The 109,752-nt window shown below is 61.7% G+C and carries 116 protein-coding genes, 1 tRNA gene and 1 riboswitch (1 of these 118 only partly in view); of the genes, 68 read left to right on the top strand and 49 right to left on the bottom strand.

The features are described from left to right. Together ACSQ3I_RS22480 and ACSQ3I_RS22475 are read right to left on the bottom strand one after the other, a co-directional pair. Positions 1-609 carry the 5' portion of a DsbA family oxidoreductase gene (locus tag ACSQ3I_RS22480; RefSeq protein WP_436002615.1) on the bottom strand. The gene continues 51 nt to the left of window position 1, outside the view, so only the first 609 of its 660 coding nucleotides appear in the window; the start codon lies at positions 607-609; its stop codon lies beyond the left edge, outside the window. Between the two features lie 85 nt (positions 610-694). Beyond that, entirely contained in the window at positions 695-2,491 is a 1,797-nt protein-coding gene (locus ACSQ3I_RS22475) for an extracellular solute-binding protein (protein ID WP_436002689.1), read from the bottom strand. 282 nt (positions 2,492-2,773) lie between these two features. Here ACSQ3I_RS22475 and ACSQ3I_RS22470 point away from each other — a divergent pair, with 282 nt between their 5' ends. Then, a complete protein-coding gene (locus ACSQ3I_RS22470) occupies positions 2,774-3,409 on the top strand; it encodes an invasion associated locus B family protein (protein WP_436002613.1) in 636 nt (211 codons plus the stop codon). 73 nt (positions 3,410-3,482) lie between these two features. Here ACSQ3I_RS22470 and hspQ read toward each other — a convergent pair whose 3' ends face one another. Both hspQ and ACSQ3I_RS22460 read right to left on the bottom strand, forming a co-directional pair. Next, positions 3,483-3,812, bottom strand: a complete 330-nt coding sequence (gene hspQ, locus ACSQ3I_RS22465) for a heat shock protein HspQ (RefSeq protein WP_436002611.1) — start codon at positions 3,810-3,812, stop codon at positions 3,483-3,485. A gap of 80 nt (positions 3,813-3,892) precedes the next feature. Then, positions 3,893-4,810, bottom strand: coding sequence for a DMT family transporter (locus ACSQ3I_RS22460; RefSeq protein ID WP_436002609.1), 918 nt, complete (start codon positions 4,808-4,810; stop codon positions 3,893-3,895). A 220-nt stretch (positions 4,811-5,030) separates the two neighbouring features. On the opposite strand from ACSQ3I_RS22460, the gene ACSQ3I_RS22455 reads away from it, so the two are divergent. Further along, complete coding sequence (locus ACSQ3I_RS22455) at positions 5,031-6,623, top strand: hypothetical protein (RefSeq protein WP_436002607.1); 1,593 nt, start codon at positions 5,031-5,033, stop codon at positions 6,621-6,623. Positions 6,624-6,640: 17 nt separating this feature from the next. Then, complete coding sequence (locus tag ACSQ3I_RS22450; RefSeq protein WP_436002606.1) at positions 6,641-7,678, top strand: TAXI family TRAP transporter solute-binding subunit; 1,038 nt, start codon at positions 6,641-6,643, stop codon at positions 7,676-7,678. Positions 7,679-7,940: 262 nt separating this feature from the next. Here the strand turns inward: ACSQ3I_RS22450 and glnA are convergent, their stop codons facing one another. Continuing rightward, complete coding sequence (gene glnA, locus ACSQ3I_RS22445; RefSeq protein WP_436002604.1) at positions 7,941-9,350, bottom strand: type I glutamate--ammonia ligase; 1,410 nt, start codon at positions 9,348-9,350, stop codon at positions 7,941-7,943. Between the two features lie 55 nt (positions 9,351-9,405). Then, entirely contained in the window at positions 9,406-9,744 is a 339-nt protein-coding gene (locus ACSQ3I_RS22440) for a P-II family nitrogen regulator (protein ID WP_018324798.1), read from the bottom strand. Between the two features lie 343 nt (positions 9,745-10,087). Here ACSQ3I_RS22440 and ACSQ3I_RS22435 point away from each other — a divergent pair, with 343 nt between their 5' ends. Further along, positions 10,088-11,560 (top strand): NAD(P)H-hydrate dehydratase, encoded by a 1,473-nt coding sequence (locus ACSQ3I_RS22435; protein ID WP_436002602.1) that lies wholly within the window; start codon positions 10,088-10,090, stop codon positions 11,558-11,560. A 32-nt stretch (positions 11,561-11,592) separates the two neighbouring features. Here the strand turns inward: ACSQ3I_RS22435 and ACSQ3I_RS22430 are convergent, their stop codons facing one another. From ACSQ3I_RS22430 to uvrA, 3 genes are read right to left on the bottom strand one after another with little or no spacing between them, the layout of a single operon-like run. Next, positions 11,593-12,399 (bottom strand): DUF72 domain-containing protein, encoded by an 807-nt coding sequence (locus tag ACSQ3I_RS22430; protein WP_436002600.1) that lies wholly within the window; start codon positions 12,397-12,399, stop codon positions 11,593-11,595. 23 nt (positions 12,400-12,422) lie between these two features. Next, entirely contained in the window at positions 12,423-12,884 is a 462-nt protein-coding gene (locus ACSQ3I_RS22425; RefSeq protein ID WP_436002598.1) for a GNAT family N-acetyltransferase, read from the bottom strand. Then, positions 12,881-15,802, bottom strand: coding sequence for an excinuclease ABC subunit UvrA (uvrA, locus tag ACSQ3I_RS22420; protein WP_436002596.1), 2,922 nt, complete (start codon positions 15,800-15,802; stop codon positions 12,881-12,883). Before uvrA ends, ACSQ3I_RS22425 begins: the two co-directional genes overlap by 4 nt. Before the next feature lie 260 nt (positions 15,803-16,062). On the opposite strand from uvrA, the gene ACSQ3I_RS22415 reads away from it, so the two are divergent. After that, positions 16,063-16,608, top strand: coding sequence for a single-stranded DNA-binding protein (locus ACSQ3I_RS22415; protein ID WP_436002594.1), 546 nt, complete (start codon positions 16,063-16,065; stop codon positions 16,606-16,608). Between the two features lie 24 nt (positions 16,609-16,632). Here ACSQ3I_RS22415 and ACSQ3I_RS22410 read toward each other — a convergent pair whose 3' ends face one another. Continuing rightward, on the bottom strand, positions 16,633-17,253 hold the full coding sequence (locus ACSQ3I_RS22410) for a MarC family protein (RefSeq protein ID WP_436002592.1): 621 nt from the start codon (positions 17,251-17,253) through the stop codon (positions 16,633-16,635). 296 nt (positions 17,254-17,549) lie between these two features. On the opposite strand from ACSQ3I_RS22410, the gene gyrA reads away from it, so the two are divergent. Continuing rightward, a complete protein-coding gene (gene gyrA, locus ACSQ3I_RS22405; protein WP_436002590.1) occupies positions 17,550-20,366 on the top strand; it encodes a DNA gyrase subunit A in 2,817 nt (938 codons plus the stop codon). A gap of 159 nt (positions 20,367-20,525) precedes the next feature. Here the strand turns inward: gyrA and ACSQ3I_RS22400 are convergent, their stop codons facing one another. From ACSQ3I_RS22400 to ACSQ3I_RS22385, 4 genes are all read right to left on the bottom strand, one after another. Beyond that, positions 20,526-20,660: a hypothetical protein gene (locus ACSQ3I_RS22400; protein WP_280954510.1), complete on the bottom strand. Its 135-nt coding sequence runs from the start codon at positions 20,658-20,660 to the stop codon at positions 20,526-20,528. Between the two features lie 50 nt (positions 20,661-20,710). Beyond that, a complete protein-coding gene (locus ACSQ3I_RS22395; RefSeq protein WP_165823375.1) occupies positions 20,711-20,869 on the bottom strand; it encodes a hypothetical protein in 159 nt (52 codons plus the stop codon). A gap of 110 nt (positions 20,870-20,979) precedes the next feature. Further along, a complete protein-coding gene (locus ACSQ3I_RS22390; RefSeq protein WP_436002587.1) occupies positions 20,980-21,192 on the bottom strand; it encodes a hypothetical protein in 213 nt (70 codons plus the stop codon). Positions 21,193-21,257: 65 nt separating this feature from the next. Further along, entirely contained in the window at positions 21,258-21,407 is a 150-nt protein-coding gene (locus ACSQ3I_RS22385; protein WP_436002585.1) for a hypothetical protein, read from the bottom strand. Here ACSQ3I_RS22385 and coaD point away from each other — a divergent pair. The 6 genes from coaD (at position 21,400) to tgt (ending at position 25,897) form a co-directional block, all read left to right on the top strand. Continuing rightward, positions 21,400-21,894, top strand: a complete 495-nt coding sequence (gene coaD / locus ACSQ3I_RS22380; protein WP_436002583.1) for a pantetheine-phosphate adenylyltransferase — start codon at positions 21,400-21,402, stop codon at positions 21,892-21,894. The two genes, ACSQ3I_RS22385 and coaD, sit on opposite strands and share 8 nt — an antisense overlap. 26 nt (positions 21,895-21,920) lie before the next feature. Beyond that, positions 21,921-22,490, top strand: coding sequence for a peptidylprolyl isomerase (locus ACSQ3I_RS22375; RefSeq protein WP_436002581.1), 570 nt, complete (start codon positions 21,921-21,923; stop codon positions 22,488-22,490). Positions 22,491-22,524: 34 nt separating this feature from the next. Next, complete coding sequence (locus ACSQ3I_RS22370; protein ID WP_109457810.1) at positions 22,525-23,040, top strand: peptidylprolyl isomerase; 516 nt, start codon at positions 22,525-22,527, stop codon at positions 23,038-23,040. A gap of 191 nt (positions 23,041-23,231) precedes the next feature. After that, positions 23,232-23,681 (top strand): DMT family transporter, encoded by a 450-nt coding sequence (locus ACSQ3I_RS22365; RefSeq protein WP_436002579.1) that lies wholly within the window; start codon positions 23,232-23,234, stop codon positions 23,679-23,681. A gap of 3 nt (positions 23,682-23,684) precedes the next feature. Continuing rightward, positions 23,685-24,767 (top strand): tRNA preQ1(34) S-adenosylmethionine ribosyltransferase-isomerase QueA, encoded by a 1,083-nt coding sequence (gene queA, locus ACSQ3I_RS22360; protein ID WP_436002577.1) that lies wholly within the window; start codon positions 23,685-23,687, stop codon positions 24,765-24,767. Beyond that, positions 24,767-25,897, top strand: a complete 1,131-nt coding sequence (gene tgt, locus ACSQ3I_RS22355; protein WP_436002575.1) for a tRNA guanosine(34) transglycosylase Tgt — start codon at positions 24,767-24,769, stop codon at positions 25,895-25,897. The genes queA and tgt overlap by 1 nt, the downstream gene beginning before the upstream one ends. A 9-nt stretch (positions 25,898-25,906) precedes the next feature. Here the strand turns inward: tgt and ACSQ3I_RS22350 are convergent, their stop codons facing one another. Then, entirely contained in the window at positions 25,907-26,332 is a 426-nt protein-coding gene (locus ACSQ3I_RS22350; RefSeq protein ID WP_436002573.1) for a DUF4864 domain-containing protein, read from the bottom strand. 149 nt (positions 26,333-26,481) lie between these two features. Here ACSQ3I_RS22350 and ACSQ3I_RS22345 point away from each other — a divergent pair, with 149 nt between their 5' ends. From ACSQ3I_RS22345 to ACSQ3I_RS22335, 3 genes are all read left to right on the top strand, one after another. Then, positions 26,482-26,736, top strand: a complete 255-nt coding sequence (locus ACSQ3I_RS22345) for a hypothetical protein (RefSeq protein ID WP_436002571.1) — start codon at positions 26,482-26,484, stop codon at positions 26,734-26,736. A 64-nt stretch (positions 26,737-26,800) separates the two neighbouring features. Further along, positions 26,801-27,115, top strand: coding sequence for a plasmid stabilization protein (locus tag ACSQ3I_RS22340; RefSeq protein ID WP_436002569.1), 315 nt, complete (start codon positions 26,801-26,803; stop codon positions 27,113-27,115). Positions 27,116-27,243: 128 nt separating this feature from the next. Continuing rightward, positions 27,244-28,287 carry an NAD(P)-dependent alcohol dehydrogenase gene (locus ACSQ3I_RS22335; protein WP_436002567.1) on the top strand — a complete coding sequence of 348 codons (1,044 nt, stop codon included), beginning with the start codon at positions 27,244-27,246 and terminating at the stop codon, positions 28,285-28,287. Between the two features lie 52 nt (positions 28,288-28,339). On the opposite strand, the gene ACSQ3I_RS22330 is transcribed toward ACSQ3I_RS22335, so the two are convergent. Further along, positions 28,340-29,830, bottom strand: a complete 1,491-nt coding sequence (locus tag ACSQ3I_RS22330; RefSeq protein ID WP_436002565.1) for an FGGY-family carbohydrate kinase — start codon at positions 29,828-29,830, stop codon at positions 28,340-28,342. 130 nt (positions 29,831-29,960) lie between these two features. After that, the gene (locus tag ACSQ3I_RS22325) at positions 29,961-30,947 is read right to left on the bottom strand and encodes a sugar-binding transcriptional regulator (RefSeq protein WP_436002687.1); all 987 of its coding nucleotides are present in this window, start codon (positions 30,945-30,947) and stop codon (positions 29,961-29,963) included. A gap of 117 nt (positions 30,948-31,064) precedes the next feature. On the opposite strand from ACSQ3I_RS22325, the gene ACSQ3I_RS22320 reads away from it, so the two are divergent. From ACSQ3I_RS22320 to ACSQ3I_RS22285, 8 genes are all read left to right on the top strand, one after another. Next, positions 31,065-32,420: an iron-containing alcohol dehydrogenase gene (locus ACSQ3I_RS22320; RefSeq protein ID WP_436002563.1), complete on the top strand. Its 1,356-nt coding sequence runs from the start codon at positions 31,065-31,067 to the stop codon at positions 32,418-32,420. A 3-nt stretch (positions 32,421-32,423) separates the two neighbouring features. Beyond that, on the top strand, positions 32,424-33,239 hold the full coding sequence (locus ACSQ3I_RS22315; RefSeq protein ID WP_436002561.1) for an HAD-IIB family hydrolase: 816 nt from the start codon (positions 32,424-32,426) through the stop codon (positions 33,237-33,239). Next, positions 33,236-34,777 (top strand): glycerol-3-phosphate dehydrogenase, encoded by a 1,542-nt coding sequence (glpD, locus tag ACSQ3I_RS22310; RefSeq protein ID WP_436002559.1) that lies wholly within the window; start codon positions 33,236-33,238, stop codon positions 34,775-34,777. The genes ACSQ3I_RS22315 and glpD overlap by 4 nt, the downstream gene beginning before the upstream one ends. A 113-nt stretch (positions 34,778-34,890) precedes the next feature. Beyond that, entirely contained in the window at positions 34,891-35,778 is an 888-nt protein-coding gene (locus ACSQ3I_RS22305) for a carbohydrate ABC transporter permease (protein WP_436002557.1), read from the top strand. A gap of 1 nt (position 35,779) precedes the next feature. Next, positions 35,780-36,661, top strand: coding sequence for a carbohydrate ABC transporter permease (locus ACSQ3I_RS22300; protein ID WP_436002555.1), 882 nt, complete (start codon positions 35,780-35,782; stop codon positions 36,659-36,661). Between the two features lie 93 nt (positions 36,662-36,754). Next, positions 36,755-38,254, top strand: coding sequence for an ABC transporter substrate-binding protein (locus ACSQ3I_RS22295; protein WP_436002553.1), 1,500 nt, complete (start codon positions 36,755-36,757; stop codon positions 38,252-38,254). A 111-nt stretch (positions 38,255-38,365) separates the two neighbouring features. Continuing rightward, on the top strand, positions 38,366-39,091 hold the full coding sequence (locus tag ACSQ3I_RS22290) for an SDR family oxidoreductase (protein WP_436002551.1): 726 nt from the start codon (positions 38,366-38,368) through the stop codon (positions 39,089-39,091). Positions 39,092-39,161: 70 nt separating this feature from the next. Then, a complete protein-coding gene (locus ACSQ3I_RS22285) occupies positions 39,162-40,226 on the top strand; it encodes an ABC transporter ATP-binding protein (RefSeq protein ID WP_436002549.1) in 1,065 nt (354 codons plus the stop codon). 110 nt (positions 40,227-40,336) lie between these two features. Here ACSQ3I_RS22285 and ACSQ3I_RS22280 read toward each other — a convergent pair whose 3' ends face one another. The 3 genes from ACSQ3I_RS22280 to ACSQ3I_RS22270 all read right to left on the bottom strand — a co-directional run bounded on the left by ACSQ3I_RS22280 (position 40,337) and on the right by ACSQ3I_RS22270 (position 41,732). Beyond that, the gene (locus tag ACSQ3I_RS22280; RefSeq protein WP_436002547.1) at positions 40,337-40,732 is read right to left on the bottom strand and encodes a YkvA family protein; all 396 of its coding nucleotides are present in this window, start codon (positions 40,730-40,732) and stop codon (positions 40,337-40,339) included. A gap of 7 nt (positions 40,733-40,739) precedes the next feature. Then, a complete protein-coding gene (locus ACSQ3I_RS22275; protein WP_436002545.1) occupies positions 40,740-41,045 on the bottom strand; it encodes a hypothetical protein in 306 nt (101 codons plus the stop codon). Between the two features lie 255 nt (positions 41,046-41,300). Next, complete coding sequence (locus ACSQ3I_RS22270) at positions 41,301-41,732, bottom strand: hypothetical protein (RefSeq protein ID WP_436002543.1); 432 nt, start codon at positions 41,730-41,732, stop codon at positions 41,301-41,303. Here ACSQ3I_RS22270 and ACSQ3I_RS22265 point away from each other — a divergent pair. Continuing rightward, positions 41,731-42,963: a Tad domain-containing protein gene (locus tag ACSQ3I_RS22265; protein WP_436002541.1), complete on the top strand. Its 1,233-nt coding sequence runs from the start codon at positions 41,731-41,733 to the stop codon at positions 42,961-42,963. The two genes, ACSQ3I_RS22270 and ACSQ3I_RS22265, sit on opposite strands and share 2 nt — an antisense overlap. Positions 42,964-43,038: 75 nt before the next feature. Here ACSQ3I_RS22265 and ACSQ3I_RS22260 read toward each other — a convergent pair whose 3' ends face one another. The 3 genes from ACSQ3I_RS22260 to ACSQ3I_RS22250 form a co-directional block, all read right to left on the bottom strand. After that, positions 43,039-43,752, bottom strand: a complete 714-nt coding sequence (locus ACSQ3I_RS22260) for a thermonuclease family protein (RefSeq protein WP_436002539.1) — start codon at positions 43,750-43,752, stop codon at positions 43,039-43,041. Positions 43,753-43,860: 108 nt separating this feature from the next. Continuing rightward, positions 43,861-44,496 (bottom strand): exopolysaccharide biosynthesis protein, encoded by a 636-nt coding sequence (locus ACSQ3I_RS22255; RefSeq protein ID WP_436002537.1) that lies wholly within the window; start codon positions 44,494-44,496, stop codon positions 43,861-43,863. 133 nt (positions 44,497-44,629) lie between these two features. Further along, on the bottom strand, positions 44,630-44,896 hold the full coding sequence (locus ACSQ3I_RS22250) for a hypothetical protein (protein WP_436002535.1): 267 nt from the start codon (positions 44,894-44,896) through the stop codon (positions 44,630-44,632). 206 nt (positions 44,897-45,102) lie between these two features. Between ACSQ3I_RS22250 and ACSQ3I_RS22245 the strand changes: the two genes are divergently transcribed. From ACSQ3I_RS22245 to ACSQ3I_RS22220, 6 genes are all read left to right on the top strand, one after another. Then, positions 45,103-46,995 (top strand): SurA N-terminal domain-containing protein, encoded by a 1,893-nt coding sequence (locus ACSQ3I_RS22245; RefSeq protein WP_436002533.1) that lies wholly within the window; start codon positions 45,103-45,105, stop codon positions 46,993-46,995. 19 nt (positions 46,996-47,014) lie between these two features. Next, positions 47,015-48,031, top strand: a complete 1,017-nt coding sequence (gene trpD, locus ACSQ3I_RS22240; protein ID WP_436002531.1) for an anthranilate phosphoribosyltransferase — start codon at positions 47,015-47,017, stop codon at positions 48,029-48,031. A gap of 5 nt (positions 48,032-48,036) precedes the next feature. Beyond that, positions 48,037-48,852, top strand: a complete 816-nt coding sequence (gene trpC, locus ACSQ3I_RS22235) for an indole-3-glycerol phosphate synthase TrpC (protein ID WP_436002529.1) — start codon at positions 48,037-48,039, stop codon at positions 48,850-48,852. Continuing rightward, the gene (gene moaC / locus ACSQ3I_RS22230; protein WP_436002527.1) at positions 48,852-49,346 is read left to right on the top strand and encodes a cyclic pyranopterin monophosphate synthase MoaC; all 495 of its coding nucleotides are present in this window, start codon (positions 48,852-48,854) and stop codon (positions 49,344-49,346) included. The genes trpC and moaC overlap by 1 nt, the downstream gene beginning before the upstream one ends. Next, positions 49,343-50,578, top strand: a complete 1,236-nt coding sequence (locus tag ACSQ3I_RS22225; protein ID WP_436002525.1) for a molybdopterin molybdotransferase MoeA — start codon at positions 49,343-49,345, stop codon at positions 50,576-50,578. Before moaC ends, ACSQ3I_RS22225 begins: the two co-directional genes overlap by 4 nt. A 165-nt stretch (positions 50,579-50,743) precedes the next feature. Then, a complete protein-coding gene (locus ACSQ3I_RS22220; RefSeq protein WP_436002523.1) occupies positions 50,744-51,796 on the top strand; it encodes a restriction endonuclease in 1,053 nt (350 codons plus the stop codon). A 217-nt stretch (positions 51,797-52,013) separates the two neighbouring features. Here the strand turns inward: ACSQ3I_RS22220 and ACSQ3I_RS22215 are convergent, their stop codons facing one another. The 5 genes from ACSQ3I_RS22215 to ACSQ3I_RS22195 all read right to left on the bottom strand — a co-directional run bounded on the left by ACSQ3I_RS22215 (position 52,014) and on the right by ACSQ3I_RS22195 (position 57,415). After that, positions 52,014-53,642, bottom strand: coding sequence for a CTP synthase (locus tag ACSQ3I_RS22215; RefSeq protein ID WP_436002521.1), 1,629 nt, complete (start codon positions 53,640-53,642; stop codon positions 52,014-52,016). A 147-nt stretch (positions 53,643-53,789) separates the two neighbouring features. Continuing rightward, complete coding sequence (gene secG, locus ACSQ3I_RS22210; RefSeq protein ID WP_436002519.1) at positions 53,790-54,227, bottom strand: preprotein translocase subunit SecG; 438 nt, start codon at positions 54,225-54,227, stop codon at positions 53,790-53,792. 101 nt (positions 54,228-54,328) lie between these two features. Next, positions 54,329-55,099 (bottom strand): triose-phosphate isomerase, encoded by a 771-nt coding sequence (gene tpiA, locus ACSQ3I_RS22205; RefSeq protein ID WP_436002517.1) that lies wholly within the window; start codon positions 55,097-55,099, stop codon positions 54,329-54,331. Between the two features lie 208 nt (positions 55,100-55,307). Next, on the bottom strand, positions 55,308-56,537 hold the full coding sequence (locus ACSQ3I_RS22200; protein ID WP_436002515.1) for an FAD-binding oxidoreductase: 1,230 nt from the start codon (positions 56,535-56,537) through the stop codon (positions 55,308-55,310). Continuing rightward, on the bottom strand, positions 56,537-57,415 hold the full coding sequence (locus ACSQ3I_RS22195) for an alpha/beta hydrolase (protein WP_436002513.1): 879 nt from the start codon (positions 57,413-57,415) through the stop codon (positions 56,537-56,539). The genes ACSQ3I_RS22200 and ACSQ3I_RS22195 overlap by 1 nt, the downstream gene beginning before the upstream one ends. Before the next feature lie 240 nt (positions 57,416-57,655). Here ACSQ3I_RS22195 and parE point away from each other — a divergent pair, with 240 nt between their 5' ends. Continuing rightward, the gene (parE, locus tag ACSQ3I_RS22190) at positions 57,656-59,698 is read left to right on the top strand and encodes a DNA topoisomerase IV subunit B (RefSeq protein WP_436002511.1); all 2,043 of its coding nucleotides are present in this window, start codon (positions 57,656-57,658) and stop codon (positions 59,696-59,698) included. Between the two features lie 205 nt (positions 59,699-59,903). Further along, the gene (locus ACSQ3I_RS22185) at positions 59,904-61,127 is read left to right on the top strand and encodes an AI-2E family transporter (RefSeq protein WP_436002509.1); all 1,224 of its coding nucleotides are present in this window, start codon (positions 59,904-59,906) and stop codon (positions 61,125-61,127) included. Between the two features lie 3 nt (positions 61,128-61,130). Here the strand turns inward: ACSQ3I_RS22185 and ACSQ3I_RS22180 are convergent, their stop codons facing one another. Then, a complete protein-coding gene (locus ACSQ3I_RS22180; protein ID WP_436002507.1) occupies positions 61,131-61,613 on the bottom strand; it encodes a GNAT family N-acetyltransferase in 483 nt (160 codons plus the stop codon). Positions 61,614-61,737: 124 nt separating this feature from the next. Between ACSQ3I_RS22180 and ACSQ3I_RS22175 the strand changes: the two genes are divergently transcribed. Further along, on the top strand, positions 61,738-62,490 hold the full coding sequence (locus ACSQ3I_RS22175; protein ID WP_436002505.1) for a carbonic anhydrase: 753 nt from the start codon (positions 61,738-61,740) through the stop codon (positions 62,488-62,490). A 38-nt stretch (positions 62,491-62,528) separates the two neighbouring features. Here ACSQ3I_RS22175 and ACSQ3I_RS22170 read toward each other — a convergent pair whose 3' ends face one another. After that, positions 62,529-63,656, bottom strand: coding sequence for a DUF2336 domain-containing protein (locus ACSQ3I_RS22170; RefSeq protein WP_436002503.1), 1,128 nt, complete (start codon positions 63,654-63,656; stop codon positions 62,529-62,531). A gap of 220 nt (positions 63,657-63,876) precedes the next feature. On the opposite strand from ACSQ3I_RS22170, the gene ACSQ3I_RS22165 reads away from it, so the two are divergent. Then, complete coding sequence (locus ACSQ3I_RS22165) at positions 63,877-64,758, top strand: HpcH/HpaI aldolase/citrate lyase family protein (protein WP_436002501.1); 882 nt, start codon at positions 63,877-63,879, stop codon at positions 64,756-64,758. Here ACSQ3I_RS22165 and ACSQ3I_RS22160 read toward each other — a convergent pair whose 3' ends face one another. Next, a complete protein-coding gene (locus ACSQ3I_RS22160) occupies positions 64,759-65,364 on the bottom strand; it encodes a flavin reductase family protein (RefSeq protein ID WP_436002685.1) in 606 nt (201 codons plus the stop codon). It lies immediately after the preceding gene. Then, positions 65,364-65,951, bottom strand: a complete 588-nt coding sequence (locus tag ACSQ3I_RS22155; RefSeq protein ID WP_436002500.1) for a nitroreductase family protein — start codon at positions 65,949-65,951, stop codon at positions 65,364-65,366. Before ACSQ3I_RS22155 ends, ACSQ3I_RS22160 begins: the two co-directional genes overlap by 1 nt. Positions 65,952-66,057: 106 nt before the next feature. Here ACSQ3I_RS22155 and ACSQ3I_RS22150 point away from each other — a divergent pair, with 106 nt between their 5' ends. Continuing rightward, on the top strand, positions 66,058-67,032 hold the full coding sequence (locus ACSQ3I_RS22150; RefSeq protein ID WP_436002498.1) for a hypothetical protein: 975 nt from the start codon (positions 66,058-66,060) through the stop codon (positions 67,030-67,032). 33 nt (positions 67,033-67,065) lie between these two features. Here the strand turns inward: ACSQ3I_RS22150 and ACSQ3I_RS22145 are convergent, their stop codons facing one another. After that, the gene (locus tag ACSQ3I_RS22145) at positions 67,066-67,911 is read right to left on the bottom strand and encodes a lysophospholipid acyltransferase family protein (RefSeq protein ID WP_436002683.1); all 846 of its coding nucleotides are present in this window, start codon (positions 67,909-67,911) and stop codon (positions 67,066-67,068) included. A gap of 205 nt (positions 67,912-68,116) precedes the next feature. Continuing rightward, the gene (gene thrS, locus ACSQ3I_RS22140; protein ID WP_436002496.1) at positions 68,117-70,117 is read right to left on the bottom strand and encodes a threonine--tRNA ligase; all 2,001 of its coding nucleotides are present in this window, start codon (positions 70,115-70,117) and stop codon (positions 68,117-68,119) included. A gap of 202 nt (positions 70,118-70,319) precedes the next feature. Here thrS and ACSQ3I_RS22135 point away from each other — a divergent pair, with 202 nt between their 5' ends. Both ACSQ3I_RS22135 and ACSQ3I_RS22130 read left to right on the top strand, forming a co-directional pair. Beyond that, complete coding sequence (locus ACSQ3I_RS22135) at positions 70,320-70,688, top strand: ArsR/SmtB family transcription factor (protein ID WP_436002681.1); 369 nt, start codon at positions 70,320-70,322, stop codon at positions 70,686-70,688. Beyond that, entirely contained in the window at positions 70,681-71,211 is a 531-nt protein-coding gene (locus ACSQ3I_RS22130) for an SRPBCC family protein (protein ID WP_436002679.1), read from the top strand. Before ACSQ3I_RS22135 ends, ACSQ3I_RS22130 begins: the two co-directional genes overlap by 8 nt. A 32-nt stretch (positions 71,212-71,243) precedes the next feature. Here ACSQ3I_RS22130 and yidD read toward each other — a convergent pair whose 3' ends face one another. Beyond that, positions 71,244-71,654: a membrane protein insertion efficiency factor YidD gene (gene yidD / locus ACSQ3I_RS22125; RefSeq protein WP_436002494.1), complete on the bottom strand. Its 411-nt coding sequence runs from the start codon at positions 71,652-71,654 to the stop codon at positions 71,244-71,246. Between the two features lie 10 nt (positions 71,655-71,664). After that, entirely contained in the window at positions 71,665-72,111 is a 447-nt protein-coding gene (locus ACSQ3I_RS22120) for an iron-sulfur cluster assembly scaffold protein (RefSeq protein WP_436002492.1), read from the bottom strand. Between the two features lie 319 nt (positions 72,112-72,430). Between ACSQ3I_RS22120 and folE the strand changes: the two genes are divergently transcribed. The 3 genes from folE to ACSQ3I_RS22105 all read left to right on the top strand — a co-directional run bounded on the left by folE (position 72,431) and on the right by ACSQ3I_RS22105 (position 74,652). After that, positions 72,431-73,045, top strand: a complete 615-nt coding sequence (gene folE, locus ACSQ3I_RS22115; RefSeq protein WP_436002490.1) for a GTP cyclohydrolase I FolE — start codon at positions 72,431-72,433, stop codon at positions 73,043-73,045. 84 nt (positions 73,046-73,129) lie between these two features. Then, a complete protein-coding gene (hisI, locus tag ACSQ3I_RS22110; protein ID WP_436002488.1) occupies positions 73,130-73,591 on the top strand; it encodes a phosphoribosyl-AMP cyclohydrolase in 462 nt (153 codons plus the stop codon). A gap of 107 nt (positions 73,592-73,698) precedes the next feature. After that, a complete protein-coding gene (locus ACSQ3I_RS22105) occupies positions 73,699-74,652 on the top strand; it encodes a patatin family protein (RefSeq protein WP_436002486.1) in 954 nt (317 codons plus the stop codon). A gap of 45 nt (positions 74,653-74,697) precedes the next feature. On the opposite strand, the gene ACSQ3I_RS22100 is transcribed toward ACSQ3I_RS22105, so the two are convergent. Together ACSQ3I_RS22100 and ACSQ3I_RS22095 are read right to left on the bottom strand one after the other, a co-directional pair. Next, entirely contained in the window at positions 74,698-75,132 is a 435-nt protein-coding gene (locus ACSQ3I_RS22100; RefSeq protein ID WP_436002484.1) for a CBS domain-containing protein, read from the bottom strand. Between the two features lie 132 nt (positions 75,133-75,264). Next, a complete protein-coding gene (locus tag ACSQ3I_RS22095) occupies positions 75,265-75,987 on the bottom strand; it encodes a rhomboid family intramembrane serine protease (protein ID WP_436002482.1) in 723 nt (240 codons plus the stop codon). Positions 75,988-76,191: 204 nt separating this feature from the next. Between ACSQ3I_RS22095 and ACSQ3I_RS22090 the strand changes: the two genes are divergently transcribed. The 7 genes from ACSQ3I_RS22090 (at position 76,192) to ACSQ3I_RS22060 (ending at position 82,186) form a co-directional block, all read left to right on the top strand. Beyond that, positions 76,192-76,815 carry a PAS domain-containing protein gene (locus tag ACSQ3I_RS22090; RefSeq protein WP_436002480.1) on the top strand — a complete coding sequence of 208 codons (624 nt, stop codon included), beginning with the start codon at positions 76,192-76,194 and terminating at the stop codon, positions 76,813-76,815. 123 nt (positions 76,816-76,938) lie between these two features. Next, a complete protein-coding gene (locus ACSQ3I_RS22085) occupies positions 76,939-77,553 on the top strand; it encodes a PilZ domain-containing protein (RefSeq protein WP_436002478.1) in 615 nt (204 codons plus the stop codon). Positions 77,554-78,066: 513 nt separating this feature from the next. Further along, positions 78,067-78,675 (top strand): transglutaminase-like cysteine peptidase, encoded by a 609-nt coding sequence (locus ACSQ3I_RS22080; RefSeq protein WP_436002476.1) that lies wholly within the window; start codon positions 78,067-78,069, stop codon positions 78,673-78,675. A gap of 226 nt (positions 78,676-78,901) precedes the next feature. Next, positions 78,902-79,645, top strand: coding sequence for a hypothetical protein (locus ACSQ3I_RS22075; protein WP_436002474.1), 744 nt, complete (start codon positions 78,902-78,904; stop codon positions 79,643-79,645). Positions 79,646-79,855: 210 nt separating this feature from the next. Further along, a complete protein-coding gene (locus ACSQ3I_RS22070; RefSeq protein ID WP_436002677.1) occupies positions 79,856-81,274 on the top strand; it encodes a serine hydrolase in 1,419 nt (472 codons plus the stop codon). Between the two features lie 85 nt (positions 81,275-81,359). Next, positions 81,360-81,629 carry a hypothetical protein gene (locus ACSQ3I_RS22065; RefSeq protein WP_436002472.1) on the top strand — a complete coding sequence of 90 codons (270 nt, stop codon included), beginning with the start codon at positions 81,360-81,362 and terminating at the stop codon, positions 81,627-81,629. A 134-nt stretch (positions 81,630-81,763) separates the two neighbouring features. Beyond that, the gene (locus ACSQ3I_RS22060; RefSeq protein WP_436002470.1) at positions 81,764-82,186 is read left to right on the top strand and encodes a hypothetical protein; all 423 of its coding nucleotides are present in this window, start codon (positions 81,764-81,766) and stop codon (positions 82,184-82,186) included. Between the two features lie 41 nt (positions 82,187-82,227). On the opposite strand, the gene ACSQ3I_RS22055 is transcribed toward ACSQ3I_RS22060, so the two are convergent. Continuing rightward, entirely contained in the window at positions 82,228-82,662 is a 435-nt protein-coding gene (locus ACSQ3I_RS22055; RefSeq protein ID WP_436002468.1) for a DUF1489 family protein, read from the bottom strand. Positions 82,663-82,721: 59 nt separating this feature from the next. After that, positions 82,722-84,122, bottom strand: coding sequence for an L-serine ammonia-lyase (locus tag ACSQ3I_RS22050; protein ID WP_436002466.1), 1,401 nt, complete (start codon positions 84,120-84,122; stop codon positions 82,722-82,724). A gap of 224 nt (positions 84,123-84,346) precedes the next feature. Between ACSQ3I_RS22050 and ACSQ3I_RS22045 the strand changes: the two genes are divergently transcribed. The 3 genes from ACSQ3I_RS22045 to ACSQ3I_RS22035 all read left to right on the top strand — a co-directional run bounded on the left by ACSQ3I_RS22045 (position 84,347) and on the right by ACSQ3I_RS22035 (position 86,539). Then, on the top strand, positions 84,347-85,036 hold the full coding sequence (locus tag ACSQ3I_RS22045; RefSeq protein WP_436002464.1) for a DUF599 domain-containing protein: 690 nt from the start codon (positions 84,347-84,349) through the stop codon (positions 85,034-85,036). A 62-nt stretch (positions 85,037-85,098) separates the two neighbouring features. After that, positions 85,099-86,061: a heparan-alpha-glucosaminide N-acetyltransferase gene (locus ACSQ3I_RS22040; RefSeq protein ID WP_436002462.1), complete on the top strand. Its 963-nt coding sequence runs from the start codon at positions 85,099-85,101 to the stop codon at positions 86,059-86,061. Between the two features lie 13 nt (positions 86,062-86,074). After that, a complete protein-coding gene (locus tag ACSQ3I_RS22035; RefSeq protein ID WP_436002460.1) occupies positions 86,075-86,539 on the top strand; it encodes a methyltransferase family protein in 465 nt (154 codons plus the stop codon). Positions 86,540-86,732: 193 nt separating this feature from the next. On the opposite strand, the gene ACSQ3I_RS22030 is transcribed toward ACSQ3I_RS22035, so the two are convergent. Further along, entirely contained in the window at positions 86,733-87,119 is a 387-nt protein-coding gene (locus tag ACSQ3I_RS22030) for a MerR family transcriptional regulator (protein ID WP_436002458.1), read from the bottom strand. A 76-nt stretch (positions 87,120-87,195) separates the two neighbouring features. Beyond that, complete coding sequence (mgtE, locus tag ACSQ3I_RS22025; RefSeq protein ID WP_436002456.1) at positions 87,196-88,614, bottom strand: magnesium transporter; 1,419 nt, start codon at positions 88,612-88,614, stop codon at positions 87,196-87,198. A 340-nt stretch (positions 88,615-88,954) separates the two neighbouring features. Between mgtE and ACSQ3I_RS22020 the strand changes: the two genes are divergently transcribed. Then, positions 88,955-89,449, top strand: coding sequence for a peptide deformylase (locus ACSQ3I_RS22020; RefSeq protein WP_436002454.1), 495 nt, complete (start codon positions 88,955-88,957; stop codon positions 89,447-89,449). 93 nt (positions 89,450-89,542) lie between these two features. Beyond that, on the top strand, positions 89,543-90,046 hold the full coding sequence (locus ACSQ3I_RS22015; RefSeq protein WP_436002452.1) for a BON domain-containing protein: 504 nt from the start codon (positions 89,543-89,545) through the stop codon (positions 90,044-90,046). Between the two features lie 105 nt (positions 90,047-90,151). Here the strand turns inward: ACSQ3I_RS22015 and ACSQ3I_RS22010 are convergent, their stop codons facing one another. Both ACSQ3I_RS22010 and lipB read right to left on the bottom strand, forming a co-directional pair. Beyond that, positions 90,152-90,571, bottom strand: coding sequence for an OsmC family protein (locus ACSQ3I_RS22010; protein WP_436002450.1), 420 nt, complete (start codon positions 90,569-90,571; stop codon positions 90,152-90,154). Then, positions 90,568-91,308, bottom strand: coding sequence for a lipoyl(octanoyl) transferase LipB (gene lipB, locus ACSQ3I_RS22005; protein ID WP_436002448.1), 741 nt, complete (start codon positions 91,306-91,308; stop codon positions 90,568-90,570). The genes ACSQ3I_RS22010 and lipB overlap by 4 nt, the downstream gene beginning before the upstream one ends. Before the next feature lie 188 nt (positions 91,309-91,496). Between lipB and ACSQ3I_RS22000 the strand changes: the two genes are divergently transcribed. Beyond that, positions 91,497-91,581: transfer RNA gene (locus tag ACSQ3I_RS22000), tRNA-Leu, on the top strand. A gap of 76 nt (positions 91,582-91,657) precedes the next feature. Here ACSQ3I_RS22000 and ACSQ3I_RS21995 read toward each other — a convergent pair. Next, entirely contained in the window at positions 91,658-91,963 is a 306-nt protein-coding gene (locus tag ACSQ3I_RS21995) for a helix-turn-helix domain-containing protein (RefSeq protein ID WP_436002446.1), read from the bottom strand. Between the two features lie 230 nt (positions 91,964-92,193). Here ACSQ3I_RS21995 and ACSQ3I_RS21990 point away from each other — a divergent pair, with 230 nt between their 5' ends. The 8 genes from ACSQ3I_RS21990 to ACSQ3I_RS21955 all read left to right on the top strand — a co-directional run bounded on the left by ACSQ3I_RS21990 (position 92,194) and on the right by ACSQ3I_RS21955 (position 98,878). Beyond that, positions 92,194-93,135 carry a DMT family transporter gene (locus ACSQ3I_RS21990; RefSeq protein ID WP_436002444.1) on the top strand — a complete coding sequence of 314 codons (942 nt, stop codon included), beginning with the start codon at positions 92,194-92,196 and terminating at the stop codon, positions 93,133-93,135. An 81-nt stretch (positions 93,136-93,216) separates the two neighbouring features. Then, on the top strand, positions 93,217-94,479 hold the full coding sequence (locus ACSQ3I_RS21985) for a hypothetical protein (RefSeq protein ID WP_436002442.1): 1,263 nt from the start codon (positions 93,217-93,219) through the stop codon (positions 94,477-94,479). Between the two features lie 64 nt (positions 94,480-94,543). Then, positions 94,544-95,170, top strand: coding sequence for a GNAT family N-acetyltransferase (locus ACSQ3I_RS21980; RefSeq protein ID WP_436002440.1), 627 nt, complete (start codon positions 94,544-94,546; stop codon positions 95,168-95,170). A 154-nt stretch (positions 95,171-95,324) separates the two neighbouring features. Then, positions 95,325-96,452 carry an S-(hydroxymethyl)glutathione dehydrogenase/class III alcohol dehydrogenase gene (locus ACSQ3I_RS21975; RefSeq protein ID WP_436002675.1) on the top strand — a complete coding sequence of 376 codons (1,128 nt, stop codon included), beginning with the start codon at positions 95,325-95,327 and terminating at the stop codon, positions 96,450-96,452. Between the two features lie 131 nt (positions 96,453-96,583). Continuing rightward, complete coding sequence (locus ACSQ3I_RS21970) at positions 96,584-96,985, top strand: hypothetical protein (protein WP_436002438.1); 402 nt, start codon at positions 96,584-96,586, stop codon at positions 96,983-96,985. Positions 96,986-97,069: 84 nt separating this feature from the next. After that, positions 97,070-97,543 carry a YaiI/YqxD family protein gene (locus ACSQ3I_RS21965; RefSeq protein ID WP_436002436.1) on the top strand — a complete coding sequence of 158 codons (474 nt, stop codon included), beginning with the start codon at positions 97,070-97,072 and terminating at the stop codon, positions 97,541-97,543. A 4-nt stretch (positions 97,544-97,547) separates the two neighbouring features. Then, entirely contained in the window at positions 97,548-98,381 is an 834-nt protein-coding gene (gene fghA / locus ACSQ3I_RS21960) for an S-formylglutathione hydrolase (RefSeq protein ID WP_436002434.1), read from the top strand. A gap of 182 nt (positions 98,382-98,563) precedes the next feature. Further along, complete coding sequence (locus ACSQ3I_RS21955) at positions 98,564-98,878, top strand: DMT family transporter (RefSeq protein ID WP_436002432.1); 315 nt, start codon at positions 98,564-98,566, stop codon at positions 98,876-98,878. Between the two features lie 64 nt (positions 98,879-98,942). On the opposite strand, the gene ACSQ3I_RS21950 is transcribed toward ACSQ3I_RS21955, so the two are convergent. From ACSQ3I_RS21950 to ACSQ3I_RS21935, 4 genes are all read right to left on the bottom strand, one after another. Next, positions 98,943-99,722, bottom strand: coding sequence for a hypothetical protein (locus ACSQ3I_RS21950; RefSeq protein WP_436002430.1), 780 nt, complete (start codon positions 99,720-99,722; stop codon positions 98,943-98,945). A 69-nt stretch (positions 99,723-99,791) separates the two neighbouring features. Continuing rightward, a complete protein-coding gene (locus ACSQ3I_RS21945) occupies positions 99,792-100,577 on the bottom strand; it encodes an ATP12 family chaperone protein (protein WP_436002428.1) in 786 nt (261 codons plus the stop codon). 9 nt (positions 100,578-100,586) lie between these two features. Beyond that, complete coding sequence (locus ACSQ3I_RS21940; RefSeq protein ID WP_436002426.1) at positions 100,587-101,240, bottom strand: HAD-IA family hydrolase; 654 nt, start codon at positions 101,238-101,240, stop codon at positions 100,587-100,589. Beyond that, positions 101,240-102,235: an RluA family pseudouridine synthase gene (locus tag ACSQ3I_RS21935; RefSeq protein WP_436002424.1), complete on the bottom strand. Its 996-nt coding sequence runs from the start codon at positions 102,233-102,235 to the stop codon at positions 101,240-101,242. Before ACSQ3I_RS21935 ends, ACSQ3I_RS21940 begins: the two co-directional genes overlap by 1 nt. 389 nt (positions 102,236-102,624) lie before the next feature. On the opposite strand from ACSQ3I_RS21935, the gene ACSQ3I_RS21930 reads away from it, so the two are divergent. The 7 genes from ACSQ3I_RS21930 to ACSQ3I_RS21900 all read left to right on the top strand — a co-directional run bounded on the left by ACSQ3I_RS21930 (position 102,625) and on the right by ACSQ3I_RS21900 (position 109,636). Next, positions 102,625-102,894, top strand: coding sequence for a hypothetical protein (locus ACSQ3I_RS21930; RefSeq protein WP_436002422.1), 270 nt, complete (start codon positions 102,625-102,627; stop codon positions 102,892-102,894). A gap of 192 nt (positions 102,895-103,086) precedes the next feature. Then, positions 103,087-103,174: riboswitch (glycine riboswitch) on the top strand. 155 nt (positions 103,175-103,329) lie between these two features. Further along, positions 103,330-104,469 carry a glycine cleavage system aminomethyltransferase GcvT gene (gene gcvT, locus ACSQ3I_RS21925; RefSeq protein ID WP_436002420.1) on the top strand — a complete coding sequence of 380 codons (1,140 nt, stop codon included), beginning with the start codon at positions 103,330-103,332 and terminating at the stop codon, positions 104,467-104,469. Between the two features lie 43 nt (positions 104,470-104,512). Further along, on the top strand, positions 104,513-104,875 hold the full coding sequence (gcvH, locus tag ACSQ3I_RS21920; RefSeq protein WP_436002418.1) for a glycine cleavage system protein GcvH: 363 nt from the start codon (positions 104,513-104,515) through the stop codon (positions 104,873-104,875). After that, entirely contained in the window at positions 104,875-107,739 is a 2,865-nt protein-coding gene (gene gcvP, locus ACSQ3I_RS21915; protein WP_436002416.1) for an aminomethyl-transferring glycine dehydrogenase, read from the top strand. The genes gcvH and gcvP overlap by 1 nt, the downstream gene beginning before the upstream one ends. 467 nt (positions 107,740-108,206) lie before the next feature. Then, positions 108,207-108,383: a hypothetical protein gene (locus ACSQ3I_RS21910; protein ID WP_436002414.1), complete on the top strand. Its 177-nt coding sequence runs from the start codon at positions 108,207-108,209 to the stop codon at positions 108,381-108,383. 34 nt (positions 108,384-108,417) lie between these two features. Next, positions 108,418-108,723 carry a helix-turn-helix transcriptional regulator gene (locus ACSQ3I_RS21905; protein WP_436002412.1) on the top strand — a complete coding sequence of 102 codons (306 nt, stop codon included), beginning with the start codon at positions 108,418-108,420 and terminating at the stop codon, positions 108,721-108,723. After that, positions 108,713-109,636 carry a reverse transcriptase family protein gene (locus ACSQ3I_RS21900; protein ID WP_436002410.1) on the top strand — a complete coding sequence of 308 codons (924 nt, stop codon included), beginning with the start codon at positions 108,713-108,715 and terminating at the stop codon, positions 109,634-109,636. Before ACSQ3I_RS21905 ends, ACSQ3I_RS21900 begins: the two co-directional genes overlap by 11 nt. Positions 109,637-109,752 lie beyond the last annotated feature (116 nt).

Raw genomic sequence — 109,752 nt, 5'->3', positions numbered from 1 at the left:
AACATCCGGCGTCTGCGCGCCGCTGACGGCATATTGGTGTTCGAAGATGAAGAACGGTACGCCGTTGACGCCCATCTGCTTGGCCGAATCGATTTCCGTCACGATCATCTCGCGGTCGGCGTCCGACGCCAGCAGGCGGCCGATCAGTTCCGTGTCGAGCCCGGCCTTTTCGGCGATGTCGAGAAGCACGGCGTGGTCGCCGATGTTTTTGCCCTCTTCGAAATTCGCCTTGAACAGCGCCGTCACCACCTTGTCCTGGATATCGCGGCCTTCGGTATGCGCCCAGAGCAGCAGGCGGTGGGCATCCATGGTGTTGGGGCCGATCTTGATGGCGGCGAAATCGAAATTGATGCCGACTTCCTTGCCGAGTGCCGTCAGGGTTTCGTGGGCGCGGTCCATGTTGGCCTTGCCGCCGAGCTTTTCGGCCAGCGCCTTCTGCTGGTCGACGCCCTCAGGCGGATAGTCGGGGTTGAGCTGGTAGGGGCGCCAGTTGATATCGACAGCCACCTCGTCGGCCACTTCGGCCAGCGCCTTTTCCAGTCGCGCCTTGCCGAGATAGCACCACGGGCAGACGACGTCCGAAACGATATCGATGGTAATCCGCTCCATATGTTTGTCCTTTGTCTGAAAGAGTTATCGCGATCTAGGCTTTCGGTGATTCGGATTCAACCGGTTACCAAAAGGGAACCCGCGATTATTGCGCGCTTGCATCCCACCATGTCGGCAGCTGGTAGCCGTAGAGCGGCAGGGTTTCCGGCCGGCCTATGCGGCGATGGCGGGCCACCCATTGTTCGCCGAGATGGTAGAGCGGCACGAAATAATGCCGGGAAATCAGCATCCGGTCGAAGGATCGCACTGCAGCCTGGAACGATTCGGCGGTGCGGGCGCCCAGCATGTTGGCGATCAGCTTGTCGAGATCGGGATCGGCGGTGCCGGCGTAATTTTCGCTGCCCTGCCGGTCGCGCGCCTGCGATCCCCAGCGCGAGACCTGCTCGATGCCCGGAGAAAGCGACGAGGTGAAACTCTTCATCACCATGTCGAAGTTGAAACTGATGGTCCGGCTCTGGAACTGCGAATCGTCGACCGTGCGCACCGACAGCGCGATCCCCAGCGCCCGCAGCGAGCGCTGGTAGGCAAGCGCCAGCTTCTCCTGGTCGGCATTCTGGGTCATCACCTCGAAGGCAAGCTGCTTGCCGCCGGCATCGACCATCACACCGTCCTCGATGGCATACCCCGCCTCTTTCAGGAGATCGACGGCCTGCTTGAGCACCGCGCGATCGCGCCCGGAGCCGTCGGTGACCGGCATGCGATAGGTGCCATCGAGAACGGCCGGATCGATGCGGCTGGCGATGTCACCCATCATTTCGCGCTCCAGCGGACCGGCCGGCACGCCGAGGCTGGAGAGGTCGGAATTCTGCCAGTAGCTTTGGGTCCGCTTATAGGCGTTTTCGAACAGGTTGCGGTTGGCCCATTCGAAATCGAACACCAGCGACAGGCCCTCGCGCACCCGGGCATCGGCAAAATAGGGGCGGCGGGTGTTGAAGACGAAACCCAGCATACCGGTCGGCAGCCGCGGCTTGAAGACGTCCTTGACGATGGCGCCCGACGTGGCGGCCGGGAAATTGTACGCCCGGTTCCAATGTCCCGGATTGCCGTCCAGGTAGAGATCGATCTCCCCCTTCTTGAAGGCTTCGAACAGCGTATTTTCCTGCAAAAAATATTCCACGGCGATCTCGTCGTAATTGTCGAAACCGACCTTGGCGGGAATGTCCTTGCCCCAATAATTCGGATCGCGCACGTAGACGATCCGCTCGCCCGGCGCCACCGACTTGATGCGATACGGGCCGGAACCGACCGGCGGCGATAGCGACGACTGGTCGAAACGCTCGATATCGACGGCATGTTTCGGCAGCACCGGCATGTAGGCGGCGATGATCAGCGGCGTTTCCCGGTCGGCCTTGTCGTTGAAGGTGAAGCGGACGCCGTGCTCGCCGATCTTTTCCAGCCTGGCGATCGATTCCATCCGGCGGTTGAAGGGCAGGCGGCCCTTGTCGCGCAGCAGTTCGAAGGTGAAGATCACGTCTTCGGGCGTCACCGGCTTGCCGTCGGACCAGCGGGCCTTGGGATTGAGGTTGAACTGCGCAAAACTGCGAGTGTCGTCCCACTCGACGCTTTCGGCCAGCAGCCCGTAGAGGCTGAAGGGCTCGTCGGCCGAGCGGGTCATCAGCGATTCGAACATCATGCTGCCGAATTGCGGATCCCACATGCCGCGCGCCGTGGTGCGCATGCTTTTGAGAATGAAGGGATTGAGATTGTCGAAGGTGCCGACCACGCCATAGGTGATCTTGCCACCCTTCTTCACATCCGGATTGACGTAGGAAAAATGCCTGTAATCCGCCGGCAGCGCCGGTTCCCCATGCATGGCGATACCGTGCAGCGGGGCGGCATGCAGCCATGGGGCAAGGGCGAGGCTTGTCAGGGCAGCAATCATCAGTCGGCGCACGGCTTTTCCTTCAATATCGGCAGCGGCACAGGAGGTCGCTGCGGGTGTTCCTGGCGAATCCACCACGCGATTATGTTAATTGTCGAGCGGCGGCGGCGGAAGATCAAAGAAATGCTGGATATCCGCCGCGGCCCAATGTAACAGGGGTTCCGGGATTACAGGGTCATCTATTTGCCTCATTTGAACGACAGGTGACGGCAGAATGAACCAAATCAGTCAGGACCGGTGGAGAGCCGTTCCGGCACCGGATTTCAGGAGACGGATTTCGTTATGACGATCAAGGCAAACACCTTCACGCGGGCGGGGTTTTCCGCTCTCGCTCTTACCTTCGGCGCGGCTTCCATGCCCTCGACTTCGGCAGCGCAGGATGCAGCCGCCGCCGGTCAGCCGCCGCTCGGCTGGTTCAAGACCTGCAGCAAGCAGGAAGACAATGACATCTGTGCAGTACAGAACATCCTGCGCGCCAATAGCGGCCAGATGATCACGGCCGTTGGCCTCATCACAGTTTCGGGCAAGGTCAACCGCAAGCTGCTGCAGGTTTCGGTTCCCTCCGCGCGCCTCATTCCTCCGGGCGTCGTCATGCAGATCGACGGTGGCAAGGGCCAGAAGCTCGATTACGCTGTCTGCCTTCCGGACCGTTGCACGGCCGAAGTCGCCCTGACCGACGGCATGATCGCCTCGCTCAAGAAGGGTGGCGAAGTGATCTTCACCTCGATCAATTTCCGCCGCGCCCCGAACCCGATCAAGATTTCGCTCGAAGGCTTCACCGGCGCATTCGACGGCGAGGCAATGTCGGAATCGAAGCTCGCCGAAAGCCAGCGCAGCCTGGAAGAAGGCATGCAGAAGAAGGCCGAGGAAGCCCGCAAGAAGCTGGAAGAAGCCCAGAAGGCTGCAACCCAGCAGTAAGCTTCGCGACCCGAAGAATAAACAAAAGCCCGGCCATCGGCCGGGCTTTTTGCTTTCAGTTCGTCGTTATCCCTCAGTGGGAGATGTTGTACTTCGGTCGGTATTCGCCAGCCTGGCTCTTTTCGAAGATCTGGCCGATCTGCGGATTGCGCAAGGGAAGGCCGCTTTCGTCCGCCACGAGATTCTGCTCGGAGACGTAGGCGACGTATTCCGTCTCGTCGTTTTCGGCCAGCAGGTGGTAGAATGGCTGGTCTTTGCTCGGGCGGATTTCGGCCGGAATGGCGTTCCACCACTCTTCCGTATTGGAGAATTCGGGGTCCACATCGAAAACGACGCCACGGAACGGGAAAATCCGATGGCGGACGACCTCACCGATTCTGAACTTGGCGTTGCTCTGCTTCATGGCATGTTCCTTTCCCTGCATAATGTGGTGCCAATCGACGCCGACATCAAGAGTTATCGGACCTTGCTGTTAACAAGCTGTCACATTGCCTGCGATCGCCGCGGCAACGGCGCTGTCGCCAGTATAACGCCGCCCATGACCAAAACGATCCCGGCGGCATGATAGCTTTCGAATTTTTCGCCCAGGAAGATCGTGGCAAGAAGAATCGAGATCGGCGGCATGAGGTAGAGCGAAAGGCCGGCCGTCGAGGCGCCAAGCACCCGCACCGCATGCTGGAAGCAGGAAAAGGCAAGCAACGAGGCGAAGACGATAATACCGGCAATCCTCGTCCAGTCGAAAAGACTGTCGGGCAGCGGCGCACCGGCTGCGGCCTCATAAGCTGCGACCGGCGCGAGCAACAGGGCGCCGCCCAGGCAGACCGTGCCGAACAACGACAACGGCGCCAGGCGCCGCACTTCCGGGCGACGCAGCAGCAGCGAATAAGCCGCCCAGGCGACGGCGGCGGCCAGGATGCCGAGATCGCCGACATTGAAGCGGAAATGCAAAGCTGCCCGCCAGTCGCCCTTGAGCACGATGACGGTAACGCCGGCAAAGGCGATGATCATGCCGACAATTTCCCGCCACGAAATCAACCGGCCCCGCAGGACGCGCTCCAGAAGGATGATGAACAGCGACGAGGTCGTGTAGATCAGTGTCGCATTCGAGGCGGTCGTGTATTTCAGCGACCAATAAACACCGCCGCCGCAGACGCCCATGCCGAGAAAACCGAGCAGCAACCAGATCCCCGTGTGCCTGCGCATGAAAGGCAGGCTTTCCTGCCGGTCGCGATAGACAAAGGGCAAAAGAAACAGTGCCGCGCCCGACCAGCGCAGGAAGGCGGTGATGAACGGCCCGACATCGGCACTGATGCCGCGCCCGAAAACCAGGTTGCTGGAGAAGAAGACGGCCGCAAGGATGAAGATGAGCCAGTCGACGGGGCGGGCTGAAGATGAGGTCATGTCACTGCAATCGGCCATGGCGGCGCAGACATGGCCGGACCGGCGGGTTCGAAGGTCGGAAGTGGTTCCTCTTAGACCTATGGCTATCGCTTGGGAAGAGATGCGCACGGATAGAAGGCGAGGTTTTTCGTACGTCCTGCCGCGCCGTCCGGCTTGCTTGCACCATTGTGGAAATCGCGCTACCTGACGTAGACAGGCAATTTTCGAACGGGTGATGATCGTGGCCAATCAATGGGGCAGGGATGCAGGCCCGGGTGGCAAATCCTCAGGTGCGATGGGCGTGATCTTCGCCATCGTGATCAGCCTCGTGCTGGGTGCTGCCGGCAGCTACGCCTATGTTCGATTCGGCACGCAGCCGGACACCGCCGCACTGGAAGCGTTGCGCGCCGAACGCGACGAACTGACCCAACAGGTGCAGCGCCAATCGGGCGAGCTTGACCAGATGACCGAAAAACTGCTTGCCGCCGACAGCGGCAAGGGTGATTCCGATGGCCGTGTCGCAACCGCTGAGAAAGCGCGCGACGAGGCGCTGGCAGCAAGCAAGGATCTGGAAGAACAACTCAAGGCCTTGCAGCAACTCACCGAACTGACGTCGGGCAACGCCGAGGTTTCGGACACGCAGAGCAAACAGCTCGCCGAAAAACTGGCCGCCGCCGAAAAGTCACGCGATGCCGCACTCAAGGATAAGGCATCGGCAGAGCAACAACTGGCCGACCTTGAAGAGTTGACCAAGCTGACCGCCGGTGAGGCGGATGCTTCCGGCGAGGCTCTGAAGCAGCAGGTGACGCTTGCAGAGAAGGCGCGCGACAAGGCTCTGGCCGAAAAATCCGAGCTGGCGCAGCAGGTGGCTCGCCTGACGGCGCTTGTAAACGAGGCCGAAACGGCTGCGCAGAAACAAGGGGATGGCGCCCTGAAGGCGGCCGAGCAGGCCCGTGACCGGGCTGTCGCAGACAAGGCGACTGCCGAAAAGCAGCTTTCCGACCTGCAGGAACTGACCAAACTCACATCCGGAAACAACGATGCGGCCAACACCGCATTGTCGCAAAAACTGGCCACGGCCGAAACGGCGCGCGACCAGGCGCTGAAAGACAGAGGGGCCTTCGAAAAACAGATCGCCGCGTTGGAAAAGCAGCTTGCCGATCTGCAGGAACTGACCAAGTTGACGTCCGGCAACAACGACGCGGCCAATGCCGCGCTTTCGCAGAAGCTGACTTCCACCGAATCCGCCCGCGATCAGGCGCTGAAAGACAAGGCGGTTCTCGAAAAACAGATTACCGCTTTGCAGCAGGGGGCTGGTGGCCGACAGGCTGCAATCGATGAAGAATTGCGGACGCTCAAGAACAAGACCGTTCCCGACCTGCAGCTGCTTGTCGACCAGCGTCAAGCTGAATTGATCCAGGCGGACGACGCGCGCAACAAGGCAGTGGAGCAGGCAAAGGCGCTGGAAAAACAGCTGGACGAAACAAGGCAAGCGGTTGCCGCCCTGCAGGAAGAACAGGGCAAGGGATTTGAAGAGCGTCTGCGGCTGGAGGCGGAACTGGCCGAAGCCAAACAGAAGCTGGCGAGCGCGACCAAGCCTGAAACGCAGGCGACACGCCCCACACCTTTGAAAACGCCACGTGATGCTTTCAACGTGGAGCGGGCGCTTTCAGGCGCACCCGGCCTCGACGGCTTGAGTTCGTCCGATCGGCTAACCCTGAAACAAATGTTGGTCACCGGCGAATGCGTCACCACATCGCTTGAATCGGTACTCGGAAAAGTTCCGGTGATTTCACTGCGGAATCTCATCCGCGATCTCAAGAGTAGTTGCTGAGCGGAGGAAGATGAAGGATGCGTAATCGTTTCAAGGCCTGTATCGCGGCAGTGGTGATGGCATGGGCGGTCTCCGAAGCCACAGCGGCGGAGTTTCAGCGCAACATCATGACCGGCGGCGCCAGCGGTACCTACATCCAGATCGGCCGTGACATCGCCACGCTGGGCAAGGCCTGCGGCCAGACGCTTAACGTGGTCGAAAGCGCCGGCTCGCTGGAAAATTTCGTCGGCGTGCGCAACCGCCGCAACACCCAGTTCGGCATCGTGCAAAGCGACGTGCTCGAATATCTGAAAACCTTTGAGGCCAACGATCCGGATGTGCAGCAGGCGGTGCGCGGCGTGCGCATCATGTTCCCTCTCTATAACGAAGAGATCCACATCCTGGCGCGCAAGGACATCGCCAGCGTCAAGGATCTGGCCAACCACAAGATCGCCGTCGGCAAGAAAGACAGCGGCACGTTCCTGACCTCGTCGCTGATCCTCGATATCCTGCAGGTCAAGGGCGGCGAGCGCCTGCCGCTCAATCCCGACGAAGCCTTGCCGAAACTGCTCTCCGGCGAGATCGACGCCTTCTTCTACGTGGCCGGCGCACCGGCGCCGCTGTTCAGGAACGAGAGCATCGATCCGGCGAAATTCCACCTGTTGCCGATCACCGATGCGCCGCTTCTGGCCACCTATACACCGTCGAAGATCGAGGCCGGCACCTATTCCTTCCTCGACAAGCCGGTCGACCTGATCGCCGTCAAGGCGGTGCTGATGACCTATGACTACGACGTCAAGCGCAACGCCTACCAGCGTGAAAGCTGCAAGTCGGTTTCGGACTTTTCCAACCTGATCCTCAATAATCTCGACAAGCTTTCGCAGACCGGCCATCCGAAGTGGAAGACGGTGGACCTCACCGCGCTGCCGCCCGGCTGGCAGGTAGGCGTCTGCGTGAAGGCAGGCATGGCGCTCGACTACAAGCCGTCCTGCACCACGCCGGCGAAGACAACGACGAACAACGACGGCAACGAGGAATACCTCAACCTGCTGAAGCAACGACTGAAGCAGCAGTAAGCAGGCCGGATCACAAGGCCGAGTGGGCGTTCATCGTCCATTTTCGTCATCCTCGGGCCTGTCCCGAGGATCTGCCGACATCACCCAAGCCATTGACGATAAATAATGTATTCGACGTGCTTGGATGCTCGGCACAAGGCCGAGCATGACGGTGGAGAGGCTTCAACCTTGCCAAAAAAATGGGGCGACTCTTCATCCGAAGATCGCCCCTTGTCGTATCTGCATCGATCCCGCCGAAGCGGGACCGATGTATTGGCCTTGATCAGGCCGAATAGTACATGTCGTATTCGACCGGATGCGGGGTCATTTCGAAACGAACGACTTCCTGCATCTTCAGCTCGATGAAGCTGTCGATCTGATCGTCATCGAAGACGCCGCCGGCGGTCAGGAACTTGCGGTCCTTGTCGAGGCTTTCCAGCGCTTCGCGGAGCGAGCCGCAGACGGTCGGGATCTTGCGCAGTTCCTTCGGCGGCAGGTCGTACAGATCCTTGTCCATCGGCTTGCCGGGATGGATCTTGTTCTTGATGCCGTCGAGGCCGGCCATCAGCATGGCGGCGAAACCGAGATAGGGGTTCTGGGTCGGATCCGGGAAGCGGACTTCGACGCGCTTTGCCTTCGGGTTGGAGCCGAACGGAATGCGGCACGAGGCAGAACGGTTACGCGCCGAGTAGGCGAGCAGAACCGGCGCTTCATAACCCGGGACCAGACGCTTGTAGGAGTTGGTGGTCGGGTTGGTGAAGGCGTTGATCGCCTTGGCATGCTTGATGATGCCGCCGATGTAATACAGGCAGCTTTCCGACAGGCCTGCATACTCGTCGCCTGCAAACGTCGGCTTGCCGGCTTTCCAGATCGACTGGTGCACGTGCATGCCCGAACCGTTGTCGCCGAAGATCGGCTTCGGCATGAAGGTTGCCGTCTTGCCGTAGGCATTGGCGACCTGGTGCACGACGTACTTGTAGATCTGCATCTTGTCGGCGTTGCGCACCAGCGTGTCGAACTTGACGCCGAGCTCGTGCTGGGCGGACGCAACTTCATGGTGATGCTTTTCGACGACGACGCCCATCTCGGTGAGAACCGTCAGCATTTCGGAGCGCATGTCCTGGAGGCTGTCGACCGGCGGAACCGGGAAATAGCCGCCCTTGACGCGCGGACGGTGGCCGAGGTTGCCGGTCTCGTAGTCGGTGTCGTCGTTGGACGGCAGTTCGGTGGAGTCGAGCTTGAAGCCGGTATTGTACGGATCGGCCTTGTACTTGACGTCGTCGAACACGAAGAATTCCGGTTCCGGACCGACGAAGATGGTATCGCCGATACCCGACGCCTTGAGATAGGCTTCGGCCTTCTTGGCCGTGCCGCGCGGATCGCGGTTGTAGGCTTCGCCCGACACCGGATCGAGAATGTCACAGAGGATGACCATGGTGGACTGCGCGAAGAACGGGTCCATGTGGACCGTCTCGGTATCCGGCATCAACACCATGTCCGACTCGTTGATGGCCTTCCAGCCGGCAATCGAAGAGCCGTCGAACATGACGCCGTCGGCGAACATGTCTTCGTCTACAACCGTGACGTCCATCGTCAAATGCTGCAGCTTGCCCTTCGGATCGGTGAAGCGCAGATCGACGAACTTGACGTCGTTCTCCTTGATCTGCTTCAGGATATCACTTGCGGTCGTCATTTAACATTTTCCTTGAGTGAGATGACGATTATGATCCCGTCTGACGACGGGGCTACTATATGGCATCGATACCGGTTTCCCCGGTACGGATGCGAATGACCTCTTCGATGTTGGAAACGAAGATTTTTCCGTCCCCGATGCGTCCGGTCTGGGCGGCATTGCGGATGGCCTCGATCACGGCCTCCGCATTCTCGTCCGCCAGCACGACTTCGACTTTGACCTTCGGCAGAAAATCGACGACGTATTCCGCGCCACGATAAAGTTCCGTGTGGCCTTTCTGGCGACCGAAGCCTTTCGCTTCCGTGACGGTGATCCCCTGCAAGCCGACTTCCTGAAGGGCTTCCTTCACTTCGTCGAGCTTGAAAGGCTTAATGATCGCTTCGATCTTTTTCATGAGAAAATATCTCTCCGCTTCTCCCGTTAAAGCAGGCTCCAGCCCGCTCCGCCTCGTTAATGCACATAGTGTGCCAGACCGAATGCGCTTTCGACAAAATTTTGCGCCGCCGCCGCCCGTTCTTACTGTTTGTCGCCTGAATTTGAGGAAAAAACCAGCCGTCTTTGCCTATTTTTTGTTTAAATCGCTTCGATTTCACAAGGAGTTAGAGCATGGCCGTCCGAATAGCGCGACGCGCGCGCGCCCGGATTGGAGTGCAAAATAGGCAAATGCATAAAATAGCGCCACAATCGCCGTCGGCATTGATGTTGTGTTCAGCCGGATTTCGTTTCAGAGATAGCGGATGAGCGTTTCAATCGAGCATCTTCTCCTGACGCCCGCCGAGATGGGCGCCTGCGATTCCGCCGCAGCCGCCTCGGGCATCGATTCTTTCGGCCTGATGGAGCGGGCAGGCCAGGCGGTGGCCGCGTCGGCGCTGCGGCATTTCCCCGAAGCTTGCCGGTTCGTCGTGCTCTGTGGGCCGGGAAACAATGGTGGCGACGGTTATGTCGCCGCGCGTGCGCTGGTTGAAAGCGGAGCAGAGGTTGCGGTCTTTCACCTGGGAGATCCCGCCGCCTTGAGGGGGGACGCGGCAAAGGCAAGGGCATCATGCCCGGCCGTCTCGGCTCCCATCGAAGACTACGGGCCGCAGCCGGACGACATGGTCATCGATGCCCTGTTCGGTGCCGGGTTGTCGCGCCCGGTTCCGCCGGCAGTGGCAGATGTCATCGAGCGGGTAAGGGCTGCCGGAACCGCGGTCTTGGCCGTCGATCTGCCGAGCGGCGTTTGCGGCCTGCGCGGTCTGGCGCTCGGGACGGCATTCCAGGCAAAAAGGACTGTCACCTTCATGACGGCAAAACCCGGCCATCGACTGATGCCGGGGCGCAGCCTGTGCGGCGACGTCGAAATCTTCGATATCGGCATGCCGCACCGGATCGTCGAACGGCATGCCGGCCCATTGTGCGAAAACACGCCGGCGATCTGGATCGATCATCTGCCGGAAACCGGTGTCGATGCCCACAAATTCAGGCGCGGTCACCTGGTGGTCTTCTCGGGCGGACCGACGACGACCGGAGCGGCAAGGCTTTCCAGCCGGGCAGGTTTCCGCATCGGCGCCGGACTGGTAACTTTGGCATCGCCGGCGGAGGCGCTTGCCGTCAACGCCGGTGCGCTGACATCCGTCATGTTGCGCGAGGTGAATGACGCCGCCGCGCTGACCGCATGGATCGAGGACGCCCGCTTGTCCGCCTTCGTGCTCGGGCCGGGTTTCGGCATCGGCGAAAAGGCAAGGCAATTCGTCACGGCGCTTTTCCAAAGGCCGCTGGTGCTCGACGCAGACGGCATCAGTTCCTTCCGGGAAACACCGGAGGCATTGTTCTCGCTGTTTGCCGGTGGAAAAACCCGGCTGGTGCTGACGCCGCACGAGGGCGAATTCGCCCGGTTGTTTCCTGACATCGCCACCGCCGACAAGTTCGGCAAGACCGAAAAGGCGCTCCGCGCCGCCGCACGCGCCCATGCCGTCATCGTCTTCAAGGGTGCAGACACAGTGATCGCCGCGCCCGATGGGCGTGCCGCGATCAACGTCAATGCACCGCAGTGGCTCGCCACAGCCGGCTCGGGAGACGTTCTCGCCGGCATGATCGGCGGGCTCATGGCGCAAGGCATGCCGGCTTACGAAGCTGCCTGCGCCGCCGTCTATCGTCACGGCGAGGCAGGCACCCGCCTTGGCGAGGGCCTGACCTCAGAAGACCTCGCCGAAACCGTTCGCCGCGCCTGAGACGCCTTCCATGGGAACGAAGGATCCGGACGCTACGCGTCCACCTGTTTTTGCAGGGCAATTGCACCATGGGGCGCATTCACCTTGCCTTCATGGATCATGAAGGCGAAGACGTCACGCGGTTTGGCTTCCACCTTTCGGCCTTGGTCCACCAGCGGCAGGTCGTCCGGCAGTTTGCCTTCGGCCCAGTGTTTCAGCCGAAACGCCCAATCCTTCATATCTTTTTCCGGATAGCAGGTCGGAATATCGTCAGAGCCCTTCTGCAGACGGGCATAGACAAAATCGGCGGTCACGTCGGCGACCATCGGATAGTCGAAATGTTCGGCGCAAACCGGCGCCACGCCGTATTTAGCCAGTAGCGCGACGAATTCCGGCACCTTGAAGGAATCGTGGCGAACTTCGACCACATGCCGCAGAGACAAGCCGTCCTGCTTCGCCGGCAGGAGTTTTAGGAAAGCCTCGAAATCCTCGGGGTCGAACTTTTTCGTCGGCGCGAACTGCCAGAGCAGTGGGCCGAGATGATCGCCAAGTTCGCTGATACCCGACGACAGGAATTTCCCCATCGATTCTCCGGTCTCCGCCAGCACGCGGCGATTGGTGACAAACCGGGTCGCCTTGAGCGAGAAGATGAAGTCATCCGGAACATCGGCCGCCCACTTGGCAAAGGTTTCCGGCTTCTGCGTCGCATAATAGGTGCCGTTGACCTCGATGACCTTCAGTTGCCGGCTGGCGTAGTTCAACTCGTCCTTCTGCTTGAGATCGTTGGGAAAGAAATGTCCGCGCCACGGCTCGAACGTCCAGCCGCCGATACCCACGCGGATCGTACCCGATTTGCTCATTCGTTCCTCCTCGCTGGCGAGGTTCACCCCGCGTCGATTGTTTTTGCCATGTCGACGATGGTCCATCCTGGCCGATAGGGATTGGGCCGTCGACCCGTTTCCAGAAAACCGAAGGTCAGATAGAGCGCGATATTCCGCTCCATCCTCGCATTTGTGTACAGCCGCAGTTCGGGCAGGGACCATTCCCGCGCCTTGGCTTCCAGCCAGTTCAAGATCGCCAGGCCCTGTCCCGACCGCTGGAATTCCGGCGACACTGCAATACTGAAGAGCATCACGTGATCGGAATGGCGCTCGACCACCGCCAGCCCGGCCACGCTGCCATCGATCTGCCGCAGCCAGACTTCACCGCGCGCGATGCGCGGGCCATAGTCCTCCGTCACCGGAATCGGCGGGTAACCGAAAGCGTCGGTGTAGGGCTGGTAGGCCGCAGCCGTCAGCGCCACGACAAGCGGTAAATCCGCGGCAGTGGCGAGCCTCATCGTCATTCGGCTGCAACTGCCTTCTTCGCCGGCCGACGCTCCAGCAACTCCTTAAGGAATTGGCCTGTATAGGAGCGCTCCTCGCGCACGATCTGCTCCGGCGTACCGACAGCGACGATCTCGCCACCGCCATCGCCACCTTCCGGACCGAAATCGAGGATCCAGTCGGCTGTCTTGATCACTTCTAGATTGTGTTCGATGACTACGACGGAATTGCCCTGATTGACCAGTTCCTGGAGCATTTCCAGGAGTTTGGCGACGTCATGGAAATGCAGGCCGGTGGTCGGTTCGTCGAGGATATAGAGCGTGCGGCCGGTGGAGCGCTTCGACAGTTCCTTGGCGAGCTTGACGCGTTGCGCCTCACCGCCCGACAGCGTGTTCGCCTGCTGGCCGACCTTGATGTAACCAAGCCCGACATCCTTCAACGATTGCAGCTTGTCGCGGACAGCCGGAACGGCCGCGAAGAAATCGACGCCTTCTTCCACCGTCATGTCGAGGACATCGGCAATCGACTTGCTCTTGAAGGTGACGTCGAGCGTTTCGCGATTGTAGCGCTTGCCATGGCAGACGTCGCAGGTGACGTAGACATCCGGCAGGAAGTGCATCTCGATCTTGATGACGCCATCGCCCTGGCAGGCTTCGCAGCGGCCGCCCTTGACATTGAAGGAGAAGCGGCCCGGCTGGTAGCCGCGCGCCTTGGCTTCCGGCAGGCCGGCGAACCAGTCGCGGATCGGTGTAAAGGCGCCGGTATAGGTCGCCGGGTTCGAGCGCGGTGTCCGGCCGATCGGCGACTGGTCGATGTCGATCACCTTGTCGATATGCTCGAAACCGTCGATCCGGTCGTGATCGGCCGGGTTTTCGCGCGCGCCCATGACGCGCCGGGCCGCCGACTTGTACAGGGTCTCGATCAGGAAGGTCGACTTGCCGCCGCCGGAAACACCGGTCACCGCCGTGAAGACACCGAGCGGAATGGCGGCCGTGACATTTTTCAGGTTGTTGCCGCGGGCACCGACGACCTTGATCTCCTTGCCCTTTTTCGGTTTGCGCCGGTCGGCGGGAACCGGCACGCCGAGTTCTCCAGAGAGATACTTTCCGGTCAGCGATTTCGGATTGGCCATGACCTGCTGCGGCGTGCCTTCGGCGACCACCTGCCCGCCATGCACGCCGGCCGCCGGTCCGATATCGACCACATAATCCGCCGTCAGGATGGCGTCCTCGTCATGTTCGACGACGATCACAGTGTTTCCGATGTCGCGCAGGTGTTTCAGCGTATCGAGCAGCCGGGCATTGTCGCGCTGGTGCAAGCCGATCGACGGTTCGTCGAGCACGTACAGCACACCCGTCAAGCCGGAGCCGATCTGCGACGCAAGCCGGATGCGCTGGCTTTCGCCGCCGGACAGCGTGCCGGAATTGCGCGACAGGCTGAGATAATCAAGGCCGACATCGTTGAGGAACTGCAGGCGTTCGCGGATTTCCTTGAGGATACGGACGGCGATCTCGTTCTGCTTTGCCGTCAGTTTTTCCGGCAGAATCTCGAACCAGTCGCGTGCCACCCGGATCGACATGTTGGTGACTTCGCCGATATGCAGGCGGTTGATCTTGACGGCCAGCGCCTCCGGTTTCAGGCGAAAGCCGTTGCAGGCCGGGCAGGGGGCCGCCGACATGTAACGCTCGATTTCTTCACGCGCCCAGGCGGAATCCGTCTCCTTCCAGCGGCGCTCGAGATTGGGAACGATACCCTCGAAGGTTTTTGTCGTCGTGTAGGAGCGTGCGCCGTCGGCATAGAGGAATTCGATCTTCTCCTCGGTCCCGTGGAGGATCGCCGCCTGCGCCGAGATCGAAAGATCCGACCAGCGATCATTGAGCTTGAAGCCAAATGCCTTGCCCAGCGCTTCAAGCGTCTGGTTGTAATAAGGCGAGGTCGACTTGGCCCAGGGCGCCACCGCGCCATCCTTCAGCCGCTTGTCGTGCTCGGGCACGATCAACGCCTCATCGATCTTCTGCAACGAGCCGAGACCATCGCAGGAGGGGCAGGCGCCAAACGGATTGTTGAACGAAAACAGCCGTGGCTCGATTTCCGGAATGGTGAAACCGGAAACCGGGCAGGCGAATTTTTCCGAAAACAGCACCCGCTCGTGCGTTTCGTTCAGCGACTTGTTGGCCGATCCGCCGGCCGCCGTCTCTTCCGGCGGCAAGGGCTTGTCGGCGAATTCGGCAACCGCCAGGCCATCGGCCAGCCGCAGGCTGGTCTCAAGACTGTCGGCAAGGCGCGCCGCGATATCGGACCGCACCACAAGGCGATCGACGACGACATCGATGTCATGCTTGTATTTCTTGTCGAGCGTCGGGGCGTCGGCGATCTCGTAGAACTGGCCGTCGATCTTGACGCGCTGGAACCCCTTCTTCATCAGCTCGGCGAGTTCTTTCTTGTACTCGCCCTTGCGGCCGCGGATCATCGGCGCAAGAATATAAAGGCGCGTTCCTTCCTCGAAGGCCAGCACGCGATCGACCATCTGGCTGACCGTCTGGCTTTCGATCGGCAGACCCGTCGCCGGCGAATAGGGAACGCCGACACGCGCAAACAAGAGGCGCATGTAGTCGTAGATTTCCGTCACCGTGCCGACCGTCGAGCGCGGATTGCGCGACGTGGTCTTCTGCTCGATGGAGATTGCCGGCGACAGGCCGTCGATCCTATCGACATCCGGCTTCTGCATCATCTCGAGGAACTGACGGGCGTAAGCAGACAGGCTTTCGACATAGCGCCGCTGGCCTTCCGCATAGATCGTATCGAAGGCGAGCGACGATTTTCCCGATCCGGAAAGCCCCGTCATGACGATCAGCGAATTGCGCGGCAAGTCGAGATCGATGCTCTTGAGATTATGTTCGCGGGCACCGCGAATGGAAAGCGATTTCAGTTCACTCATGGGTTCACTCATATCCGGGGACAAGACCGGCGCTATCCGGTAAAGGCAGTCCTTATGTAGTCATGCGATTGCGCGTGTCGAGGCGGAATATTCGATTCAGTTGACAGGACTATAGAGATTTATTAGAACAAATAAAGAACAAAATTGTCTGTGGATTACGAAACAGGGTGAACCATCGCGGCGTTTCGATGGTTTAAGATGACCGGATCAAATTTTTCTCGTGAGATGCCGCAGGACAGGCGGCGGGCAGGGTGAAGCGTATGGCTGGCAGCGTCAACAAGGTAATTCTGATTGGAAACGTGGGCGCCGACCCCGAAATCCGCCGCACGCAGGACGGCAAGCCGATTGCCAACCTGCGCATCGCCACGTCCGAGACCTGGCGGGACCGCAATTCGGGCGAGCGCCGCGAAAAGACGGAATGGCATAGCGTCGTCGTCTTCAACGAAGGCCTATGCAAGGTCGTCGAGCAATATGTCAAGAAGGGCGCCAAGCTCTACATCGAGGGCGCCCTGCAGACACGCAAGTGGCAGGATCGCGACGGCCAGGACCGTTATTCGACGGAAGTGGTGCTGCAAGGCTTCAATTCGACGCTGACCATGCTCGACGGGCGTGGCGAAGGTGGCGGCGATCGCAGCTTCGGTGGCAGCAGCGGGCGTCCTTCCAGCGACTTCGGCGGTGATTACGGTGGCGATGATTACGGCCAGTCGCCATCATCGTCGCGCGGCGCGCCCGCCCGCGGCAGCTCGTCGTCTTCCTCGTCCGGCGGCAATTTTTCCCGCGATCTCGACGACGACATCCCATTTTGACCCGCTGCCGTCTGTCGGCCGTAATCAGATCGCGAATGCGGAACGGATGCCGTCGACGACGAATTGGGCGGCAAGGGCGGCCAGAATGACGCCGAGCAGCCGGGTGAGGATCGCCCGGCCGGTAACGCCGAGGAAACGGTCGATCCGTTCGGCGATGATCAGCGTGGCGAACAGCACCAGCGTGCAGAAGGCGATGATCAGGATCAGCTGAAACCGGTCGAATGCTGAGGGCATCGAGCCGGCGAGCAGGATCGTCGCCGAAATGGCGCCCGGGCCGGCAATCAGTGGCAGGGCCAGCGGAAACACGGCGATGTTGTGGATGTGGTCCTTGGTGATCGCCGCCTCGGATGTCTTTTCCTTGCGCTCCTGGCGTTTCTCGAACACCATCTCGAAAGCGATCCAGAACAGGAGCATGCCGCCTGCGATGCGGAAAGCGCCGATCGAAATGCCGAGGATGCCGAGCACTCCGGAGCCGAACAGCGCAAAGACGGCAAGGATACAGAAGGCGATCAGCGTGCCGCGGAACGCAACTTGGCGGCGTTGTTCGCGGCTCATGCCGACAGTTAGCCCAAGGAAGATTGGCGCAAGCCCAGGTGGATCCAGCGTCACCAGTAGCGTCGTCAACGCGTTGATCATCACGTCCATGGCAACGGTACCCCTTTTTGTTCCCCGGGCGCGATTGTGCCGCCTGCGAGCATCAAGGTCAAAGCCCTATGACGCGATTTTTACGATCCGGCGATCCTGGAAGGGCGGGCGTCAAACACGCGCCGCACCGCGTTTGACGGGCAGCATGATCGTCACCGCCGAAGACCAGGGCAAAATCCGCCAATTGCCTTGTTTTGGCCGTTGAAATCTGTTCACAACCGCCTGGAAAATTGGCGCCGCGGGCCGCTTTCCGCTATAAAACCCCATCTGATTCCGAAACAAGATCGTGATTCAATTTGACTGAACAAACACCCCCGGGTGGCGGCAAATATCCGCCAGGCATCGAACCTATTTCCATTATGGAGGAAATGCAGCGGTCGTATCTCGATTACGCCATGAGCGTGATCGTCAGCCGCGCGCTTCCCGATGTTCGCGACGGGTTGAAGCCCGTGCATCGGCGCATCCTGTACGGAATGTCCGAGCTCGGCATCGATTGGAACAAGAAATACGTCAAATGCGCCCGCGTCACCGGCGACGTTATGGGTAAATACCATCCGCACGGCAATGCGGCGATCTACGATGCGCTGGCGCGCATGGCGCAGGACTGGTCGCTCCGCCTGCCGCTGATCGACGGCCAGGGCAATTTCGGCTCGGTTGACGGCGATCCGCCGGCGGCCGAACGTTACACCGAATGCCGCCTGCAGAAATCGGCGCATGCGCTGCTGGACGATCTCGACAAGGAAACTGTCGATTTCCGCGATAACTACGACGGCACGCTGAACGAACCGGCCGTCCTGCCGGCAAAGTTTCCCAACCTGCTGGTTAACGGCGCCGGCGGCATCGCGGTCGGCATGGCGACCAACATTCCGCCGCACAACCTGTCGGAAGTCATCAACGCCTGCATCGCGCTGATCGAAAATCCGGCAATGGAACTGCCGGAGCTGATGCAGATCATTCCCGGCCCGGATTTTCCGACCGGTGCCCTGATCCTCGGCCGTTCCGGCATCCGTTCCGCCTATGAGACCGGCCGTGGCTCGGTCATCATGCGCGGCGTCGCCCGCATCGAACCGATGCGCGGCGATCGCGAGCAGATCATCATCTCCGAAATTCCCTACCAGGTGAACAAGGCGACGATGATCGAGAAGATGGCCGAACTGGTGCGCGAAAAGCGCATCGAGGGCATCTCCGATCTGCGCGACGAATCCGACCGCCAGGGATACCGCGTCGTCGTCGAGCTGAAGCGTGATGCCAATGCCGAGGTGATCCTCAACCAGCTCTATCGCTACACGCCGCTGCAGACCTCCTTCGGCTGCAACATGGTGGCGCTCAACGGCGGCAAGCCGGAACAGCTGACGCTGCTCGACATGCTGCGCGCTTTCGTTTCGTTCCGCGAAGAAGTCATTAGCCGGCGAACGAAATACTTGCTGCGCAAGGCGCGCGAGCGGGCGCACGTCTTGGTCGGCCTGGCGATTGCCGTCGCCAACATCGACGAAGTCATCCGCGTCATCCGCGAGGCACCGGATCCGCAGACGGCGCGCGAAACGCTGATGGAGCGCCGCTGGCCGGCCGTCGAGGTCGAATCGCTGATCCGTCTGATCGACGATCCGCGCCATCGCATCAATGACGACCTGACCTACAACCTCTCCGAGGAACAGGCACGCGCCATCCTTGAGCTTCGTCTTGCCCGCTTGACGGCCCTCGGTCGTGACGAAATCGGCGACGAACTCAACAAAATCGGCGAAGAAATCAAGGAATACCTCGATATCCTGTCTTCACGCCTGCGCATCCAGAGCATAGTCAAGGAAGAACTCGGCGCCATTCGCGACGAGTTCGGCACGCCGCGCCGTACCGAGATCATCGACGGCGGCCTCGAAATGGAAGACGAGGACCTGATCGCCCGCGAAGACATGGTGGTCACGGTTTCGCACCTCGGCTACATCAAGCGTGTACCGCTCGCCACCTACCGGGCGCAACGCCGCGGCGGCAAGGGCCGCTCGGGCATGGCGACGCGCGACGAGGATTTCGTTACCCGGCTATTCGTTGCCAATACGCACACGCCGGTATTGTTCTTCTCGTCCCGCGGCATCGTCTACAAGGAGAAGGTCTGGCGCCTGCCGATCGGCACGCCCCAGTCGCGCGGCAAGGCGCTGATCAACATGCTGCCGCTGGAACCCGGCGAACGCATCACCACCATCATGCCGCTGCCCGAGGACGAGGACAGCTGGGACAACCTCGACGTCATGTTCTCGACAACGCGCGGCACGGTGCGCCGCAACAAGCTGTCGGACTTCGTCCAGGTCAACCGCAACGGCAAGATCGCCATGAAGCTGGAGGAAGACGGCGACGAAATCCTCTCGGTCGAGACCTGTACAGGCCCGAATCTCGATCTCGGCCTTCCGGGTGACGACGTTCTGCTGACGACGGCGCTTGGCCAGTGCATCCGCTTCCCCGTGGAAGACGTGCGCGTGTTTGCCGGCCGCAATTCGGTCGGCGTTCGCGGCATCACGCTCGGCAGCGGCGACCGCATCATCTCGATGACGATCGTCGGCCATGTCGATGCCGAACCGTGGGAGCGCGCTGCCTATCTGAAGCGCTCTGCGGCCGAGCGCCGCGCCAGCGGCGTCGATGAAGAAGATATCGCTCTTGTCGGCGAAGAAGTGTCGGAAGAGGGCCAGCTTTCCGATGAACGCTACGAATACCTGAAGGAGCACGAGCAGTTCGTGCTCACGGTTTCGGAAAAGGGTTTTGGCAAGCGCTCGTCGTCTTACGATTTCCGCACCTCGGGCCGTGGCGGCAAGGGCATCCGTGCCACCGACACCTCCAAGACCGGCGAAATCGGCGAACTCGTCGCAGCCTTCCCGATCCTCGACGCCGACCAGATCATGCTTGTCTCCGATGGCGGCCAGCTGATCCGCGTGCCGGTCGGCGGCATCCGTATCGCCAGCCGCGCAACCAAGGGCGTGACGATCTTCTCCACCGCCAAGGATGAGAAGGTGGTTTCGGTCGAGCGCATCAGCGAACCGGAAAGCGATGAGGAAAACGGTTCGGATACAGCAGTCGAAGACAGCGTGGCCAATGACGGCGGCGACGAAGCCGGCACCACCACCGAATAAACTGCCGATATCAACGGAACGAACAGAACGGGCGGCCTCAACCGCCCGTTTTGCGTTTGTCTCACTGCCGTCCGGGCAAAGAAAAACCGGACGGGAGGAGCCATCCGGTTTTTTTTGAACAAGCGGCGGGAGGAGGAGCCGCTTGGATAAGGGATTCTATCAGAAGGCGCGGTGAGCCCGCGTCAATTCCTTCATGTCTTCGCTTTCACGACGCAACTCTGAAAGGGCAGACACCACGGACGCGACGAACATCGAGCTAATGAGAGCGGCGAGTACAGTCAAAGTCAGAAACATGGATCTTTCCTTTCCCTGGTGAGTGGCGATCGTTGCCGCCTGTCTTGCCCTTAATATTGGCTGAGCTTGTATGAACGCGCTGTTACTTCGGTGACGCCGGTTTTAGCGACGGCGGTGCCGTTTTCGCCGTAGAGCGAGACGGTCGCCGTCAGCATGGCTCCAACCATGCACATCCAGACCAGGCTGATCATCGAAATCTTGTCGAACATGAGTTTGTTTCTCTTCAGATTTTTTTGCATCTCTGCTTTCCGGTATCTAAATGCGCTGGGTTAAAATTTGTTCCAGGGTGCTGGTGAGATTACCTTAACCAAAATCCGTCTTAAGCCTCTTTGAATGGCCCGTTCATCTGGCGTTCAGCTTTCTGGAGCCGCATCGGCTTGCGCTGGCCGCGGGGGCCGGCAATTTCTGCGGCCAGATGGCGCCACGCCGCCGGCGTCCGCCACTCGACGCTGCAGGTCCGGTCGAGCCGGTGGTAAGCCCATTCGAGCACAAGCGAGGCGGCCACAGTGCCGAGGGTCAGCAACACAAGCATCGTCTTTTCCGTCCCGTATTCTGCGAGGCGGCACCCGCCTCATCCTTGCCGCAATCCAACCATTTTCAGGCTGAAACGGGCTTGAATGGCGCATTCATCAGCGGTTCACCTGCAAGGGTACGGGGCAGGGCAGGGCGAAAGCCGCAAAAGGCTTGCAGCGCCGGCTCTTCCGTGACAAAAGGCCTCGAAACTGAAAGCCGGGCGATCATGATCACAGCTTTTTATCCTGGGTCCTTCGATCCGATGACCAACGGGCATCTGGACATTCTCGTCCAGGCCCTCGAGGTGACGCCGCGGGTCATCGTCGCCATCGGTGTTCATCCGGGCAAGACGCCGTTGTTTTCCTTCGGAGAGCGGGCGGATCTCATCCGGGCGGTGATCACCGAGGCGCTGCCGGAAAAGGCAGACGGTGTTTCGGTCGTGTCTTTCGGCAATCTCGTCGTCGATGCGGCGCGCGAGCATGGCGCCAGCCTGCTCATCCGCGGCTTGCGCGACGGCACGGATCTCGATTACGAAATGCAGATGGCGGGTATGAACCGGCGCATGGCGCCGGATGTCCAGACCGTCTTCCTGCCGGCGGAACCGGCCTCGCGGCCCATTACCGCCACATTGGTGCGCCAGATCGCAGCGATGGGCGGGGATGTCAGTGGTTTTGTTCCCGCTACGGTTTTCCGGGCGCTCAAGGCCCGTTTTGCGTCTTGAGCCTTAGCCATACGAATGGAGCTCACATGAAATATTTTACTCTCGCCTTTGCGGCGGTCCTCTATGTCGCCTCCTTCGCCGGCGAAGTCATCGCCCAGCAGGCGCAGAATTTCCTCACCATCCAGCTGAAGGATGGTCCTGTTGTCATCGAACTCGACCCGAAGTCGGCGCCCAAGCACGTCGCGCAGATCGAAACGCTCGCCAAGAACGGCGAATATGACAACGTCGCCTTCCACCGCGTCATCGAAGGCTTCATGGCCCAGACCGGCGACGTCCAGTACGGCGACATGAACGACGGTTTCGACGCATCTGCTGCCGGCACCGGCGGTTCGAAACTTCCCGATATCCCCGCCGAGTTTTCCGAAGTGCCCTTCAAGCGCGGCACCGTCGGCATGGCCCGCTCCCAGGACCCGAACTCCGCCAACTCTCAGTTCTTCATCATGTTCGCCGACGGCGACTTCCTCAACGGCCAGTATACCGTTGTCGGCAAGGTCGTCTCGGGCATGGAAAATGTCGACAAGATCAAGCGTGGCGAAGGCCAGAACGGCGAAGTCAGCGATCCCGATCGGATGATCAAGGTCACCGTCGGCAAATAATCAGCGCACCAGCGTACCCATAAAGGAGAAACACATGGCCGAGATCAAGGATCCCGAAAACACGCTCATCCTCGAAACCACCAAGGGCAAGGTTGTCATTCAGCTTTTGCCGGAAGTGGCGCCGGAGCATGTTGCCCGCATCAAGGAACTGGCCCGCGAAAAGGCCTATGACGGCGTCGTGTTCCACCGCGTCATCGAAGATTTCATGGCCCAGACCGGCGACGTCGAGTATGGCAAGCAGGGTTCGGAAACCTTCAACCCCGGCCGTGCCGGCATGGGCGGCTCTTCGAAGCCGGACCTGAAGGCGGAATTTTCGGCAACCTCGCATACGCGCGGTACCTGCTCGATGGCCCGCTCGCAGAACCCGAACTCGGCCAACTCGCAGTTCTTCATCTGCTTCACCGATGCGCCCTGGCTGAACAAGCAGTATTCCGTCTGGGGTCAGGTCATCGAAGGCATGGACAACGTCGACAAGATCAAGCGCGGCGAGCCGGTGCGCGATCCCGACTCGATCGTTTCCGCACGCGTTGCAGCAGACGCCGCAGCCTGATCATTCTTGCCATCGCGAAACCGCCCTGCATGTCCGGGGCGGTTTTTGCGTTTTCACTTAGAGCGTTTCCGCTTTTCTCCGAATCGCCAAAACACTCTATCGTTTTTGTTTCTAAGCAATTCCCGACGCAAAACCGCTCAGCACTTTTGCCGAAATTGCTTTAGACGACATTCTTCCAGGGATCCGTTGTCATGGCTGGAATTTTATGGGCGCTGTTCGGCATTGTCGCAGGCGCCTGCATCGCATTTCAGGCCCCGATCAATGCACAGCTCGGCCGCGGCCTGGGCCTGCCGGTTGCCGCGGCGATGATTTCGTTCGTGGCCGGCGCCATCGTACTCGGTATCGTCACCTTTGCCTTTTCCCGCGTTGAGGGCACGGTGCTGGATTGGCGCGCACCGGCTCCCTGGCTGTATGTCGTTGGTGGTTGTCTCGGCGGCTTCTACGTCACCGCGTCGGTGCTTTTGACACCGCGCATCGGCGCAACCGCGCTGATGGCATTTGCGATCGCCGGCCAGCTCTGTGCCGGACTATTCATCGACCGGTTCGGCCTCCTCGGCGTTGCCGTGCGCGAACTCAGCCTGGGGCGACTGGCAGGAGCCGTCCTTCTGTGTGTCGGCGTTCTCATGATCCGGATGTTCTAAGCCATGCGCGTCGATCTCTTCGATTTCGATCTTCCCGAGGAAAACATCGCGCTGCGACCGGCAGAACCGCGCGAAAGCGCCCGCCTGCTCGTCGTGCAGCCGGATGGCGAAGCCTTGCTGACCGATCATCGCGTCGGCGACCTGCCATCCTTCCTGCGGCCCGGCGATGCGCTGGTGTTCAACGACACCAAGGTCATTCCCGCCCAGCTTGAAGGCATCCGGCGGCGCGACGGCGCCGGCGGCCAGCAGGTTTCGGCAACGCTGCACATGCGTGTTTCGCCGGAACGTTGGAAGGCTTTTGCCAAGCCCGGAAAACGCATCAAGGTCGGCGACCGCATCAGCTTCGGCCACACCGGCGAGGTCTGCCTGCTCGGGACGCTCGACGCCACCGTCGAGGAGAAAGGCGAAGGCGGCGAAGTCACCTTGCGGTTCGATCTCTCCGGCCCGGCACTCGACGAGGCCATCGCCACCGCCGGCCATATTCCACTGCCGCCCTACATCGCCGCCAAACGCCCGGATGACGAGCAGGATCGCCGCGACTACCAGACGATCTACGCGCGGGAGGAGGGTGCCGTTGCAGCCCCCACGGCCGGCTTGCATTTCACCCCAAGCCTGTTCGAGACACTCGACAAAGCCGGTATCGAACGGCATTTCGTCACGCTGCATGTCGGTGCCGGCACCTTCCTGCCGGTCAAGGCGGACGATACGGCCGACCACAAGATGCATCAGGAAATCGGCCACGTCGACGCCGTGACGGCAGGCAAACTTAATGCGGTCAGGGCGAGGGGCGGTCGGATCGTCTGCGTCGGCACCACCTCGTTGCGGCTGATCGAAAGTGCCGCCGAAGCCGATGGCACGATCAAGCCCTGGTCCGGCGCAACCGGCATCTTCATCACCCCCGGCTACCGATTCAAGGCGGTGGACATGCTGATGACCAATTTTCACCTGCCGCGTTCGACGCTGTTCATGCTGGTCTCGGCCTTCAGCGGCCTGGAGGCCATGCAGGCGGCCTATGCGCATGCCATCGAAACCGGCTATCGCTTCTATTCTTATGGCGATGCCAGCCTGCTTTTCCGGAAAGACTGATGAGCGAAACCTTTCAATTCAACCTGAAGAAGGTCGAGGGCGGCGCCCGCCTCGGCGAGATCACCATGCCGCGCGGAACGATCCGCACCCCGGCCTTCATGCCGGTCGGCACCGTCGGCACCGTCAAGGCAATGTATCTCGACCAGGTGCGCGAGAGCGGCGCCGACATCATCCTCGGCAACACCTATCACCTGATGCTGCGGCCCGGCGCCGAACGTGTCGCCCGCCTCGGCGGCTTGCATGAGCTGATCCGCTGGCCGCACCCGATCCTCACCGACAGCGGCGGCTTCCAGGTCATGTCGCTCTCCGGCCTGCGCAAGCTCGACGAACAGGGCGTCACCTTCAAGAGCCATGTCGACGGCTCGACGCACCATATGTCGCCGGAACGCTCGATCGAGATCCAGGGCCTGCTCGACAGCGACATCCAGATGCAGCTCGACGAATGCGTGGCACTGCCGGCCGAACCGAAAGAGATCGAGCGCGCCATGGAAATGTCGCTGCGCTGGGCCGAACGCTGCCGCATCGCTTTTGGCGAACAGCCGGGCAAGGCAATGTTCGGCATCGTCCAGGGAGGCGACGTGCCGGCATTGCGCGTGCGCTCCGCCGAAGGCCTGAAACAGCTCGATCTCAAGGGTTATGCCGTCGGCGGCCTGGCGGTGGGCGAGCCGCAGCAGGTCATGCTCGAAATGCTCGACATTACTCTGCCGGTGCTGCCCACCGAAAAGCCGCGTTACCTGATGGGCGTCGGCACACCGGACGATATCCTGAAATCGGTGGCGCGCGGCATCGACATGTTCGACTGCGTCATGCCGACCCGCTCCGGCCGTCACGGGCTGGCCTTCACGCGCCGCGGCAAGGTCAACATCCGCAATGCCCGCCACGCCGAGGACACCCGTCCGCTCGACGAGGAATCGACTTGTCCGGCAGCGCGAGATTATTCCCGCGCCTACCTGCATCACCTCGTCCGCTCCAATGAAGCGCTGGGCGGCATGCTCTTGTCGTGGAACAACCTGCACTATTACCAGCAGCTGATGCAGGGCATCCGCAAATCCATCGAAGAGGGCCGTTTCCGCGATTTCTACGCCGAAACGCTTGAAAACTGGGCGCAGGGCGACATTCCCCCGCGCTGAGGCGAAACGTCAGATGCCGGTGCTCTGCGTCGTGCGGAGCATCTGCACGCCGTTGATCTTGTAGCTGCCGTCCGGCTGGCGCTGCAGCTGGTAGACAGCCGAATAATCCTTGCCTTCCGTGCCGGTGATCAGCAGCTCCTGGATCACCGTCTCGCCGCCATTGATGCTCTTCGAGCGGCCGAAGGCATAGTTGCCGGGCCGGTACACCGGCGTATAACTTTTCCGCACCATATCGAAGAAGCGACCCTTGTCCGGAAAGATCGATCTGATCGTCGGCGAGGCGTAGGAATAGGCGGCATCGGCATCGTTCTTGAGAAAAGCAGCGATCTGGCGCTCGATGATCGATTGGCCCGCCTCCACGGGATCTTCGGCGTGGGCAGCAACCGGCAAGGCAAGAAGAAGGGCACTGACCGCAAGCACTGGCGAAAGGCGCATGGTGATTCTCCTTCGGTGAAGAAAGAATATTAGAACGGAATGTTCTTTTGGAAAGTTTCATCCCGCATTTCTCTGCTTGAAACGTCAGCGCGGAACCAAATCGCGCGCCGCAAGTTCCCTTTGTCATCAAGGATGAATTGGAGAACGTCATGTCTCGATACCTGTCCGCGACCACAATCGCGGCAGCAGGATTGTTTTTGTCCGCTGTCGTTCCTGCGTCTGCCGCTCTCGAAAGCGATGTTGCTTTTTCCCCACTGCCGGAGGTGCAACTCTCCTATAACGACGTGACAAGCTCGGTGACGAAACGGTCGGGCTGCAACGAGGTCAAGGCGACGATCCTCGTCGATGAGCAGGGCCGTATGGTGGCGCTTCTCTATACCTCCGATCCGGAAGCGTCCTGCTAAGGCAAGAGGAACATTTGCCCAATCTCCGGGTTTCGAATGGACGGTTCGAAAAAGGAGAAAAACCATGCCCAGAGGCGACAAATCGAAATACACCGAAAAGCAGCAACGCAAGGCCGATCATATCGCCGAAGGTTACGAGGAGCACGGCGTTTCCACGAAGGAGGCCGAGCGGCGTGCCTGGGCGACGGTGAACAAGGACAGCGGTGGCGGCAACAAGTCCGGCTCGGGCCGCGGCCATCCGGATACCAACGCCTCCGCAAAGAAGGGCGGCAAGAAAGGCGGCGAAGCCTCGGCCAACCGGTCAGCGGCCGAACGTTCCGCTTCGGCAAAAAAAGCCGCTGCGACCCGCAAGCGCAATGAACACCACGCCGGTCACTGACAGCGGCAGGTTGCCGCTTTCCGGAGATATCATCCCCAAATGCATGCACTGGATTTCGAGCCGCCTTTGTCACTTTACGATAGCAAAGGCGGCGCGTTATAGGAGGGCAACCTGGGAGGATATATCCGATGACGAAAGTGCGTGCGCTTGTTCTCGAACGCCAGCATGAGCTGGCCCTGCGTGATATCGACCTGCCGATGGAGGTCGGTCCCGGCGAAGTGAAGATCAAGATCCACACCGTCGGCGTCTGCGGATCGGATGTGCATTATTACACGCACGGCAAGATCGGCCCCTTCGTCGTCAATGCGCCGATGGTGCTCGGGCACGAGGCGGCGGGCACGGTCGTCGAGGTCGGGGCAGGGGTTTCCCACCTGAAAGTCGGCGACCGCGTCTGCATGGAGCCCGGCATTCCCGATCCCAATTCGAAGGCAAGCCGCCTCGGCATGTACAATGTCGATCCGGCTGTGGTGTTCTGGGCAACGCCGCCGGTGCACGGTGTGCTGACGCCCTACGTCGTCCATCCCGCCAACTACACCTACAAGCTTCCCGACAATGTCAGCTTTGCCGAAGGCGCCATGGTCGAACCTTTCGCGGTCGGCATGCAGGCGGCGACCAAGGCCAAGATCGTTCCGGGCGATACCGCCGTCGTTCTCGGCGCCGGCCCAATCGGCACCATGGTGGCGATCGCAGCACTCGCCGGCGGCTGCGCCCGCGCCATCGTCGCCGATCTGGCGCAGCCTAAGCTCGATATCGCAGCGCTCTATCAGGGTGTGATCCCGGTCAATATCCGGGAGAAGAATCTTGCCGACGAGGTCAAAGCGCTGACCGATGGGTGGGGTGCCGACGTGATCTTCGAATGCTCCGGTTCGCCAAAAGCCTGGGAGACGATCATGGACCTGCCGCGCCCGGGCGGCGTCATCGTCGCGGTCGGCCTGCCGGTAAACCCTGTTGCGTTTGACGTCTCGACGGCCTCCACCAAGGAATTGCGCATCGAATCCGTCTTCCGCTACGTCCACCAATACGAGCGCTCCATCGCCCTGCTGGGCTCCGGTCGCGTCGATCTCAAGCCGCTGATCTCGGACACCTTCGGCTTCGAAGACTCGATCAAGGCCTTCGACCGCGCCGTGGAAGCGCGGCCGAGCGACGTAAAGCTGCAGATCGTCATGGAGTGAAGCAAAAGCTGCCATCCCTGCCATTGTCGCGACAGGGATGGCAATCGAACAATCACTCGACCTGATACTGTTTCGCCACCTCTTCGAGATGCCGGTTGGCGAAATAGACCGCCGCCTGCTTGCGCGACAGGGCTTCCCATTGCGCCGCCGCCGACAGGTCCGGCTCGATACGCTCCGCGACCCGCGTCATGGCGCCGACCGCGGCATCGAACGACGGGAACCAGCCGGATCCGACCGCCGCCGAAATACCCGCCCCCAGCGCCGACGCTTCGTTCGAGAGGCTGCGCACCACCGGCAATCCGGTGGAATCGGCAACGATCTTCAGCCACAACCGGCTGTCGGCGCCGCCGCCGATTACCAGGATCTGCTCCAGCGACAGGCCGGCCGTCCGCATCAATTTCAGCGCCCGGGCGAATTCCAGCGTGATGGCTTCGAGGCCGGCGCGGTAAAGATGCGCCTGTGTGTGCTGCGGGCCGAGGCCGGTGAAGGTCGCCGTCGATTCGATATCCCAATAGGGATCGAGGCAGCCCATCAGGTGCGAGCAGACAGTGACGCCTTCGGAGCCGACCGGCATTTTCAGCCCCGCTTCCTCCAGCCGCCGGAACGTCGCTTCCGAGCGACCGCCGGCAAAATTGTCGACGAACCAGTTGACGAAAAACGCCCCGGCCCGCTGCACCGATTCCAAGATGTAGCCGTCACCCGTCGGCGAGACCAGCGTTCGCCAGGCCTTGCTGATCTCCGCCGTCGGGGACCAGACGCCGCCGACGACGGCCGTGCCGAGGTTGAGGTAGACCACACCCGGCTTGATCGCTCCGACGCCGAGGCCGGCGCATTGGCCGTCGCCGCCGCCGGCAAAAACCGGCGTCCCGGCCTTCAAGCCGGTTTCGGCTGCCGCCGCTTCGGTGATCGCTCCGACCAGTTCACCCGGCCGCAGCAGCTTCGGCAGTTTCTTCGTCGGGATCTTCAAGTGGTCGAGGGTGGTGCGCGACCACTGCTTTTCATGGATGTCGAGAATGCCGAAGGGATCGGCGCTGGTCCATGTCGCCGCCGAGGTTCCCGTCAGCCGCCGCGTCAGAAAACCATGGACGTCGACGATGCCGGCAGCGCTGTCCAGCAGGTCCGGCATATATTCCCGGTACCAGCGCAGGCGGTAGACGCAGGGAATGCAGTCCACCGGCTTGCCGGAGATGCGGTGCATCTCGTGATCGCCGATCTCCGCCGCCATGACCTTGGTGATCTCGGCCGCGCGGCGGTCCAGCCAGAGCGTTGCCGGCGCCAGCGGCTTGCCGTCGGCATCGACCAGCGCCATGGTTTCGCGCTGGTTCGAAATGGCAATACCGTCGATCAGGGCGGGATCGATGGCGCCGGTCACCTGCCGGATCGCCGTCACCGCCGAACGCCACCAGTCCTCGGCATTCTGTTCGGCGCGCATCGCATCCGGCTGGAGGATGTCCAGCGGCGCGCGGCCTTCCGCCACCGCCGTACCGTCCTTTGCCCAAACGATTGCCTTTACGGATTGGGTCGAGCTATCGATCCCAATCACATACCGCTCCTCCCGCGACATCCTGTCCTCCTCGTCAGACCTGGAGCAATTCCAGCAAAAGTGCGCACCGGAATTGCGTAAAAACAAAGGGATAGAGCGTTTTCGCGTTTCAAAGAAAAGCGGAAATGCTCTATTTGCCGAGCAACGCTTCTCCCGTCGCGATGTCGGTTACGAAATGGGTTGCGTAGCCCCCGATCAGCGTCGCATGGATCGCGGTGATCTTGGTCTTTCCTCCGGCAACGCAGATACGGCTCGGCACCTGCTGCAGCTCTTCCAGCGCCAGGCCGACCATGCGGTCGTCGAGATCGCCCAGCAGCGGCCGGCCGGCAGCATCGATGAAACGGCCGATGATGACGCCGACGGCGCCATGGCGGACATATTCGTCGATATCCTCTTGGCTGGCGATGCCGGACGCGCGCACCGTGCTCTTCACGCCGATATCGCCGACGCCGAAGACGATCCGATCGGTGGAATGGATCAGTTCGAACTGCTTCTTCAGCACCGGCTCGTCGAGCAGCATCTCCTTGAGCTCGCGCGTCGTCAGCACGGCAGGCGCCAGAAGGTTGACGCAGCGCGCCTTGATACGGCTCGACATCACCGAGGTGCAGAGTTCGGCGGAAAAATCCGGGCTGCCGGTCGAACTGCCGGTCACCTGCACGACGGTGAGGTTTTCGATCGGCTGCGGCAGCGAAATCAGGTCGGCCACGGCAAGAACCGTGCGCCCCCAGGCGACGCCGATCGTATCACCCGGCTTGATCTGCTCGGCCAGCACCCGCGCGCCTGCTTCGCCAAGCCGGTCGACCAGATGCGGATCGTCCAGCGACGGGATGACGAAAACGCCGTCGAGGCCATATTTTTCGGTGAGTTTTCGCGCCAGCGTCGTTCGGCCGTTGGCCTCGCTCGAAATACGGATCGAGACGATGCCGCGCTCGCGCGCTTCCTGCAGATAGTTGACGATGGTGGCGCGCGAAACGCCCAACCGCTTGGCGATCTCGCTCTGTGTCAGCTGGTCGGCATAATAGAGCCACGCCGCCCAGACGACGGCATCGTCGAATTCCGTCGGCAAGGTCAGCGACCGATCGGGGGCAGGGTTCTTTTCTGAAATCATCTCGGACATGAAACGCACCTTGGCGGCAAGCGGTGGCATTTGTCAATTCCGCCTGTCTTCTGTCTTGACAAGTGCCAACCGAGGGTGTCTTTTGTTCGTCAAGAAAAAACGAGCAGGTCTAGGGATATGGAAACGGCATCGCAAACCACGCGCCAGGCCGATGCGCCGGCCGGCGGTTGGACAGCACAGATAGACGACATGGTCGCCGGCCGCTGGGTCAATCCGGAAACGGGCAAGCCCGCAAGTGTGCCCTATGAAAGGATCGTCATCGAGGAAAGCCTCGACGGAGCCGAAGCCGATCTCGTTGCCAGCCTGAAGCTCGGCGAAAAATTCACCGTCGTTGCCGATGCCGATACCTGGGACGCCATGGGCTCCCGTATCGCCAAGTCGCTGAAAAGCCTCGGTCCTGTCGATACCGTCATCCTCGATCATCCACATGCCGACATGGCGCATGTGGAGATGATGAAGCACAAGCTGAAACATTCCGAAGCCATCGTCGCCGTCGGTTCGGGAACGGTCAACGACCTCTGCAAGTTCGTGACCGGCCTCGACGGCCGCCGCTACTGCGTCTTCGGCACCGCCGGCTCGATGAACGGCTACACCTCCTCGACCGCCTCGATCACCCTCGAAAGCGGCCTGAAAGTTTCCCTGCCGTCACACACGCCGGCGGGTTTTTTCGTGGATCTCGGCGTTTCGGCCGCCGCTCCCAAGCATCTCGCCGCTGCCGGTTTTGCCGACTGCCTGGTGCGCTCCGTCGCTCAGGTTGACTGGTGGCTCTCGCACCGTCTGTTCGGAACCCTGTACAAGACGGTCCCCTATACCATTCAGGAAGAAGACGAGCGCGAACTCAACGCCCGCGCCGGCCTTCTGCCGAAGGGCGACGTCTCGGCCCAGGGTTATCTCTACCGCGTATTGACGCTCTGCGGCCTCGGTATTTCCTTCACCGGCATGTCGAACCACGGCTCGATGGGCGAGCACCAGATCTCCCACTATATCGACTGCTTTGCCGGCGATCTGCACAAGGGCACGCTGCACGGCCAGCAAGTCGGCGCTGGCGTGCTGACCATGGGACGCCTGCAGCAGCAGATGCTGGCAAGCGACAAGCCGCCGGTGATCAAGCCGACGCAGATCGATCGCGACGGCATGGCGAAACGCATGGGCGCCGAGGTCGCCGCCCAATGCTTTGCCGAAATCCAGCCGAAGATTTTCGACGAAAAGGGTGCGGCCGAACTCAACGCCAAGCTCGAAGCACTCTGGCCCGAACTGCGTCAGGAACTCCTGGCCTTCATCATCCCGATCGACGAGATGAACCGCCTTCTGGCCGCTGCCGAAGGTCCGATGACCGGCCGCGACCTCGGCCTGCCCTCGGAATTTTATCGCGAGGCCGTCGTCCATTGCCGCGAGATGCGTAACCGCTATTCCTTCCTGGATCTCGCCGCCGATGCGGGCATCCTTGAAGATTTCGCAGCAGGCGAGGTCTAAGCCATGCGCCCGGTTGCCGACATGCCGCTCGAGACTGCCGCAAACATCACGATCCTGTTTGCGGATATCGACGACACGCTCACTCATGAGGGACGGCTTCCGGGCTGCGCCTACCAGGCGCTCGAAGACCTGATGAAGGCGGGCATCGCCGTCGCACCGATCACCGGCCGCCCGGCCGGCTGGTGCGACATGATCGCCCGCATGTGGCCGGTCACCGGCGTCGTCGGGGAAAACGGTGCCTTCTACTTCTCTTATGACGAAGCCGCCCGCAAGATGCGCCGCAGCTTCGCCATTCCGGCCGAGACGCGTGCAAAAGATCGGGAACGGCTGGTGTCCGTGCGCGAGCGCATTTTGCGCGAGGTGCCGGGTGCCGCCGTTTCCGCCGACCAGCTTTACCGCGCAGCAGATCTTGCCATCGATTTCTGCGAGGACGTGCCGGCTTTGCCGCGCGCCGATATCGACCGGATCAAGCAAATCTTCGAGGAGGAGGGCGGTGTCGCCAAGGTCTCCTCCATCCATGTCAACGGCTGGTTCGGCGAATACGACAAGCTGACCATGTCGAAACGTTTTGCCCGTGAAATCCTCGACGTCGATCTTGATGCCGAAAAGGATACCATCGTCTTCGTCGGCGACAGCCCGAACGACGCGCCGATGTTCGGCTTCTTCCCGAATGCCTGCGGTGTCGCCAATGTCCTGCATTTTCGCGGACAGATGGAAGCGGAGCCGGCCTACGTGACCCAGAAGGAAGGCGGCTTCGGCTTCGTCGAGGTGGCCGAGCGGCTGCTGGCAGCACGGCGCGCCAGGGCAGGTGCCACATGACGAACCGGCGCTTCGACCTCGCAATCATTGGCGGCGGCATCAACGGATGTGGCATCGCCCGCGATGCGGCCGGGCGGGGTCTTGGCGTTTTCCTCTGCGAGCAGGGCGATCTCGGCTCGGCGACCTCGTCGGCCTCGACAAAACTCATCCATGGCGGCCTGCGTTACCTCGAACATTACGATTTCAAGCTCGTCCGCCATGCGCTGACCGAACGCGAACGGCTCTGGGCCATCGCGCCGCACATCATCTGGCCGCTGCGCTTCGTGCTGCCGCATCGCAAGGGCCTGCGCCCGGCATGGATGTTGCGGCTCGGCCTGTTCATCTACGACCATCTCGGCGGCCGCAAGATGCTGCCGGGCACCGAAACGCTGCGGCTGACCACCAATCCACTCGGCGCGCCGTTGCACGACGTCTCCGCCGTCGGTTTCGAATATTCCGACTGCTGGGTGCAGGACAATCGCCTCGTGGTGCTGAATGCCCGCGACGCCCGGTCCAAGGGTGCCGATATCCGCGTGCGCACGCGCTGCATCGAAGCCCGCCGCGAGAACGGCGAATGGTTGGTGACGGTGGAGGACACGGAAACCGGCGAACAGGAAACCATCCGCGCCCGGGCGCTTATCAATGCTGCCGGGCCGTGGGTCGACCAGGTTCTGTCGTCGACGGTCAAGCTCAAGGCGCCGGGATCGCTGCGACTGGTGCAGGGCTCGCACATCGTCGTCAATAAACTCTACGATCACGATCGCTGCTACATCTTCCAGAACCCGGACGGCCGGATCTTCTTCTCGATCCCCTATGAGGAGGATTTCACCCTCATCGGCACCACCGACCAGGATTTCAAGGGCGAACTGTCGAACGTCCGCGCCTCGGAGAAAGAAATCGCTTATCTCTGCGAAGCGGCATCCTCCTACTTCAACAAGACGATCGCCCCCGGCGATGTCGTCTGGAGCTATTCGGGCGTCCGCGCCCTGTTCGACAACGGCGCCGAGAACGCCCAGAAGACGACCCGCGACTACGTGCTGACGCTCGACGATGAAAACGGCGCGGCACCGTTGCTCTCCGTTTTCGGCGGCAAGATCACCACCTTCCGCTGCCTGGCGGAAGACGCGCTCGAACGGCTTGCGGCAATCTTCCCGGACTGGACCCGCCATGCCGGCTGGACCGCCACCAAACCCTTGCCGGGCGGCGATTTTCCGGTTGGCGGCGCCGGCACGCTGGCCGCGCATCTTCGCCGCGATTACCCCTTCCTAAGCGAGAAGGAAGCCCGTAGGCTGGTGAAACACTACGGCACGGACGCCCGCATCATTCTTGGCAGGGCGAAATCCGCTGCCGATCTCGGACGCGACTTCGGAGGGTCGCTGACCGAGGCGGAAGTTCTCTTTCTCATGCAGCGCGAGTTCACGCTCTGCGCCGCAGATATCGTTTGGCGCCGCACCAAGAGCGGCCTGAGGATGACGACCGAAGAGATCGAAACGCTCGATCTCTGGATGACTGACTATCGAAAGGACATGGCGAAGCCGCTGATGAAACAGGCGGGCTGACAGGAAAGCACCGGCGGAGACGCTTCGCCGGCGCGGCAAATGCTTGAGGTACGGAATGCCGTCTAGAGAACCCCGGAGGAGGGGGCGGGACGGCAGGAGGAGGGACTGCAGGAATGGCCGTCGCACAGGTCAAACGTATCGCTATTTCGGATTCGCCGATCCCCTGGCTGGCGCCGCTCGTCGCGCTGCTGGTGGTCTTCACCATCTATCCGCTGTTCTACAACATCTGGCTCAGCTTCCACGAGTTCTTCCCGCGCAAGCGCGCCATCCAGTTCGTCGGCTTGCAGAACTGGCAGCAGCTCTGGGAGGACACCCGCTTCTGGAGCTCGCTTGGCGTCACCTTCGTCTATTTTGCCGTCGCGCTTGTCTTCGAGATCGTGCTCGGCATGGCGATCGCGCTGCTGCTCGATGCGGAACTGCCGGGTTTCGGCGGGTTGCGCGCCATCCTGTCGCTGACGCTGGTCATTCCGCCCGCCATCGCCGGCATGATGTTCCTCTTGATGGAGGACGCCCAGTTCGGGGTGCTGACCTATATCCTCAACTCATTGGGATTACTGGATAAGACGACACCGATCCTGGCCACGTCCTCGACCGCGCTGGCCGGCGTGCTGGTGGCCGAGATCTGGCAATGGACACCCTTCATGGTGCTGATCTTCATGGCCGGCCTGCGCTCGCTTCCAGCCGAGCCCTACGAAGCGGCGATGATCGACGGCGCCTCCGCCTTCCAGATGTTCCGCCGCCTGACGCTGCCGATGATGTCGAAGGTCATTGCCGTAGCCGTGCTCTTGCGCGGCATCGATCTCTTCCGCGTCTTCGACTACGTCTTCGTCATGACGTCGGGAGGGCCGGGCACGGCCACCTACACGCTGAGCCTCTATGCCTGGCAGCAGACCTTCAGCTTCATCAAGTGGGGTTACGGCGCGACACTGAGCCTCGTCAGCCTGGCGATCATCATGGTGCTCGCCAATATCTTCATCCGTGTCTTCAAGGTGAGGTGGTAAGATGCATCACAGCCGCGGCATCAGAACGCTTCGCACCATCGCCGGATGGCTCGTCGTCGGCATCTTCTTCTTCCCGATCTATTTCTGGACGACGGTCGCTTTCCGTAACGCCAAGGACATCTTCAACTGGCCGCCGATCTTCTTCGATTTCGAGCCGACACCGCGCAATTTCGAACAGGTCTTCGGCATTTCGCTGGGTTTCGGTTTCGGCGCCCAGGAAACGGTCACACCGGGCGGCGGCAATTTCTACATGGCGCCGCGCCTGTGGGATTCGATCGTCATCGCCTCGATGTCGACCGTGCTCGCCATCGTCGTCGCCACGCTCGCCGCCTATTGCCTGTCGCGCATGCATTTCCGCGGACGGCATGAATTCGTCAATTGGGTGTTGTCCACCCGCATGATGCCGCCGGTGGCGGTCGCCGTGCCAATGTTCTTCATCTTCAAGCAGTTCAGCCTGCTCGACACCTATCTCGGCGTCATCTTAGTGCACGGGCTGATGAACCTGCCGCTGGCGGTGCTGCTGATGAAGAGCTTCTTCGACGACATTCCATCCGAGATCGACGAGAGCGCGCTGCTTGACGGCGCCTCGCGCTGGACGATCTTCCGGCGCATCGTCCTGCCGATGGCCAAGGGCGGCATCGCCGCCACCGCCGTGCTCTGCTTCATCTTCTCATGGACGGAATTCCTGTTCGTGCTGACGCTGACGCAGACCAGCATCAAGACCGTTCCGGTCGTCTCCTCCACCTTCGTAACCTCGATCGGTACGGCCTGGGGGAACATGGCGGCGCTGGGTGCCGCGGCGATCGTGCCTGCCTTTATCGTGATCATGCTGGTGCAGCGCCATCTGGTGCGCGGCCTGACGATGGGATCGCTAAAACAGTAATCCGCCGGACGGGACGGGAGAACCCGCCGGCAGACCAGAGGAAGAGTGAACCGCGGGGGACAATGACGTTGCCCCGTATTGAGGAGGAGAAACATGAAAGACAGCATCAGAAAAGGCTATCTGGCGAACATCACGGACAAGTATGTCCGCGGTCAGATGGACCGTCGCGATTTCCTGCGTTTTGCCGGAAAGCTAGGCCTCGGCGCCAGCGCCCTCGGCATGGGTTTTGGCAATCGCCCCTTCTTCGGCATGTCCAGCGCCCAGGCGCAGGAAGCTTACCAGCCCTCGGCTGACGTCATGGCCTGGCTGAAGGATGTCGGCAAACCCTTCGCCGGCACGACGCTGAAGCTGGCGACGGAATCCACCCCGCCGTCCAACGCCATCAACTCGCAGCTCAAGAAGTATTTCGAGGAAGCGACCGGCATCAAGGTCGAGATCGAAGTCTTGCCGCTGGAGCAGGTTCTGCAGAAGCTGACGCTCGACGTCGCCTCCTCGCTCGGCACCTACGACCTGTACTACATCGACCAGAGCTGGGCAGCATCCTTCAGCCAGGACGTCTTCGATCCGCGTGAGCAGTATTCGGCCAAGGCCGACCTCGCCATGCCGAACTACAATCTCGACGACTTCCTGCCGGCGCTCGTCGACGGTATCGCTAAGTATGAAGATCGTTGGGTCGGCGTACCCTACGACATCCCGATCTTCATCATGATCTACCGCAAGGACATCTACGAGAAGCTCGGCCTCAAGGCACCGGCGACGCTCGAGGAGCTGTACACCAACTCCAAGGCGATCACCGACCAGATGGGTCCGAACACCTATGGTTATGCCGGCCAGATGAAGTCGGGCCACTATTCGCTGGAATGCGAATGGACCTCGTTCCTCTGGGGCCATGGCGGCTCGATCTTCAATGCCGACAAGAAGTTCAGCGGCAACGACGAGCAGGGCATCGCAGCCCTCGACTACTACAGCAAGCTCCGGGCATTGATGCCTCCGGGCGTCGACGGCTGGACCTGGGACGGTCAGGGCCAGGCGGTCGCCCAGGGCGTTGCCGCTTCCATGCTCTCCTGGGGTGAATTCTTCCCCTATTTCGACGATCCGACGCAGACGAAGATCTCCGGTCTTTGCGAAGCCGTCGTTCCGCCGCAGCCGATCGCGCTGCGCACGGTCAAGGAAACCGGCTACGGCGAAATCCCCGGCGTCGGTCACCAGGGCGGTTCCTCGCTCGCCGTGTCGAAATATTCGAAGAACCCGGATGCGGCCTGGCTGTTCATGCAATGGGCAACATGCGCCGATACCCAGGTCGGCATCACCGTGCTGGGCGGCGGCACCGGCCCGACGCGCTCCAGCGTCTATGACGATCCGCGCATCAAGGCCAACGCCCGCGTCGGCGCCGGCACGACCCGCCACCTGCAGGTCGTGCGCGAAACCATCGCCAACCACATGGGCTCCGAGCCGGACCTGCCGGAATGGGCACAGATCTCCTCCGACACGATCCCGGTCGGCCTCGGCAAATATTTCGCCGGCGGCTACGGTTCTTCGAAGGAAGCGATGGACGACATCGCCGGCCAGGTCGAAGGCATCCTGAAGGGCTGATCGGAAACGATGACAAGGCGGGCGGCCGGGCAGGGACCCGGCCGCCCGCATCCAGCATAAAGGGAGAGGGGCCTTGCCCAGGGCAGGCTCATGAATGTCGAGGAGGACGTCATGGACAAGAAACCGCTAGTCGCCATCACCGGCGCCAGCTCCGGCATCGGGGAATCGACGGCCCGCGCCTTTTCGGCAGCCGGCCACCCGTTGCTTTTGATGGCACGCCGGCTCGACCGGCTGAAGGCGCTGAACCTGCCGAATGCCGTGCTGCGCCAAGTGGATGTGCGCGACCGCGCCGCAATCGCCGCAGCCGTGGCCGATGCCGAAGCGGAACACGGCCCGGTCGACATGATGTTCGTCAATGCCGGCATCGCTCGCCTCGGAGATATCGCCCAGCAGCCGCCGGAAGACTGGGACGAGATGATCGACATCAACGTCAAGGGCGTGATGAACACGGTTCACGCCGTCATGAACGGCATGATCGCGCGCAAGCAGGGCACACTCGTCATGATGAGCTCGATTGCCGGCCGGAAAGTCTACCCGGATCACACCGTCTATTGCGGCACGAAGTTTTTCGTCCATGCCGTTTCCGAAAGCCTGCGCGAATATCTGGCGCCGCACGATGTGCGTGTTATCGTCCTGTCTCCCGGCATCATCAACACGGAAGTTCTTGATCACGTCAAGGACGAGACGACTCTGGCCAATTACAAGGCCAACAAGGAAGCTATCGGCGGCGGCATTTCTGCCGATATCGTCGGCGACCTGATCCTCAACGCCTATCAGCTACCGCAACGGGCGCTGGTGCAGGAAATCGTCATCACGCCGACCCGGCAGAAATACTGAGGCGCCCAGCGCCTCAGCCCTTTCAAAATAAGGCAGTTATGGCGCCGGTCAGGCGCAGTGGAGCATGTTCATGGCAACTGTGGAATATAACGGCATCGGCAAGTCCTTCGGCGCGATCACCATCATGCGCGACGTGTCGTTCCGCATCGAGGAACACCAGTTCGTCGTGCTGCTCGGCCCTTCCGGTTGCGGCAAGACCACGCTTCTGCGCATGACCGCCGGCCTGGAAACGGTCAGCGAAGGCGACCTGATGATCGGCGGCAAGCGGGTGAACGACGTGCACCCGCGCGACCGTGACATCGCCATGGTCTTCCAGAACTACGCGCTCTATCCGACCATGAAGGTCTACAACAACATCGCCTTCAGCCTCGAGGTCGCCAAGGTGCCGGCCGCCGAAATCAAGCGGCGCGTCGAGGCAGCCGCCGAAGTCCTCAACCTGACGCCCTACCTGCAACGTTACCCGAAGGAACTGTCCGGCGGCCAGCGCCAGCGCGTCGCCATGGGGCGCGCCATGGTGCGCGAACCCTCGGTCTTCCTGTTCGACGAACCGCTGTCGAACCTTGATGCCAAGCTGCGCGCCCACATGCGCACCGAGATCCGCCAGCTGCACAACCGCCTCAAGACGACCACCATCTACGTCACCCACGACCAGATCGAAGCCATGACCATGGCCGACAAGATCGTCGTCATGCGCGCCGGCAAGATCGAGCAGATCGGCTCGCCGGACGAAGTCTACGATACGCCGGCCAGCAAATACGTCGCCGACTTCATCGGCTCGGCAGCGATCAACTTCATGCCGGGCACGGTGGTGACGGGCGAGGGGCAGCCGGCGGTGGATACCCCGAACGGCCGCATCCGCATCCTGCCCGGCGCCTCGGTGAAACCCGGCCAGAAGGTCATCTGCGGCATCCGCCCGACCGATGCCGTGGTCAGCGACGATGGCCCGATCCGCACCAAGGCGCTGCTCGTTGAACGCATGGGTCACGACGTACAGCTGTGCACTGCGGCCCCCGCCGGCCAGTTCCTCGCCATCGTCGATCGCTCGCGACCGTTTGCCGAGGGCGCCGAAGTCCGCTTCGATGCGGCTCCGGAAAAGGTACACGTCTTCGACGCCGAAACGGAAATGCGTCTCTGAGACGCTGCAGGGCAGGGCCATAGTCGAAAGCATTTTGTTTTGCCGCACTGTCCGACGCCGAAGCGATTCCGCCTCGGGTGGACATGTTCCAGGTCAGGCCTTGGCACGCATTATCGCCAGACCAGCCAAGTCACCAGCGCAACGCTCAGGACCCAGATGGCGATAATCGCGAGCAACCCGGCCAGGCTGGTCGGACGCCCAGCGCGTACAGCGGCTTGCGCGCGAAAATCCGACATGAGTGCGTCCGGCACCAGCCGCACGGCAAGCAGGATCCCGAGTGGCACGATCAGCAGGTCGTCGAGATAGCCGAGAACAGGTATGAAATCCGGGATGAGATCGATCGGTGAAAGGGCATAAGCGGCAACGGCTGCGGCAACGATCTTTGCCAGCACGGGCGTTCGCGGATCGCGGGATGCGATCCACAGGGCGATGACATCCCGCTTGATGCGCCGCGCCCATTGTTTTGCGTCGTCGATCCAGCGGGACATCACACCTCGATCAGCCATGTCACTCTCAAATCCCGGAGCCGTCGAGCTCCTCGTCGTCCTTGCCTTGCCACGCGGCGGGCAAGGTCATGCGATCGACATCCGCCGCGGGCATGGGCATCCAGCATTTCAGTTCCGGCTCCGCATATTCGATGATCCGGCCCGGCGCGGAATCGGAGGAACGCCAGGCATCTCCACCGAATTGATCGCCATTCGACCAGTAGGCGAGATCGACGGCTCCCGGCCCCTGTTCCGATGGGCGGATCGTAACGAGAATACGGCTGCCGTCCCTCGGTGCAGTTCGCATATGCCGCCAGCGGCCCGGTTGTTCCATTGTTGCCTCCTTCTCCTCGGATACCGGAGTGTCACCTCCGGCGCCGGAACGGTCAACTCGTAGTTTTGTTATAAGTCGAGTCCGGAAAAGTGCGCGATCCGGTCGCAAACATAAATCGCATAACAGGAATTATGGAACTTAACTACCTATCCAAACCACAGATCTCCACTCTGCCGCATTTCATCTGTCCTCCCAGGATCGCAATGTGGCCGGCGTCTTCCCATATTGGAGTTCTGTCAGCCGATACCGGAACAATCAGCAGGCATTCCCCGTTCCGCCAAGGTCGGCTTCTGCCAGACCAACGACACGACGCAACAAGGCGAAGGATACGAAATTGCGAACGATGATGCTGGCGATACTTGTTGTCATGGTGGGATCGATCCTGGCTATCCCGCTGCTGCAGGCACGCGATACCGGCACGGTGAAGTCGGAAAGCGAGATGATCAAGCAGTAACGCTTCGAAAGCGTCATTCGCCTCATGGTTAATTTTGCCTGAGCCGTTTCGCCGGCGAACAACAGCAATTTCCTGAAAAGCGACTGAAAGCCCCACAAAACGGCGTCCGAAACGCCTGAAAATGACATTGCCTCAATTTCTACTTTTTCATCTAACCCCAGTTTAAGGCCCTTCTGGCATTCAAACTGCATGTTCCAATAAATCGTACAATTAGGCATTGATGGGGAAGCCATGTCCGCCCAGTCTCCGCAGTCTAGAACGTGCACCATATTACCTGAGTTCATCACAAACAGGAGCGGCAATTTCGGCGTCCTGACGGCGCTTCTTTTGCCTTTGCTGATCGCCGCCGCCGGCGGTTCGGTCGATCTCGGCCGCGCATACCTCGAAAAAACCCGCCTTCAAGGCCTTCTCGATTCGGCGACATTGGCAGCCGTGACCAAATCCGACGACGCCAGCCAGCTTGCCGAAGCCAAAGCCATGCTCGCCAAGGAGGTCGATGAGGAAATCGACATCAACGAGTTGCTCGGTCTTTCCAAAAATGCCGATGGCAGCCTGACCGCCAACCTCGACTCGTCGGTGAAGACCCCGTTCCTCGCCCTTCTCGGCATTGAAACCGTTTCGATCGGCGTTTCGTCGACGGCAATTGCCAGCCAGGCCAGCAATGGCGCCTGCCTCTACGTGCTTGGCAACCAAAGCCAGGCGGTGCTGATCAATTCCGGCGCCAACGTCTATTCCGAGCGCTGCAGCATCCAGGTGCATTCCACCGCCAATCCGGCCTATATCATGAACTCCGGTTCCAAGGTCGATACCGCCAAGTTCTGCGTCAAGGGAACCCAGTTCATCAAGAACGGCGGCACGCTGACCAATGTCGAACACGGCTGCGCGGCGCAAGCTGACCCCTATGCCGGCAAGCTGCCGGAGCCGGCGGTTTCATCGATCTGCACGACCAGCGGCGCCAAGGACGGCCAGACGATCAGCCTCAGCCCCGGCGTCCACTGCGGAACCACCTTCAACGGCAGCCCGACGATCACCTTCCAGCCGGGCCTGCACATCATCAAGGGCACGATGATCGTCAACAGCAACGCAACGATCAATGCCGAAGGCGTGACCTTCTATTTCCCTGACGTCACCAGCGAGCTGCGCATCAATGGCGGCGTCAAATTCACTGGCACGGCGCCCACCAGCGGCAGCTACAAGGGCATATTGATGTTCGAAAAGACCAGCAATGCCGCCAACAATGCCAACAAGCAGCAATATATCTTCAACGGCTCGAAGGGCGAGGTGCTGGAAGGCATCATCTACCTGCCGAACCGGAACGTCACCTACAACTCGACCACCAACCAGGTCAGCCGCATATCGCTGGTGGTCAATACGATGATCATGAACTCCGCCAACTGGCTCATGGAGCCCTACTCCGGCAGCGGCGGCAGCGGTGCGGTGGCAAACGTCCGCCTGGTAAAATGACGCAAAGCTCGTTTGGAAAACAAAAAGACCCGGCGCATTGCCGGGTCTTTCGTTTCGAACCATGCCGATAAGCGCTCAGCACCAGGGTTTTGCCTGGCCGCCGCTCTTCTGCCGGACAAGGCCGAGCGACAGCAACTCGTCGGCCAACGATTTGCCACCGCGGGTGACAACCCTCACCTTCCCGCCCTGGCTCCCATCCGCTACACCTGCCGACGTGAGGTTGAACGGGCCAGCATTCAGGAATTCCTTCAATTTGACAGCGGCGGCAAAACCACGGCGGCGTTCATCGTCGCAGCCCGCCTTATGCATGCCGGGCGCATCGATGCCCGCAAGACGGATCTTCATGCCGCGATGCCAGAAAGTGGCGCCATCGACGACGCAGTTCTTCAGCCCGGTGGTGCCGCAATAGGCGAAATGCGCCTTATACCCCTCACCCACCAGAGACTGGTCGAGTTTTCTTTCCTGCGGAATCGGAATGGCCGCGACATCCGTCCGTGTTTTCGTGGCGGAGCGGATTGGCTGCGCCACGCGCTCTTCGGCAACGGTCTTGCGGCTGATCGAGGCCGTTTTTTCCGGTGATGTCTCGTTGCGCTGCTCGGCCTGCTTCTTGAAGGCGACGATCTGGCTCGGCGTTTGCGGCAACCAGTCTGTACGGTGTTCGTAGGCATAGAGGCCACCGGCGGTCAGGACCGTCAAGGCCAGCCATGGCCATGTGCGTTTCGGCGTCCGCGGCGCCTTCGACCGGCGGTTCGTCGTCTTGCGCCGAACCCCACCCTTTGCTTTTGCCATAACCCCGACCCTTCCTGCTTTCGGCGGGATTATGCGACTCTATGGTTTCCGAATCCTTTTCATGGCGTCATTTCGGGACGGCCATCCCAAAGCAGGGCAAGGAAAATGTCAGACGAAGAAGCCGGACAGCCCCTGCCCGGCGCTGTAGGCCGCATAGGCCAGCACGCCGAAATAGAGCGTGGTCGCCACCAGGAAAAAATACCCGGCCAACACCGTCATGCCGTCGCGCTGCAGCATGCCGATGGCGAGCAAAAGAATGGCGATGCCCGGCAGCGTATTGGAGAACGGAATCAGCCCGAGCGGGAACATCAGCAGGATGCCGCCATACATGATCGCGGCGCCGTTGAGACGATTGACGAGGCCGGCCGTCGTCAGGAATCGTAGGCGCGGCCGCACGAAACGGTCGAGTTTCGATACCAGGTCAGCGCCCTTGCGCAGCGTCGGCACCAGTTTTTCCGTCTCGATCTGGCGGTTGAGCAGGCGCGCAGGCAGCCAGGGCATGCGATTGAGGATGATGGCGAGACTGATCATGATGATCGCTGCGCCGAAGACCGTGCTGACGCCCGGAATGGACACGGGAATAAGAAAGGGCAAGGTCAGGAGGGCGCACAGAAACAGGAAACCCTGCTCGCCCATGGCGCTCATCAGCTGCCGCAGCGTTATGGTCTGCCCTTCGATGCTGGCGATCGTCCGGTAAAGCGTATCGCTCATCTTTTCAGTGCTGTCGGCAAATTCAATGGTCACGTTACGCATTCCTCGTTGAAGGCGACGAACCTAGCGAATAGAGCCGGAAAATGAAATAGTCGTGGCAGAAACCGCAAAAGCAGCACCGCCGGAAACCGGCGATACTGCTTGCAGTTGGATGCATGCGAAAGACTCAGCGGCGGCTGAGCACACCCAGCATGTAGGCAATGCCGGCGGTAGCGATCAGCGTGAACAGCGGCTCTTCCCGCACTTTGTCGCGGGCCCGCTCCATCAGCAGGTTTGCCTCCTCCGTCGCAACGGCCTTGGCACCATGGCCAATGGCGGCCACGCTTTCGGAAAGTTTGGCGATGTCGGCTCGCAACGTCGCGATCTGGCTGGCAAGATCGTCGGCTGCCAACTCGGCTTCTATCTTGGCGGTAGCGGTCTTCAGCTCGGCCATGGAAATCTCCCTTTGAATGCCTGTGCTAAACGCCGAGTTTGGCTTTTTGGTTCCCGCACCGCAATAGATTCGTCTTCACAGCGGTAGATGCGGAGTCCTGTGCTGCTTTTCACCGTACACAGCTTCATTTCCTGTGCAGATTGATTTAAGGAACGTCGATTGTTTCGCCGCAACGGCGCGGAAATTGACACGAGGTTTGCATACCGATGCTTGAACTGCTGAGAAAGGGCGCCCGGACCTGGGTCGCCAAAAGTCTCCTCCTGCTGTTGGTCCTCTCCTTTGGCATATGGGGCGTTTCGCATTCAATAGTCCAGGATATGTCGAACAGCGTGATCAGCGTCGGCGACCAGAAGGTCACCGCCAACGAGTTCCGCCTCGCCTATCACCGGCAGGTCGCCAATCTCAGCCGCCAGTTCGGCACGGAGCTGACGCCGGAACAGGCCCGCGCCTTCGGCATCGACCAGCAGGTCTATGCCCAGCTCGTCGCCGGTGCCGCACTCGACCAGCTGTCGGAAGATCTGAATCTCGGCCTTTCCGAAGATCGTCTCGCGACCTTGATCTCCGAAGACCCGGCCTTCCGTGCCGTCAACGGCCAGTTCGACCGCCAGCTCTTCTCGACGCGCCTGCGCAACGCCGGCCTGCGCGAGGACGACTATATCCAGGAACGCAGCAAGGTTGCCGTTCGCAGCCAGATCGTCGAAGCCGTTTCCGATGGCTTCACGCCGCCGGAAACCCTGGTCGCTGCGCTGAAGCACTACCGCACCGAAAGCCGCGGCATTGACTACCTGCTTTTGACCAATGCCAACATCGACCCGATCAAGACACCGGCGGACGATGTGCTGCAGACCTGGTTCGACGGCGCCAAGGCCCGTTATCGTGCTCCGGAATACCGCAAAATTACCTTCGTGAAGCTTGAGCCCTCCGATATCGCCACGCCCGCCGACGTGACCGAGGACGCCATCAAGGAAGACTTCGAAAAGCGCAAGGAAAGCTACCGCACGCCGGAAACCCGCACCATCGAACAGCTGACCTTCACTGACAAGGAAATGGCCGATGCAGCTGCCACGGCGCTGCAGAGCGGCACGACCTTCGACCAGCTGGTCACCGACCAGGGCAAGACCCCGGCCGACGTGCTGCTCGGCGATTTCACCCGTGACGGCATGGTCGATGCCGCCGTCGCCGATGCCGCCTTCGCGGTAAAGGCGAGCGGCGGTACGACCCCGGTCGTCCAGGGCTCCTTTGGCCCGGTCATCGTCCGCGTTACCAATATCCGCGCCGAAACCACCAAGACGCTCGACGAGGTCAGGGAAGACATCCGCCACGAGCTGGCGCTCGCCTCCGCCAGCCAGGAAATTCTCAACGTCCATGACCGCTTCGAAGACCTGCGCGCCTCCGGTTCGACACTGGAAGACGCCGCCAAGGAACTCAAGCTGAAGCCGGTCGTCGTCAATGCCGTCGATGCCAGTGGCCTCGATCCGCAGGGCGAACAGGTCAAGGATATTCCCGCAGCCGCCTCGCTGGTCTCCGACGCCTTCAAGGCCGACGTCGGCGCGGAAACGACACCGGTATCGCTCGGCAGCGATGGCTACGTCTGGTTCGAGGTTGAAGACGTGATCGCCGAGCGCGACCGCCCGCTCACCGAAGTCCGTGAGAAGGCGCTGGCCGACTGGACGGCCGAGCAGCAGAAGGCGGCGCTTGCCGCCAAGGCCGCCAGCCTCAAGGACGAAGTGGCCAAGGGCAAGCCGCTGGCCGACCTCGCCACGGAAATGGGCATTGCCGTCGAGACCAAGACCGGCCTGCGCCGCAACAGCGACGATCCGGTGCTCGGACGCACCGCCGTAACCGCCGCCTTCGGCGGCCCGCTGGGCACCGTCGCCAATGCTGCCAGCGCTGATGGCGAGGGCCAGATCCTGCTGAAGGTCACCGAAGTCAACGAACAGCCGACCACCGACGTGCTGGCCAACGACGACCAGGAAATCAAGGCGATCGCCGGTGCCGCCGGTGACGACATCCTCGACCAGATGGTCAGCGAACTGCAGACGCAATACGGCGTCTCCATCAACCGGAACCTCGCCGAACAGGCGATGACTGTCCGATAACAGCGGGATTGGGGGAGACATGTCGCTGCTGAAACCCTTGATCGCCAAGGTGGCGAATCGTCAGGCGCTTTCCCGCGAAGAATCGCGCAACGCCTTCGACATCCTGATGTCGGGCGAGGCCACACCCTCGCAGATCGGCGGCCTGTTGATGGCCATGCGCGTGCGCGGCGAGACCGTCGACGAGATCGTCGGTGCGGTGGAGACGATGCGGGCGAAAATGCTGCGGGTCGAGGCGCCTGCCGATGCCGTCGACATCGTCGGCACCGGCGGTGACGGCACCGGCACCTACAACATCTCCACCCTCGCCTCGCTGATTGTCGCCGGCGCCGGCCTGCCGGTCGCCAAGCACGGCAACCGGGCGCTGTCTTCGAAATCCGGTGCCGCCGACGCGCTCTCGGCACTCGGCGTCAATCTCGATATCGATGCCGAGCATATCGGCCGTTGCATCAGCGAGGCCGGCATCGGCTTCATGTTCGCCCAGATGCACCATTCGGCCATGCGCCATGTCGGCCCGAGCCGCGTGGAACTCGGCACAAGGACGATCTTCAATCTTCTCGGCCCCTTGTCTAATCCGGCTGGCGCCAAGCGGCAGCTTCTCGGCGTCTTCGCGCCGCAATGGGTCGAGCCGCTGGCGGAAGTGCTGCGCGATCTCGGCTCCGAATCGGTCTGGGTCGTGCACGGCGACGGCATGGACGAGATCACCACGACGGGCATCACGAAAGTGGCCGCCCTCGAAGACGGAAAAATCCGCCAGTTCGAACTAACGCCGGCCGATTTCGGCGTCGAAACGGCAACGCTCGCCGACCTCAAGGGCGGCGACGGCGAAGCCAATGCGGCAGCCTTGCGCGCCGTGCTGTCCGGCGCCCGTAACGCCTACCGGGACATCTCGCTCTGCAATGCTGCTGCGGCCCTGGTCGTCGCCGGCAAGGCATCGACGATCCGCGAGGGCATGACGCTCGCCACCCAGTCCCTGGAAAGCGGCGCCTCGGCGGCTGCGCTCGACCGCCTGGTGGCCGTGTCCAACGAAAAGGAATAAGCGCGATGACAGACATCCTGCGCAAGATCGAAGCCTACAAGCGCGAAGAGATCGCCGCCGCCAAGGCGCGTGTGCCGCTCGACGAACTGAAGGCAATCGCGGCCGGCCAGCCCGCGCCCCGCGGCTTCCACGATGCGTTGCGCCGCAAGCAGGTCGACAAAAAATTCGGACTGATCGCCGAGATCAAGAAGGCCAGCCCGTCCAAGGGTCTGATCCGCCCGGATTTCGATCCGCCGGCGCTCGCCGCGGCCTATGAAGCCGGCGGAGCCGCCTGTCTCTCGGTGCTCACGGATACGCCGAGCTTCCAGGGTGCCCCGGAATTTCTCACCGCCGCCCGCGCCGCCTGCAGCCTGCCGGCGCTGCGCAAGGATTTCATGTTCGATACCTACCAGGTGCATGAAGCCCGCGCCTGGGGCGCCGATTGCATCCTCTTGATCATGGCAAGCCTTTCCGACGACGATGCCCGCCGCCTGGAAGATGAAGCCTTTGCGCTCGGCATGGACGTCCTCGTTGAAGTCCACGACGCCGAAGAGATGGAGCGGGCGCTGAAACTCGCCTCGCCGCTGGTCGGCATCAACAACCGCAACCTGCGCACCTTCGAGGTCAGCCTCACCGTCAGCGAGCAACTGGCCGCGATGGTGCCGGCCGACCGTCTGCTGGTCGGCGAAAGCGGTATCTTCACCCACGCCGATTGCGAGCGGCTGCGTGCCTGCGGCATCACCACCTTCCTCGTCGGCGAAAGCCTGATGCGCAAGGACGACGTCACCGCCGCCACCCGCGCCCTGCTCAACGGCGACGTCGGCAGCGTGGCCGCCGCCTGATGTCGGAGGCTCGCCTCACCCATATCGGCGCCTCGGGCGAGGCGTTTATGGTCGATGTCGGCGACAAGGCCGAGACCGTCCGCATCGCCACCGCCGAGGGTTTCGTGCGCATGGCGGCAGAAACGCTGGCGCTGATCCGGGAAGGCAATGCCAAGAAGGGCGATGTCATCGGCACCGCCCGCCTTGCCGGCATCATGGCCGCCAAGCAAACGGCCAATCTCATTCCGCTCTGCCATCCGCTGATGCTCACCAAGGTGAGTGTCGACATCACCCAGGACGACACCCTGCCCGGCCTCAGGATCACGGCGACAGCCAAACTCACCGGCCGCACTGGCGTCGAGATGGAAGCGCTCACCGCCGTCTCCGTGGCGGCGCTGACCATCTACGACATGGCCAAGGCCGCCGACAAGGCGATGGAGATCGGCGGCATCCGCCTCGTCGAAAAAACCGGCGGCAAGTCAGGCGACTATCGCCATCCGGAAGCGCGCAGATGAGCCTGCTCGCCGTCGCCGCGGCGCAGGAGCGCCTGCTTTCCAAGGCCGAACCGCTCGCCGGCAGTGAATCCGTAGCGCTGCATGCCGCCGACGGCCGCGTGCTGGCAGACGATCTTGCTGCCCGCCTGACCCAACCGCCCTTCGACGCCTCGGCCATGGACGGTTATGCGCTGCGCAGCAGCGATGCCGCGGAAATCGGCTGCGAACTCACCGTCATCGGCACATCGTCCGCCGGCCACGCGTTTTCCGGCACGGTCGGACAAGGCGAGACGGTGCGCATCTTCACCGGCGCCCCCGTACCAAGCGGTGCCGACGTCGTGCTGATCCAGGAGGACGCCGAACGCCTCGACGGCAACCGTATCCGCAACACCTTCGTGCCGATCGCCGGCCGACACATCCGTCCGCGCGGCCAGGATTTCGCCGAAGGCGAGGTCGTTCTGAAATGCGGCACGCAACTCGATTTTTCCAGGCTGACGGTGGCCGCGGCGATGAACCACGCCACGCTGCCCGTCTATCGCCGTCCGCTGGTGGCCATCATCGCTACCGGCGATGAACTGGTGACGCCGGGCAGCCAGCCGGGCATGGCCCAGATCGTTGCCTCCAACACATATGGCATCTCGGCGCTTGCCCGCACTGCCGGCGCCGAGATCCTCGATCTCGGCATCGTGCCTGACGACAAGCAACAGATCACCGCCGCGATCGAGCGTGCCCGCGAGGCCGGCGTCGATGTCATCGTGACACTCGGCGGCGCTTCGGTCGGCGATCATGACCTCGTCCAGTCGACGCTGGTCGAGGCCGGCATGCAGCTCGATTTCTGGCGCATCGCCATGCGTCCCGGCAAGCCGCTGATGGTCGGCAGCCTCGGCGACATGCATGTGCTCGGCCTGCCCGGCAATCCGGTCTCGACGCTGGTCTGCGGCCTGCTGTTCCTCGAACCGCTGCTGCGCAAGCTGTCGCATCTTCCGCCGGCGCGCCGCGAAGCAACTGCGCTTGCCGCCGCCACGCTGCCGGCTAACGACCAGCGGCAGGATTACCTGCGCGCCAGGCTGAGCCGCGATGCCGAAGGCAATCTGCTGGCGGAAAGCTACGGCAAGCAGGATTCGTCGATGATGAAGATCTTTGCCCATTCCGACTGCCTGATCGTCCGCCCGCCGCATGCCCCGGAACTGCCGGCCGGCCTGCCCTGCCCGATCCTTCTCCTGCGTCCCGAGACCTTGTCCACGGACCGCTGAAAAACGGCGGCGGAGCGGCAAAAATCGCGCTGCAACGCTTCTTGCTCCATCCGGCAGGAACTATCCCCGGCATTTTCGGTTGACTACGGAAGATTTGGTGGACCGCTGGAAACAAGCGGCCCTAAATCGATTCTGCGGGGAATCAACCGGATGGGGAAGTAACGCATGTTGGAACGCACGCCGAAGCACAAGGAACTGCAGATCGGCTTCAAGATGTTGTGCGAAAAACTGCTGACGCGCGAAAGCTTCCTGATCATGGAAGCCGGCTGGAAGCAGAAGCATGGGCGCACCGCCGTCTCCACCGCCGACCTGACCATCAAGCGCCCGTCCGAAGCCGACCTGACCGTCGTCGAGGCGAAATTCTACCGCAGCCGCAAGGTCGATCTCGCATTGTTCCGCAACGCGCTTGAGGAACTGAAGAAACATCGCGACGCCAAGAAGGCCAAGAACGCGATCATGATCGTCACCTGCGAGATCACGCCGGCAATGCGCGTCGAAACGGAGCGTCATGGAGGCATCCTCTGGGGTCTCGCCGATCTCCTGCTGCTCACCGCCAAGACGCCGACGCTGGCGGACACGCTGGCCGACCTGCTGCGCGAAGCCGATCCGGGTGCTGCGGGGCGCGACCTGTTTTCCGAAGAGCTGCAGCAGTTGGAAGAGCAGTCGCCGCGCATCAAGACAAAGAGCGAAGGCGCTCGCCTGATCGCCGATCTCGACCAGGTCAAGCCGGGCCGCGAAGGTGTGAAGAAATTCGAGCAGCTATGCGACAAGGCGATCCGCTATCTGTTCGCCGACCAGTTCCAGCGCTGGAACTCGCAGCCCCATATCGACGACCGGCTGCACCGCCCCAACCTCATCGCCCGCCTCGTGCCGAAGCATGAATTCTGGATATCGCTCAGCGAAGATTTTCGCTGCCGCTACGTGCTGTTTTCCTTCGGAAACGAGATGGAGCCACTGAACCAGGGAGAAATCCTCTCTAACCTCCGTCACCTGTCCACCGGCGCCCTGCGCACCGTTCTGCTGGTCGTCTGCCGCGGTGGACTCGACGCCGGCGCGCGTCGCGCCTCGCAGTCCGCCCTTCGGGAAAATGGGCACGTTGTCCTGATGCTGACGCTGGCTGAACTTCGCGATATGCTGACCGCCAAGGACAACGGCGACGAATTCAGCGATGTGCTGATCGACCGTGCGGCGGAATTGTTGACGGATCTGACGCCGTAACAGCGTCACCTGAAGACAAGAACTGCCAACAGTCGTCAGATGGAGGCGAGGTCATAAAACCTCTTCTTCGTCATCCTCGGCCTTGTGCCGAGGATCCAAGCACAGCAGATACACCCATTTTCGTCAAAAGCCGAGAGCGCTCGGCAGATCCTCGGGACGAGCCCGAGGATGACGTTTTTGGTCGTGGCAACCACCCGACAAAGGCAACGCAAGCGCCTCAAACGAGGCGGCTCTGCTCTAGCGCCGCCTCGATGAAGCTCGCAAACAGCGGATGCGGCTCCAGCGGACGGCTCTTCAGCTCGGGGTGATACTGCACGCCGATGAACCACGGATGATCCGGATACTCGATGGTTTCCGGCAGCACGCCATCGGGCGACATGCCGGAGAACACGAGGCCGCAGCTTTCCAGCCGGTCCTTGTAGTCGATGTTGACTTCGTAGCGGTGGCGGTGACGCTCGGAGATGTCGGTCGAGCCGTAGATCTCCGAAATCTTCGTGCCCTTCTTCAACGCCGCCTTGTAGGCGCCGAGGCGCATCGTGCCGCCAAGATTGCCGGCCGCCGAACGCTTCTGCAGTTCGTTGCCCTTCACCCACTCGGTCATCAGGCCGACGACAGGTTCCTTGGTCGCACCGAACTCGGTCGAGGATGCATCTTCGACACCCGCCAGGCTGCGGGCCGCTTCGATGACGGCCATCTGCATGCCGAAGCAGATGCCGAAATACGGCACCTTGCGTTCGCGGGCAAACCGCGCCGCCAAAATCTTGCCTTCGGACCCGCGTTCGCCAAAACCGCCCGGAACGAGGATGCCGTGCACCTTCTCGAGATAAGGCGCCGGATCTTCCTTCTCGAAGACCTCCGATTCGATCCACTCAAGCTTGACCTTGATATGGTTGGCTATGCCGCCGTGATGCAGCGCCTCGATCAGCGACTTGTAGGCGTCCTTGAGGCCCGTGTACTTGCCGACGATGGCAATGGTCACCTCGCCTTCCGGCGTACGAATGCGGTTGCAGACCTCTTCCCACTGCTCCAGGCGCGGTTTCGGCGCCGGCTCGATGCCGAAAGCGGCCAGAACCTCGTTGTCGAGGCCTTCCTTGTGGTAGGCCATCGGCACGTCGTAGATATTGGCGACGTCGAGCGCCTGGATGACGGCGGACGGCCGCACGTTGCAGAACAACGACAGCTTGCGGCGTTCCGCTTCCGGAATTTCGCGGTCGGCACGCACCAGCAGGATGTCGGGATGGATGCCGAGCGCCTGCAGTTCCTTGACCGAATGCTGCGTCGGCTTGGTCTTCAGTTCGCCGGCAGCCGGAATATACGGCATCAGCGTCAGGTGGACGAAGATCGCCGTGCCGCGCGGCAGGTCGTTCTTGACCTGGCGGATCGCTTCCATGAACGGCATCGCCTCGATGTCGCCCACGGTGCCGCCGATCTCACAGATCACGAAATCGTAGTCTCCATTGCCTTCGGTAATGAAGTCCTTGATCTCGTTGGTTACGTGCGGGATGACCTGGACGGTCGCGCCGAGATAGTCGCCGCGGCGTTCCTTGTCGATGATGTTCTTGTAGATCCGGCCAGTGGTGATGTTGTCGGTCTTGGTCGCGGAGCGACCGGTAAACCGTTCATAGTGGCCGAGATCGAGGTCGGTTTCCGCACCATCGTCGGTCACGAAGACCTCGCCGTGCTGCGTCGGGCTCATGGTGCCCGGATCGACGTTGAGATAGGGGTCGAGTTTTCTCAGGCGAACACGGTAACCGCGTGCCTGCAAAAGAGCCCCAAGAGCCGCGGCCGCAATTCCTTTGCCAAGAGAGGAAACCACGCCGCCAGTGATGAATACATATCGCGCCATGGGAGTCACCGGTTACCTTTTCACAAACGATTCCACCAGCCCCAAAAATCCATCATATGAATTTTTCGGGATCTGGCGGTGGATAATCAACAAAAGAAAACCGGCAGGGTCTTTCGAGCCTGCCGGCGCTTGACTCTGAGAAGTCTGTTACTGACCCGTCGGAACGCCGGTCGTGTTGGTGTTCGTCGTGGTCGTCGACGCGCCGTCGCCGGTCGTCGGCTGCGCGTCACCGGTTGCCGGAACGGCACCATCGGTGTTGGTCGCAGGCTGGCCATTGGTGTTCGTCGTACCGCCGAGCTGGTCGAGGACGCCGTTGCCCTGGCCCGTCGTGCTCTGGATACGGTCGAGAATGTCGCTCGGACGCGATTCGTAGCGTGCCAGGATGCCCATCGCCAGCGAAGTGATGAAGAACAGCGTGGCGAGAATGGCGGTCGTGCGGGTCAGCGCGTTGGCCGTGCCGCGGGCCGACATGAAACCGGAACCGCCGCCGATGCCAAGGCCGCCGCCTTCGGAGCGCTGAATCAGCACGACGCCGACAAGCGCCAGCACGATCATGAGGTGAACGACGATCAATACGGTCTGCATGGGTTTCCAGTCCTGTCCCTTGCGGGCAAAGTCAAAACGCGTTGGCGGCTCTTTACATGAGGCTTTCGTCTATTCCAAGCCCCCATGGCATTTTGAAGACGTCAAGCCAGCAATTCTTCGTATGCCCGATAGATGGCGAGGAAATCGGAGGCTTTCAAGCTCGCGCCGCCGATCAATGCGCCATCGACATTGGCGACACCCATCAATTCCTTGGCATTGCCGGGTTTCACCGAGCCACCGTAGAGAATGCGCATCGTCTTGCCCTGGTCTCCGAAGCGGGCCACCAGTTCCTTGCGCATGAAGGCATGCGCCTCCTCAATGTCCTTCACCGTCGGCGTCAGGCCGGTGCCGATCGCCCAGACGGGCTCATAAGCAATAACAGTGTTTTCCGCGGTCGCCTCGTCCGGAACCGAGCCGGCAAGCTGCCGCTTCAGGATGTCCAGCGTCTGGCCGGCCTGGCGCTGTTCGGCGGTTTCGCCGATGCAGACGATCGCGGTCAGATCGGCCGCATGCGCGGCAATCGCCTTGGCGCGCACCAGGTGATCGGTCTCGGCATGGTCCGTCCGCCGCTCCGAATGGCCGACGATCACATAAGTGCCGAAGCAATCGGCAATCATTTCCGCCGAAATTTCCCCCGTATGGGCGCCGGAAGCATTCTGATGGCAATCCTGCGCGCCGATGGCGAGCGGGCTGTCGGTGCACAGCGCGGTAGCAACGTAAAGCAGGGTCGCCGGCGGGCAGATCAACGTCTCGACCTTGTCCGAGAGAGGCGACAGGACGCCTTCAGCCATCGCCTTGATCTGGTCAAGAGAGGCACGCGTGCCGTTCATTTTCCAGTTTCCCGCAACAAGCGGGCGAACATCCGGGGTCATCAGACAGTCCATTCTTGGTTAACGAGACTTGAATGCCGGAGAAAGGCTGACGTAGCGGAATCTTCCCTTAGGCCAGCGATAGGCCGGAAAGCCTGCCTGCGCGCCCCTTCCCCCTGCACTTACACCCTTTCATAGTCGGAATAGGCTCGGAATCAACGATTTCCGGCAAGATTTTCGCGGAAAGCGAAAGTTTTCCGAAAAGGTACAGTTAATTTTTGCCACCTGCCCAGAGCTCGGCGGAAAAGCGCGGGTCTCGCCAGCCATGCAGCGATGCCGGCACCGGCCACGCGCCCTCTCCGGAAAGGTCGATATCGACCGGCAGGCGCCGGGCGCCAAACGTCCGGGCAATCGCCGCCAGGTGACCGATGAGCGCCGTGGTCGGGCGCCCGTCCTCCGGGAGTACGATCAGAATGCCATCGCAATCGCCGCCCGGCCGGAATTCCGTGAGAACAGGTGCCTTTCCCGCCATCCGCAGCGCTGCCCGGCACGCCTCCAAAAATTCAGCCGCCGCCTGCGGCGCCAATTCCACGGCAAAACGCCGGAAGGCTGCCGGCAGCAGCGCCCCGCCGGACCACGGCGACGCCTCCAGCGGCCAGAAGAAATCCCACCACGCCACCGTCTTCGCCGCTTCCCCGCCCCTCAACCCGTACCAGGCAACCCTGCCAGCCGCCTGGACAACGCGCGGATGAAAAAACCACGGCAGCAACGGCACGGTCAGAGGCAGGCGGCGACGTTTCGGCATATCCGGCAGGTCCGAACCGGCATCGGCGTGATCGGCGGCGATGACGATGCCGCGTCCCGCCATATCCAGCCAGGCCCAGGCATATTCATGCAGTTCCGCCCGCTCGCGGGCGAGCGCCAGCCCATCCTCCGGCGCGGAAAAACGCAGGAGGTGGCGCTGCACATGCGCCGAAGGCACCTTCATCAACTGCAGTTCGACGGAAAGGATCAGCCCCGTCAGGCCGTATCCGCCCAGCGTCGCGGCAAACAGCGCTGCATTGTCCTGACGCGAGCAGGTCAGCACCTCGCCCGAACTTCTAATCAGCCGCAAAGACCGAACATGTTCCGAAAACCGGCCGCGCTGCAGCGCATTCCGCCCGGCAGGATCGGCAGCAGCCATCCCGCCGATGCTTGCCGCAGCGCTGCCTGTCGTGACGGGCAGGAAGAACCGCTGCACCGCCGCCTTGCCGACAATGGCCCGCAACGTCACCCCGGCCTCGCAATCGATGACGCCGGTGCCCGGATCGAAGGAGAGGATGCGGTTGCGCGACCGCATGTCGATCAGCATGCCGCCACCGCGGACAAGCGCCCCGCCGGAAAGGCGTCCACCGACGCCGAGAAACGGTCCGCCCAGATCGACGGCCTCGTTTTCGAAACGATCGGCAGAAACGGTTTGCCTGTCCGACAGATTGCGCTCGTCCGGTGCCGCCATCCCCATCAACGGCCCGCAAGCAGCCAGTTCAGCGTCGCACGCCAGTCGATCATGCGGATCGGCGTGCCGTGCGAACCCGTCTCGAACAGAGTGAAGCGAGCCGGATAGCCGGCCTTGTGCAGCCGGTCGTAGAAGGCGATCTGATCCGTTGCGGCATAAACGCTATCCTCGCTTCCGTGAAAGAATGCGATCGGCAGCTTCGCCTTGTGGAAAACGCTCTCCGTAAAATCGGGGTCGGTCGCACCGCCGAGGATCACCATGCCCGACAGCAGGCCCGCCTCCGTCTCGCGTGTCACCCCCCAACAGACGAAGCTGCCCATCGAGGCGCAGGACAGGATCACCGGTTTTCCCGGCGATTGCGCCGCTGCATAGCGGATCAGCCCGGCGACATCGGAAACGCCCGCAGCGTCGAAACTGCGCACGCTCGGCGCATAATAGACACCGCCATTTCTGACAGCCAGGTTCTTCAGCCGGTTGAAATTCCCCCCGAACCTGTAGTCGTTGGCACCCAGCCGCCGGTCGCCGCCGCGACCGTGGACGAAGATCACCGTAAAGGCGGCGTTCTGGGCCGGTCCGGCACGAAAGAGATCGAGCTTCCGCTCGCCAAGCCCCAGCGTTTCGTTGGCCTGATATTTCTTGATGCCAAGATCGACGAAACGCCGCTTCACCCGCTGCTCGGGGATCTGGTCACGCTCGTAGATGTCGCGCATTTTCTGGTAGTCGATGCGCTGGAAATCGCCGTTGTCGCGGCCTTCCAGCACCGTCTGGGCGGAAAACAGCTCGTCCTTGAAGGGCTGCAGCGCTTTCGCGCCCGCCGCGGCCGGCGAAAAAAACGCGGCCAGAAGCGCCGTCAAAGCAAGAATCCGGAAATGAGTTGTGGACATGTGCCGCCCCGTTCCTTTGCACTGCGGTTCTGCCTTGCCATCCCCGGCTCCGCAAAGCAATCCTGATGCCAAAGTTTGCCGCTGATTTGCCGGGCATCGCGCTTTTGCAGGGTTTCCGGCATAATCCCGGTGATTCGCGGCCTGACGAACAAAGCAGGTACAAATGCGTTGGCCGTCCGAGCGCCGCGTTCTCCCAGCGCCGGCCCGATCGGCCTTGAAGGATAAGATCTGAAGAATTCGATGGATAACAACGATCTCTTTTCCGCAGTCCCGGCGCCGCCGCAGCCGGAACCGCAGGCCATGGCGCCCGCCGCCAAGCCCGCAACACGCAGCCCGGCGCCCCCGGCAACCTCCAGCGACACCTACGACGCCTCGGCGATCCGGGTGCTCGAAGGGCTGGAGCCGGTGCGCATGCGTCCCGGTATGTACATCGGCGGCACCGACGAAAAGGCGCTGCACCATCTCTTTGCCGAAGTCATCGACAACTCGATGGACGAGGCGGTCGCCGGCCATGCCAACTTCATCGAAGTGCACATGGACACGCAGGGCTTCCTGACCGTCACCGACAACGGCCGCGGTATCCCGGTGGAAAACCACCCGCAGGTTCCCGGCAAGTCGACGCTCGAAGTGATCATGACCAAGCTGCACGCCGGCGGCAAGTTCGACGGCAAGGCCTACGAGACTTCAGGCGGCCTGCACGGCGTCGGCGTTTCGGTCGTCAATGCCCTCTCCGATCTTCTCGAAGTCGAGGTGGCGAGAAATCGCAAGCTCTATCGCCAGCGCTTTTCGCGTGGCCTGCCACAGGGCGGTCTGGAGGAGCTGGGCGACGTCCACAATCGGCGCGGCACCCGCGTGCGCTTCCATCCGGACCCGCAGATCTTCGGCGACCACGTCCGTTTCGATCCGGGCCGCATCTTCCGCATGGCGCGGTCGAAAGCCTATCTGTTCGGCGGCGTCGAGATCCGCTGGAGTTGCGATCCCGGCGTCCTGCCGGAAGGTTCGGAATATCCCGAAAAGGCCGTCTTCCATTTCCCCGGCGGCCTGAAGGACTACCTGCAGGCGACGCTCGGCAAGGAATTCACCGTCACCCGCGAAATCTTTTCCGGCCGCACGGAAAAGACCGGCGGCCACGGCGCGATGGAATGGGCCGTCACCTGGTATGGCGGCGACCAGCAGATCCATTCCTACTGCAACACCATCCCGACGCCCGAAGGCGGCACGCATGAGGCCGGCCTGCGCATCGCGCTCACCAAGGGCCTGAAAAACTACGCCGAGTTGACGCAGAACAAGCGCGCCGCCATCGTCACCACCGACGACGTGATGATTTCGGCCGTCGGCATGCTCTCCGTCTTCATCCGCGAACCGGAATTCGTCGGCCAGACCAAGGACAAGCTCGCCACAGTCGAAGCCCAGCGCATCGTCGAGAACGCGTTGCGCGACCCCTTCGACCACTACCTCGCCGACAACCCCGCCGAAGCCGCCAAGCTGCTCGAATGGGTGATCGAACGCGCCGACGAACGTGTCCGCCGCCGCAAGGAAAAGGAAGTCAACCGCAAGACGGCGGTGCGCAAGCTGCGCCTGCCCGGCAAGCTTGCCGATTGCTCCCAAAACACCGCCGAAGGCGCCGAACTGTTCATCGTCGAGGGCGATTCGGCTGGTGGCTCCGCCAAGCAGGCGCGCAATCGCGCCAACCAGGCGATCCTGCCCTTGCGCGGCAAGATCCTGAACGTCGCCAGCGCCGGCCGTGACAAATTGTCCGCCAACCAGCAGATCGCCGATCTCATCCAGGCACTCGGCTGCGGCACGCGCACCAAGTACCGCGAAGAAGACCTGCGCTACGAACGCATCATCATCATGACCGATGCCGACGTCGATGGCGCCCATATCGCCTCGCTGCTGATCACCCTGTTCTACCAGGAAATGCCCGAGCTGGTCCGCGGCGGCCATCTGTTCCTCGCCGTACCGCCGCTCTACCGCATGACGCAGGGCGGCAAGACGCTGTATGCCCGCGACGACGGGCACCGGCAGGAGCTGATGGAAACCACCTTCAAGGGCAAGAAGGTCGAAATCGGCCGCTTCAAGGGCCTTGGCGAGATGATGCCGGCGCAGCTCAAGGAGACCACCATGGACCCGTCGAAACGCACGCTTTTGCGCGTCGCCATCGACGAGGTGGATTTCGAAGGCACCCGCGATGCGGTCGACGCGCTGATGGGCACCAAGCCCGAGGCCCGCTTTCGCTTCATCCAGGACAGGGCCGCCTTCGCCGAAAATCTCGATATCTGATGCTATCGGCGATGCGGCCGCGCAAGACCGCCGCATCGCCGTGCAGCAATCGATAAACCCTGTCCCGCCATAATGTTTTAGAGATTGGCTGCTAGGATCGTGACGGGGTAGAGGAAACGGCAACCGCACATGCGGACGCAAGCTTGAAACGCCGGCTTCGATCACCCATAGTCTGTGGCAAACGCGAACCTGTAAAGAAGCTGTCTTGACCGTCCCTGATCCAACACGAAGCCGCGGCGAGCCGCGATGGCTCGGTCCGTCGACCCCGCCCCGCGCCGCCCTGATCCCGCCGCTCTCGGCCGCCCGCTGGCTTCTGGTGCTGGTCTTTCTCGCCGGTATCTATTTCTTCCACGGTTTCCTGGTGCCGGTTCTCGCCGCCCTGGTCATCGGCTTCGCAAGCTGGCCGATCTATTCGAAACTGCAGCGCAATGTCGGCGGCAACAGCACCATCGCCGCGACGATCGCCATCACGCTGATCCTTGCCTTCCTCGTCGTGCCGATCACCATGGCCGTCTTCTATACGATAGATGAAGTGCGGCAGTGGTTCATGTGGGTGGTCGAAGCCAATCGCGACGGGGCTCCCGTACCGGAATGGATGGTCGCGCTTCCCGGCGTCGGACCCTGGATCGGCGAGCAGTGGACAAAACACATTTCCACGCCCGGCTCGATCGGCGCGTTGATGCAGGTGGCGAGCGGCGCCAATATCGGCAATATCTACAGGGCGGTCCTGGCCGCCGGCGGTGGCGCCTTCCACCTGTTCCTCACCCTGCTGTTCATGATGATCGCGCTGTTCTTCGTCTATCGCAATGGCGAAGCCTTCGCGAAACAGGTCGATCTGCTCGGCGAGCGTATCCTGCCCACCCGCTGGGAACGCATTTCCCGCGTCGTGCCGGCCACCATCAGCTCCACGGTCACCGGCATGACGCTGATCGCCATCGGCGAAGGCATCGTGCTCGGCATCGCCTACTGGATCGCCGGCGTCCCCTCGCCGGTAACGCTCGGCGTGCTGACGGGCGTGATGGCGCTGATACCGGGCGGCGCGCCGCTGTCTTTCACGCTGATCTCGATCTATCTCGTCGCCAGCGGCACGCCCATTGCCGGCATCGGCCTGTTCGTCTGGGGCTCGGTGGAATTGTTCATCGTCGACAAGACGCTGCGTCCAAGGCTCGTCGGCGGCCCGATCAAGCTGCCGTTCCTGCCGACCTTCTTCGGCCTGATCGGCGGCGTCAAGACGATGGGTTTCCTCGGCCTGTTCATCGGTCCGGTGCTGATGGCTCTTCTGGTGGCAATCTGGCGCGAATGGCTGCGCGAGGCGGAAATCTCCGCCGAGGAGGCGCAGGCTCAGCCCGCCGACCAGACCACGGTCACCGCGACGGCGAAACCGGCCTCTCCGCCCCTCGTCAAGCAGGAAGAAGAATCGGCGGCCTGACAGTCAGTCCAACCGTTTTTCCATGAAAATGCTCAACGGGTCGGCAGCATAATTGCCAAAGGGACCGATCTCCACATAACCGCTGCGGCGATAAAGCCCGATCGCTTCCGGCTGGCTGATGCCCGTCTCCAGCCGGATCGCCGAAAAGCCGCTCTCCCTGGCATGATCTTCAAGCTTCGCCATCAAAAGGTTGCCGATCTTCAGGCCACGCGCGGCCGGATCGACGAAGACCCGTTTCATTTCCGCCGTTCCGTCAGCCGCCGCCACCAGAGCGCCGCAACCGACGACAGCCCCATCCCGCCGAACGACGAAAAAACTCACGGCGTCGCCTTCCAGCGAAGACACATCGACGAGGTGATTGCTTTCGGCCGGATACAGCGAGGCCATATAGGCATCTGACATTTCAAGAAGGCGGATCACGCCATCCTGGCGTGGCAGCTCTCTGCTGATGGTAATCGTCACGTCTGTCCCCGCGGAAAATTGCATGCCGCAGTCTTGAACATAAGCATCGGCCAGGCGTCAAGCCGGCGGGAAGAGGCACGATAACGGAAGATTCATAGCCCGTCCGCTATCCTCCGCTCCAACCGAGTTCTTGATGCGGATCTCTGCCATGCACCGCCTGCTGACCCTTTCGCTTTTCGTAGCACTCTCTGCCTCGACCGCAGGAGCGGTCGATTCCCATGACGTCCACTGGACTTATGACGGCCCGCAAGGGCCGGAACACTGGGCGGTGCTGAACGAGAGTTTTCATGCTTGCGAACTTGGCCAGGTCCAGTCGCCGATCGACATCCTGTCCACCAGCACGGAGGACCTTCCGGCGATCCGGTTCCGCTACGGAACCATCCCGACGGAGATCGTCAACAACGGCCACACGATCCAGGTCAACGTCCCGGCCGGCCACACCATCGTCACCGATGGCGAGGAATACCAGCTGGTGCAGTTCCATTTCCACACGCCGAGCGAATACCATATCGAAGGCAAGGAATATCCGCTGGAACTGCACCTTGTTCACAAGAACGCCAAGGGCGCGCTTGCCGTGGTCGGCGTGATGATCGACGAAGGTCCGGTCAATACCGAACTCGAGGACATTTTCTGGAACGCTCCGGAAGAATCCGGCGCCACGGCCAAGCTGGAGACGATCGAAACCGACCTGTCGAAATTCCTGCCGAAGCAGGATACCTATTTCAAATTCATGGGATCCCTAACCACGCCGCCCTGCAGCGAAGGCGTCAGCTGGCATATGATGACGACACCGATCACCGCTTCCATGGCGCAGATCGCCAAATTCAAGGAACGGTTCCAGATGAATGCGAGGCCTTTGCAGCCGATGAACGGCCGCCTCGTGGTGCGCGACACACAATAAACGGGGTTACGGGTCGGGCGACAGAGGCGGCAAGCCGCTCAGGCTGCCAGCGTCGCGCAATCGCGCGCCATCTGCCGCTGCTCGGCAATGTTGAGCTTCTCGACCATTTCCAGCAATTCACCCTCAGCCGTGGCATCGAGTCTCTCGCTGCGGAACCTGTCGAGCAATTGCGTCGAAACCGATTGCAACATCGTGCCAACCGGCAAGGTCGATGCCCGGCGCCACAACAGCGTCGCCTCGACGAAAACCGCACTGACGTCTCGCGGCAGGCCGGTCGCCTCGTAAAGCGCCCGCAACGCATGCATCCGTCCCGTCGACAGGATGGAGCGGACGCGGCGGTCATCGAGCCCGGAAAGATTGACAAGCGCGGCGGCGATGAAATCCACCTTGCCGCTGCACAGCGCATGCATCAGGAACGCCGGTGTCAGCCGCCCGTCGATCCGCAGATGCTCGACAAGCGCCGGCAGTTCCGCCACGGCGGTCGATCCCGCCAGCGACACAGTGCCGGCATCCCTCGCCTCCCGCGTTACCCTCTGGGCACGCTCGTCGCCGATGGAGACCCGCACGAGGTCGAAACCGGCCAGCGCCTCGCTCACCCGCAGCATCAGCAGATGCCGGGCATCCGCCGGCAGTTCATCGCGGTGCAGCAGCAGGCTGCGGATGTCGCCGTCCGCGCCATGGCGTTCCGCCAGCCGCTTCAGCGTAATACGCGATATCTCTGCGCCGGGATTTTCGAGCAGCGTCAGGACCTCCGCCCATTCGCCCACCTCGGCAATCGCCGCCGAAACTGCCCGTGAAAGATTGATTCGCGATGCCACCAGCGCCCGTGTCATCGTGCTTCCCCGCCCGACGAGATCGACAAGATCGGCGTCCGTCAGCGCTGGCGAACGCAGGATGATCGTCGAGGCGATCTCCGGCTGGTCTTCGGCCAGAGACATCACCACCGTCCGCGGCGCCTTCGGCGTGTCGGCCAGCACCTCGGCCAGCGCCAGGCGGACACGCGGAGACGGGTCATCGAGAAGGTAGGTCATCGCCATCGCTGCGGCGGCACGTTCATGCGGCGTGATACGCGCCATCAGAAAGGCTCGCCCCAAAGCCGTTGCAGCACGCGCCCGGTCGGCGGTCTTTGCTTTTTCGGCCCAGCGAAGAAATGCCTCTACAATCACGTTAACCTCGGGACTCAGCGCATGAAGAACTCGTACCGTGAAAGCTAACGGCAAAAAGTTTAAGATTGGTTCACCATGTTTGTTAACGCCGGCGGAAGCCGTTGAAACTGCTGGCGGCAGCTTCTATTCAGAAGCAACGGACGGTTCGGACACGGCAAGAAAGCAGGAGAGGCTTCGAGATGCAGCGCCAGGCGCTTACCCCTGCCGGATGGCGGCGCTGATGCGCTCCTGGCTTCTCGTTCCCGGCCTCGATTCGCCAACCCTCACCGACAGCCTGCGCTCCGGCGCCGATGCGGTCGTCATCGATCTCCCCGCCAGCCTTCCCGACCGCAAAAACAACGCCCGGCGCATCACCAGCGATTTCCTCAAGGCGCGCAAAACCAGGATTTCCGGACAGGCCGCGTGTTTCGTGCAGATCCACGCCTTCCCGTCTGGCCTGGCCGAAACGGATCTCGACGCGGTCATGCAAGGGGCGCCCGATGGCATCGTCCTGCCCGCAACACGCTCGTTGGCCGACATCCAGCGGCTGGAGGTGATGATATCGGTCCGGGAGGTCATGAACGGACTGCCGGAAGGTCACATCGGCATCGTCGCCGTGCTCGGCGATACCGCCGGCGGAGTCGTCGCCGCGGCCTCCGGTCGAACGTTCGATTCGCCGCGCCTGATGGGTCTCGCCTGGTCGATGCCGGGCCTCGCCACCGATCTCGGCGCCGGGCGGCTTCACGACACGGAGGGCCGCATGACCGATGCTTTGCGGTTCGGCCGCACGGCGGTGCAGATGGCGGCTGCAGCAGCCGGTGTCGTCGCCATCGATTCGCCGTCGGGATTGCTGCAGCCCGACCGCCTGCAGCGGGACTGCCGGGAAGCGAAGGCGGATGGGTTCGAAGGCAAGTTCGCACTCCACCCCGCGCAATTGCCTGTCATCAACGCCTTGTTTTCCCCGACCACAGAGGAAATCGATACGGCCCGGAAAATCGTCGCCCGTTTTTCCGCAACCCCGTCAGGCCCGCTTTTTGCCGCCGACGGCACGGTTCTGACGCAAAGGGATCTCGCCCGGGCGCACCGCCTGTTGCAATACGCGCCCGGTCGAAACAACGGCTGATCAGGGCCTCGGCGGCCGGATCATTTCGAACACGTCGCTGCTTTCGGAATAATCCATGTAGCCCATGCGGCCGACGGGCCGCGCCACCGCCATGTCCAGCCGGCCGTCGCGAATGATCGTTTCATCGATGTGGATGCCCACCACCTGGCCGAAAACCAGCACGTCGTCGGTCGGCTTTCCCGAAAGATCCAGCGGATTACGGATCTCCGTCACCCGGCACTCCAGCACCGCCAGCGCTTCCGCAACGTAAGGCGCATCGACAAGCTCACCCTGTTTCGGCGTCAACCCGGCGATTTCGAACTCATCGACACCGTAGGGCACAGCCACGGAGCTGGCATTCATCTTCTCAAGCAGATGACGGCTGACGAAATTGGTGGTGAACACGCCGGTTTCTTCGGCGTTGCGCGCACTGTCCTTGCGTCCGCCGGATGAAAACATCACCAGCTTCGGTGCATCACCGATGGCATTGAAGAACGAATAGGGCGACAGGTTGCGGGAGCCATCCAGCCCCCGCGTCCCGATCCAGCCGATCGGCCGCGGAGCGACGATCGCCTTGAAGGGATCGTGGCGCAGGCCGTGGCGGTTTTCGTCGGTGGTATAAAACATCACGCGTCGCTGCCGCCGACCCAGGAGACGATTTCGCCGAGATCCGGACGCGGCCGTTCCACCGGCGGGAAATCGGAGGAGCCGATGTGGATGAAGCCGGCCACCTTCTCCCCCGGCTTGACGCCGAGCAGCGGATAGGCGCGGGCGTCGAAGGCAAACCATTCCGTCAGCCAGTTGGAAACATAGCCATGCGCATTGGCTGCGATCAGCAGGTTGAGGCACAGGGCGCCTGCCGACATCAGCTGTTCCCATTCCGGGATCTTGAAATGCGGCGCGGCCGTGCTGACCACCGCGACGACTGCCGGTGCGCGCGTGAAGCGGGTACGCTCCACCTCGATCAGTTCGTCGGACAGGTTTGGTTCGACCTCAAGGCGCAGCTTCAGCAGTTCCTCGCCGATCCTTACCCGCTCCTCGCCGCGATAGACGACGAAGCGCCAGGGTGCCAGCTTGCCGTGGTCGGGCACCCGCGAAGCCAGGCGCAAGATCTCTTCCAGTTCGCTTTTCGAGGGACCGGGATCGCGCATCTGGAAGGCGGGGATCGAGCGGCGGACGGCGAGATAGTCGAGGAGGTGTGCGTCTTTCTGCATATCGGGTCGCTTTCATGTCTGCGGATGCGGTTACGGCCTTGAAATTGCCGCCCGGTTGGTTTGAAGTGCCGCCACCTGCAACAGAAGTCAACCGGCCCCGGAAAAGATGTCATCCCTTTCATTTGCCGCACGCGCCGGCTTCGCAATCACGCTGTTTTTCACCGCCTGTAGCCCGCTTCTCGCCGAAGACGCCTTCCAGAATTTCCGCCAGCTCGAGAGCACCTCGAAGATGCCGAAGCTGAATGCTTTTTCCGCGACGCCGGGCGTGTTGCCGTCGGGGGAAAGCACGCTCAAGGACGTGACGATGGAGGCGCGCCTGACCCCTGAAGGAGAAGCGATGCAGGAAGGCCTGTCGTGGCGGGTGTTCAGCCCGATCCCCGGCGTCGACGGCAAGCTGCCGCTGGTGGCGACCTCGGAAGGCGGCTCGGCGGCGTTCCAGCTGGTGCCGGGCGATTATTTCGTCAATGTCGCCTTCGGCCGCGCCGGCGCCACCAAGAAACTGCAGGTGCCGTTCACCGGCACGGCCGACAAGCAGGTGCTGGTGCTCGATGCCGGCGGCATCCTTCTTAACGCCGTCTCCGGCTCCGATGTGCGCATTCCACCGAAGGAACTGAGCTTTTCGGTCTATTCCGCCGAAGTGCGCGAGGATGGCGAGCGTGGCCTGGTCATGGCCGACGTCGCGCCCAACACCGTCATCCGCCTGAACGCCGGCACCTATCACGTCGTCTCCGAATATGGCGATGTCAACGCCGCCATTCGCGCCGATATCCAGGTCGAGGCCGGCAAGCTGACGGAAGCGACGATCCAGCACCGCGCCGCAAAGATCACCCTGAAACTGGTGGCCGACGAGGGCGGCGAAGCGATTGCCGATACGGCCTGGTCGATCCTGGCAAGTTCGGGCGACATCGTCGCCGAAAGCGTCAGCGCCTTCCCGACGATGGTGCTGGCAGAAGGCCAATACACGGCCGTCGCCCGCAACAAGGACAAGATCTACCAGCGCGACTTTACCGTCGAAGCCGGCCGCAACACCGACGTCGAGGTGCTGCTTGCCGAACCGAAGGTGGCTGAAAGCGTCGAATAAAGAAACCGGATCTTGAAATACCGGCGGCTTTCGTCAAGCCGCCCGGTTCGCCCGCTTCAGGAACCGCTTCGGCGGTGGCGCCAGCGAAAACACGGCATCGTAGAGCCGGGTGGTCAGGTTCTTGCGGTCGGTGGTGTTCAGCTCGTCCCAGGAAATCAGCTCACCGATGCGCGACGAGATCGTCGAGCCCGACAGCCGGCGGAATTCGCGGATGAGCAGCGAAATGCGCAACGTCATCGAAATCTTGCTGGCAAGATGGAAGAGCCGGCCGTTCTGGCCTTCGAAATAGATCGGAATGACACTCGCATGCGCCGCCTGGATCAGTTTTGCCGGGAACATCTTCCACGGCAGGTCCTCGGCACGGCCAAAACCCTTTTTCGCCGTGGCGACGCCGCCGGCCGGGAACACCACGACAGTTATGCCTTCCTTCAAGAGCCGTACCGCCTCGTGGCGGGTCTTCAGGTTCAGCGCCAGCGCCTCCTTGGTCTCCTCGAAGGACACCGGCAGCGAATAGGGCGCCATTTCATCGACCTTCAGGAGGTCGTTGTGGATCATCACCTTGAACGGCCGCCCGAGCTGCTCCGCCAGCGCCAGTACGGCAATGCCGTCGCCGATTCCGAACGGATGGTTGGCGACGATGACCAGCGGCGTGTCCGGCAGGTTCTTCGGCGGCCAGTCGCCGCGAACGTTCAGGCGAATGTCGATGAGATCGAGCATCCGGCCGAATACCCGGTCGCTTTTACCGACGATGTCGCGAACCCAGGTCTCGTAGACACGGACGTAACGGTCGCGCCCGGATAGACCTTCGATGGAACGGATGAACCAACGTTTGATACGCGGATCGTTTTCGTTGGCATAAGACAGCTTCTGGAACTGCAAGTGGTTTGCCGGGTTTCCCCGCCCCTCGGCATCGATCCGGAAGCCGCCTTCGGCTCCCATCCGGGATGATGCCCGCATCTCATGATGGGTCGCCGCTTTCGCCGACTCTTTTACGGCGCAGCAGCGACCTTCCCCGCATTATAACATGCAGATGTCAAAATTCTGACAGCGCCTGTCACAAGACGGGCGCTGTCAGCAATTATCCTCAGATCGGGCGCTTGGCGGCTGCCTTGCGCTTGACATCCGGCGGCGTCGCTTCGTCCACCAGGGCTGCAAGCGCGTCGGCAAGCGCCATCGGCGTCTGTGCCTGCGAACCGAGCCGGCGGATGTTGACCGACCGCTCTTCCGCTTCCTTCTTGCCGCAGACGACGATCACCGGAATCTTGGTCACCGAGTGCTCACGAACCTTGTAGTTGATCTTCTCGTTGCGGAAGTCGGTCTCGACGGTCAACCCGGCATCGCGCAGCACTTCGGCCACTTCGGCGCCATAGGCGTCGGCTTCCGAGGTGATCGTTGCGACGACAACCTGTACCGGCGCCACCCAGAGCGGCATGTGACCGGCAAAGTTCTCGATGAGGATACCGAGGAACCGCTCCATCGAACCGCAGATGGCGCGATGGATCATCACCGGCTGCGTCTTCTCCGAGTGCTGGTCGATGTAGAAGGCGCCAAAACGTTCCGGCAGGTTGAAGTCCACCTGCGTCGTGCCGCACTGCCATTCGCGGCCGATGGCATCCTTCAGCGTGTATTCGAACTTCGGCCCGTAGAAAGCGCCCTCGCCCGGCAGGATGCCGGTCTTGATGCGCCCGCCCGACTGCTCCTCGATCGTCTTCAGAACGTCGGTCATGACGGCCTCGGCACGATCCCACAAGGCATCGGAACCGACACGCTTTTCCGGACGGGTGGAGAGCTTCACCACCACTTCCTTGAAGCCGAAATCCTCGTAGACGGAGAGGATCAGGTCGTTGATCTTCAGGCATTCCGCCGCCATCTGCTCGTCGGTGCAGAAGATATGCGCGTCATCCTGCGTGAAGCCGCGAACGCGCATCAGCCCGTGCAGCGCGCCCGAGGGCTCGTAGCGATGGACGTTGCCGAACTCGGCAAGGCGGATCGGCAGTTCGCGATAGGATTTCAGGCCGTGCTTGAAGATCTGGATGTGGCCGGGGCAGTTCATCGGCTTCAGGGCGAAGACGCGGTTGTCCGCTTCCTTGTCCTCCGGATGCGTCAGCGCATGCGCCGATTTTACCGCGAACATGTTTTCCTGGTACCAGCCCCAGTGACCGGAGGTTTCCCACAGCGCGGTGTCGAGCACCTGCGGCGCGTTGACCTCCTGGTAGTCGGCCGCCAGCCGCCGGCGCATGTATGACACCAGCGTCTGGAAAATCCGCCAGCCCTTGCCATGCCAGAACACGACGCCCGGGCCTTCTTCCTGGAAATGGAACAGGTCCATTTCGCGGCCGAGGCGGCGGTGGTCGCGCTTTTCGGCTTCAGCGAGCACGTGCAGATAGTTGTCGAGTTCCGACTGTTCCGCCCAGGCCGTGCCGTAGATACGGGTCAGCATCGGATTGTTGCTGTCGCCACGCCAATAGGCGCCGGCCACCTTCATCAGCTTGAAGGCAGTGCCGACCTGGCCGGTGGAGGCCATGTGCGGGCCGCGACACAGGTCGAACCATTCGCCCTGATTGTAGATCTTCAGGTCCTGGCCTTCCGGGATCGCATCGACGAGCTCGACCTTGTACTTCTCGCCCTTGGCGGCAAAGACCTCCTTGGCCTTGTCGCGCGACCAGATCTGCTTGGTGAACGGCGCGTTGCGGGCGATGATTTCCTTCATCTTCTTCTCGATGACCGGCAGGTCGTCGGGCGTAAAGGGTTCGTCGCGGGCGAAATCGTAATAAAAACCGTTCTCGATCACCGGGCCGATCGTCACCTGCGTGCCGGGCCACAGTTCCTGCACGGCCTCGGCCATGACGTGGGCGGCATCGTGGCGGATCAGTTCCAGCGCACGCGGATCGCTGCGGGTGATGATCTCGATCTTGCCGTCGGTGACGGCATCCGACAGGTCGCGCACCGTGCCGTCGATCGCAATGGCGACAGCTTTTTTGACGAGCGACTTGGAAATGGATTCGGCGACGTCGCGGCCCGTGGTGCCGGCGTCGAAGGTACGGACATTGCCGTCAGGAAAAGTCAGGGAAACAGCTGCGGACATGAATAGTCTCCTTGTGTCCAGTCCCGCCAACGAATGCGGGTGGTGATTTTCGAGCCGGATGCCCGGCGCATGAACGTGCGCGATATAAGCCGAAAGCGTGAAAATGGGAAGGGCTTCGCACGCAAACGCCCGCCATGGCACCGTCAAAGAATATTCAACCAAGTGGTTGACTATCGGAATCCCCGTCCCTATATTCAACTACATGGTTGAATTACAGACATCGCACATGAACTCAGTCTTTCATGCCCTCGGCGACGACACGCGCCGAAGCATCCTGCGCACGCTTGCCGCGGGCGAACGAACGATCGGCCAGCTTGCCGAACCGTTCGACATTTCGCTCGCGGCGGCTTCGAAACATATCAAGGTGTTGGAAAGTGCCGGATTGATCCGGCGCCGGGTGGATGGCCGCACCCATTTCTGCCGCCTGGACCCCGGTCCGCTGGCCCGCGCCCATGAATGGCTGGGTTTCTACGAGCGCTTCTGGAACGACCGACTCGATGTCCTCGAAACGCTTTTGCGTGAAGAGGATTCCACTGAAGAAAATACCGAAGAGGAGAAGAATGATGAATGATCTTGCAACACTTGATGCCTACGGCGTGCTGACCGAACCCGACACCTTGAAGATCGTGCGACTGCTGCCGGGTCCGGCAGAACGGATCTGGTTCTATCTGACCGACAGCAACATGCGTCGCAAATGGTTGGCTGCTGGGGTGATGGACGCGCGGGTCGGTTCGTCCTTCGAACTCCACTGGCGCAACGACGAACTGACGGATCCGCCGGGTGCCAAGCCGGACGGCTTCAGCGACGAGCATCGCATGCAGTCCCAGATCATCGAATTCGACGCGCCGAGAAAACTGGTCTTCACCTGGGGCAAGAGCAGCGAGGTCAGCTTCGAACTCAAGCCGATGGGCAAGGATGTGCTCCTGACCCTGATCCACCGCCGCACGCCGGATCGTACGTTCAGGCTGATGGTTTCCGCCGGGTGGCATGCCCATCTTGACATACTGGCCGCCCGGTTGGCCGAAAAGCAGCCGCGGCCGTTCTGGGACGAATGGAACAAGTTGCACGCCGAATATGATCGGCGCCTGCCCTGATTTTCCAAACAAGGTAGATCGCAGCCGGGCAATTAATCCCGGCTGCGCTTGCCCAGGGACCAATAGACCCAAGGCTTGAACCAGGTCTTCGTCTCGATCACTTCCGGAACCGGATCGAAACCACTGGTCCCGCCCGGCCCGCAACGCCCGACCCGAAACAATGTCATCCAGCCGCCAGCCCAGAATCCGTGCCGCGCGATCGCCTCATAGCCGTATTCGGAACAGGTCGGCAGATGCCGGCAGGAGTTGCCGATCAGGCTGGAGAGCGTGAGCTGGTACAGCCGGATCATTGCCATGCCGAAAAGCCGGCCCGGCGTCTTGCGAAACGGACCGCGATAGTTGCGCGAGCGCGCTGGCGGATCGGAGCCATCGCGACGCTTTGCAGCCGGCCGCTCAGTCTGCCCATCGTCGTCATGGTCACGAATGACACAGAATTCGCACATGCCGCCCGACCTAGGCCACGGCGGTTTCAGCGCGCTTCGCCTCGATCTGCCCGATGGCATCGACGACCGCATCGAAGGTCAGCATCGTCGAAGCGTGACGCGCCTTGTAATCCTTGACCGGCCGCAGGTAGCGCATGTCCTCGAACCGGCCGGAGGGGCCTTCGCCGTCGGCCTTGAGCATGGCCAGCATGTCTTCGCGTGCCTGCCGCAACTCGGCGGCCGTCGCACCCACCACATGACGGGCCATGATCGACGACGACGCCTGCCCGAGCGCGCAGGCTTTGACGTCATGGGAGAAGTCGGTAACGGTATCGCCATCCATCTTCAGGAAGATTTTCACCTTCGAGCCACAGAGCTTTGAATGCGCCTGGGCGCTGGCATCGGCGTCTTCCATGATCCCGATCCGCGGGATATTGCCGGCGAATTCGAGAATCCTGCTGTTATATATGTCATCCATCGTCGAAAGTTCTTCTCAACAACCGTTATGAGGCCACTGCAATCGCCTAAGTGAATCGTTTCAAAAGAAAAAACACACTGTGTCGCAATCCGGCTCTTTGCGTCGCCCTTGACCATATTATATGTTATGTCGTGCCAAGGTCATGAAAAAACAATGGCCTTGATCATAAGTTGATCGAACCCCACATCCTTCGCGGTGTTTGGCACGCTGGCCAAGAACACGGGCCGGGTGAAAGCGGTTTACGCTGAAAATGCGTGGACCTGGGGCCGATCTTTCGACGTCACGATCCCTTGAAAAAGGATCAGGAGGCAGCAGTCATATGGATGCCATTGTAAAGAATTTCCCGCGTACAGGCCAGGAATCCGGCCGTCCGACCCAGCAGGAAGCAGAAGACGCCGTGCGCGTTCTGTTGCGCTGGGCGGGTGACGATCCGCTGCGGGAAGGCTTGCTCGATACGCCGATGCGGGTGGCCAAGGCCTACCGCGAACTCTTTTCCGGCTACGACCAGTCGCCGGAAGACGTGCTCGGCAGAACGTTCGAGGAAGTTGCCGGCTACGACGACATGGTCCTCGTGCGCGACATCCCGTTCTTCTCCCACTGCGAACACCATGTCGTGCCGATCATCGGCAAGGCGCATGTCGCGTATCTGCCCGAAGGCCGCGTGCTCGGCCTGTCGAAAATTGCCCGCGTCGTGGAAATCTACGGCCGCCGCCTGCAAACCCAGGAAAGCATGACGGCGCAGATCGCCCGTGCCATCGACGAAACGCTCGCCCCCCGCGGCGTCGCCGTGATGATCGAGGCGGAGCATATGTGCATGGCGATGCGTGGCGTCCAGAAGCAGGGCTCGACGACGCTCACCACCACCTTCACCGGCGCCTTCAAGACCGATGCCGCCGAGCAAGCCCGTTTCATCACCATGGTGCGGAGCCGCTAAAGCATTTCCAGCCGAAGCGAAGTCGCTTCGGCGTCGGACAATGCGCTAAAATCTCCAGCCGCCCCCTTTTGCGCAGACGAAGACATGACGCTGACATTCCTGGCTCCATCCACCGAGAAATCCGAACTCGAGACGGGGCCGGATTTTACCCCCAAATTCGATGATAAGGGCCTGTTGACGGCCGTGGTGACCGATGTTCGCGACGGCGAACTGCTGATGGTCGCGCATATGAATGCCGAGGCCCTGTCGCTGACGCTCGAAACCGGCATCGCGCATTATTACAGCCGGTCGCGCAAATCGATTTGGAAGAAGGGCGAAACCTCGGGCAATCTGCAGACCGTCAAGGAACTGCGCACCGACTGCGATCAGGATGCCGTCTGGCTGAAGGTCTCCGTGGCGGGCCACGACGCGACCTGCCACACCGGGCGCCGCTCCTGTTTCTATCGCAGCGCCTCGATTTCAGAAGGTAAGCCGACGCTGACCATCAACGACGATCACAAGCACTTCGATCCGCAGGAAATTTATGCCGGCCCGCTGAACAAATAATAGGCTCGACGCATTATTTTCAGACAGGTCGGCCAAAACTAACCAATTTGAAATACAAATGACAGTTTAATGACTTAGGGGAATGTTCAGCCGAAAGGACCGCTGTGATGCTGAACTGGAGTTTGATCCGTCATGCCGCGCCGAATTCCATCGATTCGGGTGCTCCACCAGTTCCTGACGTCAACCTTCCCGCACCACAGCCGAAGAGAAGCAAGATCGCGCTGGCACTGGGCGGCGGCGCCGCCCGTGGGTGGGCGCATATCGGCGTGCTCCGGGCACTCGACGAGGCCGGCATCGAAGTCGGCATGATTGCCGGCACATCCATCGGCGCCCTTGTCGGCGGCTGTTATCTCGCCGGCAAGCTCGACGAACTCGAAGCCTTCGCTCGCTCACTCACCATGCGCCGCATTGCCGGCCTGCTCGATTTCACCATCGGCGGCAGCGGCCTGTTCGGCGGCATGCGGCTGACGAAACGCATGCAGGAGCACCTGGAGGGCCTGTCGATCGAAGATCTCGACCGCCCCTTCATCTCCGTCGCCACGGAGGTCAACACCGGCCATGAAGTCTGGATCACCAGCGGCTCGCTGATCACGGCGCTCAGGGCATCCTACGCCCTGCCCGGCATCTTCGAACCCGTGCGCTGCAACAACCGAACCCTGATCGACGGTGCCCTCGTCAACCCGGTCCCCGTCTCGGTCTGCCGCGCCTACGAGCAGCCGCTGGTCGTTGCCGTCAACCTGCATTACGACGTCTACGGCCGTTCCGCAGTCGTCAAGCACAGCGCCAGCGTCCAGACGAATCAGGAAGCACAGCGTCCCGCCACCAAGGAAGACCATATCGGCCTGACGGCAGTCATGGTGCAGGCCTTCAACATCATCCAGGATCGCATTTCGCGCGCCAGGCTTGCCGGCGACCCGCCGGATCTGGCCCTGCATCCGCGCCTCAGCGATATCGGCCTGTCGGAGTTCCATCGCGCCGGGGAAGCCATCGAGCGCGGTTATGAAGAAGCCAAGATGCGGCTCGCGGAACTCAAGCGGTTGCAGGAAACATTCGCACGCTGACCATTGGGCGGTGCCCCCTTGCGCACACCGCCCAATGCCAAGTCATTAGCCGGCGATATAGGCCTTGATTTCTTCCGCTTCCTGTTCGACTTCGCGGATACGTGACTTCACCACGTCACCGATCGAAATGATGCCGGCAAGCTTGCCGTCGATTTCCACCGGCACGTGCCGGAAGCGCCGGGCGGTCATCATTTCCATCAATTCACCGATCATCGTGTTCTCGTGACAGCGATGCACGTTCGACGTCATGACGGAGGAAACCGGCTGTTCGAGGGCGCTTGCGCCCGACCGGGCGATGGCATGCACCAGGTCGCGTTCGGTGAAGATGCCGGCAATGCGGCCTTCCATACCGATAATCACTACGGCACCGATTCTTTTTTCGTTCAATGTGCCGGCAGCTTCTGCAAGTGTGGCGCTCGGAGCGAGCGTCACGACATCACGGCCTTTTTCTTCGAGGATGGTTTTGACAGAGACAGACATGGTATTCCTCCTGTTCAAACACAGCTTTCATGCTTCGGGATCCGTCGACCCACAAAAATCCTCCGGCCACAGTTCCCCCACAGGTCGAATGGTGCCCTTCATCTACAAAGATTGCAATATGCTTGAACGGCCTTAGCGCTGCATCGGATCGAACAGCGCAAACAACAGGAAGCCGAACAGGAATCCGCCGATATGCGCTTCCCAGGCGACATTGCCGATGTCGCCCAACAGTGGAATGCCGAGCGCGAAGATGACGTTGCCGATGAACCACATCAGCATGAACATCGCCACGGTGCGGCTGCGCAGCGAATCGCCGATCGAAAGCCGCGGATAAAGATGCACCTCGCGGGCGCGCCGGCGATGATCCGGCGGGAAGGCGAATCGGCATGCCGCCCCCATCAGCGCCGAGATGACGCCGGAGGCGCCGATCAGCAGCGAAGCCTCGTTCCAGTGCAGGCCAAGGTAAAGCGCTGCGGACGCGACCGACGACACCACCCAGAACACCACGAAACGGGCTGTACCGATCCGGCGCACGACCGGCGCGCCAAAGGCGGCAAGCCACAACGCGTTGAAGCCCAGATGTTCCACGCCGCCATGCAGGAAGGAATAGGTGAGCGGCGTCCATAGCCATTCCAGCCCCTGCTCGGACAGCGGATAATTATAACGCGCTGGAATGAAGCCGCCGTAGAAGAACATCGTGTCGCGCGCGTCGGCAGACAACACGTAGGCACCGAGCACATAGACCGCGAGGATGATCACGATTGCCGCCGTCACCGCCGCAGGAAGATTGAGGGCCGGCGGATTCGATCTCTGCCCGTTGCTTCCACGCTCAGGCAGATCGGATGCATCGCTCATGAAATTCCCTCTTCGGATGACAGGCACCGTCCTCTGTTACAGGAGACGCTGCGAAAACGAAAGCGCCAGCCACGAGCGCGCCATGGAGCGCCGGCGCCCCGGATTAACAATTGGCTAACCCTACACCCCTTCCCGTGGCACGCTATTCGCTCCGTTGATCGTACGGGCCGCAAACCGGCCGAAACCTGCACCGAACTGAGACAGATGGCGGATATGCATACCAGGACGAGCACCGAACTATTCACCTATTGGGACAGGATCCGCGGCGCGGAGGCCGGGCCTCTACGCAGCGACATCGCGCCGGGCGAGATCCGCCACGCTCTGCCGGACATTTTTATCCTCGAGGCATCCGGCGGCGATCCGGTTTTCCGGCTTGCCGGAACACGGGTCTGCAGCCTCTTCGATCGCGAGCTGCGCGGCTTGCCGTTTTCCGCGCTCTGGCCCGCAGGACAGCGCGAGGAACCGGTCTCCATCGCAGCGGGCGTCATGCAGTACGGCGTGCCCACCCTTCTCAATCTCTCCGGCGTCCTGCAGGACGGCCGCAACCTGCGTCTGGAAATGCTGCTGCTGCCCGTCCGCTCGGCCGGCCGCACCTATGATCGCCTGCTGGGTTCGCTTTCGCCGGAAATGCCGGCAAACGAGGTTTGCGACAAACCGCTGCGCAGCCTCCGTTTCGAACGCAGCCGCATCGTCGGCCTGCCCGCAAGCAGCAGCATTCCGGGACAGGTCGCCTTCGGCGGTTCGCATGCACCGGATACCGACGACGACCGGGCAAGCCGTAGGCGCTCGGCCATCGCGGCATTGCTGAAACGGGCGCATGTCCTGTGACCGCCAGTGGCCGTTGCCTTGTCCGCAACCGCCAGGAACTCAAATCTTCCGCTTTCGGACAACCTTATGTTAACGGCTGGGCTGTAAGAATTTAACCATTGTGTCAGCAATCGTAGTGAAGCCATGTATTCGTTTCAGCCGGCAGCAACAGCAGCGCGAGGACAACAGAGCAGCGAACAGCGCTCGTTTCAGCGTGTCTCGGTCAATCTGCAGGGTCGTCTCATGCTCGCCAACTATGACGAGTTCGATTGCACCGCCGTGGACATGTCTCCCGGCGACGTCAGCCTGAACTGCACCGGCCGACCGCTGACGGGTGAACGTATCGTCGCCTATATCGATCACCTCGGCCGTATCGAAGGCAAGGTGCTAAAGGTCGGCGACCGCGGCTTCACCATGACGATCAACGCCACCGATCGCAAACGCGAAAAGCTGGCAGCCCAGTTGACCTGGATCGCCAACAAGCATGAACTCGGCCTGCCGGAAGACCGCCGCCACGACCGACTGATGCCGCGCAACACCCTGACGCAGATCACCATGCCTGACGGCACCATCCTGCCTTGCCGCCTCATGGACCTTTCGCTGTCGGGGGCTGCCGTCGATTCCGAAGTCCGTCCGCCGATTGGCACCGCCATCCGCCTCGGCAACATGCAGGGCCGCATCGTTCGTCACTTCATGGAAGGCGTGGCGATCGAGTTCAATACGGTTCAGTCCCGCGAAACCCTGACTGAATTCCTGTAAAACAAGCAAACCGAATACAGCTTTCGCCTGCCGGCCCCAAGGCCCGCGGGCTGTTTTGCGTCGCCTATCGGCATTTTCCGGCATAATTTAAGGGTTTCTTCGCCATAAAATACGGTGGAAAGACGCTTTTCGGCACAAAATAAAGCCCCTTCGCCGCGCCGATCTTGACCTGGAGCAGGGTTGTGCCAAAACGATATGGCCTGAAACGGGACGCGCCGCATCCTCCGCAAGACCGCCGCCCGTCCGTTTTCCGCCCCGCGACACCACTCTTCTTCTGCCCATTTGGCCGCAAAAACATCGGCTTATCGGCCAATCATTCAAATACGCGACATGTTTTCGATTAATTTTAGGAAAAAACAGCTCAAACAAGAGGCATGTTTGAGCTTCATTTTAGACGTGTTCGATGCGTATTCTAATCGCATTTGATTCTATTAAGCCATTATTTTTATTGTCTAATTTTGCGACCGATAAAAAGCTTTCCGGCATTGTCTTCTCATCACGGGGAGACAAGAAATGGCAACAACAACAAAGATCAAGAACAGCATTCTGGCCGCCGTCATCACCTTGGGCGCCACCGCTTCCGTCCATGCAACACCTGCGGCCATGACGATCGCAGGCAAGGCAAATCCGCCGATCGGGCATTACGAATTCTGCCAGACCTACCAGGACGAATGCCGTCCGGATGGTGGCGATGCCGGCCCGTCCATCCTGACCCAGAAAGCCTGGAAGACGATCCTGCGCGTCAACTACGACGTCAACTCGCAGATCCAGCCGATGACCGACCAGGAGATCTACGGCGTGGAAGAGCGCTGGGCCTATCCGCGAACGGTCGGCGATTGCGAGGATTTCGTCCTCCTGAAGCGCAAGCTTTTGATGAAGGAAGGTTTTTCACCCTCCCAGCTGTTGATCACCGTCGTGTTGCAGCCAAATGGCGAGGGTCACGCGGTCCTCACCGTCCGCACCGACCATGGCGACTTCGTCCTCGACAACATGCGCAACAAGGTCCTGTTGTGGTCGGATACCGAATATACCTACCTCAAGCGCCAGTCCGCCGCCGATCCGGGCCGCTGGGTCAAGCTTCAGGATGGCCGCACCGTCGCCGTCGGCAGCGTCAGCAACTGATCGAGCTCGGAAAGCCGTGGACAATGGCTCGGCCTAGACCCACGGATTTCCTTACCTGTGCCCCGGTCTGTCCCCGCATCCCCGTCTAAGACCGGCGCCCGAGCCGATCCCGCTGTCCCCGGGATCGGCTCCCCCATCCGGGATGCACAAAGAACCGACCTCATATTTACGCTTTATTAACCATGATTGACGAACCTGTCGGGCAAGAACCGACCGGAGACTCCCCATGGCCGCCCAACACCACTCCGCCCCGCCGGGCACGGGCGAACTGCCGCTGATCTCCAATGCATTTCTCTACAAGCTGACCGGCACGATCGCCGCACTGGCACTGTTGACCGCCGGCATCAGCGTTTCCGGCCGCTTCTTCGGAGAGCGCATCGCCCTCGCCGGCCATACGGACAGCACCGAAACCATCAACCTGACCATCGGCGAAGACAAGCTCACGCTGCCCGCCAACGTCATCCGTTTCGCCAGGCAGCGCCAGAACGGCCCGACCGAACGCGTCGACCTTTACCTCACATGGCCCGACCTCACCGGCTACGAAACTGATCGCCGCGCCATCTTCAACGACGTCAAGCTCTCGGATTCGCTGATCTTTCTGCAGATCTCGCAAAGCACCATGTCCCGCGACATGTCCGGCCGCCTGGAGCCGATTTATAGCTACCTGTTCGACGGCACCCCCCGGGAGGCCGCCGATGGCCTCACCATGCACCGGATGAAACCGGAAGCAGGCTATGGCGACGAAGTCTTCTTCACCGCGCCGCGTCCGGGCACTGCTGACTATGTGGTCCGCTGCATCCTGCCGGCCACGCCGGAAGAAGCGACAAGCGGCGATTGCCAGCGCGATATCCACCTCGGAAACGATCTTTCTGTGATGTATCGCTTCTCAAGTCGCCATCTTGCCGATTGGCAACACATTGATGCCGAAATTCAGTCGTTTGTCGTCAGTCACCTGGCGAACCCCGCCTGAAGCCTTGAAGCCACAGATCGATAAAATCCGCTCGAAATATGAAACTTCATATTCATCGTAAACAGATTGGTAACGCCTCCACACGTAATCTTCCGTTCAACGGTCGTTTGTGGAGGCGGCGTCCGGAACCGATCATCAGAACCGCAAGTGAAGAGTAAGCTAGTGTCTCAATCAGCATTGACCGCAAAATTCAAGAATTCCGGAAGATCCCTGATCAAGATATGCCTTAGCCTGACTGCTGCTGCCGTCTTGACGTTTTCGGCTCCTGCGGCTTCGGAGGCAGCCAGCGGTCCCAAATACGCGGGCATCGTTGTCGACGCCAAAACCGGCAATATTCTCTATAGCGAAAACGCTGACAGCCTGCGTTATCCCGCATCGCTGACGAAGATGATGACGCTTTATCTCGTTTTCGAAGCGCTGGAAGCCGGCAAGATCAGCCTGAATACCAAGGTTCCGGTATCCGCGAATGCGGCAAAGGAGCCCCCGTCCAAGCTAGGCCTTAAGGTCGGCGGTTCCTTTACCGTCGAACAGGGCATCCTGGCGCTGGTAACCCGCTCGGCCAACGACGCCTCGACCGCGCTCGGCGAATTCATCGGCGGTTCCGAATCCCGTTTCGCGCAGATGATGACCAACAAGGCACGCCAGCTTGGCATGACGCGGACCACCTACCGCAATGCCAACGGTCTTCCCAATACGGCACAGATGACGACTGCACGCGACCAGGCACGCCTCGGTATCGCTCTGCGTCAGCATTTCCCGCAATATTACGGCTACTTCTCGACCCGCAGCTTCAAGTACGGCAAGCAGGTCATCGGCAACCACAACCGCCTCCTCGGCGCCGTGCGTGGTGTTGACGGCATCAAGACCGGCTTCACCCGGGCTGCCGGCTTCAATCTCGTGACCTCGGCCCAGGCTGATGGTCGCTCGGTCGTCGGCGTCGTCCTCGGCGGCACCTCGGGCGGCGCCCGCGATGCGCAGATGCGCAAGCTGATCGGCGCCTATCTGCCGAAGGCATCCCGCCGCGGCAAGGGTACGATGATCGAGGAGCCGGGTGCAGTCGAATCCGAAATCCAGCCGGTCGTCGCTATGAAGCCGGTGACGGCAGACGTCGCCGCCATGGCCACCACCAGCGGCGCAGATCTGCCGGTGAATGGCCCGCTGCCGGGCGCACGTTACGAAGAAAGCGCCGTTGAAACCGCTTTTGCTGCGCCGACCAAGAAGTCCGCGGCAATTGCCGCGGCCGAAGGCACGCTTGACGCCCAGGCCGAAAAACTCGGCGCCGTCGCCATCCCGCGTCCCGCTCCGGAATACATCCCGGAAACCGAGACGGCGAGCGTTGCGACTTCGGTCGATGACGTCACCACCTCTTCCACCGGCGGCAAGCCCGGCTGGGTCATCCAGATCGGCGTTTCCCCGACCAAACAGATGGCAATGGATCTGCTGCAGAGCGCGCAGGTGAAAGGCGGCAAGGTATTGCGTTCCGCCACCCCCTTCGCGGTCGCCATCAACAATGGCGGCGCCCAGGTCTACCGCGCACGCTTCGGCGGTTTCGACAACCAGAAGCTTGCCGTCAACGCCTGCAACCAGTTGAAGAAAAAGGGCATGAACTGCTGGGCCAGCCTTCAGTAAGGCTTGCCTGCCCTGCGAACTGCGGCCGGCCCAGCCGGCCGTTTTTGAGCCAGCCCTCGAAGTTTAGTGAGTACGAGGACCTGACATGAGCATCAACGAACCTGGCTCCGGCTTAACAGGCCCGGCCGGCAGAAAGAACAAGGCAAACGGCCCTTCGCTCCACCCGCTGCACGAAGCGGCGATGCGTATTGCCGACCTCGGCCTCAGCCGTTCCCGCAGCCGCACCCGCGATATCGTCGGCGCATTGCTGTCGCACGGCGCACGCGCCTGGCGCTCTTCCCAGCCGCCGATCCGCATCCATCTCCATGTGTCCTCGCAGTCCGGCCAAAGCCCGATCTACCTGCGTCTTCGCTGATTTGGATTTTGCGGAAACAGGAAGAGCCGCTGCCGCCGGAATGCCTTGCGGCCGTCATGATTAAGCGCCAATCCTGTCGTCAAAGAAGGTCGGCCGCAAACAATGCGCGGCCGGTCGAACGCCGGAGGTAGCAAATGCAGACCGCGCTGATCCTGATGACAATTCTCGGCTGCGACGACGCCGTCACCCAGTGCAACTACATCGCCACCGCAACGCCGCGCTACACCTCGGTCGCACTCTGCGATGCGGCGTCGGCAGCGCAGCTTGCCCGCTTCACCGATGCCGGCTATCCCTCCGTCGTCGCCGTCTGCCAGAAGCCGGCCGCAGCCGATCCGCAGCCGGTCGCCAGCATCGAGAAACCGCAGTCCCTGCCCCAGACCGACACCGTGCCACAAATCACCGCCGAGCCGGAAAAACAGCCGGGCATTGCCGCCCGCGCCGTGACGCTGATCAGCGACGCCCTGCCGACACTGGACGGCGTCAAGACGGCCATCGGCATGCCCAGCCATTACGCCAGCGCGTCCTATTCCTGGCTCGTGCGCAAGATCACCGATTGACGGAAACCGCCCGACGCTTCGCTGGTGGCAGTCCAAAAATTTCAGAGCAGCCCGAGTTCAGCCAGTTCCCGCTTCAGGTCCGGCGGCAGATCGTTGCCGCCGCCGAGCGCAGCCAGATCGGACGGCGCTTCCTCCGGCTTGAGATAACGCCATCCCTGGAAAGCCCGGCGCGGCTGCAGCGCCGTTTCCACCACTTCCGGCCCGAGAATGAGATCGCAGCGCGTGATGCCGTCACCGCCGGTGAACGGCCGGATGTCGATAATCTTCTGGCGCGCCTGCACCTGCCCCTTGATCACCCAGTAGAGCGAACCGCCGTCGACGATCTCCTCGATGCGCTTCGGCACCATGCGGGTCGTATGGACGGAATGCGGCTCAAGACCGGCGGCGATCGCCATCATCGACCGTTCGGCCACCCATTCGCGCAGGTCGTCGATGGAGTCGGCGCCGACGCACAATTTCAGGATATGCAAAGCCATCGGATGGTTGAATGCGCTTTACCGCTTTTCGTCAAGCGGCAAGCGCCCTCCTTCCACAATCAACATTCGACCACGTTGACGGCGAGGCCCCCGGTCGAGGTTTCCTTGTATTTCTCGCTCATGTCGTTGCCGGTCTGGCGCATCGTCTCGATGCAGGCGTCGAGCGGCACGAAATGTTTGCCGTCGCCCTTCAACGCCAGAGACGCCGCCGTCACCGCCTTGACGGCGCCAAGCGCATTGCGCTCGATGCAGGGCACCTGGACGAGCCCGGCAATCGGATCGCAGGTCATGCCGAGGTGATGTTCGAGGGCGATTTCCGCCGCATTCTCCACCTGCTCCGGCGAACCGCCCATGACCGCCGCAAGCCCGGCCGCCGCCATCGCCGCTGCCGACCCCACCTCGCCCTGACAGCCGACTTCGGCGCCGGAGATCGAGGCATTGTGCTTGATGATGCCGCCGACCGCCGCAGCCGTCAGCAGGTAGTCTCGTATGCCGTTCTGGTCCCAGTCCTCATGGAAATGCTGGTAATAGCGGATCGTGGCCGGCACGACACCGGCTGCGCCATTGGTCGGCGCCGTCACGACGCGCCCGCCGGCGGCATTTTCCTCGTTGACCGCCATGGCGTAGACGGAGAGCCAGTCGTTGGCGAGCAACGGGTTGATGCGGTTGCTGCGCCATTCCTCCTGCAGCTTGTCATGGATGGCGCGCGCGCGCCGGCGGACTTTGAGCCCGCCCGGCATGATGCCGTCCACCTTGAGGCCGCGGTCGATACAGCTGCGCATCGCGTCCCAGATCCGGTCGAGGCCGGCATCCAGGTCGTCGCGCCCTATCACCGCTTCCTCGTTGGCGCGCTTCATCTGGGCGATGGTCAGGCCGGAGCGATCCGCCATGTCGAGCATCTGCTGCGCCGAAGCGAAGGGATAGGGCACCTTGGCACCACCCGCCGCCTTCTTCGATTTGCGCATCGTCTCCAGTTCGGTATCGGTCACCACGAAACCGCCGCCGATCGAATAATAAACCCGCTTCAGCAGCAGCCGGTCATCGCGGTCGAAGGCCGAAAAGCTCATGCCATTGGCATGGCCGGGCAAAGGCTGCTTCTTATCGAAGACGAGGTCCGTCTTCGGTTGGAACTGATAGGCAGGGTGACCCGGCGGCGTCACACGGCCGCTACGCTCCACGCCGTCGATGATCGTGTCCATGCTGTCGGGATCGACCATGTCCGGCCGTTCGCCCATCAGCCCGAGAATCACCGCCCGGCCGGTGCCATGGCCAATGCCGGTATGGGCCAGCGATCCGTGCAGGCTCACCTTAAGGGAGGCGACAGACGCGCCGGTAGGCCGCGGCCATTCGTCGGACTTGATCAGGTCGAGAAAGCGCACAGCCGCCGACATCGGCCCCATCGTATGGGAACTTGACGGCCCAACCCCGATCTTGAAGACATCGAATACCGAAAGAAACATAAAACGCCTCGCGAAGCATGGCTAAAAACTGTTCAAAGGCTACGTCACCGAGAGCATCCACCAATGCGGGCTACCGACATTGGCTTTCATCGAAGCGACATGCCGTGCATGATCGGCTCCCGGTCTTATCAACAGAGCACAAAGCGCGCCGTCCAGCAAACCGCTTGCCGTCCGCCGCGAAGTGACGCATATCATCCGGCGACAGAAGCATTTACGGTCCTGCCATGACGATCGCCGATTACATCGCCCTCGCCGTTTTCGCCGTGCTGTGGATCGGCTATGCCTGGATCGTCGGAAGAGCGCGCCTCTTCGACCGCACCAGCCTGACGCAGGCGATGACGGAGCACCGCCGCCGATGGATATATAATTCGCTCGGCCGCGACCTCAAGATGATCGACACGCAGATCATGGCCGGCCTGCAGAATGGCACCGCCTTTTTCGCCTCGGCCTCGATGTTTGCCATCGGCAGTTGCTTCGCCCTGCTCGGCGCCACCGACAAGATCGATGCCATCTTCCGTGACGTGCCTTATGCCTTCTACAGCAGCCGCGAGGCGTTCGAGCTCAAGGTCGGCGGGCTCGCGGCACTGTTCGGTTACGCCTTCTTCAAGTTCGGCTGGGCCTACCGCCTGTTCAACTACTGCACCATTCTTTTCGGCGGCCTGCCGATGGTGCGCGAGACCGAGGCCGACAGGCTTGCGGCCGAAGTGGCGGCCGAACAGGTCATCCGCATGAACATCATCGCCGCCAAGAATTTTAACGCCGGCCTGCGGGCAATCTTCCTGTCGATCGGGTATCTCGGCTGGTTCGTCAACGCCTACGTCTTCATGGCCGGCACCTTGCTCGTCGTCGTCATCCTAACGCGCCGGCAGTTCTTTTCCGATGCGCGGCTCGCCCTCATGGACAAGCTGCCATGAAAACGCCGCGCTTGTCGCTTTCACGGCAGGTCTGAAACCACCCCCGAAAGGAACCGTCCCGCATGGCAGCCGTCCCGGAGGCCCCGTCCGCCTCCCCACGCCGATCGCGCATCGGCTTCCTGGATACCGCCCGCGGCATCGCATTGGTCGCCATGGCGACCTATCATTTCGGTTGGGATCTGGAGTTCTTCGGTTATCTCGATCCCGGCACGACCGGCCATGGCCTGTGGAAAATCTACGCCCGCGGCATTGCCGGCAGCTTCCTCTTCCTCGCCGGCCTGAGCCTGGTGCTCGGACATACGCCTGCCATCCGCTGGCAGGCTTTCTGGCGCCGCTTCCTGATGATCGCCGGTGCTGCCGGCCTCATCACCGCCGCCACCGCCCATGCCATGCCGCAAGGCATGATCTTTTTCGGCATCCTGCATGGCATCGCCGCCGCCAGCCTCATCGGCCTTGCCTTCCTGCGGGTTCCTGCCGTCATCACCATCGCCGTGGCCGTTGCAGCGTTTGTGGCGCCCTGGTACCTGCGCTCGCCGGTCTTCGATACGCCGTGGCTCTGGTGGGTCGGCCTGTCCCAGACGCTGCCGCGCTCCAACGACTATGTGCCGCTCTTGCCCTGGCTGGGGCCTTTCCTGCTCGGCATGGCCGTCATGCGCCTCGCCATGGCACGCGGCTGGACCGAGCGCTTCGCCACCGGCCCATCCTCCAACCTGCTGGCCCGCGCCGGGCGCCACAGCCTCGCCGTCTACCTCATCCACCAGCCGGTGCTGATCGCCATCGTCTACGGCCTGTCCCTCGTCCTGCCGCCCCCGCCACCCGATCCGGTGGCAGACTACAGGCGCAGCTGCAACCAGGCCTGTGTGCAAAACCAGGATGCGGCGATGTGCGCCCGCTTCTGCGATTGCACCCTCGACAAACTCATGGAACAAGAGCTTTTCACGCCACTCCAGTCTGGCGCAATCCGGGCAGATCAAAATGAACGCATTCAAGCGATTGCCCAACAATGCACCGTAGCCGCGCAATGACAGGACGTTGCCGATGAATGCCTATCGTCTAAAGCCGATGAATTTTCCCTGGCCGCCGTTTCTCTACGGTACGGCAATTGTTGTCGCCTTCGCCATCCATCACGTCGCCGGCCTGCCGACCCCGCATGTCAACGCCATGATCGGCTGGTGCGTCGGCATTTTGCTGATAGCCGCCGCCGCTTGGCTCTACATCTGGGCGATCACGACACGCACGAAAATCCGCATGCCACGACGGGCGGCGAAACATCTCGTCACCCACGGCCCCTACCGCTACAGCCGCAACCCGATCTATCTCAGCTATACGCTGCTGACCATGGGCATCGGCATCCTGACCAGCAACGGCTGGTTCTTCGTGATGGCAACACTCGCGGCGATCGTCACCACGATGATCGTCATCCGGCGGGAAGAAATGCACCTGCTGGCCCGTTTCGGCGTCGAGTTCGAGCAATATTGCAAACGCACCCGGCGCTGGATCTGACCTAAAGTATGTCGCGCAAAAGTGTGCAGCGGTTTTGCGAAAACGACATGCGAAAAAAGGAGCTAAAGCGTGAGAGCGAATCTGAAAGATCGCGACACGCTTTAGCCGGCAGCGCATCGAAAACCGATCTTTTTCGTTAGAGCATTTCCGCATTGTCCGACGCCGAAGCGATGCCGCTTCGGCTGGAAAGGTTCTAGGTCCCGACGCCGATTTCCGCCAGCCGCGTCAGGCAGGCCTCTTCGACATTGTCGAGTTCCGCCAGCGTATCCTCGATGTCCTTGCGTTTCTGGCGCAATTCCTCGCGCTTTTCCCCGACCCGCTTGAGCACCAGGTTCAACTGCCCGACCTCGCCCGGCGGCTCCTTGTAGACCTGGATGATTTCGCCGATCTCGGCCAATGTCAGCCCAATCCGTCGGCCGCGCAAGATTTCCTGCAGCAGATGCCGGTCCGCCTGCCGGTAAAGCCGCGTGCGACCGCGCCGCTCCGGGTGGATCAGCCCCTCATCCTCATAAAACCGCAGCGTCCGGGTGGATACGCCGAATTCGCGGGTCAGTTCGGTAATGGAATAATACTTGTCCAAGCAGACACTCGTCGCTGTGTGAGGAAATCGGCCCACTCATTTTATTGACTTTTACGTAACAATCAATTCGGCGCCGTCAATGAATGCCGAACCACCAGGTGGCGATACCGAGGAAGGCAAAGAAGCCGGTACAGTCCGTCACCGTCGTCACGAACACCGAAGAGGCGATGGCAGGGTCGGCCCCCAGCTTGTCGAGCAGCAGCGGCAACAGAATGCCGGCAAGCGCCGCCGCAATCAGGTTGATGATCATCGCCGCGCCGATCACCATGCCCAACTGGTAGTTCTGGAACCATAGACCGGCGATGAGGCCGAGCAATGTCGCAAACATCACCCCGTTGATGATGCCGACGCTCGCCTCCCTACGGATGATGCGGCCGGCATTGTAGATATCGAGGTCGCGGGTCGCGAGTGCGCGCACCGTCACCGTCATCGTCTGCGTCCCGGCATTGCCGCCCATGGAGGCGACGATCGGCATCAGCACCGCAAGCGCGATCATCTTTTCAATCGAGGCATCGAACAGGCCGATGACGCTGGCCGAGATCATCGCCGTGCCGAGATTGATGAACAGCCAGGCAAAGCGCGACCGCACCGTCGAGACCACGTTGTCCGACAGTTCTTCGTCGCCGACGCCGCCGAGGCGCTTGATATCCTCGTCCGCTTCCTCGTGGATGACGTCGACGACGTCATCGATGGTCAGCACGCCGACCAGCCGGTCGTTATCGTCGACGACGGCGGCAGAGAGAAGGTCGTACTGCTCGAAGAGCTGTGCGGCCTCTTCCTGGTCCATGACGGCCGGGATCGGATGGTTGGTCTCGCGCATGATCGCCTCGATCTTCACCTGCCGCTTGGTGCGCAGGATGCGGTCGAGATCGACGACGCCGAGCAGCTTGAAGGTGGGATCGATGACGAAGATCTGCGTAAAACTCTCCGGCAGTTCCTCCTCGTCGCGCATGTAGTCGATCGTCTGCCCCACCGTCCAGAACGGCGGCACGGCGACGAATTCCGTCTGCATGCGCCGGCCGGCCGAGCTTTCCGGATAGTCGAGGGCGCGCCGTAGCCGCACCCGCTCGGTGAACGGCAGCTGGGCAAGGATCTCTTCCCGGTCCTCCTGGTCGAGGTCTTCAAGAATGTAGACGGCGTCGTCCGAATCGAGTTCGCCGATGGCGGCGGCGATCTGCTCGTTCGGCAGCTGGTCGACGATTTCGAGGCGGATCGCCTCGTCGACCTCGGTCAGCGCCGTCATGTCGAATTCGTCGCCAAGCAGCCGGATCAGCGCCAGGCGCTGGTCCGGCATGATCGATTCGAGCAGGTCGCCGATTTCCGATTCGTGCAGCCGTGTGACGTTCTGGCGCAGGAAGATGATGTCGCGGTCGGCAATCGCCGCGCCGACAAGCGCTAGGAAATCCGGCCGGATCGAGCCGTCCTCGGTGTAGATGTCGCTGTCCGCGTCGTTAAAATTGCTGCGGTTGCGATCGTCTTCGCCGGAATATGTCATTCACGCGCCCTCGCCCGCTCTGATGCTCTCCGGCCGCACCGTTCGTTTCCCGGCAACGACGAAAAACACATGTTTCAACAATCGGATAGCAGCAGCCCGGCGGTGAAGGCCCGATGGCGGCGGCAAAACCCTGCTAACCCAATAAACAGCCAAGGTCCAGCCAAATGAAGGCATCGGCCGTTGCAAGGACAGCGCCCGGCAAGGCTCGCGGAAACGGGCGGCCGACGCCGCGGCACAAATCCCGCCGGCGATCGTCCCCGACGCGGCACGATCGGCGCTGCAAATCTCCGGTTTTCCTGATAAGGCGGACGAAATTCTTCCGAACAGGACACCGACAGACATGGCGATCAGACCGCTGCTCCGCTACCCGGACCCTGCCCTTTCCCGCGCCTGCCTACCCGTCGAGCGCTTCGACGAGGACCTGCGAACACTCGCCGCGGATCTCCTCGACACCATGCGCGCCGCGCCCGGCGTCGGTATCACCGCCGCCCATATCGGCGTTCTCCAGCGGATCGTCGTGCTGGAACTCGACCCGAAGCTCGGCCCCCGCACCTTCATCAATCCCGAAATCACTTGGTTTTCGGAGGAAACGGAAAAACACACCGAAGGCAGCGTCTGCATGCCCGGCGCCACCGACGAGATCGTCCGCCCCGCCGCCATCCGCCTCGCCTACCAGGATCTCGACGGCATCCGTCACGACGAGGAGATGCGCGGTTTCACCGCCATCTGCATGCAGCACGAGATCGACCAGCTCGACGGCATCTTCTGGATCCAGCGCCTCTCCCGCCTGAAACGCGAACGGCTCGTCAAAAAATGGCTGAAGGCCGCGACCTGACTAGACTGCCTGGAGAAAGAAAACCGGCCAGCCACCCCCGAACCAAATCGCCGCCGACACGTTTCCTCCTCGATTCCACAGAGGAGAAACGCCATGACCGCAACCTTCAAGAATACCCGCCCGCCCTCCCGCGAAGAGGACTACGGCGACTACGAAACCCGCGACGTCGATTCCGGCTGGCCCTACAAGGACGGGCCTGAGCCAGGTGTGGCACCCGTCGGTGAAAATCCGGATTACGGCAATGAGCCCGCAACCGCAGACGGCGATCCCAACGCCGGCTACCGTCTCTCCGGGACCGACGACAACGGCAGGCAAAGGCCGTTGCGCGACAACGCCCTGCCATCGACCGAAGGTCACGAACTCGAGGACGACCTGGAAGAGCGGGTTACGGAAAACATCGGCACACTCGACGACATCGCCACCCAGGCCATCGATGTCCATGCGGAAGGCCACACCGTCACGCTCGAAGGCGATGTCGACGATATCGATCAGGCACGACGTGTGGAGCTGGCCGCCATGAGCGTCGACGGCGTCCATCAGGTCAGAAACAATCTCAACCTTCTCGGCGTCGACAGCACCATGCCCGAGGACGATTGATAAATCCAAGGGTTTTCGCGTGTTCATGAAGCGCGAAAACCCTCGAACCATTTGTCTTCATGCAATTTCGCAGACGAAACCGCTGCGCATTTTACAGGAATCGCTTCAGCGGATATCGACGCGAATATCCGGCGACGTATGCAGCGTATTGCTGATGGTGCAGATTTCTTCCGCCATGCGGCCGATCGCCTGGCGGGTATCGGCATCAAAATCACCGCTGATCTCCAGAACCACGCTCATGGAAGCGACCCGACTTGGTTCTCCCGCCTTTTCCCCACTCACTCGGGCAACAGCGCCGGTAAACGAGTCGAGCACGCCGAGCTGGCTTGCTGCGATTCGTGCACTCAAGACCATGCAGGCCGACAGGGAGGCGTATAACAGATCAACCGGATTGAAGCCCGGCTGCGAGCCGGCCGCGACAAGCTCGAAGCTGCCGCCCGTCGCCGAAACGACCGTCGGCCCACCATGACGTCCCAATTGCGCTTCCGCCCCCGTCGGTCGCGCCTTGACGCGAAAGCCGCTCACGCCCGCCTCGCAAGCATTGCGCTCGCCTCCCCGCTCGTTGCGCCAAAAACCGTCTCGAAGGCCTCGCGCAGCCGCATGTCGACATCGCTCATCATCACCGGTAGCCCCAGATCCACCAGGCTCGTCACGCCATAGGCGGTAATACCGCAGGGTACGATGCCCGAAAAATGTTCCAGATCCGGATCGACGTTCAGCGACAATCCATGAAAGCTCACCCAGCGCCGCAACCGGATGCCCAGCGCCGCCACCTTGTCCTCCGCCATCGAACCATCCGGCAGCAATGGCTTCTCCGGCCGCCGCACCCAGACGCCGACACGATCCTCGCGCCGTTCGCCACGCACATTCATCGATTCGAGCGTGCGGATGATTACCTCTTCCAGAGCCGCCACGAAGGCGCGCACGTCCTGCCGCCGGCGCTTGAGGTCGAGCATCACATAAGCAACCCGCTGGCCGGGGCCATGATAGGTGTATTCGCCGCCGCGGCCTGTGGAAAACACCGGAAAACGGTCCGGGGCGATCAGGTCGGCAGAATCGGCGCTGGTGCCGGCGGTATAAAGCGGCGGATGCTCCAGCAGCCACACGAGTTCGTCGGCCTGCCCGTCGGCGATGGCCGCCACCTCCGCCTCCATCGCCGCCACCGCCGTCTCATAAGGAACCAGCCCGTCGCTGATGCGCCAGCGCACCGGCGGCTGGCCCGGCGCGGCGAACATGGTGGTGTCTAGATCGGTGCGCAGCATTGTTTTTCCTCGTTTTCCATCTTGTCGCAAAATCGCCCTGCCGCGGCAAGCTGCTCGGCGGCCGGTTTTCCAGCACCTTTCATATAGGATTGTTCACAGCTGAAAAAAATCTGTCACGATGGCCTTGCACCCCCCGAATGCTTTTGCTACACGCTCCCTCGCCGGCACAAATCGGCACCTACCACGATGCGGTCGTGGCGGAATTGGTAGACGCGCAGCGTTGAGGTCGCTGTGGGGCAACCCGTGGAAGTTCGAGTCTTCTCGACCGCACCAAATCAACCCGGCTTCGGCCGGGTTTTTTGTTTTTATTCAACCCCTTGAACATTGCACGCGGTAAGGATTGCCACCGCTACCTCTGACTTCTCACCGTCAGCATTTCGCGCTCCCCATCCTCGTCGACAGGCCCTTCACCGATGCCTGTCATCAGCCACATGGGGGAAACACGCAAGAAAGCCGCGAGCGCAAAAATCTGCCGTGTCGAGGGTTCTGCACGGTCGCTTTCCCAGGCCCGCACCCGCTGGCGTTTGACGCCCAGGCCTGCGGCAAGCGAATCGAGGCTTGCGCCCGCAAGGTCGTGCGCCAGGGATAACCTTCCGCCAAACGTATCCTTGGCGTCTTCGGACATGCTGTCGCGATAAAAATCGAGACTGGGCATGATCTTGCCCCCTTTTCCTCACCGAAGGATCGATCGGGGCCTTTTCTTGCCCGGCCCGTCCTGATCCGGCTCGCTGTCGTTAAGATAGGACAGATTTTTCCGAACGGCACCCCAAAAGGCGACGAAAAATGCCGGCTCCGGCCGATGGAGGTCTCCTGCGCGTCCATCCGGCTTGCCGCAGCCGGCATGGTGTGGTTCATGACCCTCCCGAGCAGCACGGAAAGACGGCCATGTCATCCCATCCAACCACTCCCCAAAATCCGTTGCAGGGCATGACGCTCATGGCGGCCGCCATGCTTGTGCTGCCGGTCATGGATGCCATCGCCAAATTCATGGCGAATTCCGAAAACATGTCTCCGGGACAGGTGACCTTCTACCGGTTCTTCTTCCAGCTTGCCTGCACACTGCCGCTGCTGGCCTTCGGTGCCGCCGGCGCCTTCCGCGCCAAGCGTCCGTGGATGAACCTGCTGCGCGGCGTCCTGCACGGCGCGGCAAGCCTGCTGTTCTTCCTGGCGGTCAAATACATGCCGCTCGCCGATGTCTTCGCCATCTATTTCGTCGAACCCTTCATGCTGACGGCCATGTCGGCAATCTTTCTCAAGGAGCGGGTCGGCATAAGGCGCTGGCTGGCCATCGTCGTCGGCTTCGGCGGCGCCATCATCGTCATCCAGCCGAGTTACGCGATTTTCGGCTGGACCGCCCTGCTTCCGGTTGCCTGCGCCTTCCTGTTCTCGCTGTACCTGTTCCTCAACCGCGCCATCGGCGACGCCGATTCGCCGCTGACCATGCAGACCATCGCCGCCATCGGCGGTGCCGTCATGACAGGCGCGGTGCTCGTCGCCGGCCACGGCGCCGGCGTCACCGATTTCCAGATGTCTCTGCCGCATTCCGCGCTTGGGCTGCTGCTGCTGGTCCTTCTCGGTTCGATCTCGGGTTATGCCCACCTGATCGTCGTGCGCGCCTTCCGGCTGGCGCCGCTCTCGCTTCTGGCACCGTTCCAGTATTTCGAGATCATTTCCGCGACATTCCTCGGTTATGTGATTTTCGGCGACTTCCCGACGGCCTCGAAATGGCTTGGCATCGCCATCATCGTCGCCTCAGGCCTGTTCATCATCTGGCGAGAACGTGTCCGGGCGGCACAGGAAGCCGGCAGGAATATTGTAGATCGCTAAAATTGCACGAACTGCAAAAACACAATTATCAACATCGGCACTGTAGTCTCTGCGGATATTTCGCTCATTGGAGGGAGCGCCATGTCCGTCCTCGTGCTTCTTGGCATCAATCTCGGTCTGCTGTGGCTCCTGATGGCCGCACCGCTCGGTGAGCGAACCGTCACCGTCCGACGACGGATGAACGCCGAACCGCAGCGATTGCGGCATGCGCTCGACCCCAGGAACGACGCAGACTGGAATCCGGCCATCGCCGCCAGCAGCGCCGTTGCCGACTCTCCCCTGCTGATCCGTCGCTCCTTCAATCATCCCGACAGGAAAGGCCGCCCGATCACCCGCATGGTCGAGATCGCCGAAAGCGTCGAGACGGCGACGCGAAACCCCGCCTACGATCTGCGCATCGTCGACGACAGCGCGCTCGACGCCGGTTTCTGGGCGGATTTCCGCGAGCACCGCGCCTTGTCACCCTCATCCGGCGGCGCAGAACTCGTCATCAGCCAGACCGACCAGTATCGCGGCCTTGCCTTCCTCGCCTTTCGCTATTTTTCGCTCCGTCGCGAAATCGGCGCTCTGCAGAATCATCTGGAAACCGGACGAACCGGCCACACCGGCCTGTTCGAAAGCTCGGTGACGCAAGTGGCGCTGGCATTTCTCTCGACGCTGATGCTCTGGCCGTTCTTCGGGCTGACGATCAATGGCCTGGTGCTGTCGACACTGCTGACGGTCGTCATCGTCCTGCATGAACTCGGCCACATGGTCGCCTACCGGGCGTTCGGCCACGAACGGGTGCGGATGATCTTCGTGCCGCTGCTCGGCGGCATCGCCATCGGCGGCCGCCCCTACAACAGCCATTTCGAAGTGGCGACCTGTGCGCTCATGGGCGCCGGCCTGTCCGCCTTCTTCGTGCCGATTGTCATGCTGCTCCAGGACCTCGGCGCCAGCGGCGTGCTGCCGAGTGTCGTCGGCGAGGTTTCCGTCGTGGCGCTCTTGATCATCGGCGCCTTCAATCTGCTCAATCTGCTGCCCATGGACCGTTTCGACGGCGGACAGGTGCTGCGCCAGATCTTTCCAGGGCGGATGCGCGCCGTCGGCAGCTTCTGCATCACCCTCGTCATTCTGTGGATCGGCTGGAGGATCGGCCTGCCGGCAAATGCGCTGATCGCCGCACTCGCTGTCTTCACCCTGATGAGCCTGATGAGCGCCGGTTTCGGCGGCCGGGCCAAGCCGCGCGAGGCGCTTGACGAAATGAAGCCCTCCGAGCGCCTCATGGCTGGTTTCGGCCTCTACGCCGCCGTCACCATTCATGGCTTCGCCATCGTCAAGGCCTGCGACATTCTCTTCCGATAACATCGCCGGCGGGAAAACCGTGGGGCATGTTGACTTCCACCGAAAGACAGGCTGAAACGGCGGCATGAGCACCACCACCAATCCCCCGCTGCCGTTCGGCTATTCGCCGATCCCCGCCGGCAAGATCGTCAACGCCGTCACCTGCCTGGAGATGCTGGCCCCGCCCCCTGCGCGGCCGGACCCCGCCTCGGCTGCCTCGCTGCGGCTCGACCGCTGGCACACGCCCGCCAGCGATGAATACCGGGCGCTCTATCGCCGTGTCGGCGAAGACTGGATGTGGTTTTCCCGGCTCATCATGCCGGAAGACAAGCTGCGCGCCATCCTCGACGATACGAAAGTCGAGGTGTCGGTGCTGCGCGACGGAGACAAGGATCTCGGCCTTCTCGAACTGGATTTTCGTGAAGACGGCCAGTGCGAGCTCGCCTTCTTCGGCCTGGTGCCGGAAGCGATCGGCAACGGCGCCGGCCGTTTCATGATGAACCGGGCGCTGGCTTCTGCCTGGAGCCGGCCGATCACCCGTTTCTGGGTCCACACCTGCCATTTCGATCATCCCGGGGCACCGGTTTTCTATCAGCGCTCCGGCTTCCGTCCCTATACGATGATGGTGGAAGTGTGCGACGATCCGCGTCTGTCCGGTATCATTCCCCGCACCGCCTCGCCGCATGTGCCGCTGATCGAAAGCAACGCATAAGGCACGAGAGAACGAATGGCGACACTTTGCGGCACGGCGTGTCGCAAAGCGCGCGATCGCCTTGAGAAAGCTTGAAAAACGCCTTTCGCCCCTTGAGACGCCGGACATCATCATGCAAAAGTCCGGCAAACAAATCACCAAGGGAGACCGCATCATGGACGTTCGCGCCGCCGTTGCCGTTCAGGCAGGAAAACCGCTGGAAATCATGACCGTGCAGCTCGACGGCCCGAAGGCCGGCGAAGTGCTGATCGAGGTCAAGGCGACCGGCATCTGCCACACCGACGACTTCACGCTGTCAGGCGCCGATCCGGAAGGCCTGTTCCCGGCGATCCTCGGCCATGAAGGCGCCGGCATCGTCGTCGACGTCGGCCCCGGCGTCACCTCGCTGAAGAAGGGCGACCACGTCATTCCGCTCTACACGCCGGAATGCCGCGAGTGCTATTCCTGCCTGTCGCGCAAGACCAACCTCTGCACCTCGATCCGCGCCACCCAGGGCCAGGGCCTGATGCCGGACGGCACGAGCCGCTTCTCCATCGGCAAGGACAAGATCCATCACTACATGGGCTGCTCCACCTTCGCCAATTTCACGGTCCTGCCGGAGATCGCGCTCGCCAAGGTCAATCCCGCCGCCCCCTTCGACAAGATCTGCTACATCGGCTGCGGCGTCACCACCGGCATCGGCGCTGTCATCAACACCGCCAAGGTCGAGATCGGCTCGACGGCGATTGTCTTCGGTCTCGGCGGCATCGGCCTCAACGTGCTGCAGGGCCTGCGCCTTGCCGGCGCCGACATGATCATCGGCGTCGACATCAACAACGACCGCAAGGCCTGGGGCGAAAAATTCGGCATGACGCATTTCGTCAACCCGAAGGAGGTCGGCGACGACATTGTGCCCTACCTCGTCAACATGACCAAGCGCAACGGCGACACCATCGGCGGCGCCGACTACACGTTCGATTGCACCGGCAACACCAAGGTCATGCGCCAGGCGCTCGAATCCTCGCATCGCGGCTGGGGCAAGTCGGTGATCATCGGCGTTGCCGGCGCCGGCCAGGAAATCTCCACCCGTCCGTTCCAGCTGGTCACCGGCCGCAACTGGATGGGCACTGCCTTCGGCGGCGCGCGCGGCCGCACCGATGTGCCGAAGATCGTCGAATGGTACATGGAAGGCAAGATCCAGATCGACCCGATGATCACCCACACCATGCCGCTCGACGACATCAACAAGGGGTTCGAGCTGATGCATTCCGGCGAGAGCATCCGCTCGGTCGTTCTCTATTAAGACCTGCACATAAGAGGCGCCCGGCAACCAAAAAAAGTTGCCGGGCGTCGCCCATTCCCAATGCTCCGCTCGGTCCTGCGGTGATACCTTCCCTGCGTTTTGGAGCACGACTATTCGCAAGGGAGCGAAGAATGCTTTTTAGGACCGCAATCACCGCATTCGCCATGATCCTAGCGCCAGGCCTGGCGCTCGCCGATCCGACCGGCAGCTACAATGTCGTCGGCAAGAATGCCGATACCGGCGAGACCTATGAGGGCACCGTCGAGGTTACTCGCACCGGCGCCACCTACTCCGTGATCTGGACCATCGGCGGGGCCAAGTCGATCGGCACCGGCATCGGCGCCCACTTCACCAAGGACCAGATCGTTATGGGTCCGGCCACCCCCGAGGACACCGGAATTTCCGTCGGCTACAAGACCGGCGACACCTTCGGAATCGCCATGTATTTCGAGCAGGCTGATGGCACGTGGCAGGGTGTGTGGACCTATGCCGGGTCGCAGGGCGTGACCCGCGAGGACTGGACCCGCAAATAAGCGGTGTCCGTGCCTTTCAGCGCTTCCATGGCGGTTTGATCCACTCTATAGCCATCGGCATCGAAAACGGGAACGCCAGAGCCAGTGATCTATGTCGATGCCGATGCCTGCCCGGTCAAGCCGGAAATCCTGAAGGTTGCCGAACGCCACGGCATCGAGGTGACCCTCGTCGCCAATTCTGGGCTCAGGCCCTCACGTGACCCGATGGTCAAGAACGTCATCGTCTCCAACGGTTTCGATGCCGCCGACAACTGGATCGCCGAACGTGCCGGCGAAGGCGATATCGTCATCACCGCCGACGTGCCGCTGGCCGGCCGCTGCGTCGCTGCCGGCGCCCTCGTCACCGGCCCGACCGGCCGCGTCTTCGATCAGACCAACATCGGCATGGCCACCGCCATGCGCGACCTCGGCCAGCACCTGCGCGAAACGGGAGAGAGCAAGGGCTACAACGCCGCCTTCTCGCCGCGCGACCGCTCGAAATTTCTCGAAACGCTCGACCGGCTCTGCCGCCGGGCCAAGTCCACAAGCCAAGCCACGACCAGCAGCAAGGAAGACTGACCCCATGAAAATCCTGTCGCAGAACACCGCCTTCGGCGGCATGCAGGGCGTCTTCGCCCACCAGTCGGACGCCTGCAACTGCGAGATGACCTTTGCCGTCTTCGTGCCGCCACAGGCGATCGAAAAACCCTGCCCGGTCCTGTGGTATCTTTCCGGCCTCACCTGCACCCATGCCAACGTCATGGAAAAGGGCGAATATCGGCGCCTCGCCGCCGAACTCGGCCTGATCATCGTCTGCCCCGACACCAGCCCGCGCGGCAACGACGTGGCCGACGAACTGACCAACTGGCAGATGGGCAAGGGCGCCGGCTTCTATCTCGATGCGACGGAAAAACCCTGGTCGGATCATTTCAAGATGTACACCTACATCACCGAAGAGCTTCCGGCCTTCGTCAGCCAGCATTTCCGCGTCGACATGGATCGCCAGGGCATCTTCGGCCACTCCATGGGCGGCCACGGCGCCATGACCATCGCGCTGAAGCATCCGGACCGCTTCAAGAGCTGCTCGGCCTTCGCGCCGATCGTCGAGCCCTCCACCGCCCACTGGTCGGTCGATGCCTTCGAAAAATATCTTGGTGCCGATAAGGCCGCCTGGCGTCCCTACGACGCCTGCGCGCTGGTCGCCGACGGCGCCCGCTTCCCGGAATTCCTCATCGACCAGGGCAAGGCCGACAGCTTCCTCGACAACGGCCTGCGCCCCTGGCTGTTCGAGGAAGCGATCAAGGACACCGGCATCAAGCTGACGCTGCGCATGCACGAGCGCTACGACCACTCCTACTACTTCATCTCCACCTTCATGGACGATCACCTGCGCTGGCACGCCGAGCGGCTGGCGTAACCGCGCCGTAACCCTATATCGGGCGGCAAGGCAGCTATGCCATTTCGGTGCTTGAAAGCAACGGCCGCCCGAGGCATATAGACATCATCGCAGACGACTGCGGCGCGCCCCCGAAAACATCGTTCGGGGGAAGCGCAAATGTCGCGGGGACGGCCTCGCTCTTTGAAACAAGGAGAGAGACCATGGCTTGGTTTCTGCTTTTCCTCGCCGGCGTTCTGGAAATCGGTTGGGCCGTTGGCCTGAAATACACCGATGGCTTTACACGCCCCATCCCCACCGCACTGACGGCCGCCTCGATGGTGGCCAGCGTCGTGCTTCTCGGCATCGCCGTCAGGACCCTGCCGCTCGGCACCGCTTACGCCATCTGGACCGGCATCGGCACGGTCGGCACTGTCGCGCTCGGCATCTTCCTGTTCTCGGAGCCGGCAACGGCCGTCCGGTTGATCTGCGTCGGCCTGATCGTCGCCGGCATCGCCGGCCTGAAGGCGACTGCCTGATCATGGAAAAGGGCGGCGGCCTCACGGCCCCGCCCCATTCATCATCTTTCGGCACGAAGCCGTATCAGGGCGTCGCGGGCTTGGCGCCGGTCGCGGTTGTCTCGGCCGGCAGCACCTCTTCCGTGGTCGTGGTAGAGGCCGCCGGCTTGATGGAAATCTTGCCGACGGCGCCACCCTCAAGATCCTCGCCAACCGCCGGACCGGAAACGACAACCGGCTTGGTCACCACCTCTTCCACGGCTTCGGCCTTTTCGGGCATGTTGACGGCCTCCATGGTCGGCGTATCGTCCGTCTGTCGTGTTGTCGCCTGCTCGGCTTCGTATTCGGCCTTGGCAGTCGCTGCCCAGGCGGCCGGACGCGTCATCATCACGTTGCGAGCCCGCGGAAGCGGCGGGGTCATCAGGTCGAAAGCCGACCGGATGCGGGCGGCAATCTCTTCGGCCAGCCCCAGTTCGGCAGTGTCTGCCGAGGTGGAATAGCTGATCGCCTTAAACATGCCATTGCCAAGCAGCGCACCGTTGTCGACGGCAAAGACATCGACGCTGAACGTCGCTTCGTTGCGGTCACGGTTTTCTCCGATGCCCTTGACCACCTTGTCGATCTTGACCGACAGCACCACCCGCGGCAGCGCCTGTGTACGGATCGTTGCCGAGATCGCATGCGAAACACGCGAATCGACGCCGCGGATCAGCGCCGGTGAAACCCTCCCTCTGGCGAGAACTGCAACCTCCCGCACATCGTAGCGTGGCAGGCGTTCATCCTGGTATCGCTTCACGGCGGCACATCCCGTGATGAGAACACCCAGGAACAACAGGGTAAAGAGGCGGACGAAAAAACGGGCCATGAGCGAATCCGGAAAGCCGATTGGTATCGGCCCCAGATTTCGCTTTTATGGTTAATGAACGGCTAAAGCTCAGCCATGCAAGGCGGAAAATGTTCTCGCCGCCGCATCGATTTCCTGGAAACGCCCCGCCCGGCGGGCCTCGGCCTCCTCGTCGGTGCCCCAATGCTCGATCGTCCAGTCCTCGTCGAGATGAGCCAGAGCCCACATCTCCTCCAGCGACAGGAGGCCCTCGGCAAAAGCCAGCGCCAGGATTGCCGAGCCGGAAAGCGTCGTCATCGTGTGCAGGCAGGCAAGGTCCGTAGCGTTATCGTACTTCCGTAACGTTACCGCGAAGGCGGCAATCGCCTCGCGCGGCTGCTCCTGATGGATCACGCCTTCAATGAGGATGAAACGGGCGCCCAGCACATTGGCCGCCCAGTCGATCAGCGGATCCCAGCGCTCGGCCTGTCGCGCCACCAGTTCCACCGGTTCGCCGGCGCGGTAACAGAGAAGATCGTTGGAGCTGTAGCGGAGAATATCCTCGAACACCGCCTGCGGATCGTCGGCGATGCCGTCGATGGCCGTGTTCATCAGCCGGGTCACCGGCATCGTCGCCGGATCGATATTTTCCGCCTGCGCCTCCCATTCCGCCTTCAGCACATCCGCCAGCGCGGCAGTGCCGGCAGCCAGTGGCCGTTTCGCCGGTGTTTTCACACCGCGGCCGTCGAGCTGAATGTGATAGGCACCCTCCACCTCGGCCACACTGACGTCCGTGTAAAAACGCTTCGGCAGCGGGCGCTTCATCTGCACCTGCGCGCGGCGGATCGGGTCGGGATGGCTCAGGCCTTCGGAAAGGTCGTTCAGCAGGTCACGCATCGTCTTGTCTCACTGGATGTGCTGCAGCAGTTCGCGGGGATGGTGGACGATAACGTCCGCGCCTGCCTGCAGCAATTCGTCTACGGTGGCATAGCCCCAGGAAACGCCAATCGCCCGCGCGCCTGCCGCCTTTGCCATCAGCATATCGTACACTGCATCGCCGATGACAATGGTATCGGCGGCATTCATGCCGGTTTCGTCGCAGCATTCGCTCACCATGGCCGAATGCGGCTTGGAGGGGCAGTCGTCGGCGGTGCGCGACACCACGAAATATTTGCGGAAACCATGCGTGTCGAGGATCTGGTCCAACCCGCGCCGCGATTTGCCGGTGACGGCGCCGATCAGGATATGCTCGCGCCCACCAATGTCGTCGATCAACGACCGGATGCCGTCGAACAGCGGCTCCTCGAAACCCGCCTCGGCGCGCACGCCGGCGAAGATGGATTTGTAATGCACCATCATCGCATTCGCTTCGCCGTCGGCATGGGCCTTGCCCTGCAGGCGGGCGATTGCGATGTCGAGCGTCAGCCCGATGACACCCTTGGTATCGGAAAGCGCCGGCGGCACATGGCCGAAATGGCGAAACGTCCGCACCATCACCTCATGGATCAGGCCGGCGCTATCCACCAGCGTGCCGTCGCAATCGAAAAGCACCAGTTGCATCAGTCATCGTCCCCGGAGGCGCTGTCGAGATCGAGGCCAAGCAGGTTCCATGTCTGCACCATATGCGGCGGCAACGGTGCGGTGACCTTCAGCCGGCCACCGTTCGGATGCGGAATATCGATCTTGCGCGCATGCAGGTGCAGGCGCCGCTGCACACCGCCCGGGAAATCCCAGTTCGGATCGTCGATGAAATATTTCGGATCACCGATGATCGGATGGCCGATATGCAGGGCATGGACACGCAGCTGGTGGGTACGGCCGGTATAGGGCTCCATCTCCAGCCAGGCGAGGCTCTGGGCCGCCGTCTCGATGACGCGGTAGTAGGAAATGGCGTGATCGGCATCCTCTTCGCCGTGCTTGGCGATCCGCATGCGGTCGCCATCAGGCGTCTGCTCCTTCACCAGCCAGGTGGAAATCCGGTCCTCGTGCTTGCGCGGCACGCCCTTGACCAGCGACCAGTAGGTCTTCTTGGTATCGCGTTCGCGAAACGCCGCCGTCAGCTTCTGCGCCGCGCCGCGGGTGCGGGCAATGACCAGCACGCCCGAAGTATCGCGGTCGAGGCGATGCACGAGGCGAGGCTTCTCGCCCCGCTTGTTGGTCCAGGCTTCCAGCATCTTGTCGATGTTGCGGTGGACGCCGGAACCGCCCTGCACCGCCAAGCCAGCCGGCTTGTTGAGCACGAACACCTTCTCGTCCTCATGCAGCAGCATGCGCGCCAGCAATTCAGCGTCATCTGAATGTTTCAGATCCTTCGAGGCGATCGGTCCGCTCTTGGTGCTCTTCAAGTCGACATCGAGCGGCGGCACGCGCACCACCTGCCCCGGCTGCACGCGGGCATCTGTCTTCACGCGTCCGCCATCGACGCGCACCTGGCCGGAGCGCAGCAACTTTTGCAATTGCCCGAAACCCAGGCCGGGAAAATGCACCTTGAACCAGCGGTCGAGCCGCATGCCCGCCTCGTCCGCTTCCACGGTGATATGTTCGATCCCTGCCATCTTGGTCCCTTAAACGTGCTTTCAGGCCGATAAAACCGGCTTTGACGCTGGCTTTAGAACATTTTCCGCCAAAGGCAAAACCGGAATTGCACCAGCCCCATGTTTTTGACCGATTCGCACGGCGTCATCGGCATTCCGGAAAGACAGGGCAAGCAAAGACAAGCGGCATGCATCGCCTTCCCTGAAACAGATATACCCCGACCACTTGCCGTTCCACAGGTCCGATGATGCTTTTACTGACGGACCGCAAGTCGCAATCGAAAGGGTTACTGCCGTTCTCCGTCAAGACACGAAAGAACGCATAATCCGTTAAAATTTAACCTTCTTGTTTAAGCGCTCGGGAAGGCGTGCGCGTTATATTGCTGTCATAAGGAGAGTATGTAGATACGATGACACAGGTGGTCACAGTTTCCGCGAATACCGCGGCCTATGCGATGGAAGCCCTCAAGCCGCCGCAACGGGTTGCGCGAAAGCAATATGTCCAGGAAGTGGTCCGCACCTTCGAAGCCAAGGAAAACGAAGGCGTCGACGAAGCCGATTCCATTCCCGATGTCATCCGCACTGCCTCTGCCGAACTGTCGATGATGAATTTCGGCGATCACCAGCCGCAGGCTTCCGTCCAGGAAGCGATCGACGCCTATCGACGCGCCGGCGGCTGACACCAACAGATATTCCTCCCGCTGAAACAGGCGGAGAACCGGCCGGTTCTCCGCCTGTTTCATGTCCACGCTTCCGCGGATCGAATTCGGCACGAAACGGGGCCAGTTCGCGAGCCGAACCTGGCGCGACAAAAAATTGCTCGCATACGACATTTGCCCCTTGCCAAGATCACGGCGAAACCGATAATTGCCCTCACCCCGTTGGGAGAAACCGCTTCGATGCGGTGCCGAAGGAGCAACCGCCCCGGAAACTCTCAGGCAAAAGGACCAGCGAGGCCGACAGGAACTCTGGAGAGAAACACCCCTGCAAAGGGAGGTTCGCCGAAGGGATAACAATCTCAGGCAAACGGACAGAGGGGGCTCGTCACCGCGGTGTGCATCACCGTAACGATTCGAGCTGCCGCTTTTAAAAGCGCGAGACCTGGAGGCGTTCGCTTGAACGATCAGACCGCACTCAAGACCACCCCGCTGCACGCGCTGCACCTGTCGCTCGGCGCCCGCCTGGTGCCGTTCGCCGGATACGACATGCCGGTGCAATATCCCCTCGGCGTGCTCAAGGAGCACCTGCACACCCGCGCCGCCGCCGGCCTGTTCGACGTCTCGCACATGGGCCAGCTGATCGTCCGCGCCCGCTCGGGATCCTACGAGGATGCCGCGCTCGCCCTGGAAAGCCTCGTCCCGGTCGATATCCTCAGCCTCGCGGACGGTCGCCAGCGCTACGGCTTCCTCACCGACGACAATGGCGGCATCCTCGACGACCTGATGATCACGCGCCGCGACGACCACCTCTTCGTCGTCGTCAACGCCGGCTGCAAGGCCGCCGACATCGCCCACATCAGGAGCCATATCGGTGATCGTTGCGAGATCGAGGTGCTGGAAGACCGCGCCCTGCTCGCACTGCAAGGTCCCCGCGCCGTCGAGGCGCTTGCCGAACTCTGGGCCGACGTCGCCGCCATGAAATTCATGGACGTGCGCCACTGCCGCCTGCACGACGTCTCCTGTCTGGTCTCCCGCTCCGGCTATTCCGGTGAGGACGGCTACGAAATCTCCGTCCCCGCCAACTATGCCGTCGACATCGCCCAGCGCCTGCTGGAACACCCGGACGTCCAGCCGATCGGTCTTGGCGCCCGCGACTCCCTGCGTCTCGAAGCCGGCCTCTGCCTCTACGGCAACGACATCGACACCACCACCTCGCCGATCGAGGCCGGCCTCGAATGGGCGATCCAGAAGGCCCGCCGTGCAGGCGGCGCCCGCGAAGGCGGCTTTCCGGGTGCCTCCCGCATCCTCGCTGAGCTGGAAACCGGCACCTCCCGCCGCCGCGTCGGCCTGAAGCCCGATGGCAAGGCCCCCGTCCGCCCGCCGGCAAAACTTTTTGCCGATGCCGAAGGCAGCCAGGAGATCGGCCACGTCACCTCCGGCGGCTTCGGCCCCTCGGTCGAAAGCCCCGTCGCCATGGGTTACGTTTCGGCCAGCCACACCGCCCCCAGCACCCAGATCTTCACCGAGGTGCGCGGAAAATTCCTGCCGCTCACCGTTACCGCGCTGCCCTTCATCAAGCCCACCTACAAGCGCTGATACGCCCGCCATCCCATAAAGCTTCCGGAGAGGAACCCATTCCATGCTGAAATTCACCGCTGAACACGAATGGCTGCAGATCGACGGCGACGTCGCCACCGTCGGCATCACGGCACACGCCGCCGAACAGCTCGGCGACCTCGTCTTCGTCGAACTGCCCGATGTCGGCTCAAGCTTCGACAAGGGCGCCGATGCCGCCACCGTCGAGAGCGTCAAGGCGGCCTCGGAGGTCTATTGTCCGCTCGACGGCGAAATCACCGAGATCAACGAGGCGATCACCGCCGACCCGTCGCTGGTCAATTCCGATCCGCAGGGCGCCGGCTGGTTCTTCAAGCTGAAGCTGAAAAACCTTGCCGATGTCGATGGCCTGCTTGATGAATCCGCCTACAAGGAGCTGATCGCGTAATGTCGACGCCCACCGAATTTTCCTTCACCGACTACCAGCCCTACGACTTCGCCAACCGCCGCCACATCGGCCCGTCGCCGGCCGAGATGCAGGAGATGCTGAAGGTTGTCGGCTACGGCAGCCTCGACGCACTGATCGACGCCACCGTGCCAAAGGGCATCCGCCAGGACGCCCCGTTGATCTGGGGCGCGCCGATGACAGAGCGCGAAGCGCTCGACCGGCTGCGCGAGATCGCCAACAAGAACAAGAACCTCGTCTCGCTGATCGGCCAGGGTTATTACGGCACGATCACCCCGCCGGTGATCCAGCGCAATATCCTCGAAAACCCCGCCTGGTACACCGCCTACACGCCGTATCAGCCGGAAATCAGCCAGGGCCGCCTGGAAGCACTGATCAATTACCAGACCATGGTCTGCGACCTGACCGGCCTCGACGTCGCCAACGCCTCGCTGCTCGACGAGGCGACCGCCGCCGCCGAAGCCATGGCCATGGCCGAACGCGTCGCCAAGTCGAAGGCAAAAACCTTCTTCGTCGACGAAAACTGCCACCCGCAGACCATCGCCCTGATCAAGACCCGCGCCGCGCCGCTCGGCTGGCAGGTGATCGTCGGCAATCCCGACGAACACCTGAAGGCGAACGAGGTCTTCGGCGCCCTCTTCCAATACCCCGGCACCTACGGCCACGTCCGCGATTTCACCGCGCTGATCGCCAAGCTGCATGAAAACGGCGCCATCGCCACCGTCGCCGCCGATCCCCTGGCGCTGGCGCTCTTGAAATCCCCCGGCGAAATGGGCGCCGACATCGCCATCGGCTCCACCCAGCGTTTTGGCGTGCCGGTCGGCTACGGCGGCCCGCATGCGGCCTACATGGCGGTCAAGGATGCCTACAAGCGCTCGATGCCCGGCCGCCTCGTCGGCGTCTCGGTCGATGCCCGCGGCAACCGCGCCTACCGCCTGTCGCTGCAGACCCGCGAACAGCACATCCGCCGCGAAAAGGCGACGTCGAACATCTGCACCGCCCAGGTGCTGCTCGCCGTCATGGCCTCGATGTATGCCGTCTTCCACGGCCCCGAAGGCATCAAGGCGATTGCCCAGCAGGTGCACCGCAAGGCCGTGCTGATGGCCAAGGGCCTGGAAAAGCTCGGCTACAAGGTCGAACCCGAAACCTTCTTCGACACCATCACCGTCGATGTCGGCCACATGCAGGGCCTCATCCTGCGCGCCGCGGTCGCCGAAGGCGTTAACCTGCGCAAGATCGGCGCGACGAAGATCGGCATCAGCCTCGACGAACGCACGCGGCCGGCAACGCTCGAATCCGTCTGGCGCGCCTTCGGCGGCCATTTCCGCCTCGCCGATTTCGACTCCGACTGGCGCCTGCCAAAACCGTTGTTGCGCAAGAGCGCCTACCTCACCCACCCGATCTTCCACATGAACCGCGCCGAAAGCGAGATGACCCGCTACATCCGCCGCCTTTCGGACCGGGACCTGGCGCTCGACCGGGCGATGATCCCGCTCGGCTCCTGCACCATGAAGCTCAACGCGACAGCCGAAATGCTGCCGATCACCTGGCCGGAATTTTCCGACATCCACCCCTTCGTGCCCGCCGACCAGGCCCTCGGCTACAAGGAGATGCTGGACGATCTCGCCCAGAAACTCTGCGCCGTCACCGGCTACGATGCGTTCTCGATGCAGCCGAATTCCGGTGCGCAGGGCGAATATGCCGGCCTCCTGACGATCCGCAACTACCACATCGCCAGCGGCAACGCCCATCGCGACGTCTGCCTCATCCCCACCTCGGCGCACGGCACCAACCCGGCCTCGGCCCAGATGGTCGGCATGAAGGTTGTGGTGGTCAAGGTCACCGAGACCGGCGACATCGACATGGCCGATTTCCGCGCCAAGGCGAAAGAACACGCGGCAAATCTCTCCTGCTGCATGATCACCTATCCCTCCACCCACGGCGTCTTCGAGGAGACGGTGCGGGAAATCTGCGAGATCACCCACAGCCACGGCGGCCAGGTCTATCTCGACGGCGCCAACATGAACGCCATGGTCGGCCTCGCCCGCCCCGGCGACATCGGCTCGGATGTCTCCCACCTCAACCTGCACAAGACCTTCTGCATCCCGCATGGCGGCGGCGGCCCGGGCATGGGTCCGATCGGCGTCAAGGCCCACCTCGCCCCGCACCTGCCCGGCCATCCGGAGACGGACGGACGCGAAGGCGCCGTCTCCGCCGCACCCTACGGCTCCGCCTCGATCCTGCCGATCTCCTGGAGCTACTGCCTGATGATGGGCGGCGAAGGTCTGACGCAGGCGACCAAGGTGGCGATCCTCAACGCCAACTACATCGCCGCCCGCCTCAAAGGCGCCTACGACGTGCTCTACACCGCCGAAAACGGCCGCGTCGCGCATGAATGCATCATCGACACCCGTCCGCTCTCCGAAAGCGCCGGCGTTTCCGTCGATGACGTCGCCAAGCGCCTGATCGACTGCGGGTTCCATGCGCCGACCATGAGCTGGCCGGTCGCCGGCACGCTGATGATCGAGCCGACCGAAAGCGAGACCAAAGCAGAGATCGACCGTTTCTGCGAAGCGATGCTGGCAATCCGCGAGGAAGCCCGCGCCATCGAGGACGGCCGCATGGACCGGACGAACAACCCGCTGAAAAACGCCCCGCACACGGTGGAAGACCTCGTCGGCGACTGGGACCGCCCATACTCCCGCGAACAAGCCTGCTACCCGCCGGGCGCCTTCCGGGTGGACAAGTATTGGTCGCCGGTCAACCGGGTGGACAATGTGTTTGGGGACAGGAACCTCATCTGCACGTGCCCGCCGGTGGAGAGTTATGCGGAGGCTGCGGAGTAAGGAGAATGAGGGCGGCTCCCGTGAAGGAGGCCGCTTTCGGTCCGTAGCAGCCAACAAGGGTACTCACGTCTGACTACGGTTTTGCGTGCCATGTTGTCCGTGTAGGCCTGCGCGGCGCGCCTCGAAAGCAGAGGCAGATGAGACCTCTGGAATACGGCTCTCCAGTAAATTGAAAAAGTTCGCCATTGGCGAACTTTTTTCTTGTGGTTCGACCGTAATCGGGTATGTTGGCTCTGTCGAAATTAATAGGGGATAGGTCCATCACTCGTTGAAGCCCAGCAATGGGCTTTGTGGAAGGCGAAAGTCTTCTGACTTCCGTCCGGCAGGTGCAGGTCACATGGCGGCGCGGGCGCGTCCCGATGGCGGGACGCGCCCGTACAGGCAGGGTTTACCGTTCTCGCCCCTCTTTCACATCACGATGGCAGTCTCAACAATCTTGTTGAGGCTGATGTGAAAGGAGAAAACCGATGGAAACATCGAAGCATTCCGACCGGGAACGGCGGCAGATGAAAGTCAAGACGCGGAACACCTGGATCTCGATCCTTGTTCGTCCGGCGACAATTCGGTTCTTGACCGCAGTTGGTAAGGTCATCACCCCTGTGGTGTGGCTTATCTATCATGTGATCAAGGTCTTGAAGGAGTAATCGGCCGCCCTGCTTTGTATTGAAAGGAATCGTTATGCTAAACGAAGCACTTCGCCTGATCCGCGTTTATCACGATATGAAGCAAACCGATGCAGCGGCGAAGCTCGGTATTTCGAAATCCTATCTTTCGGAAATCGAGAAAGGTCATAAGGAGCCGACCCTCGACCTTCTGCGGAAATATGAGGCTGCGTTCAGCATTCCAGCTTCGTCGATCATGTTCTTTTCGGAAAGCATGGTAAAGTCGTCAGCACATGACAAGGCACGGACGTTTGTCGCATCCAAAATCCTTAGTCTCATGAAATATCTTGAGGACCGAGCTGGAAATAGCCATGCCGAATAGGCCACGTAAAGCGTATGCGCTTGATCAGTCTCCGCTGTACATGCTGCGCTCTAGGAAGAGGCTGTGCGAACTGCTCGGCATTTCGATTGGCGATCTTAGGCGATTAACGAAAACGGCAGATTCGTTATATACGGAATTTGAGGTTCCCAAAAAGCAAGGCGGCTTGCGCGGCGTTGAAAATCCTCGTCGTCAGTTGAAGCTCGTTCAAGCTAAACTTGCACGAGTTCTGTCAAATATCGCGCCCCGTGATTATCTCTTTTGCCCGGTGAAAGGCCGATGCTACGTTAGCAACGCAGCGCAGCATCGTGGTCAGCGGGTCATCCATTGCCTTGATGTTCGCAAATACTTCCCAAGTACGTCTGCTCGGCGGGTGTTCTGGTTTTTTCGTTCGGTGATGCATTGCGAGCGGGATATCGCTGCGACACTTGCGAAACTTGCGTGCTACAAAGAGCATTTGCCGACCGGCAGTCCATTAAGTCCGATTATGGCCTATTTTGCTCACTACGATGTTTGGGAGGCGATTGCCGAAATTTGTAAACGACATGACTACCGCCTTACAGTTTACATTGATGATGTTACTATCTCCGGCATGTCGGTTTCCCCGGTAGTGATGTTTGATATCAAGCGCGCGATCCACGGTGCAGGTTTGCGCTATCACAAAGAAAAGACCTACATCGATAGGCCGGCGGAGGTTACAGGTGTAATCATTGACGGCAACCGTCTGCTTGTACCTAATCGCCAGTTGAAGAAAGTCGCGGTGGCAAAGCAGTTGATGCGGGATAAGCCCGCGAGAGACGTTGAGGAAAAACTGCAAGAGAGCCTCCTCGGCCTCCAAGGCCAGATCAGGCAGATCACAAACTTCTCAACTCTGCCAAAAACGTTTAAACTGGGTGGCAACAGTCAAATTGGCTAAAGGTCGAATTGCGCGTCGCTCAATTCGCCTGTCTACTTTGCCTCTGAAAAGCAGCCGTTTTGCTTCCGACCCCAAATCGGACAGCTACGTCGCCTTGCGCAAATGTCCGATGCTGG

The sequence above is a fragment of the Rhizobium sp. LjRoot30 genome, assembly GCF_964253915.1.
Taxonomy (GTDB): domain Bacteria; phylum Pseudomonadota; class Alphaproteobacteria; order Rhizobiales; family Rhizobiaceae; genus Metarhizobium.
The sequence above is the reverse complement of the archived record's forward strand: the minus strand, read 5'-3'. Positions and strand labels throughout refer to the sequence as shown.

What these genes read in the sequence shown, in the direction of transcription:
- ACSQ3I_RS22475 (WP_436002689.1), bottom strand. Translation starts at nt 2,491, where the DNA reads ATGATTGCTGCCCTGACAAGCCTCGCCCTTGCCCCATGGCTGCATGCC.
- ACSQ3I_RS22470 (WP_436002613.1), top strand. Translation starts at nt 2,774, where the DNA reads ATGACGATCAAGGCAAACACCTTCACGCGGGCGGGGTTTTCCGCTCTC.
- hspQ (WP_436002611.1), bottom strand. Translation starts at nt 3,812, where the DNA reads ATGAAGCAGAGCAACGCCAAGTTCAGAATCGGTGAGGTCGTCCGCCAT.
- ACSQ3I_RS22460 (WP_436002609.1), bottom strand. Translation starts at nt 4,810, where the DNA reads ATGACCTCATCTTCAGCCCGCCCCGTCGACTGGCTCATCTTCATCCTT.
- ACSQ3I_RS22450 (WP_436002606.1), top strand. Translation starts at nt 6,641, where the DNA reads ATGCGTAATCGTTTCAAGGCCTGTATCGCGGCAGTGGTGATGGCATGG.
- glnA (WP_436002604.1), bottom strand. Translation starts at nt 9,350, where the DNA reads ATGACGACCGCAAGTGATATCCTGAAGCAGATCAAGGAGAACGACGTC.
- ACSQ3I_RS22440 (WP_018324798.1), bottom strand. Translation starts at nt 9,744, where the DNA reads ATGAAAAAGATCGAAGCGATCATTAAGCCTTTCAAGCTCGACGAAGTG.
- ACSQ3I_RS22435 (WP_436002602.1), top strand. Translation starts at nt 10,088, where the DNA reads ATGAGCGTTTCAATCGAGCATCTTCTCCTGACGCCCGCCGAGATGGGC.
- ACSQ3I_RS22430 (WP_436002600.1), bottom strand. Translation starts at nt 12,399, where the DNA reads ATGAGCAAATCGGGTACGATCCGCGTGGGTATCGGCGGCTGGACGTTC.
- ACSQ3I_RS22425 (WP_436002598.1), bottom strand. Translation starts at nt 12,884, where the DNA reads ATGACGATGAGGCTCGCCACTGCCGCGGATTTACCGCTTGTCGTGGCG.
- uvrA (WP_436002596.1), bottom strand. Translation starts at nt 15,802, where the DNA reads ATGAGTGAACTGAAATCGCTTTCCATTCGCGGTGCCCGCGAACATAAT.
- ACSQ3I_RS22415 (WP_436002594.1), top strand. Translation starts at nt 16,063, where the DNA reads ATGGCTGGCAGCGTCAACAAGGTAATTCTGATTGGAAACGTGGGCGCC.
- ACSQ3I_RS22410 (WP_436002592.1), bottom strand. Translation starts at nt 17,253, where the DNA reads ATGGACGTGATGATCAACGCGTTGACGACGCTACTGGTGACGCTGGAT.
- ACSQ3I_RS22400 (WP_280954510.1), bottom strand. Translation starts at nt 20,660, where the DNA reads ATGTTTCTGACTTTGACTGTACTCGCCGCTCTCATTAGCTCGATGTTC.
- ACSQ3I_RS22395 (WP_165823375.1), bottom strand. Translation starts at nt 20,869, where the DNA reads ATGTTCGACAAGATTTCGATGATCAGCCTGGTCTGGATGTGCATGGTT.
- ACSQ3I_RS22390 (WP_436002587.1), bottom strand. Translation starts at nt 21,192, where the DNA reads ATGCTTGTGTTGCTGACCCTCGGCACTGTGGCCGCCTCGCTTGTGCTC.
- coaD (WP_436002583.1), top strand. Translation starts at nt 21,400, where the DNA reads ATGATCACAGCTTTTTATCCTGGGTCCTTCGATCCGATGACCAACGGG.
- ACSQ3I_RS22375 (WP_436002581.1), top strand. Translation starts at nt 21,921, where the DNA reads ATGAAATATTTTACTCTCGCCTTTGCGGCGGTCCTCTATGTCGCCTCC.
- ACSQ3I_RS22370 (WP_109457810.1), top strand. Translation starts at nt 22,525, where the DNA reads ATGGCCGAGATCAAGGATCCCGAAAACACGCTCATCCTCGAAACCACC.
- ACSQ3I_RS22365 (WP_436002579.1), top strand. Translation starts at nt 23,232, where the DNA reads ATGGCTGGAATTTTATGGGCGCTGTTCGGCATTGTCGCAGGCGCCTGC.
- queA (WP_436002577.1), top strand. Translation starts at nt 23,685, where the DNA reads ATGCGCGTCGATCTCTTCGATTTCGATCTTCCCGAGGAAAACATCGCG.
- tgt (WP_436002575.1), top strand. Translation starts at nt 24,767, where the DNA reads ATGAGCGAAACCTTTCAATTCAACCTGAAGAAGGTCGAGGGCGGCGCC.
- ACSQ3I_RS22350 (WP_436002573.1), bottom strand. Translation starts at nt 26,332, where the DNA reads ATGCGCCTTTCGCCAGTGCTTGCGGTCAGTGCCCTTCTTCTTGCCTTG.
- ACSQ3I_RS22345 (WP_436002571.1), top strand. Translation starts at nt 26,482, where the DNA reads ATGTCTCGATACCTGTCCGCGACCACAATCGCGGCAGCAGGATTGTTT.
- ACSQ3I_RS22340 (WP_436002569.1), top strand. Translation starts at nt 26,801, where the DNA reads ATGCCCAGAGGCGACAAATCGAAATACACCGAAAAGCAGCAACGCAAG.
- ACSQ3I_RS22335 (WP_436002567.1), top strand. Translation starts at nt 27,244, where the DNA reads ATGACGAAAGTGCGTGCGCTTGTTCTCGAACGCCAGCATGAGCTGGCC.
- ACSQ3I_RS22325 (WP_436002687.1), bottom strand. Translation starts at nt 30,947, where the DNA reads ATGTCCGAGATGATTTCAGAAAAGAACCCTGCCCCCGATCGGTCGCTG.
- ACSQ3I_RS22320 (WP_436002563.1), top strand. Translation starts at nt 31,065, where the DNA reads ATGGAAACGGCATCGCAAACCACGCGCCAGGCCGATGCGCCGGCCGGC.
- ACSQ3I_RS22315 (WP_436002561.1), top strand. Translation starts at nt 32,424, where the DNA reads ATGCGCCCGGTTGCCGACATGCCGCTCGAGACTGCCGCAAACATCACG.
- glpD (WP_436002559.1), top strand. Translation starts at nt 33,236, where the DNA reads ATGACGAACCGGCGCTTCGACCTCGCAATCATTGGCGGCGGCATCAAC.
- ACSQ3I_RS22305 (WP_436002557.1), top strand. Translation starts at nt 34,891, where the DNA reads ATGGCCGTCGCACAGGTCAAACGTATCGCTATTTCGGATTCGCCGATC.
- ACSQ3I_RS22300 (WP_436002555.1), top strand. Translation starts at nt 35,780, where the DNA reads ATGCATCACAGCCGCGGCATCAGAACGCTTCGCACCATCGCCGGATGG.
- ACSQ3I_RS22295 (WP_436002553.1), top strand. Translation starts at nt 36,755, where the DNA reads ATGAAAGACAGCATCAGAAAAGGCTATCTGGCGAACATCACGGACAAG.
- ACSQ3I_RS22290 (WP_436002551.1), top strand. Translation starts at nt 38,366, where the DNA reads ATGGACAAGAAACCGCTAGTCGCCATCACCGGCGCCAGCTCCGGCATC.
- ACSQ3I_RS22285 (WP_436002549.1), top strand. Translation starts at nt 39,162, where the DNA reads ATGGCAACTGTGGAATATAACGGCATCGGCAAGTCCTTCGGCGCGATC.
- ACSQ3I_RS22280 (WP_436002547.1), bottom strand. Translation starts at nt 40,732, where the DNA reads ATGGCTGATCGAGGTGTGATGTCCCGCTGGATCGACGACGCAAAACAA.
- ACSQ3I_RS22275 (WP_436002545.1), bottom strand. Translation starts at nt 41,045, where the DNA reads ATGGAACAACCGGGCCGCTGGCGGCATATGCGAACTGCACCGAGGGAC.
- ACSQ3I_RS22265 (WP_436002541.1), top strand. Translation starts at nt 41,731, where the DNA reads ATGTCCGCCCAGTCTCCGCAGTCTAGAACGTGCACCATATTACCTGAG.
- ACSQ3I_RS22270 (WP_436002543.1), bottom strand. Translation starts at nt 41,732, where the DNA reads ATGGCTTCCCCATCAATGCCTAATTGTACGATTTATTGGAACATGCAG.
- ACSQ3I_RS22260 (WP_436002539.1), bottom strand. Translation starts at nt 43,752, where the DNA reads ATGGCAAAAGCAAAGGGTGGGGTTCGGCGCAAGACGACGAACCGCCGG.
- ACSQ3I_RS22250 (WP_436002535.1), bottom strand. Translation starts at nt 44,896, where the DNA reads ATGGCCGAGCTGAAGACCGCTACCGCCAAGATAGAAGCCGAGTTGGCA.
- ACSQ3I_RS22245 (WP_436002533.1), top strand. Translation starts at nt 45,103, where the DNA reads ATGCTTGAACTGCTGAGAAAGGGCGCCCGGACCTGGGTCGCCAAAAGT.
- trpD (WP_436002531.1), top strand. Translation starts at nt 47,015, where the DNA reads ATGTCGCTGCTGAAACCCTTGATCGCCAAGGTGGCGAATCGTCAGGCG.
- trpC (WP_436002529.1), top strand. Translation starts at nt 48,037, where the DNA reads ATGACAGACATCCTGCGCAAGATCGAAGCCTACAAGCGCGAAGAGATC.
- moaC (WP_436002527.1), top strand. Translation starts at nt 48,852, where the DNA reads ATGTCGGAGGCTCGCCTCACCCATATCGGCGCCTCGGGCGAGGCGTTT.
- ACSQ3I_RS22225 (WP_436002525.1), top strand. Translation starts at nt 49,343, where the DNA reads ATGAGCCTGCTCGCCGTCGCCGCGGCGCAGGAGCGCCTGCTTTCCAAG.
- ACSQ3I_RS22220 (WP_436002523.1), top strand. Translation starts at nt 50,744, where the DNA reads ATGTTGGAACGCACGCCGAAGCACAAGGAACTGCAGATCGGCTTCAAG.
- ACSQ3I_RS22215 (WP_436002521.1), bottom strand. Translation starts at nt 53,642, where the DNA reads ATGGCGCGATATGTATTCATCACTGGCGGCGTGGTTTCCTCTCTTGGC.
- secG (WP_436002519.1), bottom strand. Translation starts at nt 54,227, where the DNA reads ATGCAGACCGTATTGATCGTCGTTCACCTCATGATCGTGCTGGCGCTT.
- tpiA (WP_436002517.1), bottom strand. Translation starts at nt 55,099, where the DNA reads ATGACCCCGGATGTTCGCCCGCTTGTTGCGGGAAACTGGAAAATGAAC.
- ACSQ3I_RS22200 (WP_436002515.1), bottom strand. Translation starts at nt 56,537, where the DNA reads ATGGGGATGGCGGCACCGGACGAGCGCAATCTGTCGGACAGGCAAACC.
- ACSQ3I_RS22195 (WP_436002513.1), bottom strand. Translation starts at nt 57,415, where the DNA reads ATGTCCACAACTCATTTCCGGATTCTTGCTTTGACGGCGCTTCTGGCC.
- parE (WP_436002511.1), top strand. Translation starts at nt 57,656, where the DNA reads ATGGATAACAACGATCTCTTTTCCGCAGTCCCGGCGCCGCCGCAGCCG.
- ACSQ3I_RS22180 (WP_436002507.1), bottom strand. Translation starts at nt 61,613, where the DNA reads ATGCAATTTTCCGCGGGGACAGACGTGACGATTACCATCAGCAGAGAG.
- ACSQ3I_RS22175 (WP_436002505.1), top strand. Translation starts at nt 61,738, where the DNA reads ATGCACCGCCTGCTGACCCTTTCGCTTTTCGTAGCACTCTCTGCCTCG.
- ACSQ3I_RS22165 (WP_436002501.1), top strand. Translation starts at nt 63,877, where the DNA reads ATGCGCTCCTGGCTTCTCGTTCCCGGCCTCGATTCGCCAACCCTCACC.
- ACSQ3I_RS22160 (WP_436002685.1), bottom strand. Translation starts at nt 65,364, where the DNA reads ATGTTTTATACCACCGACGAAAACCGCCACGGCCTGCGCCACGATCCC.
- ACSQ3I_RS22155 (WP_436002500.1), bottom strand. Translation starts at nt 65,951, where the DNA reads ATGCAGAAAGACGCACACCTCCTCGACTATCTCGCCGTCCGCCGCTCG.
- ACSQ3I_RS22150 (WP_436002498.1), top strand. Translation starts at nt 66,058, where the DNA reads ATGTCATCCCTTTCATTTGCCGCACGCGCCGGCTTCGCAATCACGCTG.
- thrS (WP_436002496.1), bottom strand. Translation starts at nt 70,117, where the DNA reads ATGTCCGCAGCTGTTTCCCTGACTTTTCCTGACGGCAATGTCCGTACC.
- ACSQ3I_RS22135 (WP_436002681.1), top strand. Translation starts at nt 70,320, where the DNA reads ATGGTTGAATTACAGACATCGCACATGAACTCAGTCTTTCATGCCCTC.
- ACSQ3I_RS22130 (WP_436002679.1), top strand. Translation starts at nt 70,681, where the DNA reads ATGAATGATCTTGCAACACTTGATGCCTACGGCGTGCTGACCGAACCC.
- yidD (WP_436002494.1), bottom strand. Translation starts at nt 71,654, where the DNA reads ATGTGCGAATTCTGTGTCATTCGTGACCATGACGACGATGGGCAGACT.
- ACSQ3I_RS22120 (WP_436002492.1), bottom strand. Translation starts at nt 72,111, where the DNA reads ATGGATGACATATATAACAGCAGGATTCTCGAATTCGCCGGCAATATC.
- folE (WP_436002490.1), top strand. Translation starts at nt 72,431, where the DNA reads ATGGATGCCATTGTAAAGAATTTCCCGCGTACAGGCCAGGAATCCGGC.
- hisI (WP_436002488.1), top strand. Translation starts at nt 73,130, where the DNA reads ATGACGCTGACATTCCTGGCTCCATCCACCGAGAAATCCGAACTCGAG.
- ACSQ3I_RS22105 (WP_436002486.1), top strand. Translation starts at nt 73,699, where the DNA reads ATGCTGAACTGGAGTTTGATCCGTCATGCCGCGCCGAATTCCATCGAT.
- ACSQ3I_RS22100 (WP_436002484.1), bottom strand. Translation starts at nt 75,132, where the DNA reads ATGTCTGTCTCTGTCAAAACCATCCTCGAAGAAAAAGGCCGTGATGTC.
- ACSQ3I_RS22095 (WP_436002482.1), bottom strand. Translation starts at nt 75,987, where the DNA reads ATGAGCGATGCATCCGATCTGCCTGAGCGTGGAAGCAACGGGCAGAGA.
- ACSQ3I_RS22090 (WP_436002480.1), top strand. Translation starts at nt 76,192, where the DNA reads ATGGCGGATATGCATACCAGGACGAGCACCGAACTATTCACCTATTGG.
- ACSQ3I_RS22085 (WP_436002478.1), top strand. Translation starts at nt 76,939, where the DNA reads ATGTATTCGTTTCAGCCGGCAGCAACAGCAGCGCGAGGACAACAGAGC.
- ACSQ3I_RS22080 (WP_436002476.1), top strand. Translation starts at nt 78,067, where the DNA reads ATGGCAACAACAACAAAGATCAAGAACAGCATTCTGGCCGCCGTCATC.
- ACSQ3I_RS22075 (WP_436002474.1), top strand. Translation starts at nt 78,902, where the DNA reads ATGGCCGCCCAACACCACTCCGCCCCGCCGGGCACGGGCGAACTGCCG.
- ACSQ3I_RS22065 (WP_436002472.1), top strand. Translation starts at nt 81,360, where the DNA reads ATGAGCATCAACGAACCTGGCTCCGGCTTAACAGGCCCGGCCGGCAGA.
- ACSQ3I_RS22060 (WP_436002470.1), top strand. Translation starts at nt 81,764, where the DNA reads ATGCAGACCGCGCTGATCCTGATGACAATTCTCGGCTGCGACGACGCC.
- ACSQ3I_RS22055 (WP_436002468.1), bottom strand. Translation starts at nt 82,662, where the DNA reads ATGGCTTTGCATATCCTGAAATTGTGCGTCGGCGCCGACTCCATCGAC.
- ACSQ3I_RS22050 (WP_436002466.1), bottom strand. Translation starts at nt 84,122, where the DNA reads ATGTTTCTTTCGGTATTCGATGTCTTCAAGATCGGGGTTGGGCCGTCA.
- ACSQ3I_RS22045 (WP_436002464.1), top strand. Translation starts at nt 84,347, where the DNA reads ATGACGATCGCCGATTACATCGCCCTCGCCGTTTTCGCCGTGCTGTGG.
- ACSQ3I_RS22040 (WP_436002462.1), top strand. Translation starts at nt 85,099, where the DNA reads ATGGCAGCCGTCCCGGAGGCCCCGTCCGCCTCCCCACGCCGATCGCGC.
- ACSQ3I_RS22035 (WP_436002460.1), top strand. Translation starts at nt 86,075, where the DNA reads ATGAATGCCTATCGTCTAAAGCCGATGAATTTTCCCTGGCCGCCGTTT.
- mgtE (WP_436002456.1), bottom strand. Translation starts at nt 88,614, where the DNA reads ATGACATATTCCGGCGAAGACGATCGCAACCGCAGCAATTTTAACGAC.
- ACSQ3I_RS22020 (WP_436002454.1), top strand. Translation starts at nt 88,955, where the DNA reads ATGGCGATCAGACCGCTGCTCCGCTACCCGGACCCTGCCCTTTCCCGC.
- ACSQ3I_RS22015 (WP_436002452.1), top strand. Translation starts at nt 89,543, where the DNA reads ATGACCGCAACCTTCAAGAATACCCGCCCGCCCTCCCGCGAAGAGGAC.
- lipB (WP_436002448.1), bottom strand. Translation starts at nt 91,308, where the DNA reads ATGCTGCGCACCGATCTAGACACCACCATGTTCGCCGCGCCGGGCCAG.
- ACSQ3I_RS21995 (WP_436002446.1), bottom strand. Translation starts at nt 91,963, where the DNA reads ATGCCCAGTCTCGATTTTTATCGCGACAGCATGTCCGAAGACGCCAAG.
- ACSQ3I_RS21990 (WP_436002444.1), top strand. Translation starts at nt 92,194, where the DNA reads ATGTCATCCCATCCAACCACTCCCCAAAATCCGTTGCAGGGCATGACG.
- ACSQ3I_RS21985 (WP_436002442.1), top strand. Translation starts at nt 93,217, where the DNA reads ATGTCCGTCCTCGTGCTTCTTGGCATCAATCTCGGTCTGCTGTGGCTC.
- ACSQ3I_RS21980 (WP_436002440.1), top strand. Translation starts at nt 94,544, where the DNA reads ATGAGCACCACCACCAATCCCCCGCTGCCGTTCGGCTATTCGCCGATC.
- ACSQ3I_RS21975 (WP_436002675.1), top strand. Translation starts at nt 95,325, where the DNA reads ATGGACGTTCGCGCCGCCGTTGCCGTTCAGGCAGGAAAACCGCTGGAA.
- ACSQ3I_RS21970 (WP_436002438.1), top strand. Translation starts at nt 96,584, where the DNA reads ATGCTTTTTAGGACCGCAATCACCGCATTCGCCATGATCCTAGCGCCA.
- fghA (WP_436002434.1), top strand. Translation starts at nt 97,548, where the DNA reads ATGAAAATCCTGTCGCAGAACACCGCCTTCGGCGGCATGCAGGGCGTC.
- ACSQ3I_RS21955 (WP_436002432.1), top strand. Translation starts at nt 98,564, where the DNA reads ATGGCTTGGTTTCTGCTTTTCCTCGCCGGCGTTCTGGAAATCGGTTGG.
- ACSQ3I_RS21950 (WP_436002430.1), bottom strand. Translation starts at nt 99,722, where the DNA reads ATGGCCCGTTTTTTCGTCCGCCTCTTTACCCTGTTGTTCCTGGGTGTT.
- ACSQ3I_RS21945 (WP_436002428.1), bottom strand. Translation starts at nt 100,577, where the DNA reads ATGCGTGACCTGCTGAACGACCTTTCCGAAGGCCTGAGCCATCCCGAC.
- ACSQ3I_RS21940 (WP_436002426.1), bottom strand. Translation starts at nt 101,240, where the DNA reads ATGCAACTGGTGCTTTTCGATTGCGACGGCACGCTGGTGGATAGCGCC.
- ACSQ3I_RS21935 (WP_436002424.1), bottom strand. Translation starts at nt 102,235, where the DNA reads ATGGCAGGGATCGAACATATCACCGTGGAAGCGGACGAGGCGGGCATG.
- ACSQ3I_RS21930 (WP_436002422.1), top strand. Translation starts at nt 102,625, where the DNA reads ATGACACAGGTGGTCACAGTTTCCGCGAATACCGCGGCCTATGCGATG.
- gcvH (WP_436002418.1), top strand. Translation starts at nt 104,513, where the DNA reads ATGCTGAAATTCACCGCTGAACACGAATGGCTGCAGATCGACGGCGAC.
- gcvP (WP_436002416.1), top strand. Translation starts at nt 104,875, where the DNA reads ATGTCGACGCCCACCGAATTTTCCTTCACCGACTACCAGCCCTACGAC.
- ACSQ3I_RS21910 (WP_436002414.1), top strand. Translation starts at nt 108,207, where the DNA reads ATGGAAACATCGAAGCATTCCGACCGGGAACGGCGGCAGATGAAAGTC.
- ACSQ3I_RS21905 (WP_436002412.1), top strand. Translation starts at nt 108,418, where the DNA reads ATGCTAAACGAAGCACTTCGCCTGATCCGCGTTTATCACGATATGAAG.
- ACSQ3I_RS21900 (WP_436002410.1), top strand. Translation starts at nt 108,713, where the DNA reads ATGCCGAATAGGCCACGTAAAGCGTATGCGCTTGATCAGTCTCCGCTG.